This is a genomic window from Ferruginibacter sp. (assembly GCF_028288465.1).
Taxonomy (GTDB): domain Bacteria; phylum Bacteroidota; class Bacteroidia; order Chitinophagales; family Chitinophagaceae; genus Ferruginibacter.
On the sequence record NZ_JAQBNR010000005.1, the window covers coordinates 1 to 115,343 of the forward strand.

Sequence of the window (115,343 nt, forward strand, 5' to 3'; positions counted from 1 at the left end):
CAAAGCGGTTCTTGCCTTCGCCTTCCAGTATTACTTTTAAAAATTTATTCTCCGGATGTTGTTGTACGCTCTGGTTGCGGTACACAAAGGCTGGCATGTTGACATTGTTCACAACCAAATCTAAATCACCATCATTGTCAAGATCCGCATACGCTGAACCGTTACTAAAGCCCGGTTGGTCCAATCCCCATTCCTTTGCCTTGTTCGTAAATGTTAAGTCCCCATTGTTGCTATATGCATAGTTCGATAAAGGATTTGATGGCATTAAATCGATTAACTTTTTTATGCCGCCATCTTTTTCCTGTTTCAAGATTTTTCTTACTTCATCGGGGTTGGCTGTATACTGAATATAATCCTGATCCGTCAGATCTTTAAAAATGGCATTGGCTACAAAAATATCTTTAAAGCCATCATTGTTTAAATCGGTTATCAGTGCGCCCCAGCTCCAGTCGGTGGCCTGCACTCCGGCCAGGCGCCCAATCTCGCTAAAGTTTACTTCAGGAATTTTAGTAGCATCAATTGGTGAAATTCCCTGGTTTAACTGCAACACATTTCTTACAAACTGGTGATAATAGCCGTTCGCCAAATTTGATTGGTATTTGTCCCAGTTTTCAAAATTGGTTTTTGTTTTAACCCTCGCTTCGGTTTCGGGCAGCATATCTGTAACATAAATATCGGGATAGCCATCATTGTTGATATCGGCGATATCAGCACCCATAGAATTCATACTCAGTTCACGAATGCAGTTTTCCAGCGACTCTGTAAATGTGCCGTTTTTGTTGTTGATGTACAGGTAGTCCTTTTCAAAAAAATCGTTGGATACATAGATATCCTGCCAGCCATCTTTATTGACATCAGCAATGGTGACGCCAAGGCCAAAACCGATCTTGCTGCTGTAGATACCGGCCTTTGTAGTTACATCTATAAAATGATTATTATCGTTTCGGTACAATTTATTACCACCAAGTGTATCTGGAATATTGCGCTGATCTTTGACCAGATCATAATTTCCAACTGAACGCATGGAATTATTCAGCAGGTAACAATCCAGGTCGCCATCATGGTCATAATCAAAAAATTCTGCGTGTGTTGAAAGCCCGAGACTATTCAATCCATATTCCGCAGCCCGCTCTGTAAAAGTGTTGTTGCCATTATTTATGTATAAACTGTTGTTGCGGTTTTTACTTTTAAGATCGCCCGATTTACAAACATAAATGTCCAATAAACCATCGCCGTTAACGTCTGCAAAAGTAACCCCGGTCGACCATACGCCTGCTGAATTAAGCCCCGCTTTATCTGTAATGTCTTCAAATTTAAAATTGCCCTTATTCAGGTAAAGCTTGTTAGATTTCAGGTTGCCACAAAAAAACACGTCAGGTAAACCATCGTTGTTGATATCGCCAATACCAACACCGCCGCCATTATAAAAATTGCGGAAAGTATACGCGTTCAATTCTTCTGTGTATTTAACGTCGTTTGAAAAATCGATCCCCGTGATAGCAGGAGGAATAAGATCAAATAATTTAACCGTGTTCCCACTATAGGATGAATGACATCCGGAAAACATGGCTATGGTACAGATAGATATCATTTGAAAAAAAACACCTTTTGTCTTTCTCTGCATTATTTTTCTTTCCCAAAAACAGTAAATAAAATCTTGAAACAAAAGGAAATTTTTAGTGGTATCAACAATCATTTACAGCGCATCCCATAAGTTCTGACAATAAAAGAAGGGACATCAAATTTACCCAATATTTGGCTCACTTTAATTATCTGAATGTTAAAAGGGAAAGCAGGTAATTTGCATTACAAGCTTTCCCTTTCAAAATTGTTAATAATTAACCTGCTAAGTATTTATATTAATAGCCAGGGTTTTGTTTAAGTAGTTTATTAGCGTTTATCTGAGCATCTGGTATCGGGAAAATATTCAGGTGATTGATTCCGTTTGGACCAAGTGCATCTGGTGCATCAGCATTATGAAATCCGTATGCATCATTGTAAGTACCAAAACGAATCATATCCTGTCTTTTCCATGCTTCGCAAAACATCTCCCTGCTTCGCTCAGCCAAGAAAGTCGCCGCAGTTAATGTGGCAAAAGGAGTTACCCCTCCATGCAGCGTCCTAATCTGATTAACTGTAGCTAATGTAGTCGCATCATTCCAGTTACTGGTATTCCTAGCAATGGATTCCGCCTTTGTTAAGAGGATATCTGCATAACGGAAGATAACAAAATCATTATCCATATTACTGGTCATACCATTATACATCTGCCATTTACCAATTCTCGCGCCAGACTGACGCCATGCTGCAGGCTCCAGCTCATTCATATATGGAGTAAAAGTGAAAGGTGTTCCATCAGGATCTGTTGCATCTGCTCCATCATCTACTAACCTTGTGCCGTCAGCAGCAAACTGCGGGCCTACAATAAAATTTCCAAGCCTTTTATCCAGTGTACCTCTTGTCATATCTCCTTTAGGACTCAACCCGACTACCATTCCTGTTGTTCCAGGATTTGCTATTGTATCGATATAAGATTTATAAAACTCTGCTGTAGAGGCAAAGCCATTCCATGGTTGTGCATTGATATTATATGTCCTTTGATTCAGGTAACTTAAAGTCATCATATTTATATTTAGTCCCCCAAACTTAATATGATCAAAAGGTATAGCCCAGATAAATTCCTTAGACCCCTGATCATTTTGGGAAAAATTATCAGCATAGTTGGGCATTAAGTTATAAACACCTGAATTAATAATATTATCACAAGCCGCAATAGCTTTATCATATTGTTTGCCAGCTCCATACAATTCCGCGTTTAAATATAATTTTGCAAGGCATGCTTCAGCAGTATAGTAATTTACACGGCCATAAGTTGCAACGTCAGGAACAGAAGTTGGTTTTTTTAACAATGGTGCATTGGTAGTTAATTCCGATTCAATAAACTTATACACATCCAATCTCGGAGAATTTCCTACTGGTGTTGTAACGGAATAATCAATACTCAGTGGCACATTGCCATACCAATCCATTAGCCAATAATAATAAATAGCACGTAAAGCTTTTAATTCAGGAATGTACTCCAACGCGGAGGGTGTTCCAATTTTAGTTAGATTAAAAATCAGGCGATTACAGGTTGAAACACCAGAATAACAGAAATTCCATCCATTAGCTGGCAAAGGATCCGTTGCAACATAGGTATGTCTTTTTAATCTTACCCAATGCCCACCATCACCCCAATCAGGACCACGGGTTGGCACGACTATCTCATCAGTAGTTACTTCATTTAAAGGGATATAATGATTGTTACCTCCCACGCCTGCTAAATTCGCATAGGCTGCACCAACAAGAGACTGCACTTCCAAATCGGTTTTACCAAACTTATCACCTGTCACCTTATCAAAAAGGTACGGTCCTTCATCCAACTTGGTACAAGAAAATCCTGTAAAAAGCAGTCCGGCCATTAAAGTACTCTTAATTAATTTATTTTTCATATATTAAGTATGTAAATGAATAAAATTTATTTGTTAAAGAACAATGTTAACTCCTACTGTAAATGAACGTGTTAATACCCATGTACTTCTTCTGTCAATTCCAGGAGCCAGAATATTACCATTCAGGTTATCCGTATACCGTACTTCTGGATCTGCACCAGTGTAACCTGTAATGGTGAACAAATTGTGTCCAGTCAGGAATGCTCGAAAACTTTTAACCCCGTTAGCCTTCTTTACAATATTAAAATTGTATCCTAATGTAGCGTTATCCAATTTAACAAAGTCGCCTTTTTCAACGTAAAGGCTGGTGAATATTTGAGCATCCTTCAATTTTGGATCAAAATATTTTGTCTTTACTACGTTATATAATGCTGCAACAGATGGATTTTCATAAAAAGCCCTGTTGGTATTGATCAAATCATGTCCGAAAGAACCTCTTAAGAAGAAATTCAAATCAAAATTTCCATAATTAAAAGTGTTTGTCCAGCCCATTTCAAATTTTGGCAACCCATGGCCAATTACAGTTTTATAGGTTCCAGGACCTGCAGGAACTGCTTTTCCAGTTCCGTCATCAGCCAAAATTTTACCATTTGCATCAAGTCCCATATATACCTGATTATAAAAAGCTCCAATTTCTGCTCCCGCATATGTCCTTGTAATTTGTGTTGCCTCCTGACCCGGAGAACCCAGGTTGGTTTCGCCAATATATGAACCAGCCGATGGATCAAGCCTTGTTAATACAACATGATTGTGAGCAAAGTTGACGCCGGTTGTCCAATTAAATTTACTGGTTTTTCTGATCACTTCATAGTTCAATGCCACCTCAATACCGTTACCTGTCATGTCGCCAATGTTCTTCCAAGCCCTGTGGAAAAGTGCTGGCGGCGCAGGAACCTCAACATTAAAAATAAGATCCGATGTTTTACGCTTGTAATAATCCACTGTTCCGGACAACCGGTTATTGAAAGCAGCAAAATCTAATCCTATATCTGTTTCGGCTTTTTTCTCCCATCTCAGGTCAGGGTTGTCATTTTGATTTGGTCCAAAAGTTGAAATCCAATTACCATTTATAAGGTAATTTCCCCCACTTGTATAAGTTATTGCAGCCAAACCTGGTGAAGGTGGTAGGGCGCCGGTTACACCATAACTTCCTCTTAATTTGAGGGTATTGAAACCTGGCAGGTTTAAAAATTTATTTAAATCCACACCGGCACTTACCGCCGGAAAATAACCCCATTTGTTATTAGGACCAAATTCTGTAGAACCTTCTCTTCTTAAGGAAGCTGATATGAAAGCAAAGTTGTTATAATTTAAATTGACCCTGCCAAAAAAGGCTACCAATCTGTTGCCGTTTTTATAGCTGTTTATAGATGCCAGACCATTTTGTATATCTTGGGCTGTTGAAAAATCCTGGCCAGATAAATCAGTAATAAAGTTACCAGCACCAGCATTAAAACCCTGGTAAATAAAATCCTGGTAAGAATATCCTGCAACAGCGGCTACTTCCAGATTGGAAATTTTGCCATTGTACGATAATGTATTTTCATATAACTGGGTTGTCGCTTCATCATCTTTCTTATAAGAATATCCGTGACGTCCAACACCGGTTACACCATTATAAAACCCACGATCTATAAACGCTGTACTTGGGCTATATGCGGTAAGGTAAGTGCTGGTTTGTTGCTGAGCATATCTAGTAAGGAACTTGAGGCCTTTAACTATTTCATATTCTGCAGAACCTGCAAAGTTTAACCTACTTAGCTGCTGGTGATTAGAGTTTTGTCTCAAAAGGGCAACGGGGTTAGAGTATTCTGTAGCACTCACTTCAAAATAACCGCCACCTGCTAAATCCTGTTCTGGCTTTTGAGCATACACCGGAGACGTTGGATTGTAGATAGTTGCATATTCAAAAGCATTAGAGAATCCCAGGTCTGCAGTTTTACGAGTTGTACTAACTTCTACATTAAACACCAATCTATCATTTAATGCTTTGTGTGTTATATTCAACCGACCATTTAACTGTTTAAGGCCTGTTGTAATAGCGATACCTTGCGCATCTCTATAATTCACAGAAGCATTGTAAGTGGTATGTTCGTTGCCACCAGAAAAAGATAAATTATGCTGGTGCGATATAGCTGTTCTTGTAATTTCTTTATACCAATCAGTTGTGGCTCCATAATCTGTGCCGGCTCCCAGGGTTTTCAATAAACTACGATATTCTGCCGCACTTGCATGTTGGGTAAGCCTCGCTGCATTTTCTATACTAACGGATCCATTATAGGTAACCTGTGACGTTCCTTTAGTCCCTGTTTTTGTTGTTACGATAATTACACCTGCAGAACCGCGGGTTCCGTAAATTGCTGCAGAGGAACCATCTTTTAATACATCAATACTTTTAATATCGTTAGGATCTACCGAGTTTAAATCAGCACCAACCTGGCCATCAATTACCACCAGTGGGGAAGTACCAGAACCAATCGTAGAGAGGCCTCTTAACCTGATATCAAAACCTCCGTTCACATCACCGCCTGCACGGGATATTGAAAGTCCTGCCACTTTACCTTGTAACAATTGGGCAACATCATTGATATTACCTTTATTGAATTGCTCTGCATTTACACGGGTAATCGCACTGGTAATTTCCCTCTTCTTTAGTGTACCATAACCTACAACCGTAACCTCGTTCAAAGCCGTATTACTGCTTTTCATGGAAACAGCAACATCGCTTTTTCCCGCAACGTTCAGGTCTTGTTTTTCAAAGCCTACACCAGAAAATGTAATTTTAGAAATCCCGTCCGTTGAGGATAATTTAAAGGATCCGTCATTTGCTGTGGCAGTTCCTACTTTTTTACCTGAAGTAGTAACTCCCAATACAGAAATCCCGGCTACAGGTGAACCATCTTTAGAGTCGGTTACCTTACCGGTTACTTCTTTGTTTTGGGCGTAAGCCATTGTGGAAAACAGGGCAAGACAAAAGCATAGGATGCCTTTTGCTAGTTTTTTTAAATTCATAATCAGTCGTTTAATTTAGTTTTTAATGCACTAATAACAGGTTACAATACACTTTTCCGAGAAATTGATAATGAAGTTTTGCCCGGGAGATACCCTGACAGGGAGAAAATTAAAATTTCTTCATACAGCAATATGTTGGTAGAGCGAATCGCGGCAATGAAATTATAACTTTGCTTTAACATGGATAGTTATATTAATAACAGAAGGCCCTGCAAATGTTTCCGCAAACGTTTGCAGAGGATAAAATAGATTTTAAATTTTTTAAAAAGTCTTTTTAACAATTATTCAACTAAATGATTGAGAAAAAATTGTTTAAAGTCGCAGGGAAGATGCTTAAGACGCAGTTCTTATTTTCCAGGCCGGCGTTGTTTATAAAGAAAAACGATTTGAAGCCGTACATCTTTTGCATTTGCACTAAAGCTGGATGAAAATTTGTTTCCGTTTTGTACCACAATAAATTAAGGCATGAAAAAAATATTTGTTACAGTCCTGGGTATAATAACATTAGCCATCGTTGCTGAATATTTCCTTATACCAAATATTGTAATGATAAAAGCCAGTGCCTCTGTGTCAACACCGGCACCTGCCATCCACAGAATGTTACTCAATAAAGCCAGTCTCGCTAAATGGTGGCCGGGAAAAAAAACCGGCGATAGTTTGTTTTACAATGATTTATTGTACAAGATAAAGGATGGCAATATTACGGTTATTCCCGTGTCTGTTGTTAATGACAAGCTGAAATTAAACAGTTCTTTATACGTGGTTTCTCTATCGGCTGATTCCACCAGATTGGAGTGGGTCGGTTCAGCTGCTAACTCCAATAATCCAGTCAAACGTCTTCAAAATTACCTGCAGGCGAAACAAGTTAACAGGGACTTTTCGGCAATTCTTCAAAAAATGACCACTTTTTATAGCGACCCGGTAAATATTTATGGTTCCGCAGTTAAAAAGGCCCTTATTTCTGACAGCCTGCTGATTGCCACAGCAGCAAGCTACAGCCACTATCCCACTACCAAAGATGTCTACGATTTGATAGACAAATTGGGTGCATATATTGCTTTTAATAAAGGCAGGAGGACAGGATTTCCTATGCTTAATATTTCAACAAATGACAGCATACAATATGATGTAAAAGTGGCGCTCCCTACTGATAAGCTCATTAAGTCGTCCGAAAATTTTGAACAAAAAAGAATGCCGGGCAAAAGTGTTATTTTGTTTAGTGAGGTTAGAGGAGGGACTTATACCTGCGCTAGTGCACTGGATCAATTGCAGAAATACGCAGATGACAGGCAATTAAGATCGCCTGCAATTCCTTTTTATTCACTGGTAACTGATCGCAGAAAGGAAACAGATTCCAGTACCTGGATAACCAGGGTTTATTTCCCGGTTATGTTGTATCAATAGACTTGTAAAATTTGACTCCGAGACTACTTGATCTCATTGTTAATTTTTGTCAATACGGGATACAAATTGTTTTGAAGAATTAATAAACAATGCAGATTTTTGGTGTTTACTGCCTGGATGTCTCTTACTTCGCCCTTTAGACCCAAGCCTGTTTTTGCTTCTTCCTGCCAGCTGAAATTGCCTTTGCCATCATTTAGTAACACATCTCCAAAACTTGCGTCCAGCCTTTCAAACTGCGGTAAAAAACCAAACTGGTTTCCTCCTAAAATAAGATCAGGGTGGCCATCTTTGTTTACATCCATTACGCGGCAAACGTTGACGCAGGATAACTGGACCCTGGCGGGCAATTTTTTTATCATAAAGTTGCCATTCCCCTCATTTAATGCAATGCAGGAACTGGAATAATTAACCTTCTTCACACTACATTTTTCAACAATCTCTTTAGAAAATAATTGCTGAATTGATTTTTTTGAATAGGCTTCATTTTTCAGGCTTTGCTTTTTTATCCCCGGAATTTGCTCTTCCAAGTCAAACTTTAAAAACGCCGGTTTATCCTCACCGTCGATTGTATAGGTTAGTATTTTATCAATACTGCCATTCTGGTCAAAATCGTTGATCCATAGTTTTACAGGATGGCTACTATCGGGATGCAAATAAAAATTTTCGCCCATGTTGCCTAAAATGAGATCTTCTCTTCCATCGCCATTTAAATCGGCCGCAGTTACTGTTTGCCACCATCCAAAAAGCTGATTGAGGTTACTGGAAATCTCTATGAAATGATCATGCTGAAAAGAAAAAATTCTTGGGCTCATCCATTCACCGGTAATCACTAACTCTTTTTGTGTGTCGCCGGTAACATCAACCCGTACTGCACCCGTCACCATTCCAATTTTAGCAATATCCGGATTTTTCACTGGTGCAATGTCGTGAAAATGCCCGTTGCCGTCATTTACAAATAAATAGCTGGCGGGGTCCATTCCGTAAATACCGGGGAAACTTCTGCCTCCAATAAAAAGATCGGGGTAACCATCCTGGTTAAAATCATCTGCAACTGCAACAGCTATGTTCATCCCGACATTGGTAAAACTGGCTGCATCCAGCAAAAAATTGCCTTTTCCATCATTTTTAAATAATCGTAGCTGCAGCTCCCTGCTATTAGGAGGGGTTGCATTACCGCCGGGGCAAATAAGCAAATCCTGGTCGCCGTCTTTGTCACAGTCAAAAAACAATACAGCAACATCTTCAAAATCCGTGTACTGCTGAAACCCCTTTTGATCCGTCTTAATAAAATTTCCTTCATTGGTCTGAAAACAGAGCTGCCCCGGATGACCCGGCGTTCCTCCAATAAAAACATCCTCCAACCCATCCCCATTTACATCAGCCACCGCGGCTTTCGGACCTTCACGTGAAAGCATTCTTGGAATATTGCGCTCATTGTAAAAATCAATTACGTCATTCTCTTCATGTTTATCAAAATTGCTGGCTATGGTTGAAAAAAATGGTGTTTCTTTTTTTTCAGCCGGCATTATTGGCGATAGCGAGCTGGCTTCGTCCTGGCGAATAACATGTGTCTTATTCATTACCGGATTTTTTATGACGGTGCTGGTTCTGTTTGGCCAATAAACAATCAGTGAGTCTGCCTGTGTAATCGTTCCTGTTCCGATGACGATTGTGTAATCCATTGAAGACTGAAAACCACGGCTTGGATATAGCTCTCTTGTGAATTGCTGCCTGCCTGCAAAGAGTTTTATTGTGCTGCCGATGGCGAATGTATTTTTTCCGTTTCCTTTAAGTTGAATGCTGATATAATTATTATGATTTAATTCACGGGCTTTATTTTTATATACAAAGGCCTGCTGGTTTTCATTATTTACTACCAGGTCAAGGTCTCCATCACCATCCAGGTCTGCATAAGCCGCACCGTTAGAATAACTGGGTTGTGTAAAGCCCCAGCTTTCTCCGATATCAGTAAATTTAAGGTTGTGATCATTCCTAAATACTTTATTTACCAAAGGTGTTTTCGGAATCTCTTTCAGTACTTTTTCAACATCTTTTTTTTCGCCGTTCATCACCATTTTGTGGTAGGTTTCATCCGCAAAAAAATTCATAAAATCCAGGTTGGTAACATCTTTATTAATACCGTTGCAAACATATAAATCGTTCCATCCGTCATTATCCATGTCAAACAACAGGGCACCCCAGCTCCAGTCTGTTGCAGCAACACCGCTGTAATTGGCAATGTCAATAAAGTGATTGTTTTTATTGTTTAACTGTAAACAATTTTGGGTGTATTGATAATAAAAGCCTGCTTTTATCTTGGCATTGAATAAATCGATGTTATCAAATGCGCCCATTGTTTTTAGCCGGTAATCGTTCAGTGGTAACATATCCGATGTAAATATATCCTGGTATCCATCATTGTTGATATCAGCAATATCTGCGCCCATAGAGGAGAAGCTGGTATGTTGCAGACAATTTTCCAGTTCGTCTTTAAATGTGCCATTTCTTTGGTTGATGTATAAATAATCTCTTTCATAAGAGTCGTTTGACACATATACATCGGGATATCCATCATTATTGATATCACTTACAGAAACTCCTAAACCGAAACTAATAAGGGAACCATGTATGCCGGCATCCTTTGTAACTTCTGTAAAATGCCCGTTGTCATTTCTAAATAAATGATCGCCGCCGCCTTTTAAAAAATCAGCCACGGGCCATTGGGCATCCGGTAAATCTCTGCGGTTGCTAAACTGCAACTGGTTTACCGGTATTGGACTATTGTTAATCATAAAACAATCCAGGTCGCCGTCGAGATCATAGTCGAAAAAGGAAACCTGGGTCGTATAAGCAGCAATATCAAGACCATACAGTGCTGCAGATTCTTTAAAAGTAAGATCGTGATTATTGATGTATAGTTTGTTTTTTCTGTTACCCGTTGCCATGTGGCCGGATGTGCTCACGTAAATATCAAGCCAGCCATCGTTGTTCACATCTGCGAAAGCAACACCTGTATTCCATTTATCATCTTCTATTATACCTGCTTTTTTACTGATGTCTTCAAACTTAAAATCACCCTTATTCAGGTATAGCTTATTAGTTGCTGTATTGGATGTTAAAAACACGTCGGGCAGCCCATCGTTATTGATATCGCCAATGCCCACTCCGCCACCATTGTAAAAGTTTCTGAATAAAAAGCTGTTTTCTGTCTTGCCATCTTCTACCTTATTTTCAAAATTGATTCCGGTATTTTCCATCAGCTCAAACAAGAGAGCAGCCTTGTCTTTTCCTTTATTGCAGGAGACAAATAATGTGTAGGTAAAAAATAAAAAAAGACAAATTTCTTTTCTCATCCGTAACGCATTTTAAAAATAAAAGGCCATTGTAATAATGACCTTTTTAAGATGATATCTGTGTTTAAAACATTTAATAACCGGTATTTTGTTTCAGATTAGGATTAGCGGCTAAGGCCGATGTTGGAATGGGAAACAATAAATGCGCTTCGTCCGACGCAGGTTTTAGTGCCCAGGGTTTCATAAATACACCAAACCTGATCAGGTCTGTTCGCCTGGTACTTTCCCAGTATAATTCCCTGCCTCTTTCGGCCAGTAATGTACCGGGGTCTGCCACGTTGGATGGATTCACCAGTGTCATTGATGCCAGGGGTGCGGCCTTTCTTGCTGTTCTCAATTCGTTCACCAAAGCAAGTGCGCCTGCATTGTCTGCAGCTGTCGCCCGCATCTTTGCTTCAGCCACCATCAACACTACATCGGGATACCGATAAATCATAGCCCAGTTGCCAGATACGCCACCACCATAATTTTTTCCATTGCCTGAGAAATCAGGAACATATTTTACAATCCTGATACCTTTGATCTCCAGGTCGTTTCCTGTTTCTTTTAAGTCAGCGCTGATATTGGGATCAAATTTCAGCAGATTACCTTTTCGGTCTTTTTCAGCCGTACCATCTTCATAATATTGCTGACCTATTAACAACCCGGGCCGTATTCCGGAAACATCAGTGCACCCTTTATAAAACCTTCCGCCAATCCGCTGGTCGAGCAAAGTATCGGCAGGCGTTTTTGTCGGCGTACTGGTAACCCCGAAAGAATTATAAAAATCAGCCACCGTTGAAAATCCGTTCCAGCCCGATTGAGGAGCCAATGGCCTGTAAGAATTGTAATGCAGTGTAGCCCACCAATAGTTGTGTATACCAGAGTTGTTTGTTGCTACGCCAGATGTATTTGGATAGGCAAATATTGCTTCTTTAGAACCAGAATTGGAAGGACTAAAATTATCAAAGTAGTTAGCATTATAAGCATATTTACCGCTGGCTATAATAGCATTACCAAGGGTAATTACCTGCTGCATATCTGCGTCATTAAATGTGGGTGCAGCCCTGTTATTAAATGCGCCACGGTTTAAATACAGTTTCATTAATAACATATTTGCTGCATCCTTGTTGGCTTTAGCAATGCCGTTTGCGGGATCCAGATCCGGAATAATGGTATTTAATTCGTCGATGATAAAATTTACTGCAGAATCGCCCGTATAAACTTTAGGAGCATTCAGTAAATTGTCACCCGGGTCGCGGAAGGGAAACTGCCCGAATAAGTCCAATAACTGGTACAATGCAAAAGCCCTTAAAAACCTTGCCTCTGCCGCTTGTGCTTTGGAAGGATTAAATGCCAGTACATTGGTAGCATCGAAATTTAATTTGTTAAGGGCATTAAACATATTGATTATGACATCAACACCATCTGCCTTAAAAGTTTGTTGCTTTAGTGCCCGCCATTTTCCATTATCATCCCAGTCTCCCGCCCTCGTTGGTACTACACATTGATCTGCAGTTACCTCCTCCATGGACATAATATTTCCGGGGTCAGAATATGGATTGCCCACATCATTGTAAGCCGTTTGCAATAACAATTGTGTTCCATTTACACCCAGCGCATTTTTTGCCTGGTCGCTCGTTAGTGTACTGTTTAGTCCCTGGTCAAGCTTGGTACAGCTTGTTGAAAAAATAAGCGCAATTAGAGCAATTGAAAAATGTGTTTTATATTTTAACGGATACATAGCTTAGCGTTTTTATAGTGACATATTAAAACCAAAGTTGATAATGCGTGGTGTTGGATAAGGTATATATTCAATATTCCTGGAAGGATAACCATTATTGGTTTTATCAACATTTACCTCAGGATCAAATCCTGTAAATTTGGTAATCACAAACAGGTTGGTACCTCCTACAAAAACATTTAAATTTTTGATGTACTTTCCCGCGTTACCCACTGCATAGTTGATCGTAGCATTTCTTAGTTTTAAATAGTTACCGCTCTCCAGGTATCGGGACGAAGCAGCCACACTGGAGTTGATATTTTCGACAGAACCCAATACAGAAGCATCTACATTTTTACCATTTTGAAGGTTGCTGATGTTGGTAACTGAATTAAATGTATTGTTGTAAATCAGGTAGCCGGAAGCTCCGCTGGCATTTAAACTAAGCGAAAATTTATCATATCGGAGTGAGGTGCTGAAACCATATAACCAATGCGGGTTGGGATCCCCAACAAAGGTTGGATTATCTGCAATGATCTGCTGGCCATTTTGATCAAAGCCACCAAATTGTTTTAAGTAATATACGTTTACAGGATGGTTATTTCCTATTACCTGCGCTAAAGCACCGGACACTCCCTGGCCACTCACCTGGGCTGTCTGAATATCTGCCTGCGCAAAGTCTTTCAACAGGTTTTTATTATGGGCTATATTGGCGCCAGCCTCCCAGCTAAATTTCGGATTTGTAATGATGGTTGCGCCAACTGAAAATTCATAGCCTTCATTTATTAAATGAGCAGGCAGGTTGATGAAAAATATTGACGCAGGTGCCGGTTGAATCGCTGTGCTTTGAAATAACAGGTCAGACGTATTTTTCTTGTAATAATCAATAGAACCAAAAATTCTGTTTTTTAATATTGCGTAATCAAGGCCAATATTAATCTGCGTGGTCTTTTCCCATTTCAAGTCGGGGTTAGCTACATTGCTTTGGCCGATGCTATTGTAGGCCCCGGAATTAAATTGTTCCAATGACGCTCCGGCTGGAAACTCCTGGTTACCTGTAATGCCCCAGGACGCCCTCAAACCAAGGCTTGAAAAAACATTGCTGGATTTTAGAAAGTCTTCACTGCTGAGTAACCACTTTGCACCTACGGATGGGAAATATCCGTACTTGTTATTTTTACCAAATTTACTGGAGCCGTCAGCCCGGATGGTCCCCGTTAAAAAATATTTATCAGATAAATTAAAATTTACGCGACCAAAATAAGATTGAATTTCGGTCGTCGGATCTACGAAAGTTACCAGGGGTGTTTGCGTTTTTGCATTTTGAAAAAAACTGGTATATAAAACCGGGATGCGGTTCTTTTGATCCAGGTTGGTATTAAACTGTGAGGCAAATAGCGACAGGTTGGAATAGTTTGTTTTCCAATATTCATATCCAGCCAAAGCTTCAAGTTTTAAATCTTGCGAAAGCGACGTGCTGTAGTTAAGCGTATGCGTAAATGTTTGTGAAGTGAGTTCTGCCTGTGATATAGCCGCATCGCCAATGCCAGACACACCGTTTATTCCATCAATCCAGCCATCGATATTAGTATTTCTTTTTCCTGTTCCGTGATTGATGGCATACAAAAATTTATACTCCAGGCCTTTTATCAATTTTACCGTTGCAGAAACATTGCCTAAAAAAACATTCACATTCGCAACATCATTGTATCCTTCAATTACCGCAAGCGGATTGGGAACAGAATTAGTGGCCAGGCTGTACAATCCGGTACTGGTTGTGAAGGGAGCGGTCGGATTCCAGTTCAATGCATAAGAAATTAAATTACCTCCGGCCCCGGCCGTATTACTTACCAAACCCATGTTTTCGGTTGTATGCCCGGCGATCAAGCCGAAATCAATAGACAAGCGCTTATCTAAAAACTTATATTGTCCGGAAAAATTACCAAGGTATTTATCCAGGGAAGTCTTTTTTATAAACCCATAATTTTTTGATCCCAAAAAAGAGGCGCTGAACCGGCCGGACTCGCCACCGCCACTTAACGCCAGGCTATACTCCTGTGATAAACTGGTCTGGGTAATTTCTTTGAGTGCATCAACGGATGCTTTATGATCCAGCGAAAGCGATAAGGTGTCCAGACTGTATTTATGCAAAGCTGTTCTAAAATCTCCAGCTGTTAGTACCTTATACTTTTTCATGTAGCCTGCAGAAACGCCGAACTTTGTTCCGAATTCTATTTTAGTTCCCCCGGTTCCTTTTTTAGTTGTAATTACCACAATGCCATTCGCTCCACGGGAACCGTAAATTGCAGTAGAGGAAGCATCTTTCAGTACATCAACCTGAGCAATATCGTTGGGATTAATGTATAGCAAAGGATTAGATTCAGGTGTTGTTCCAAAGTCCAAACCTGAGCCAGCACCGAAGTTCAGGCTGGGCTTGGCCGTTCTGCCATCCAGTGGCACTCCGTCTACAACATACAAAGGGTTGTTACTCGCCCTTATTGAATTATTACCGCGTATTTTAATTGTAGTGGCGGCACCCGGTTGACCACTATTACTTGTAATTTCGAGCCCCGGCACTTTGCCCTGCAATAGCTGGTCGGGTGATGCGATCACACCCTGGTTGAAATCCTTGGCCTTTACAGAAGAGACGGCACCCGTTAAATCCTTTTTTCTTGCTGTGCCGTATCCGATGATCACCACTTCATTCAGACTGGTATTGGTTGCCACCAGTGCAATGGAAACATCAGTTTTACCCGTTACATCAATTGTTTGATTTTGGTAGCCGACACCAGATACGGTCAAACCCGTAATGTTCTCTGCCATTGAAATACGAAACGATCCATCCGTACCCGTTGCAGTTCCTGCTGTTTTGCCATTCGCGGATTTGGCGACTACAGAGATGCCTGAAACGGGAGTAGAGTCCTTTGAATTAATTACTGTTCCGGAAATTTTGTTTTGGGCCAAGGTGACAGTAGAAAAAAGAACCAGACAAAAACAAAAAATGCTTCTTTCGAATTTTTTTACGTTCATAACCAGTCGTTTTAATTAAGTTTTAGATACACTAATCCTAACTCTATTTTTATGCTGGAAATTGGGCAAGAATCCGGGCCGGGAAGCCCGTGAAAGAGGTCGAGAGTTTTATCAACTATTGCAGTACTCGGGTAAATTGACACTGCTACCTAAAATTAAAAAATTGGTTTTATATAAAAATTTCTGAGGTCATTTTTCAAACGATTGCAGAGGAGAAAATCACAGTTTAGAAAGGAAATTTTTACAAATCCTTTAAAATCAATATTTTGTAAAGGTGTCAAAACTGTTAAAAAAAACTTAAAATGCATTCTGATTTGAAAACTTTATAATTCTTGAAATGCCAGGTATTCTTTCAAGTGACCAGTTATCATTCAGTAGAAATAAATAAAAAACCCTCCTGAGTGGAGGGTTGATCATTTGGGGGTTTGTTACCAAAAGTTATATGATTAGCATGTTTCTGTTTCTGCCTGCCCTTTTGCCTTTTTTATAATATTTTATCGGGTAGATATCAGGTGTCTGCGTTAATTTATTCAGCATATTTTTCACCAGTTGTATAACAGGGTATCCGCTATTTTTGTTAGAAATATTTGCCATTTGCATTGAATTTTATCAACTAGTAACGGCAGATTTTAATAATTATTGTGCTGAATAATAGTTGATGTGATGTTCGCCGGAGCAAAGCCTGGGTAAGATCCTTAGTACGATTATTACAAATTTTTCAACCGCATTTTATCAGCCGGTTTACAGCTTCTTCCAACGTTGTTTGTTTTTTCGCAAAGCAGAAACGTATAACACGGTCATCTTTTTGCCCTGTATAAAAGGCTGAAACTGGTATAGTGGCTACGCCATATTGTTTAGTTATTCTTACTGACAAATCCATGTCTTTTTCTTCGCTCAATCCTTCATATCTATACAATTGAAAATAACTGCCGTGAGACGGTAATGCCGTGAATTTTGTCTGCTGCATAAGGGATTGGAAGTAATCTCTTTTTTGCTGTATTGTTTTTCCCAGTTGCAGGTATTGTTCTTTTTGTTGTACAAACTCTGACAGTGCAAACTGAACAGGACTATGGCTGCTAAAACAATTAAACTGATGCACTTTTCTAAACTCATTCATCAGCGGTTGCGGAGCAACGCAATAACCCAGTTTCCAGCCGGTGCAGTGATATGTTTTTCCAAATGAGAAACACACAAAACTTCTTTCCAGCAAATCGGGATAGCGTAACATAGTTTCGTGCCGCAGGTCGTCAAATATTAAGTGTTCGTACACTTCATCGCTTAAAATAAAAATACCCGTGTTTTTTACAACGCTTCGTAGTTGCTCAATGTCATAACTACTCAATACACTTCCTGTTGGGTTATTGGGTGAATTAAGCACAATCATTTTTGTTTTTGATGTAATGCTTTCCTTAACCAATTGCCAGTTGATACTATAAGAAGGAAAACTTAACGGAATCAAAACCGGGATTGCACCATTGATAATAATGTTTGGGATATAACTGTCGTAGGCAGGTTCAAAAACAATCACTTCATCCCCCGGACGGAGAACTGTGGTAAGCGCAGTATAAATAGCGTACGTTCCGCCTGGTGTAATTGTTATTTCTGAATCAGGATGGATATTGGCATCATATAAATCAGCCATCTTTTCTGCCAGCCGTTCCCGTAACGATAACAGACCATTCATATGAACGTACTGATTATTGCCATCCTGCATTGACTTATTTACCAACGCAATTAAATCCGGATTCATCATGAAATCAGGAAAACCCTGGCCGAGGTTGATGGCTTTGTATTCTGCTGCCAACATACTCATCTTTGTAAAAATCGTAGTGCCTACTTTTGGAAGTTTGCTGTGAATGGTGGGAGAAGCCATTGAATTGCATTTTAACTTATTGACATGTGGACGTAGGTATCGAAAATTGAAACCCCTGGAGAAAAATTTTAGTCCTCATTGAAAACTCATGATTTCCTGAAACTGCATTAAATATATCTATCTCCTTTATTTCGTTTCACTTCCGCCACATATTCTTTAATTTCCTGCTCTTTTTCCTTTTTACAAATAAGCAACACGTCGTCCGTATCAACAACAATAAAATCATCCAGGCCCTGAATTAATACCAATTTATCATTGCCGGCATGTACCATATTTTTTGTGGCGTCAATAATCATAACATTGTTGCCGGATACCGCGTTGTCCAGGTAATCTTTCTCAAAATTCTCATAGGCGCTTGCCCAGGTACCCAGGTCGCTCCATCCAAAAGAAGAGGGTATGATATATACATTATCGGCTTTTTCCATCACGCCGTAATCAATAGATATGTTTACACACTGCGGGTAAATTCTTTCAATGGCTTCTTTTTCTTTTTCTGAAGAGAAGTTATCTTTTTCAGCATCAAACACATCATGCATTTCCGGTAAAAATGTTTCAAATGCCTTTAGTATATTTTTTACCTGCCAAACAAAAATACCTGCGTTCCATAAAAAATCGCCACTGGATATAAAGGTTCTGGCCAGATCCTTATCCGGCTTTTCCGTAAATGTTTTTACTTTAAAAACGTTTTCACTCACTTTTTGCTGATCGTACTGTATGTAACCATAACCTGTATTGGGATGGGTTGGTTTAATACCCAATGTAACCAATGCCTTTATATGTGCAGTAAAATGCAGAGCCTGCAGGCAAGTTTCTTTAAATCCATGCGGATCGAGAATGATATGATCTGCGGGGGCACAAATCAAATTCGCTTCGGGGTTTAACTGATGTAATTTGTATGAAATATAGGCTATACAGGGGGCAGTATTTTTTCGTGACGGTTCGCATAAAATGTTTGCCACCGGAATGTCGGGCAATTGTTCAGCAACAATATCTTTGTATTGATGGGTGGTTACAATGTAGATATTTTCCTTTGGTACAAAAAGGGTAAACCGGTCATATGTCGCCTGAATAAGGGTTCGGCCCGTATTCAAAATATCCAGAAATTGTTTTGGATAGTCTGTTCGGCTCAGTGGCCAGAATCTGCTGCCGATACCGCCAGCCATAATGGCCACGTAGTTGTTGTTATCCATCGTCTAAATCTCAATTTTTGCACCGCAAATGTATCGAAATGTTTTAGCATCATCCATTTACTTTAAATTATCCCCTCTCTTATAAGATCATGTAAATGTATAATACCGGCATACAGACCATTTTCTACAACAAGTAACTGGCTGATGTCCCTTGTTTTCATCATTTCCAACGCATGTGCTGCCAGCCTGGCTGCATCGATTACGGCCGGATTTGCGGACATTATATCATGGGCTTGTAGCACTGAAAAGTCAGTGGTTTTTTCCAGCATGCGGCGTAAATCGCCATCTGTAATAATTCCGGCAATTGAATTGTCGCTGTTTACTACGGCAGTTGCGCCTAAACGCCTGCGTGTTATTTCAACAATCACCTCGTTAATGGTGGCATTGCCGGTTACTGCGGGCTGCTCATTTTGTGCCGATAAATCTGCCACTCTCAAATAGAGTTTCTTCCCCAGCATGCCGCCGGGATGAAACCTGGCAAAATCGGCCGTGCCAAAACCTTTTACTTCCATCAAACAAACTGCGAGCGCATCGCCCATTACCATTTGAGCTGTGGTGCTGGTGGTGGGCGCCAGGTTATTGGGGCAAGCTTCCTGGCTAACGGTAGTATTTAAAACAATGTCGCATTGTTTTGCCAAAAAGGAAGCCGTATTCCCCACAATAGCAATCAGTGTATTTCCAAAACTTTTTATCAATGGAGCCAGCACTTTTATCTCCGGGCTATCACCACTTTTGCTGATAATAATGATAACATCGTCTTTCTGTATCATGCCCAGGTCGCCGTGTACAGCATCAGCTGCATGCATAAACAGAGCCGGAGTGCCTGTACTGTTAAGCGTGGCAACAATTTTTTGAGCAATGATGGCGCTTTTGCCAATGCCGCTCACAACAAGCCTTCCTGTTGAAGTGGCTATTTTATTCACCGCGTTGGCAAAATCATCATTAATAAAGGCTGCCAATTCTCTAATTGCAGCAGCTTCTACCTCAATGGTGTTTTTTGCGGTTGCTATAATACTGTTATGCTTCATTTTTTATTGCGGCAAACCTACTTTAAATAGCCCACAGTGCAAAAGGGAGTACCCTTTTTATACATACTTTAAAAAAAATTGAGTATCTTAATCGATGGTTAACACCTCTGGCAATTTGAAAATAGAAGGTATTGAAGTAACTTTGCACTCTTTTATAATATTTAAGCAGTAAAAGTGATTTCTTTTAAGCCATTTATTTTGTTCGATTTCCTATAAATTATTAACCAAGCGTGAAAGAGACGATATCTATATGACCACAGTAAAAAAGCCTAGAAAAGCTATTTCTGATAAAGAAAAACCGGTTCAAAAAAAATCCGCAGTCAAAGCAATTAATGTAGAAAAAAACCTTGATTTAAAAGCACAACTGCAAAGCTCATTTGGCTTTGACGGTTTTAAAGAACCCCAGGAAGCAATCATAAAGAATTTATTGGCTGGTAACGACGCCCTGATAATTATGCCCACTGGTGGTGGCAAAAGTTTGTGTTACCAGCTACCCGCCATTATCAGTGAAGGTTGTGCAATTATTGTTTCCCCGTTGATAGCATTAATGAAAAACCAGGTTGACCTTGTAAGAAGTTATAGCAGTAAGGATGACGTAGCCCATTTTTTAAACAGTACCCTTAATAAAGGCCAGCAAAAAATTGTAAAAGATGATTTGACAACTGGCAAAACAAAAATGCTGTATGTAGCTCCGGAAACACTCACCAAGGAAGAAAATATTGAGTTTTTTAAAGATCTTAACATCTCTTTTTTTGCGGTGGATGAGGCCCATTGTATTTCAGAATGGGGGCATGACTTCCGGCCTGAGTACCGTCGCCTGAGAGAGATGATGGAACTTATAAATGCTGACGCTCCGATGATTGCGCTAACGGCTACAGCAACTCCGAAAGTACAAAGCGATATTTTGCGAAATCTTGGATTACGCAATCCCAAAATATTCATTTCCTCTTTTAACAGACCGAATTTATATTACGAGATTTTACCCAAGATTAATAAAGATCAAACAGTAAAAAGCATTGTGCGTTTTGTTTCTCAAAACAAGGGCAAAAGCGGGATTATCTACACGCTGAACAGAAAAACAACGGAGGAGCTTGCTGATATGTTGATGGCAAATGGTATAAAAGCGGTAGCTTATCATGCCGGGCTGGATAGTAAGTTAAGGGCAGAACGCCAGGATCTTTTTTTGAATGAAGATGTGCAGGTAATCGTGGCCACCATTGCCTTTGGAATGGGCATTGATAAACCAGATGTTCGTTTTGTAATTCATTACAATATACCGAAATCGATAGAAAATTATTACCAGGAAACAGGCCGTGCCGGACGAGATGGCCTGGAAGGAAAATGTATTCTGTATTACAGTCATAAAGACGTTGCGAAGCTTGAACACCTGATGAGGGATAAGCCTTTAAGTGAAAGGGAAGTTGGTGCACAATTGATTAATGAAACGGTGGCTTATTGCGAAAGTTCTGTTTGCCGCAGAAAAATTTTACTGAATTATTTCGGAGAAGAGTATGATACGTTGCAGTGCACTGATAAAATGTGCGACAACTGCAACAACCCGAAAGAATTGATGGAGGCCAAAAAAGAAGCCTGCCAGGTATTGACTGTAATTAAAGGTTTAGACGAACAGTTTACTATGGATTACCTGATGCATATTTTGCGGGGTAAACCTAACCCCAAAGTAAAAATGTTCCGGCACGATGAACGTGAATTTTTTGGTATTGGTAAAAGTAAGGAAGAGCTTTTCTGGAACTCCTTAATGCGCCAGATGATTCTTGAAAGATTGATTCAGAAAGATATTGAAGAATATGGTGTATTGAAAATTACCAAAAAGGGGCATGCTTTTATAAAAAAACCATCATCTTTTAAAATTGTATTGAATAATTTATTTGAAGATGCGGATGCGGATGATGATGAGGCAGCACCTGTTGCAACATCAACAATAACGACAGATCAAAAATTATTAGAACTGTTAAAAGAGTTGCGTAAAAAAGTAGCCAGGGAAAAAAACCTGCCACCTTTTGTAATATTCCTGGAGACCAGCCTTGAAGATATGGCAACCATGTACCCAACCACCATTGAAGAACTTGAAAAATGCCAGGGAGTAAGCAGGGGGAAAGCCATGCGGTATGGCAAACATTTTGTTGATCTTATAGTTGACTACATTGGTGAGAATGAAGTGGAGCGCCCGGATGATTTCGTTATGAAGGGCGTAGTAAACAGAAACAACAACAAAATTTTTATTATCCAGAATGTAGATAAAAAAATACCCCTGGAAACCATCGCTAAAACAAAAGACCTTTCAATTCAGGAGTTACTCGAAGAAATGGAAACCATTGTAGCCAGTGGCACAAAATTAAACCTTGATTATGCCATTGATGAAATGGTAGATGAATATGAGCAGGAAGAAATTATTGATTATTTTAAAGCCTGTGAAACAAGCAGTCTGCAAATTGCACAGGAAGAATTGGCCGATAGCAGCTTTAACTGGGAGCAGTTGAAAATAATGCGTATCAAATTTTTGTGTGTGTACGGAAATTAGTTTTTAATAAAAATTTGCTGCCGGAACCAAACGTTCCGGCTTTTTTATTGATCTCATTATTATTGCTTAATTTTCCCTGCCTCTTTTTTTACCGTGATTAATAATATTTAAATGAACCGTAGTAAAAAATATATTCAGAAGATTGTATCTCCCTTTAACCTGAGCCGTACGCAGGAAATTGTGAAGGTTAATCCAACAAAGGTGCCGCAGCGGGAAGAAGCAAAAGCAATCAATATCTATGTGTATGATTTTAATAGTGCAACTGTAGAAGAAAGGCAGCTGAACAGTATTGCAGAATGCTATCCTTACTTAAATAACGATAAAATAACCTGGATAAACGTAGATGGAATTCGCAAAGCTGATGTTGAGGCACTATGTAACTTTTACAACGTACATCCATTGATACAGGAAGATATCCAAAGTATTGGTCAGCGCCCGAAAATGGATGAGATTGAAAATATTTTATTCTGTATTTGCAACATGCTTTTTTATAACGATGAACTTTTTAAGGTGGAGCAGGAACAGGTAAGTATTGTATTGGGCAAAAATTTTGTACTCACTTTCCAGGAGGAAGCCAATAAAGATGTATTTAACCCGATAAGAGATAAATTAAAAATTGCGGCCAGTAAATTGCGGCAAAGCGGCCCCGATTATTTATGCTATGCCATGCTGGATATGATTGTAGATAATTATTTTGTTGTGATGGAAAAATTAGGAGAGCGCATTGAAAATATCGAAGAAGAAATACAAAACAGCGCGGGCAGTAGTGCGCTTGCCAAAATAAATTTACTGCGTAAAGAGATGATTATTCTTAAAAGAAGTATTTCGCCGGTGAGGGAAGTGATCAATGGTTTTATAAGAACTGAGAGTGATTTGATTGAGGAAAGAACACTGAAATATTTTAAGGATGTGTATGACCATATTATCCAGGCAAATGATCTTTCTGAAAACTACCGGGATATCACTATGAACTTGCAGGATCTTTACCTGAATAACGTAAACCTCCGGATGAACGAGGTGATGAAAGTTATGGCGGTAGTAACTTGTTTACTGGCTCCGGCAACCGTAATTGGAGGCATCTTTGGTATGAACTTCGATAAAATTCCCTGGCTGCACAACGATCGTGGATTTTATGCTGCTGTGGGCGCTATGCTGATTATTCCGGTATGGATGATTGTTATGTTCAGGAAAAAAGGCTGGTTTTAATTATGCAACTCATTGACGGCAGCAATTGCTTTTTCTAAACGTTTTTCATAATTACCACTAATGTCAACCCAGGGAACCTGCTGGTTTATCATAATGTCTTTATAGTAATGATACAATTTTTCTCTTGTTACAAGATCCGGGTATTCCCTTAACTCATCTTTGATCCACGGCTGGTCGATATTGCAAAGCAGGTAAAGATCGTATTTACGTTCAACAATTTTGTTTAAAATCCAATGGTGGCATTGATTAAAAACAAATTCACACCACACTTTCATAACATACATATCAGTATCAATAAACAAGATCCCGGATGATTTTTTTTCTTCAAAGTGTGGCATTTTCTGAATGGCAGATTCTTCCCTATCGATTTGCCCCTGGGCAACTTCCAGTAAATTCTCGAATGTATAGTATGTGCCGTTGGCGATTAAATATTCCCGGGCATATTCCTTTACCCATTCTGTTTTAAAATGCGCAGACAGCTTTGCACACAAGGTGCTTTTTCCTGTACTTTCCGGACCAATAATGACAACCTTTTTGAGCATAGCTAATTTTTATTCCTCAGGATTTTTACCCTCCTCTTTCATATTCAAAAATTACGCCTTTTGTCCTGCAATTTTTTATGGTTTTATCTGCAGGATTAATTTGCCTGATTTGCCAAACAACTTATGTCAGGTGAAATTATGCTGCAAATTTAACGTGTACTCTTTCTTTTTAGCCATTCAAACAGACCGGCAATTGCCAATATTAGTAACACCAGGTAATACACGCTTGTAAAAACATAATGTTTTACAAAGTACAAAGGTATAGAGGCAAGGTCAGTGGCTATCCACCAATACCAGCTTTCCACCTTCTTTTTCGTCATCAGCCACATGCCGGTAAATGCAGTAGCCGATGCAAAAGCATCCGCCCAGGGAATAGCACCAGGGGCAAAATCTTTTTTTAAGTATGTAAGCGCAAAATATATAGCAGCATAAAAACAGGTAAAAAAAGCAAGGTGCTGTAACCATTCTTTGGCAGATGCTGAAGTAATTTTTACAACAAGGTGTTGTTGCTGGTCTTTTTTTGTCCACAACATCCAGCCATAAAAACTCATTACTGTATAATAAATATTTACGCTTGCTTCACCAAGCAGGCCTCCTTTAAAACTTAAATAAACGTAAATGATGGTATTGATAAGTCCTGTTGGATAAACCAAAATATTCTCTTTACGGCTATACCAAACACTGGCAATACCCGTAAATACAGCAACGTATTCGTACCAGGTTGTATGGCTGATATCGGTTATAAATTGCTGGTATATTTCTGTTGGGTTCATCTTAACTGTTAAAGGCAATCAATTTATAACTTTATCTTTAAACAAAAAGACATTCCTAAAAAAGGCGAGATGATAAAAAAGATAAGCTTGGTAATTTTAACTGTTTTCTTCCTGCTGGCTGGTTTTAACCATTTTTGGCATCCGGAAGATTACTATGGGCTCATTCCACCCTATATACCAGCTCATCAGTTTATAAATATGGCAAGCGGAGTACTAGAAATTCTTCTTGGTATTTTATTAGTATTTCCGGGTACCCGAAAACCTGGGGCTTTCGGAATCATTTTTTTGCTGATCCTTTTTATTCCTGCCCATATTTATATGATACAACTGAAGGGTTGCGTTGGTCCCGAAATCTGCGTGCCTGAGTGGGTTGCCTGGTTAAGATTGTTTCCCGGCCAATTTTTATTAATTTCCTGGGCCAGGTGGCACGCCAAATAAAAAAGCACCCAAATGAGGTGCTATTGTGACTTACAATATTATTTTTTATTGATCAAATTACTCTGCCTCAGCTACTACTTCTTTTACTTCCGGAATCATCCTTTTCATCATTCCTTCAATACCCGCTTTTAGTGTAATCATGGAGGATGGGCAACCGCTGCAGCTTCCCTGCAACATCAGGTTTACGCGACCGTCTTCATAGCTTTTAAACTGTATGGCACCGCCATCCATTTCAACGGCTGGCTTTACATAATTTTCCAGTAGTTCCTTAATACGCTTTACAACATCATCATCGTCTGCACTTACTTCGTTGCTGCTTTCACTTTTCATGCTGGCAACCGCTTCTTCATTTACCACCACTTTTCCTTCTTCCAGGTATTCCTTTAAAAATAATTTGATGGTGGGAATTACATCCTGCCAATCATCTGTATCGGTTGTTTTTGTAAGGGTAACGAAGTTACTGGCTATAAAAACCGATTTAATAAAGGGAAAAGTAAATAGCTCCTGTGCCAGGGGAGAAGGTGCGGCTGTCAACTCGTCCTGAAAGTCAATACTTTTTCCCGGATACAATAACTTGTTGGCAACAAATTTCATCGTTTCAGGGTTAGGGGTCATTTCTGTATATATGCTGATAACCGGATTGCCTGTTTTAATCATAAAAATGTATTTAAAAATTTCAATGTAAAGTTAACATTATCCTGCCACAATGGTTTACCGGCGGGGCCTTATACCACGCTCATAAGCTAATAATTTCCAATTTCGAAAACTAAATCTTAGTAGGCATTATTCCACAATCCTTAATTTGGCATAGTTGAGCATGATCTTTTTTTCACCATTCAGCTCAAATTGTACTGTAGCAATGGGATTATGCGCTGCCCCTTCCATTTTTATCACATCTCCAAAACCAAATTTTTGATGTTCCACTTTTTGGCCCGGCTGTAAATTACTGGTATCGCTGGCCGCAAAATCTGCTGTGGGTGTATGCTCTTTGGCTTGGGGCCTTGAAGGAATTAAATAGGCTGGCCGGCTCTTTTCTTCTTTCTTAAATGGATTATCTGCGGCTTTATAACTGGTTCCGCCTGCACCCGTTTTATCAAAAGCGCCGCCGCCCCAGTTATTGCTATGTCCGTTACCGCCCTGGTTTCTGATACCGCCTCCGGCAAAACTTCTGTCAATAAAATCGCCTGGCATTTCATCTATAAAACGACTGGGCTCGTTTTGCTGCAACTGGCCAAACCGGTATCGTGCGTTGGCATAAGTAAGCCACAGTTTTTTCTTGGCCCTTGTAATCGCAACATAGAATAAGCGACGCTCTTCCTCCAGCTCTTCGCGGGTATTAATGCTCATCGCATTAGGAAACAATGTCTCTTCCAAACCACCTACAAATACGCAACTGAATTCTAACCCTTTTGCAGCATGTATCGTCATTAATTTCACACTGTCCGCATCTTCTTTGTCATTATCTGTATCAGTTAGCAAAGTAATTTGCTGTAAATAACTGCCTAAACTCTTATCGCCCACTTCCCCATCTTCTTCATTCATGGGCGTTTCGGTAAATTCTTTGATAGAGTTCAGCAACTCCTGTGTATTCTCGTAACGGGCTAATCCTTCTGTAGTTTTATCATTGAAAAGTTCTTTTACAATACCGGTGCTTTTACCGACTATGATGGCCAGGTCGTACGCATTTTTTTTCTGCAATTCGCTCTGGAACATTTTTATCATCAATACAAAATTGTTAATGGCTTCAAGCGTTCCGGCTTTATAACCAAACGTTGCTGCACTCGTCAACACTTCCCAAAGCGTAATATTGTTTTCATTGGCAGATAGTACGGCTCTGTCCATGCTGGTTTTACCAATGCCTCTTGTGGGATAGTTTATTATTCTTTTCAAAGCTTCCTCATCCTGCGGATTAACGACAAGCCTTAAATACGCAATAAAATCTTTTACTTCTTTTCGCTGATAGAATGAAAGGCCGCCATAAATGCGGTAAGCAATATTCATCCGGCGCAGGCTTTCTTCATAAGCCCGGCTTTGTGCATTGGTACGATATAAGATAGCAAACTCCTTATTAAAATAATGATTGCGCAGTTTCTCTTCCTGTATGGTATCGGCAACATATTTTCCTTCTTCGTTATCTGTTGCGGTACGTACCAGTTTTATTTTATCGCCGGGGGTATTATCTGTCCACAGTTTTTTGGGAATCTGGTTTTTATTATTGCCAATAATTTCATTGGCTACACTTAAAATGCTTTTGGTACTGCGATAGTTCTGTTCCAGCTTGACCACTTTTACATCATCGTAATCTTTTTCAAACTGCAGAATATTTTCAATGGTGGCTCCCCTGAAACTATAAATGCTTTGCGCATCATCTCCCACTACACAAATATTTTCGTGCATAGCACCCAACAATTTCATAATCTCGTACTGGGATGTGTTGGTATCCTGGTATTCATCTACCATGATGTATTTAAACTTGCGTTGGTATTTGCTCAAGGCATCCGGGTGATTTTTTAGCAGGATATACATCTTGAACAGTAGGTCATCAAAGTCCATGGCGCCGTTTTTAAAACAACGGTTGGCGTAAGCGGCGTATATCTGGCCAATCATCGGCCGGTTAGCCCTCGCATCTTCCTGCTGAATGGTAGGGTCGTTGATATATTCCGCCGGGCCGATCAAACTGTTTTTTGCACTGGAAATACGGTTGTACACGGTATTAGGCTTGTAATAGGCGGGATCAAGTTCCAATTCTGCCAATACCGTTTTAATTACGCTTTTGGCATCATCTGTATCGTAAATAGTAAAATTATTGGGGTATCCAATTTTATTGGCTTCTGCCCTCAAAATTCTGGCAAACACGCTGTGAAAAGTACCGATGTATAAGTTACGGGCTTCAGAATTACCCAATACTTTTTCCACCCGCTCTTTCATTTCCTTTGCCGCCTTATTTGTAAAAGTGAGCGCCAGAATATTAAAAGCGTCAATTCCATGCGCACCCATCAGGTGCGCAATACGTGTGGTGAGCACTTTGGTTTTACCACTTCCTGCACCGGCAATAATAATAATTGGCCCGTCTTTATGCAATACCGCCTCTCTTTGGGGTTCATTTAATTCATCTAAATAATTGCGCATATCACAAAGTTACGAATAGCGTTTTGGGCGCAAGTCCCTGTTAGGAAATATTTATCGCCTCTCCCGGTTACTTTTCATTAAACCCTTCTTGATACAGATGTGTTGACCAAGCTTTATAAAATAAACAGCTATCATCAGAATCAATTTTTAAACTGGTTTTCCAGAAACCAAACAAAAATTAACAGTTATTAACAAGTATTTGCAAAAAACTACCACTTTGTGGTATATGACATGTCAAATAACTATTGTCTCTTTGTAGTATTCTGGTTCCAATACTGCCATTTGTTCCAGAGAAGATTTTTAAAGCCCGTTTTCAATCCGTATTTATTTCGTCGTGTAAATTGAAAACGCGAATTCTGTCATACTTAACATAACCCGTTTCGGCCCCAGGCCTGAACGGGTTTTTAGATCCATCCTCATACACCAAAAACGATTTTATACTGTTTCGCTAAATTAAAAAACTAATTTTTTTACTAAATATACTAAATATATTAGTGTTAATAAAAGAAACCTATTATCTTTGAAGTCTGGTATATTTTTATAAACGCAAAACAAGATACATCACTTAAAAAAACATCACAATGAGCAACAACACGAACGTAGAAAAATTGAAAGCCCTTAAATTAACAATGGACAAAATCGATAAAGATTTTGGTAAAGGGTCGGTTATGATAATGGGAGATAAACCCCATGTTGAGCAGGAAGTGATATCCACAGGATCGTTGGGACTGGATGTGGCATTGGGAATTGGTGGATTACCTAAGGGAAGAGTAATAGAAATTTATGGACCGGAAAGTAGTGGTAAAACAACCATTGCAACGCATGTAATTGCAGAATCGCAGAAAAAAGGTGGCATGTGTGCATTTATAGATGCGGAACATGCATTTGATAGTGCTTATGCACAAAAGCTGGGCGTGGATATTGATAACCTGCTGATTTCTCAGCCGGATTACGGCGAACAGGCTTTGGAAATTGCAGACCGTTTGATTTTATCCGGAGCGGTAGATGTGGTGGTGATTGATTCAGTAGCGGCACTGGTACCTAAAAGTGAGCTGGAAGGAGAAATGGGTGACAGCAAAATGGGTTTACATGCAAGGTTAATGAGCCAGGCTTTACGTAAATTAACAGCAACTATTTCCAAAACAAACTGCTGTTGCATTTTTATCAACCAGCTGAGAGAAAAAATTGGTGTTATGTTTGGCAACCCTGAAGTTACAACGGGTGGTAACGCTTTAAAGTTTTATGCTTCTGTACGATTAGATATCCGTCGCATGGCGCAGATAAAAGATGGTGATGAAGCCATTGGAAACCGTGTAAAAGTAAAAGTTGTAAAAAATAAAGTAGCACCTCCTTTCAGAACTGCTGAGTTTGATATTGTTTTCGGAGAAGGTATTTCTAAAACCGGTGAAATTATTGACATGGGTGTTGAGCTGGGCATTGTACAAAAAAGTGGTAGCTGGTTTAGTTACGATACCAATAAATTAGGACAGGGAAGAGATTCAGTAAAACAATTGTTGAATGACAATCCTGAAATGGCGAAAGAAATAGAAACAAAAATCAGGGCTAAGATTGCAGAAATGCAGGCCACTTAAAAAGTTTTTTCCGGGTTAGTAAATATGTGCCATTCTTTTTAGAATGGCTTTTTTTATTTTTCATGCCCGGGCACCTTCGCGCAATTTAAAATAGTCCAATCGCCTCTTTGATTTTTGTTACTACTGCTCACAATACTGCCAGAGCCGGTATAATGAAAAAAATAATCGACCGCAGGTATTATACTTTGAATCACACCAATCACCTCTTTTGCAGAAATGTCATCCATATAAAAAACAATGGATTTTGCCCCATGTTTGATTATTAAGTCTTGTACTTGTTCGTGGTTGGCCAATAAAATATTTGAAGTATCAACCATTCCTACAACCTGCAAATTTGCTTTCGTTTTTTCCAGCGCCGTCTTTAGTTCTTCACAATGCGCCGGCAAGCCAAACAATAACGCGGGTTTTAGATAATTTATATTTTTTATGCCGGTATTTTTGCCTGTTACAAAAATGCCGGTAAGCCTGGTACTGATTATCTTTAGTTCTTTTGCCAGGTTTATAAAAAACTTGTATGCAGTTTTCCTGATGCCTGTGTAATGCTTTCCAACAAAAACATTCATTGCATTGTAAAATAGCCGGACATACAGCGTTCCCTTTTTTGTACTTTCTCCTTTAAAATGTATAATCGTACTCTCGGAAAAATAATAATTGTTATAACCTGCTTTTATTATGCGATAACTTAAATCTATATCTTCCCCGTACATAAAAAAAGTTTCATCAAAGCCTTGCATTGAATTGATTATTTTTCTTTCTGTCATCATAAAAGCGCCTGATAATATTGGCGCAAGTTGATTAACATCGTTTGGTGCGTGACCAAGATAATAATGGGCAAAAGTGCGGGAACGGGGAAAGAGAGCGGCCAAACCACTTAATTTAAAAAAGGATGTTGAAATGGAAGGAACGCCCCGCTTACTTTCTCTTAAAAACTCGCCTTTGCCATCAATCATCCTTATACCCAGGGCTCCAATATTTTTTTGCGACCGATAAAATGCCAGGCATTTTTCAAGACAATCTTCCGGCATAATGGTATCAGGATTTAAAAACAAAACGTAATCGCCAGAGGCTTTCTGCAGTGCGGCATTGTTTGCTTTGGCAAAGCCTGTATTTTTTCGGTTCCAGATAAAGTGAATGTTGGCAAATTGTTTGATCAAATATTCATAGCTGCCATCTGATGAATGATTGTCAACTACAATGATTTCGGCTTTAATGTTTTTACAGGCTTTTATAACACTATACAAACATTGTTCTGTAAAATACTTGACGTTGTAATTAACTATGATAACAGATAGTTGCAAAAAATTTCTTTTAAGTGTACGAAATACGATTTTTTATGGCAGTATTCAAAATTGTTCCTTTTATTTATCATATAGCATGATCGCCTTTCAAAAATAGCATTGCTCTAATCAAAACATTGAATTGCCGAATTACAACTCTGTTATTCGCATAATATTCCATTTATGATAAGATCTAATCCATCTTTATCTTTGCTGCATGATAAAAAATACTTTACTAAAAGCAACGGAAGCGGGTGCAAAAGAGCTGGTCCGTTTTTTCAACGGCGATTTTAAAATAACCAACAAAGAAGGTATTAATAACCCGGTAACAGAAGCAGATCATGCATCTGAAAAAGCCATTTTTGAAGTCATTAAAAATGATTTCCCTGATCATTTTATTTTAAGCGAGGAAGCCGGCGAAATTATTATGGACAGCAGCTATAAATGGATTATTGATCCCATTGATGGTACCATCAATTTTGCAAATGGTATTCCTATTTGTTGTGTGAGTATAGGATTGGAGCACAATGGAAAGATAATAATGGGTGCAGTTTATAATCCTTTGATGAACGAATTTTTTATTGCCGAAAAAGGTGCCGGCGCAACATTAAATGATAAAAAAATTACTGTCAGCAATAAAACAGCGGTGGTAAACAGTTGCCTTGTTACCGGCTTTCCATATACATATCTTGATGCCCCCAACGGACCGTTACAGGTATTCGAAAAATTAATACGTAAAGGTGTTCCTGTGAGGCGTCTTGGAAGCGCTGCCATCGACTTGTGCTGGGTTGCCTGTGGACGTTTTGATGGATTTTATGAACATAAGTTACAAGCCTGGGACAGCTCTGCCGGCTTTTTAATGGTAGAGGAAGCGGGAGGAAAAATAACTGATTTTGCAGGTGAGTATTTTTCTGTTTATCAGCCGCACATATTGGCAACCAACGGCAAAATACATAACGAATTACTGGGGATTATCAACGGCCAGGGTTTGTAACATGCCCGGTTTTTTTGGTAGCGTGTTTCAATATTCTAAAAAAATTATTATTAACAGGCATGAGTTGGAGAGTTTTAATTACTTGTTACAACTTTACTGACTAAATAAAACTTCAATATACTATTTCAATAACTCAGCAGCTCTCAACAAATCTTCCGGTGTATCAATCTCAATACCCATGTATTGTGTAACGATCATCTTTAATGGAACGCCATATTCAAGATAGCGAAGACATTCAATTTTTTCCGCAGCTTCCAGTGGTGTAACCGGCCAGCTGGTAAAATTCATAAGCGCTTGTTTGCGGAAGGCATATACGCCAATGTGCTCGTAATAAACTGGATTAACCTGCTGATCGCGGTGATAAGGGATTGCGCTGCGGCTAAACATCAAGGCATTCATGTTTCTATCCACCGCCACTTTTACGTAATTGGGGTCGGCAATAAACTGCGGTTCTTTTAATACTTGCATTAATGAAGCAACCTGAACTTTTTCACCGCCCATTCCATTAAATACATCGAGCAATTTTTGCAACGGCTCCCTTTGTACAAAAGGTTCGTCACCCTGCACATTCACTATAATCTCAACATCCATATGTGCCACAGCTTCCGCTATTCTGTCGCTACCACTTTCGTGTTCCCGGACGCTCATTTTGGCTTTTCCTCCATTACTCGCAATCTCTTTATAAATAATATCACTATCTGTAACCACTACTACTTCGTCAAATAAACCGGTGGCTACTGTATTGTCGTAGGTGTGCCTGATAACTGTTTTTCCTCCCAGTAACTGCATCAGTTTGGCAGGAAAACGGGAGGCCGCATACCGGGCCGGTATCATTGCTATTTTCATCATCAGTAAAATTTAACAGCGATAAAGTTAAAGGTAAAAATTTGGCACATTGTCAAAAACAACATTCATTTGCTATATTTGAGTATAATCGGTTTTGTGATTTGCATGCCAGCTAATCTCTAAAACGATTTATTATGCACACAAGCGAGTTACTGCAGTCTTATTTAGTAGATGCCAACACCTGGGACGAGATGTACGCCAATGCATCTGTAAGGGAACAATACAAAAAGGCGGTTGAGTTTATGCAGCAACTTTCGGTTGATGAACTCAATAAAAAAGAAGAATTGGCGAAACGCCTGTTCATGAGCCAGGGCATCACCTTTACCGTTTACAGCAGCGGTGAGGGCATCGAAAAGATATTTCCCTTCGATATTATTCCACGGATTATCACAGCGTCAGAATGGGACTTCATTGAAAAGGGCATTAAGCAACGGCTTCGGGCGCTCAATCTTTTCTTAAAAGATATTTACAGCAGCCAGTTCATTATTAAAGACGGTGTAATGCCGGCGGAAATGATTTACAGCTGCCCGCATTACCTGCGGGAAATGCATAATTTTCCTGTGCCGTACGATATCTATATTCATATTTCCGGAATTGATTTAATACGTAATAATGATGGCTCATTTTACATTCTGGAAGATAACCTGCGTACACCAAGTGGTGTAAGTTATATGCTGGAAAACAGGGAAATTACCAAGCGTATTTTTCCAGATTTGCTGCCTAATAATAATGTACGCAGTGTAACAGAATACCCTACTATACTGCATAGAAACCTGGTATCTCTTTCGCCAAGGCAGACAAAAAATCCTACAGTAGTTTTACTTACGCCGGGCATTTATAACTCTGCGTATTTTGAACATACCACCCTCGCAAGACTAATGGGCGTTGAGTTGGTAGAAGGAAGTGACCTGGTGGTTGACAATCACAAAGTGTACATGAAAACAACTTCAGGGCTGCAGAAAGTAGATGTAATTTACCGGAGGGTAGATGATGACTTTTTGGACCCATTGGTTTTTGATGCCAACAGCAGACTGGGTGTTGCTGGTATAATGAGCGCCTACCGAAAAGGCAATGTGGCTATTGTAAATGCGGTGGGTAATGGCGTAGCAGATGATAAAGCCATTTACACCTTCGTTCCGGCAATGATACGATACTACCTAAACGAAGAACCTATTTTAAAGAATGTGCCAACCTATCATTTGGGTAAAGATGAAGAACGGGAACATGTGTTTAAAAATATTACCGAAATGGTGATTAAAAAAACCAACGAAAGTGGTGGATACGGCATGCTGATGGGCAGTGCAGCAACGGAAGAAGAGATTACTAAATACAAGGCCGAAGTGTTACTGGATCCAAGGCAATTTATTGCACAGCCTATCATTAGTTTATCTTCTGCGCCGTGTTACATGGACGGCAAATTAACACCTCGCAGGATTGACCTGAGACCATATGCATTATGCGGACCGGGCGGAATTGAAATTGTGCCGGGCGGTTTAACAAGGGTGGCCTTAAAAGAAGGCTCGCTTGTTGTTAACTCGTCGCAGGGTGGTGGCAGTAAGGATACCTGGGTATTAGCTGAGTAAGGTGTTAAACCTATACTGTTGATAAAGTAAAGCATTCTCAACTATTTGTCTGATAATATCATTGAAAAATAATTATTCACCTTATTAAAAAAAGATTCCTGTCATAACCTTTTTGGGAAAGATCGGAGGCTTTGTTTTTTATTTATGCTTAGTAGAGTTGCAGATAGTTTATACTGGATGAGCCGTTATATGGAAAGAACGGATGGCATTCTGCGGATGCTGAAAATCAACTATGCATCTTCGCAGGATGATGTACAAGCCTTCAGCTGGAAACCGGTGCTGAAAATTTTTACATTTTTAAACGATGAAGAAGCTTCAGCTTTAGCGCACAATACAAGAGGCGTGTTACAATACATGGTAATTGATAAGGATAACCCCAACTCTGTGTTGAACATGGTTACACTGGCGAGAGAAAATGGACGTAGTGTTCAGGATCATATCACCAAGGAAATGTGGCAATGCCTGAACGATTTTTATCATACCGTGCGGCAGGAAAAACTTGCGGAATGGTTACTAAAAGATGACCCGATCACTATCCTGGATATGCTGATAAAACACGGGGTTTTATATTTTGGCACAACAGATATTACAATGGCCAGGGGAGAAGGTAATTCGTTTATCAATATCGGTAAGTATATTGAAAGAGCCATTCAGTCTGCAGATATCCTGGATGTAAAGTTCAGCGACAGCAACTATGATATGGACGAGGCGAAGGATACAACTTACTGGAAATATTTATTATTATCCATCTCCGGTTATGAGTTGTATTTAAAAACTTACCGCGGTGGCTTTGAGGCCCGCAACGTGGTTGGGCAGGTAATTTTAAATGATCACTTTCCCAGGTCAGTCATTTATTCCGTCAACAGGTTGCACAGGTACTTCGAGCGTTTAAAAAATGAACGCAACGTAAACGATTTTAACCAGGTGGATTTTATGATTGGAAAGCTGAAAAGTAAAGTGAAGTTTTCTACCCCTGAAACCATTTTCCAGGAAGGCTTGCACCAATTTTTAACTGAAACAAAAAATGATCTCTATGTGATTGGTAAAACACTGAGTCAAAACTATTTTTCTTATACATAGCAACTTACCAGCAAACACCGTTTTACCAGCACTAAATTTAAAGCACATAACAATTATGCCAAGATTTATTATACATCATGTAACCAGATATACTTATGAAGAACCTGTGAGAGACAGCGCCAATCAGATTATGTTGTTTCCGGTTAAAGACGAGAATCAGGAAGTACAGAGCCAGCGACTGGTTATTACAGGAGAACCTTTTGTAGAAGTATTCAAAGATTATTATGGAAACGAAGCCGGCACGTTTATGACGCTTGAACCACACACGGAATTGAAAATTGATTCTACTATTGCTGTTGTAACAAAATTCAGGATATTTCCTGCAGATGATATTGCAATTGAAGAACAATGGAATCATTTATACCAGATAAGATATGTTGTGCCTTTTATTGATTTCTTAAAACAGGAAAATTTTGTTGCACTGGGTGAAGTAAAAAAAATTGCCGATGCTGGTTTTTATAAATCGGTCTCTGTGTACGTAGCCGTACAGCAGTTGAATACTTATGTGTATCAGAATTTCAAATACATCAAAGGAATTACAGGAGTTGAAACTACGCTGGATGAAATATGGAAATTAAGGGCCGGCGTTTGCCAGGACTTTGCACATATGCTATTGGTAATGTTGCGCCTGCTGGGCATCCCCGCCAGGTATGTAAGCGGCTATGTTTGTCCGCATGATAATGATCTTCGCGGCGAAGGGGCAACACATGCCTGGGTAGAAGCTTATATCCCTTTTTACGGATGGCTTGGCCTTGATCCTACCAACAATTGTATTGTAAATGATCGGCACGTACGCCTTGCGATCGGACGAAACTTTAGCGATTGCTCCCCAGTTAAAGGCACTTATAAAGGTACCGCCCAGCAAAGCCTGGAAGTTGGTGTTTCCGTTGCAGAAGATGGCCTGGTAACCAAAGAGATCTCGGCTGTTTTAACACCACAGGTTGTAACGGTAAAACTAAATGAAGATGGTACTATCAATAATTCGTACCGGAAATATATGGAAATGCAGCAGCAGCAGTAGGAAAGGTCTATTTTTCCATCAAATCTGTATCAAAGCCCGGCAAGCGCTCGCTCTCATAACCACAATTACCACATTGATACACATAGTCCGGAGCAACTGCGTAACTGCCAAAAATCGTTGTAACAACCGCAGTTAAAAAATTGGTTACGCCAGGTTTGGCAACATAACTAAACTGGTGGGCGCCGCACCGGGGGCAGGTTGCCGCGTTAAGATATTCCTCATCGTAACCTTTTAAAATTGCTTTTACGGCATCTACCTGATCGCTTTTGACAACCAGCTTTATACCACCAATGGCATTGGTTAAAATGGGGTCCATGGTAACCGTTGTTTCATCTTTTAAATAACATTCAATGCCCTCAGCCTGTAAACGACCCAGGATAATATTCGCCAAAAAATAGCTGTCGAATGTTTTTACGGTTACTAAATCCATCTTGTAAAATTGTGCTTTATTGACGCCTGCTTATAACTTTTCGTACAATTTTCTTAAGGTTGTCCGGGTAATTTGTTGTTCCCAGTTTTTACCCAGGGCATTTTCCCAAAGTGGTTTCATGCCCAGCGACACGTCAATCATTTTGTCAAATTCTTCATTGGTTAAATTAGCACAGATGTTTTGGGGAATATCTATCTGGTTTTTTTCAACCATGTACTTAAATTCTTTGACACCTTCGGGATAATAGTCTTCGAGGTGATTGAATACAATACAATTGCCAATACCATGCTTCGTTCCCAACAGGTAACTTAATCCGTAACTTACGGCGTGGGCAACACCTACCTGGCTATAAGCAATACTCATTCCTCCGGCATAAGATGCCATCATTAATTTGTCGTCACTTGTTTCGTCCCAGCCATTTTTTGTTACATATACCTCGCGGCAAAGCTGCAATGCCTTTTCGCCATAACTTTTGCTGAACTCGTTTAAATAAGTACCCGTAAGACTTTCGATGCAATGTATATAGCAATCCATACCGGTATAAAAACGCTGGTTGGCAGGTGCATCGGCGGTTAATTCAGGATCAAGTACTATCTGATCAAACGGTGTAAAGTCCGAATTCATGCCCAGTTTTTTTGTTGGACCCGTTAAAACAGTCGTACGACTTACTTCAGCACCCGTGCCACTTAAGGTAGGAATACCGACTTTATACACGCCGGCATTTTTTACCAAATCCCATCCCTGGTAATCGGCGCTGCTGCCCGGGTTATTCATCATCAGTGAAACAGCTTTCGCCAGGTCCATTGCAGATCCTCCACCTAAACCAATGATGCCACTCACTGTACCAAACTCATCTTTTAAATCACCAGCCAGTTTATCTACGTATGTGGTTTTCGGTTCATTCGTAACGTCTACAAAAATGATTTTGTCTTTTCCCCGCAAAGGAACACGATTGGCAAGCGTTTTATTTTGAAAAAAATGATCTACTAAAAATATCATGGGTGCATCACCCTTTCTGTTGGGTTGCAAAATTTCATCTAATTGATTTAAAGCGCCACGTCCGTAAATAACATAGCCAATCATTTTGAAGTTTCTAAAATTCATTGTGCAAATTTCTACTAAAACAGCTATATTAAAGCAAACTATTTTTGTTAAGGTTATTGCCCGGGTAAGATTAGCCAGGCTGCCAGGCACCAAAATAAAACACGTTTTTTTGCAGAAAAAAGTCCTGATTTATTTTGTAAGGTCTTCAATTCCTTCGTCACCATCCAGGTTATCCATTTGACGCATTATTTCAGGATAACGCCTGGCCACATAATTACTCAGCGGTTTCACCGTAAACACTTTGGGGTTAGGCAATGCTGCTGCTATCATGGCAGCTTCGGACCTGGTGAGGTTTTTAGCGTCTTTGTTAAAAAACGCTTTTGCTGCGGCCTGTACGCCAAAAATTCCTTTTCCCATTTCTGCTACATTCAAATACATTTCCAATATGCGTTTTTTACTCCACACTTTTTCAATCATAAAAGTAAAATACACTTCCAGGCCCTTTCTGATAAAAGTTCTGCCCTGCCATAAAAAAACATTTTTAGCAACCTGCTGGCTGATGGTGCTGGCACCACGAACTTTGGTTGCATGTTTTTTGTTGTAGGTCATGGCTTTCTTTATCGCCTTAATGTCAAAACCATTGTGTTCTGGAAACAGCTGGTCTTCACTCGCCATAACAGCCAGTTTTATATTAGGGCTCATTTCATTAAAGGAAACATAATCTCTGTGTAAACCATTGCCGGTTAAAAGACTTGCGGTTTGTGTAAGCGTGATGGGGGGATTGATCCATTTACAAAAAAGGATGTATACAAACTGTAAAATAAAAAGCCACAAAAAAACTTTTTTACAAATACGCCAGGCTTTCTGCATAGGAATGGGCCGTTAATTTTGTGCAATATAGCTTATGGCTTTTTATTATTGCTTACTTCCACATATACCAGTGAATATTTTTTTCCTATGATCATTCCTTTTCCGGTTAACCTTGCCATCAGGTATCCAATACCTCCCAGAGCCATGGCGCTCACCATTAACTGCGGACTAAATTTATTTCTATCGGCTAAATAAACAACACCGCTGGCAACTGTTAGTAAAGCGCCGCCGCCCATAAGCGCAGCCGCACTGCCGGACACATTGAATTTACCACCATCCCGGCCTATGGCTTTTATGTCTTTATAATTATACTGATAGCGGTAGCTCGCAACAGTATCCAGCATATATACTCCCAGTGTTGTGGGTACCTGCCTTATGATAAATTGTCTTAAAAATAGGGTGTCGTTTTTTATATCGGTAATCAGGGCTTCAATATAACTGCCTTGTGGATTTGTAAAAGCAATATTATTTCCCTTGTAATATGTGCCGATCGTGCGGTCGTGCTTTTTTAGCAGGATGAAATCTGCACTCTGGCAAAAAGCCTGCAGCGAAATAAAAGCAGCAACAATGAAAAGCAGTGGCTTCATACTGTAAAATAAGTGCAAGTGAGCCAGATTACACGTAATTGATTGGTTAATGTTTGGCTGTTGAATAAAATACACCCGCTATAATCACAATCCCGAATATTACGAGTATTAAGCCGGAGATTTTATTGATGAGAGATATGTTCTTTTCGTTGAGTTTGCTTCTGAGCTTGCCTGCTAATATTACTTTTAAAATATCGGCGGCACTGTTTATTATAAGGCAGGTAGCAAAAATTATTATACGCTGATTAATGGTGTGCGTTACTGCAAGAGCTGTAGCTGTTGTAAGCCAAAAAAGCAACAGCGCCGGATTTAACGTGTTTATAAAAAATCCGGAGACAACCAGTTTCGCATGTGTTCGGGCGGTTATAACAATTTTGTTTTCGTCTTCCTTAATATGTATTTTCTTAAAGAACAAATAATAGATCCCCATTGCTATCAGTAAACAGCTTCCGGTAAAGCCGATTACTTTTTTAAAATCCATAAGTTCGGCAACCCACTCTGTAAACACGTTGCTTAACAACACCAGCAAAAGATCGCTTAGCCAAACGCCAGCAACAAAACTAAAACCTCCACTACGGCCATTATTGATACTTTGTTTAAGAATTGTAAAAGCGACCGGACCAACTGAAAAAATCAGCAACAGGCTAATGGCAAAACCTTTTAACAATGCTTCAGTCATTATGCATGATGAGGTGTAGAGAAAGGAAGTGAAGATAAAAAATAAAGCCGACGCAGGAAATTTATTGCTTTTTTTTGAAGATAGGTACGGTACTGCAGGGCTCCCCGTACATAATGCTTTTAGCGACTGGCCTTAAAATTTGCGTGGCCAGCAAATAAGCTGCTTCTCCAACAGGTATTTCACCGCAGCCTTTTATTACAACTCGTTTATCACGATATTCGTCAACAGGCAACTGGTTAATATTTTTTAACAACGTCATTTTTTTTATTTCGTCAACGGTGCCAAATGTTACTTCCCTGGCAACAGGTTGAAGGTTACTCGCCACGAGCATGTATGCCCACATGGGTATAACTGCATCGGCACTGCAGGTAACAGCTACAATTTTATCCGTATAAGCTGTCAGATCAAGTGTTTTAAGATTCTCCCTAAATTCCTTTTCTTTTAATATCAGGCCCATAAATAAATAGTCCTTCATATCAAACAATGCAATTTCTGTCTCCTTTGGATAGTACTCTTCCAGATTTAATGACAGAATTCCACTCTCACTTACTTTATTTACAAATGTTTCTTCCATCAGTACAAAATTAACGCTAATAGGATTTGTTTTGTTTACTATCACTTTCGATTGACGAAAAAGTTTACTGTCAAGGCTATAATCAGGACATAAAAAAACCGGGCTTATGCCCGGTTAAAATACGTTTGTTAACCTAAAATATTTTGCTTCTGTTATCTTTTATATCAGCGATTTTCTTTAGCGATTCAAAAAAGCTATAGGTTGTTTGCACCATCGTCCTGGTTTTTTCTGCAACCTGGGTGGTAGCAAGTTCTGGTGCAACCGCAGCTTTATTTCCTATACTGTTCACCTTTATCACATAAACGCCATTTGTTCCGGCAATCGGTTCGGATGCTTTTGTTTGATTAGCCTTGTTAAAAGCTGCACCGATTACTTTTGGTTCCTGGCCCACACCATTAATTATCTGAGATGAAAAGGTTATAGTTGAATCTGCACCTGCAGTATTTACCTGCACCTTGTATGCCGCTGCTGCTGCCTCCAGGGTTGGTGATGAGCCTAGTTTTTTTATTATCTCATCTGCTTTCTTCAGGTTACGCACTGTTTGTTCAACCATTGGCCTGGCTGTTTTAGCATCTGGCAAACCTTCTGGCTGAATTTTATCGAGTACTGCAACAACAAACTGGTCTTCTATATTAAAGGGTTCGCTCACATCACCCTGCTTCGCTTCAAATGCCCATTTAATTAATTGTCTTGCATCCTGCAATGAACCAAACTGGTAATCATTCTCTTTAACCAATATCGGAATGTCTATTTTTCTCAATCCGTTCTTTGCAACATAAGCTTCCACTGCTTTTGCATCGCGGGCTTCATTGTACATTTTTGTTGCCTGCGCACTTGCACCGTTAATTGTTTCGTCGCTTGGTAAAATCTCTTTGGCAACGTAGGCTATTTTATAAGCAGGTTCAAAATTCTTCTGGTTCAACACTTCAATATAGTGATAGCCAAATTCAGTCTTAACTACTTTTTTATCTCCGGTTGCACCATAGAAAATAGTTTCTCCAAATTCTTTTGCAAGTGAATTGGGGCCTGCTAATTGTGCTGCACTGAAATCGTATTCTCCTTTTTTATCTTTACTACCCTGGTCATCGCTATACTTCAATACCATTGTATTAAAATCTGCTCCGCCTTTTATGGCAGAAGCAATACTATCTATTCTTGCTTTAGCCAAACTGTCACTTAATGTTGGTTCTCCAGTTTGCTGATTTTTTGTTGCTATTAATATGTGACGGCATTTAACGCTATCAGGTAACTGGCGGCTGCCGAGCATTTTTGCCAGCACAATATTTTTGCCATCCAGGTAAGGTCCGAATACTGCTCCGTTTGATAAAGCTGCAACGGAATCTTTTTGAGACATGGTTAATTTTGACTTCAAGGTATAACTGTCATCAAAAGCGATGGCACTCATATTTCTTGCAACAAATGCCTTTGAATTGGTGTCCGCAGCAAAAGCGCTTTTTAAATTACTTACCAGTTCAAAAGTTTTAACGGTGTCCGAATTGCTGGGAAGCGCACTAAAACTAACATAAGAGATTATTCTTCCACCATCCTGCTTATAAATATTTTTATGCTTACCCATATAATCTGTTAATTCATCGTCACTCACTTTTACGGTGCTATCGCTGATGGTGTTATATGGAACTGAAACGTAAGAAATGTTGGCAAAACTATTTGTCTCAGCATTTTCTTTTTCCTGCATCCAAGTTGGGTAATAGGCACTTGCTGCTATCAAACTGCTGTATTTATTGGCAAGCGTTTGTAAAATCAAAGGTTCCACAATTTGTGCATCTATGGCATCTCTTTGTTCACCTTTTGCTTTTTTTGCCTGCAGCCACCATTCTTTCGCTTTATTTATATCGTATTGTCCCGTTGTCTTATCAGTAAATGCCTGCTTTAATGTTTGCGGTGCATCTTCACTAAAAAGTATACTGCTTAATTCTTTTGGAGAAAAAACAAGACCCAATTTATCAAATTCGCTGCTTAAGACTTTTTCGGCTACCAACTGGTCCCATGCACTTTGGCGCAACTGGTATAATTCAGATCCGGAAACATGGCCACCACGCTGATCTTCCAGCTGTTTTACTTTATCAACTAAAGTTTTGCTGTCTATTGTCTCTCCGTTAATTTTACCAATGGAAGAACTGGAACTGCTTCGGCTGCTTGCAGTTCTGGAATCCATCATTATAAAACCAATTAAACTCAGGGCAATCACACCGATTACTATGGCTGATCCTTTTTCACGAATATTCTGAATAATCTGCATTGTTATACTTATATTAAAATGGACGGCAAAAATAGGGTAATTATACATATTAACAAACTGTGGATAACAAGCCGCAATTGCAGCACCACCAGCATTATTAAAAAATGAATTTTATTGTAAATTTTTTATGCTTATTAATATTAACAGGGGGCTGTGTATAAACATGCATTACTGTGCATAAACGTGCTATTCTTCTTCAGAAAAAGGGGAGAGTTGGAGCAAAAGTTTGGTGTTAGCAACGAAGAATTATAAAGGGTGTGCATCAATAACAGTTTATCAGGTAGTTCATTAACATAGATGAAATTCAATAAATCAATTTATTTTTCAGCATTGAATTTTATGCACCGGTGTGAGAAAAAATTATTGCAGAAGCTGGGAATGATGAGTGGATTAGAAAATGTACTATAACATGTAGTTAATATAAAATGTTAATTAGGTGTGGATGATGGTGGATAAGATGATTAATTTAATTTTACAAAAAATCAGAAATATTTATTTCCACAAGTTAACATCCCTAGTAGTAGTAGGTTAATTTAAAAATAAGAAATACTAAAACATATTATGCGAGATATTAACACTGCAAAAGCCAATATTGAAACAGCAGGTTTTTTAGATATTGATATTGACCCGGGTATAGATTTATTTGCTGAGATTGAAAAATTGAAGAAAGAAAAGAATGCAATTGTGCTGGCACATTATTACCAGGAGCCGGATATACAGGATGTTGCGGATTTTATTGGTGATAGTCTTGGGTTGGCGCAACAGGCTGAGAAGACAAGCGCAGACATCATCGTTTTTGCAGGCGTTCATTTTATGGCAGAAACAGCCAAGATTTTAAATCCCCATAAAAAAGTATTGCTTCCGGATTTAAAAGCAGGTTGTTCATTGAGTGACAGTGCTCCGCCGGAATTATTCAAGTTATTCAGGGATAAATATCCTGATCATATTGTAATCAGCTACATTAATTGTTCTGCAGGTATGAAGGCACTAAGTGATATTATCTGTACCAGCAGCAATGCGGAAAAAATAATAGAGAGTCTTCCACATGAGCAAAAAATAATTTTTGCCCCTGATAAAAACCTGGGTGCTTATTTAAATAAGAAGACAGGAAGGGATATGGTACTTTGGAATGGTGCATGTATGGTTCACGAGATTTTTAGCCTGGAAAAGATTATTAAGTTGAAAGTGCGCCATCCCAATGCTAAAGTAATAGCACATCCCGAGTGTGAAGATGCTGTATTACGGGTTGCAGACTATGTAGGTAGTACTACAGGTTTATTAAAATATTCTATTGACAGCAATGCAAATGAATTTATTGTAGTTACTGAAACTGGTATTTTACACCAGATGCAAAAAAGCAGCCCTGATAAGACGTTTATTCCGGCACCGCCGAATAACAGCTGTGCCTGCAATGACTGTCCGCATATGAAATTGAATACGTTAGAGAAATTATACTTGTGCATGGAATATGAAACGCCCGAAATTACAATGGATGAAAAATTGATTGTTGCCGCTAAAAGACCTATACAAAGGATGCTTGAAATAAGCAAGCAATATGGTTTGTAGCACACTTAATTTCGTTTGTTATCAATTTAGCGCTTAATTCACCTGCACATTCACAATAAAGTTGTTTATGAATATACCATCAGTTGATCTGGATGATTTTGTAAAAGGCAGTAAGGAGTCGAAAAAACGCTTTGTAAGGACGTTAGGGGAAGCGTATGAAGAGGTAGGTTTTGTAGCGGTGAAGAACCATGGTGTTTCAGCTGAGCTTATTAATGAACTCTATTTGAGGGTGCAGCATTTTTTTTCATTACCCGCATTGCAGAAAGTAACCTATGAGGATCCTGTACTTGCAGGGCAGCGGGGATATACATCATTCGGTAAAGAGCATGCAAAGGGAAGTGAAGCTGCAGATTTAAAGGAATTCTACCAATATGGGCAGGTTCCCCATGACGGTTTCTCCGTTGAAGAATACCCGCCAAATATTTCCGTAAAAGAAGTAGATGGTTTTAATGAAATATTTGAGAAAGCATACCGGGCTTTTGAGAAATCGGGTGGTGCTTTGTTGCAGGCAATATCACTTTATCTCGGCTTGGAGGAGTTTTATTTTGAGCCCTTTATAAAAAACGGCAATTCTATTTTACGTGCAATACATTATCCACCTATAACAGAAGAACCGAAATCTGCGATTCGTGCTGAGCAGCATGAGGATATTAACCTGATTACTTTATTGGTAGGTGCTTCTGCGGATGGATTAGAGATTCTTAACCGTCAAAATAAATGGATTCCCGTAACATCATTACCAGATCAAATAGTTGTAAATGTTGGTGATATGTTGCAGAGATTTACAAATAACAAGCTAAGAAGTACTACCCACAGGGTAGTTAACCCATCAAGAGAATTGTGGCATACATCCCGGTTTTCGATACCATTTTTTTTGCATCCGGTATCAGCTATGAGTTTGCGTTGCCTTGATAAGTGCGTGGATAAAGAGAATCCGAAAGCTTACGATGATATAACCGCCGGGGAATATCTGGATGAACGCTTACGGGAGATTGGTCTAAAAAAGTAAACCAACGGGTACGTTGATCTTATAACCCAACTATTTTTGTTTTATAACATCTTAGAAAGTGATTTTTAATTAGAATATATTAAGTTGAAGTTTCTGCGGCATATTCCATTTCTGAAATCGGTTCTTTTGCATAGCGTTACTGCTTTCGGTGGTCCGCAGGGTCATCTGGGTATGATGATGAAAACTTTCGTTGAAAAGCGAAGGGATGTTACAAAAGAAGAATTACTGGAATACGTGTCTTTTTGCCAGATGTTGCCTGGAGCATCTTCTACCCAAACGCTAACCTTAATTGGCTATAAAAGAGGAGGAATTTCACTGGCGGTTGCTACTTTGATAATTTGGATTTTACCAGCATGCATTTTAATGGGGCTGCTGTCATTTGTCGTAAGCAAGATTGGAACAGCGAATCTTCAGACGGGACTATTTCAATTTATCCAGCCTATGGCAATTGGTTTTCTGGCTTATGCTGCAGTTAAAACGTTTGGCATTTCAGTAAATAATTTGATTACCAGGATTATAATGGTAAGCGCTACCATTTTTACATTTTTTCTTTTTAAAACTCCGTGGGTATTTCCTGCACTAATTATTTTAGGAGGAATTGCTACAAATTTTAGTAGTAACCGTATCCCGGAAAAAGAGAAGATTAGGCCAAAGCAAATCCGGTGGACAAATATTTGGCTATTTGTGCTGATTTTCCTGGTAGCTGGTTATTTAAGCGAAACTGCGAGAAAGCAAGAGTGGCAGAACAGGAAGGCTTATAACTTGTTCGAAAACTTTTACAGGTTCGGCAGTTTTATTTTTGGAGGCGGCGATGTGCTGATACCCATGATGCTTGATCAATATGTTGTCAGGCCCACGGCACCTAAGTTTGCCAATGGTTCACAAAATATTATAAAGATTGATAAGAGCGAATTACTGACAGGAGCGGGAATAGTGCGGGCTATACCGGGACCCGTATTTTCTATTGCTTCTTATACAGGCGGAATTGCATTAAAAAAGGAGGGTACAATAAGTCAGCTTTTAGGCTGTGTAATCGGATCAGTTGGCATTTTTTTACCCAGTGCTTTGTTGGTTTTATTTTTTTTTCCGGTCTGGCAAAATCTAAAAAAATTCATTGTAGTTTACCGGGCACTCGAAGGTATTAATGCGGTGGTTGTTGGTTTGATTTCGGGATCAACTTTGTTTTTGTTGAAGGATATTTCGCTTCTGGGATTTGATGGAGTTGCATTGTTAAATATCGCAGTCATTGCAGGTACATTTCTTATTCTAAAATTTTCAAAAATTCCTGCACCTGTTATTGTATTGTTCTGTCTCTTATTAGGCTTTATATGTTAGACTACCGGTAATAGTTATTTTTTTCAATTTCATCCTTTACAGCATCTGGCAGAAGATACCGGATTGATTTTCCTTCTTTAATGAGATTACGAATATAGGTAGATGAGATTTCAAGTAACGGAGCATCTAAAATATTAATTTTTGTGCCGACTCCTTTAAGCACATCAAAATGAGGTCTTTTGTAGACAAACAGTTCATATTCCTCCAAAAGCATTTTGTAGTTTTTCCATTTCGTTATATTTGATAGGCTGTCGCTACCCATAATAACTGAAAATTGGTGTTGCGGATACCGCTCTTTAAGATAGGTTAAAGTGTCAATAGTATAAGACGGTTTTGGCAGCGAGAATTCAATTTTAGACGCTTTGATATTATACTCGCCCTCCAGTGCAGTTTGAATAAGGTGGAGCCTTGAATACTCATTTAATAGTGTAGCTGAAAGTTTTAACGGATTTTGTGGAGATACCACCATCCATACTTGTTGAAGAGCTGTGCTGTTTATGGCGCAATTTGCAATGATTAAGTGGCCAATATGAACAGGATTAAACGATCCAAAGTAAAGGCCTATCCTCATAGAGCTGGGTCATTTTTTTTGTTTGCAACCTGGATTTCTTCTACCCATATATTTTCAGCTTCATTAAGCCTTAGGCTTAAGTGATAGCCGGAGACCAATATAGAAATGGGGTCACCCAATGGCGCAATTTGATCTACTATGATAACTTCTCCAGGAACACACCCCATTTCCATTAGCTTTAGAAAAATATCATCTTTTTCAAAAGACTTTATGGTAACTGATTTACCAACTTTTATTTCCGATAATTTACGATCCATCTTGGTGGTTTATTAATGCAAAAGTATTCATTCGTAATTGTTCTATAATTTCGTTATCCGATATATTATCATGGGAGTACAATTTTTTTTTATTGATGCAAGGATTGCGCTTAGAGAAAGGCGTAGGTTGAAAAAATTTATTCAGCATTTGTTTGCTTCGAATAAGAGGTCACTCAATAGTCTCAGTATAATTTTCTGTACAGACGAGTATCTTTTTAAGATAAACAGGGATTTCCTGCAGCATGAATATTACACAGATATAGTAACCTTCAATTTATCAGAGGATCCACAAGTTATAGAAGGCGAGATTTATATCAGTCTGGATAGGATTAAAGAGAACGCGATGACTAATAAGGTAACTATCAACAATGAATTACACAGGATTATCTTTCATGGAATACTTCACCTGTGTGGTTTTAAAGATAAGGCGACAAAAGATAAAGCTTTGATGACTAGAATGGAGAATAGAACGCTCAGTGAATATTTTGGCTAAATGCTCCACGTGGAACATTAAAGCTCAGTTTATTTATAGGTGTTCCACGTGGAACACCTCGATAAGAGGGATTCATCCTTTAAACGACCTTTAAAAACCATTTTACCGATTGTATCTTTGTAAAATGTTTCCAGAATATGATGTTATAGTAGTAGGAGCCGGACATGCCGGTTGTGAGGCAGCTGCAGCTGCAGCTAACTTGGGCAGTAAAGTGCTGTTAATTACCATGAATATGCAAACCATTGCTCAAATGAGTTGTAATCCGGCTATGGGTGGTATAGCTAAAGGACAGATAGTGAGGGAAATAGATGCTATGGGAGGATATAGCGGTATTGTAACCGATCAAAGCATGATACAGTTCAGGATGCTGAACAGATCAAAAGGCCCGGCAATGTGGAGCCCAAGAGCTCAAAGCGACCGGATGCTGTTTGCGGGTAAGTGGCGGGAAATGCTGGAACAAACTCCAAATGTTGATTTTTACCAGGATATGGTGAATGGCTTGCTTATCAAGGGTGGCAGGGTAAGTGGTGTTATAAGCGGGCTTGGTCATGAAATTAAAAGTAAAGCTGTGGTATTAACCAATGGAACCTTCCTAAATGGGGTAATTCATATTGGGGAAAAGCAATTGGGCGGGGGCAGAATGGCTGAAAAGGCAGCTACTGGTATTACTGAACAACTTGTTAGTCTCGGATTTGAAAGTCAGCGTTTAAAAACAGGAACACCTCCAAGAATCGATGGGCGCAGTTTGGATTATAGTAAGATGGAAGAACAAAAGGGGGATGAGCAGATAACAGGATTTAGTTTTCTTAATGTGCCCAGAATAAAGCCTGAACAACAGAGAAGTTGCTGGATGACCTATACCAACGAGCAGGTTCATGATATATTGAAAACAGGGTTTGAAAAGAGTCCGATGTTCCAGGGACGAATAAAAGGTACAGGTCCACGATATTGTCCAAGTATTGAGGATAAAATTAACCGTTTTGCAGAAAGAGACAGGCACCAATTGTTTGTAGAGCCAGAAGGTTTCAATACGGTTGAGATTTATGTAAACGGATTTTCCTCTTCTTTGCCTGAGCATGTTCAATACCAGGCACTTAAATTAGTTCCCGGATTTGAAAACTGTAAAATGTTTCGCCCGGGATATGCGATTGAATACGACTTTTTTCCACCCACCCAGTTGCAGTTCAGCCTGGAAACCAAACTGATTCAAAATCTATTCTTTGCAGGTCAAATAAACGGTACTACCGGGTATGAAGAAGCTGCCTGCCAGGGGTTAATGGCGGGAATCAACGCACATCAAAAAGTAAAAGATCTGGAGCCGTTGGTATTAAAGAGGAGTGAAGCTTACATAGGCGTTTTGATTGATGACTTGATTAATAAGGGTACTGATGAACCTTACCGGATGTTTACCAGCAGGGCAGAATTCAGAACACTCTTAAGACAGGATAATGCGGATGTGCGCCTGACACCATTAAGCTATAAATTAGGCCTTGCCTCCCAAGAAAGAATGGATAGAGTAGAAGGCAAAATAGCGGGAGTAAAGAAGGCAACAGACTTATTAGGCATGCTATCTGTGGAACCGGGAGAAATAAACGAATTTTTAGGAAGTGTTCAATCCGCTCCATTGGTAAATAAGCAGAAAATCTTGCAATTGCTACTTAGACCAAACATAAGCCTGACAGATATGCAAGTTTCCGTGGCAAGAATTAAATTGGCATTAGAAGAGTTTGATACTGAAACACTTGAACAGGTTGAGATCGTAACAAAATACGATACCTACATTGAGAAGGAGCGGGAACTGGTAGCTAAAATGAGTACGTTGGAAGATCTTATTATTCCCGATAATTTCAATTATACAAAACTGGTTTCGCTTAGTAACGAAGCCCGTCAAAAATTTACCAAGATAAGACCACGCACGCTTGGTCAGGCCTCCCGCATATCTGGTGTTAACCCCAGCGACGTGCAGATATTGATGGTATTTATGGGCAGGTAAATAAAGAGGAAAAGTTTAAAAATCGGATTATAACTACATTTGCACTCGATTTTATAATAATTAAATGAACAATTATGGCATTGAATTTTTCTGCTGATACCTCTAAAGAATTAATTTTTGAAAAAATAGCAGCCTACCTGCATGAAAGAGAGTTAAAAGTAGCAAGCCAGGATAGTTCCCGTCCATGGGGAGGTTTTTTTGTGTTAGAAGAAGGTGAAGCTGGAAAGTTTATAGCTCTATACTTTCCCCATTTGACAAAAGAAGAGTTGAGCATCTCAGGAAAATTAAGTCCCAAAATATTGATTGTCGCACCACATAAAAGATTAAGCTGGCAATACCATCACCGGCGGTCAGAAATCTGGAAATTAATTGGAGGTGTTGCGGGAGTAATTACCAGTGATACGGATGAGGAAAAAGAAATAACAGAATTAAAAATCGGCGATATTATACAATTGAAGCAGGGCGAACGTCATCGCCTTATAGGTATGGACGGTTGGGGAGTTGTTGCAGAAATCTGGCGGCATACAGACCGGGAAAATCCGAGCGATGAAGAAGATATTGTAAGAGTACAGGATGACTTCGGAAGATAAAACAACTTTTTAACAATGAGGTATAACTATATTATTAGTTATACCTCATTGTTTTTATGAAGTCCGTCAATAAAAAATAATAACGGATTTGAATCATTAAATGTAATAGACAGTATTTAATCGGACAATAAAGGATTTTTAGTTTTATAGGGTCAGGATATATTTTGTTTTATGCTGCCGGTGTGACCTGCCCTAAAAACTTCTTCCTTGCTAAGGTAATAGAATCCTTGAAAGTTTCCATCGGCGTTTTGCCAAAACAATACCTGCCGCTATGTGGCCTCTGATGATTGTAGAACTTTATCCAGTGATCAAGATCCTGTTGTAAATCTTCCAGGTTATCGTACAGTTTTTTTCTGAAAGCAACGGCATAAAATTCTTCCTGCATAGTTCGGTGAAGACGTTCGCAAATGCCGTTGCTCTGTGGATGCCGGACCTTTGTTTTGCTGTGATCAATGCCTTCAATCTGCAGGTACAACAGGTATTCATGGTGCTCCGGTTTACCGTTGTATTCTGTACCACGGTCAGTAAGGATTCTGAGCAGTGGAATTTGTTGTTCTTCAAAGAAAGGCAATACCCGGTCATTGAGCACGTCTGCTGAGGTGATGGCATGCTTGCTTTGGTAGAGTTTGGCAAAAGCAACCCGACTGTAAGTATCAATAAATGTCTGTTGATAGATACGGCCAACTCCTTTGATATTCCCCACGTAGTAAGTGTCTTGTGAACCGAGATAACCAGGATGTTCGGTTTCTATTTCACCAAAGGCTTCTGTCTTTTCTTTCTTTCGTTCCATGGCAATAACCTGGGCTTCGGTCAGGATAATACCATCCTGTGCAACACGGGCTTCTAAAGCCTTTAGGCGTTTATCAAACACCTCCAGATCGTTGCGCAGCCAAACACTTCGAACTCCGCCGGGTGAAATAAAAATACCTAGTTTACGAAGTTCATTACTGGCTCTTGACTGACCATATGCAGGAAACTCAAAAGCCATTTTTACAACTGCTGTTTCCACTTCCGGATCAACACGGTTTTTTAAGATTGGTTTACTGCGGCTAACCTCCTTTAAGGCTGCTTCACCACCAGTATCGTACATCTCTTTGATGCGGTAAAAACTATCCCGGCTGTAGCCCATTACTTTGCATGCCTGGGAGACATTGCCTAAATGTTCTGCAAGATTTAGCAGACCTAACTTGGTTTTGATTAATTTCGATTCTTGTTTCATAATCTGACATTTTGGGGTTATTTAAATAAGTGTGGTAACTTAAAATTAATCCCAATTGTCAGATTAAATATTGACTACTTCACATTAAATCTTTTATGTTGATGGTCTTAACACAATTAGACAAAGGAAAGCTACTCAAATTATCATACAACGTGAAGGATTGGCGAAGATACTGGAAGTTATTAATCGCCTTGTACAAATCAATTTAACCTTAGTTCAGTTTACTATCAAACCGGTTGAGCTTTTTTAATGAAGCCAACATAATTTTAACTTCGCCATCGCTAATGCCAGCAGGTAAATTTTCCATGATTTTTTTATGCCCTTCTGTACCATGTTTTGTGATGGCTTCATTTATTAAATCTTGTTTAGTTGTACTTAGCAACCCGTTTACATCAACTTCTCCCAATTCAACAAAATAGGCAAGATGTCCTTCAATGGTTCCGGCAACTAAATTTCTTTCTGCTGCAATTTCAGCAACGGTTTTGCCTTCTTTAAACAAATGAAAGCTGGCTGTTTTTGTATCTGTTTTTACTTCCACAGTTTTCACCTTTCGCTTTGCTTTTACTGGCATCGCTTCTATGTTTGTGTGCAGGTTATTTTCTTCACAATAGGAATTAATAATTGCTAAAAAAACTTCTCCAAATTGCAGTGTTTTCACTTTTCCAAAACCGCTGATCATGGTTAATTCGTCGAAAGTTTGCGGAAGATAGCGGGCCATTTCATCCAGTGTAGTGCTGTTGGCAACCATAAAAACGGCCAGGTTTTTTTTGTCACAGAGTTCGTCCCGTTTTGCACGAAGTTGCTTATACAAATCCGGATGAGGGCTGTCATTTTTTTGGTAAGAAGATTTCCCGGCATAGAAATTCACCTGCACATAGGGCTTTACAAAAGTCTTTTTTTGATTCAGATAACCGGAAACAATAAAGCCGTCTTTACATACACCTAATAGATGTTTACGCAAGAAGAGGCTTTGGTACAGGTCGGCCAATAACTTATTACCATCAAGGGCCACGACTTTACTGTCTGTTACAGCATTGCATTTATTTATTTTGTGCAGGCAATTTTCAAGTTCTGTATAAAAATGATTGCTTGCAGCTGCAATTCTTTTGTGTAAGGCTTCATTATTTTCAGGCAGTATCGTGTGACCTAATAATTCTTTCAGCTGGGGGAGAAATTTTGTTGCCGTATGCTCCATGTTTGCTGTTGCCGACTTTATCATATCAGCCCAGTCAATGGCCTCTTTATTAAAAACCGAAGTTTGAGAATTTATAAAATGGAACAATGCCTTTGCATGCAAAAGCTGTTCTTCAAAATTAAATAGTTGCACTAAAATCTGTTCCTGGAATAAGTGTTTTGCTTGTTGCAACAATTGTAGTTGTGCAGCAGATGTTCGTTGCGCCGAAGCAAATTCAGCAATGCGCCTATCGTTGCGCAAACTATGATTATTAATGCGACTGTGCAATATCATGCCTGCCAATGTTGTGCAACGGCTTAAAGCAACATACACCTGGCCAGGTGCAAAAGCTTCACCCGCATCAATAATGGCTTTTTCAAATGTAAGGCCCTGGCTTTTATGAATGGTGATAGCCCACGCAAGACGCAAGGGAAATTGAGTAAAAGAACCGATTTCATTTTCCTCAATCTGGTTAGTTGTTTTGTCAAGGTTGTAACGGATATTTCTCCACTTTTCTTTTTTTACTTCAATTGGTGTTGGTTCTCCCTGGCATTGAACAAAAATTTTGTCATCCTCGATCTTGTCAACTATACCAATTTTGCCGTTAAAATACCGGCGTACTTTTTCAATGTCATTTTTAAGAAACATCACTTGTGTACCAATCTTTAATTTTAAATTCAGATCCGCAGGAAAAGACTTTTCATAGAACTCTCCCTCAATGGTAGCATCGAAACTTTGTACTTTGCCCTCCAGTTCATTCAGTGCTCTAAAATTTATTGCATCCGCTTTGCTATTGTGTGTTGTGAGAGTGATATAATTTTCTTCTCTTACTGGATTAAACCCTGGAAGATAACGGGTATGCAACAATTGATCACTATCCAGGTCCATTTCATTATTTCGTACCTGGTTTAGAACCTGCACAAATGCGTCATCATTCTGGCGGTAAATTTTGTCAAGTTCTATGTAAACAGGTTGTTGCGATTCTATAGCATGACTGTTAAAGAAATATTCGCTCTTGTAATATGGAGAGAGCAACTCCCATTCCTCCGATTTTACTACGGGCGGCAACTGGTACATATCACCAATCAATAATATCTGCACGCCACCAAACGCCACCGAATACTGGCTACGCACATGGCGTAATACTGTGTCAATGGCATCCAGCACATCGCAGCGCACCATACTTATCTCATCAATAATTAGTAGCTCTAATTTTTGCATTACTTCTTTGCGGTCGTTTGTTAAGCGAAGTCTTCCGATGAGACTGTGCTTATCGCTTATAGTATCATTGGCGCCATAACCCTTGCTAACCGGAATAAATGGAGTAAAGGGCAATTGAAAAAATGAATGAATTGTTGTGCCTCCTGCATTGATTGCAGCAACACCTGTAGGTGCTACCACTACCGTATTTTTTATTCCATCTTCTTTTACGTGTTTTAAAAAAGTGGTTTTGCCCGTACCGGCTTTACCGGTTAAAAAGACAGATGCATTTGTATAATTGACAAAATCTGAGGCCAGTTGAAATGACGTGTTGGTGATATCTGTTGTGTTGTTGCCCACTCAATTGATTGTTTACTGATGACCAAACCGGTTAAAGAATTATTGGACTTCTTTATAAAGAAACCGCTGTTTAACAATATAAAGATAAAGCGATAACAAAGAAAAAAGGATTGCACAGTTTGACGCAATACCAATTGCAGAAAACCATGCAATCCTTAAAGGTAAAGGGTTATACCTGGGCCTTATTATTTAGCAACAACAACTCATTTACCTGTACTTCGCTGATGTACTTTTTAACACCATCTTTATCAGTGTAACTTCTGTTGATCAGTTTTCCTTCAATTACTACTTCCGTTCCTTTCTGTAAAAATTTTTCTGCCAGGTCAGCCACTTTGCCCCAGGCCACCAAATTGTGCCAGGTTGTTTCTGTTACCTTTTCTCCTTTTGCGTTACGGTAATTTTCGTTGGTGGCGATGCTGAAGCGGGCAAGCTTTTTTCCGCTTTCGGTATTTTTAATTTCAGGAGCGTTACCCAAATTACCAATCAGTTGAACTTTGTTTTTTAGTGCGTACATGGTTGTAAATTTTAGAATTTTTAAATTTTGTTATTTCAATCAACCGGAAGGCGCCGTACCGATTGACAACACAAAGATGCGGCTGACTAAACGCGTTAATCGTAGTTTAGTCGTTTATAGTTGTATATAACCGTTTGTAAACGCTTGTACTTGTAAAAAACAAATTGTATCTTTTCTTTATAAATCAACACCATGGCTTATGACAACTGATACTGCTGCAAAAAACTGTTTAACCTGTGGGAAGCCCCTTAAAGGAAGAACGGACAAAAAATTTTGTGATGACTATTGCCGGAATGGATATAATAATCAGCTGAAAGCTACTGATAATAACTATGTACGCAATATCAATAATGCGTTACGCAAAAACCGGCGCATACTGGATGCCTTGTTGCCGGAGAATGAAGAAATGGTGAAGACGACAAAAGATAAATTGTTGCACAAAGAATTTCAGTTTAAATACATCACACACACTTACGTAAACAAAAAGGGCAACACCTATTTTTTCTGTTATGAGTATGGATACCTGCCACTTGAAAATGATTGGTTTTTGATAGTAAGAAGAAGGGAAAATTAAGAAAAAGAATTACCGAAGCAACAAAATCTCTTCCAGCATTATGCGCTCATTGCTTAACCGCGGCACTTTGTTTTGCCCGCCAAGTTTGCCTTTGCTACGCAACCATTCTGTAAAAATTCCTTTTCGTAAAGCATGCACTATTGGTAGACGCAATGCAATGTCTTTTTGCCGCTTGGCTTCGTAGTCGCTGTTGTGATTTTTTAACGCAGTGTCAAGCTCAACGGTAAACTGGTGCAGGTTGGCTGGTTCTTTATCAAATTCAATCAGCCACTCATGGGCACCGTTTTTGTGTTCACTAAAGTAAACAGGAGCGGCCGTATAATCGTTTACAATCGAATTGGTCTTTTCCGCCGCAATCGCAATGGCTTTGTCGCTATTGTCTACAATTACTTCTTCACCGAAAGCGTTCATATAATGTTTTAGACGGCCACTAACTTTTATTTTATATGGGTTGATAGAAGTAAACTGTATTGTATCGCCAATCAGGTATCGCCATAAGCCGCCGGTAGTGCTAATTACCAGCGCATAATTCTTTCCGGGAACTACATTTTTTAATCCGATGGTTTGAGGATTCGGTTTGCCGTATTCTTCCACAGGTAAAAACTCGTAAAAAATGCCATGCTCGGTAAATAGCAGCATACCATCATCATCCGGCTTTTGCTGACCTGCAAAAAAACCTTCGCTGGCATTGTAAATTTCAAGGTAATTAACCTTGCCACCGATAACCTTTTCAAACTGTTCCCGGTAAGGCACAAACGAAACCCCGCCATTGATATATAACTCCAGGTTGGGCCAAACCTCTTTAATTGTCTGCTTTCCTTTAATTTCCAGTATTCGCTTTAATAGCAACAAGGTCCAGGTGGGTACGCCGGCAATAGAAGTAACATTTTCATCTGCCGTAACCCTGGCCAGTTTTTCAATTTTGTTTTCCCATTCATCCAGCAAGGCAATACTTAATTCCGGGGTACGCAGCCATTGGCCCCAAAAGGGAGAATTTTGCATCAGGATGGCACTTAAATCACCAAACTGGATATCGTCTTTAACTTTGCTGAGTTGATGTGAGCCGCCGATAACAAGCGCTTTTCCTGTTAACAGATCGCTTGAAGGAAAATTTTCATAGTAAGTGGTGATTACATCTTTTGAGCCCTTAAAATGGTTATCTGTTAAGCTTTCTTCACTGATGGGAATGAATTTACTTTTTGCAGACGTGGTGCCACTGCTTTTTGCAAACCAGTTTACAGGCGTATTCCACAAAACATTTTCTTCCCCGTTCATCATCCGCTCAATGTATGGTTTTACATCGTCGTACTCCTGTATCGGTACATTGCGTTTGAAATCTTTTAATGTAAATAGCTGGGAGAAATTGTATTTTTTTCCGAACTCCGTGTATTGGGCTGCAGTTACCAGTTCCTGTAAAACCTCCCGCTGGCTGGCCACCGGATGATTACTCCAGTTTTTGATGCGCCAAAAACGCATTCGTGCAAGCCTTGATATCGTAGGAGAGAGGAATTTCATTCGCAGCAAGATAAAAAACTTACACGACTTATAAAAAGTATTCGTCAACAGTTTAATAAAAAACAGTAAACAATGAAAAGGCTCTATGGTTATGCATTCAACGGAAAGTATCAGGCAGTTTTGTTAATTTTGACGAATACGCAAGGTATGATCCGTTTGTAAACCAGGGCTTTTAAGAAAGCCTGATCAATAAAAAAAGCGGGATAATAAACAGTAAAGAAATATGAGCAACGACAGAACAGAAATAAATGCATTGGGCGAGTTTGGATTAATAGATCATCTTACTCAAAATAATGAAACAAGAAATGCTTCCACGGTTTTAAGTGTTGGCGATGATGCGGCTGTACTGGATCACTTCGGTAAGCAAATTGTGGTAACTACAGATATGCTGATAGAAGGAATTCATTTCGACCTGATGTATACACCCTTAAAACATTTGGGTTATAAATCTGTAATAGCCAATTTAAGTGATGTATATGCAATGAACGCTACGCCTACGCAAATAACGCTCAGCATTGCATTCAGCAACCGTTTCAGCCTGGAAGCAATGGATGAATTTTACGAAGGCGTTTACGCGGCCTGCGAAAGATATGGAGTAGACTTAGTCGGCGGAGATACAACCTCTTCTCAAAAAGGATTTGTTATTTCTGTTACCGCCATAGGCGAAGTAACCCCAGATACTTTTGTAAAAAGAAGCACGGCTAAAAAAGGAGATTTGCTTTGTGTGAGTGGTTTTTTAGGAGGCGCATTTTTGGGGCTGACGATATTAGAAAGAGAAAAAAGAATTTTTGCTGAAACCGGCGCCCAGCCCGACCTGGAAAACCAGGCTTATATTGTTGGCCGCTTACTGAAGCCGGAAGCAAGAAAAGATATCGTTGAGTTTTTTGCTGAAAAAGGAATTATGCCAACGGCCATGATTGACGTAAGCGATGGACTGAGCAGCGAAGCACTTCATATCTGTAAGCAAAGCAATTTAGGTTGTATCATTTATGAAGATAAAATACCCATTCATGAAGATGCCCGCCAGTTTGCCTATACTTTAGAGCTGGATCCAACAGCCTGTGCTTTAAGTGGCGGGGAGGATTATGAATTGTTGTTCACGCTTTCTCAAACCGATTATGATAAAATTGTGCTGAATGAGCAAATTAGCGTAATTGGTTACATGACGGATGCAGAAGAGGGAACCCATATAATAACAAGGGGCGGTAATAAGCACCAGCTGGTTGCACAAGGCTGGAACCATATGAATCAGTCACCGCAATAAATTGATGCGTTTATTGTTATTGAACCAGCGAATGCATTCAATACTTCACATGATTAAAAAGTTTTTCTTTCCTCTTTTAACCGCTTTCATTTTCTTTACAGGATGTGCTGTAAGCAATAAAAATTATAATCCCAATAAAAAATACACCCGCCAGGAATTACAGGAAGATTATTCATTGCTTAGAAATATTTTAGAAAAAAAGCATCCCGCACTTTATTGGTACACACCAAAAGACAGCATGAATTTTTATTTCGACAGTTGTTACAATGCCATTGCCGATTCGATGACCGAGTTGCAGTTTGGCTGGCAGGTGCTGGCCCCGCTTACGCACAATATCCATTGTGGCCATACCAGTTTTAGTATGAGCAACCACTGGAATAAATACATCAGTGATAAAATCACGCCTTCGTTTCCCTTGTTTTTAAAAGTGATGGGAGATACGATGGTGGTGACCGGAAATTTGAACCACAAAGATTCTGTCATAAAAAAAGGGATGCTGATCAATTCCATCAATGGCATCCGCAATCATGAGATGATCCGGCAGATGTTTCAATATCTTCCATTGGATGGTTATTCAGACAATGTAAATTATGTACGCATCAGCGGTAATTTTCCATATTACCACCGGAATATTTTTGGTATTTATAAAAATTATCGTGTTGGATATACAGACAGTTCTGGTGTTGAGAAAACAATTTTGCTGCCGATGTTTAACCCGGTGATTGATACATTTGTCCGGCGCCGGAAACCGCCCATGGAACCCAAGCCACCCCGCAGCCAGTTGAATAAAGAGCGTAGGGAGAGTTACCGGTCAATGGAAATAGACAGTACTATCAATACGGCGGTTATTACATTAAATACGTTCAGCAACGGCGGAGGAAGACACCTGCGTTCATTTATGAGGCGATCGTTTAAAAAAATAAAAAAACAGCAGGTAAAAAATTGTATCCTCGACCTTAGAAGTAATGGTGGCGGGGATATTAACATGTCTGCCCTGCTTACAAAATACTTGCGGAACGCTCCGTTTAAAGTGGTCGATACGGCTTATGCTGTTGCAAAATCTTTTGGCCCGTATTCAAAGTATATTCACCAGGGTTTGCTTAGTAATATTGGGTTACTGTTTATCTCCAAAAAGAAAAAAGATGGTAATATACATTTTGGTTACTGGGAGCGGCATTGGTTTCAGCCAAAAACAAAAAACCATTTTGATGGCCAAACATACGTACTTATTAACGGCCCCAGTTTTTCGGCCACCACAATATTTTGCAATGCGGTAAAAGGTCAAAGCAATATTACCCTTGCGGGAGAAGAAACAGGCGGAGGGTGGTATGGCAACAGCGGCTTGCTGATTCCGGACATAACCCTGCCGAATACAAAATTAAAAGTGCGGCTTCCTTTTTTTAAAATCGTACAGTTTAACCATACTATAAAAAATGGCCGCGGCGTACCGCCGGATCTTTTTATTGCACCAACGGTAGACGGTGTTCGAAGATCTGCTGACAGAAAAATGGAAATAGTAAAAAGCCTTATCAAGTCCAGTCAACAAATAAAACAGGAATGAATTTCTTTTAAAAAAGAAATTAGTACAACCTAACGGTTACGGGTAAACGCAGTTTAGTGGATGGTAAAAACATCTGCGTCTTTCCAAAAGGGATATTGAGCCCGTACTTTATCAACATCTTCTTTTTGTAGGGTAATGGTAAATACATCTTCTTCGTCGGCCATATGATAAAGGACCTGGCCCAACGGATCAATTACCAGGCTATTGCCACTGTAATACACGTTTTTATTATCATTGCCAACGCGGTTTACGCCAGCAACAAAACATTGATTTTCTATTGCCCTTGCACACAACAATGTTTTCCAGGCGTGACTTCTTCTTTCCGGCCAGTTCGCTACATAAATCAACAGATCGTATTCACTTTCTGCGCTTGCTGACTGCTGCTGGCGGCTCCACACCGGGAAACGCAAGTCATAGCAAATCTGCAGGTTAATTCTCCAGCCTTTTACCGAAGCAATCAACCTTTTGTTGCCAGCAGTATAGTGTTTATCTTCTTCGCCATAACCAAACAAATGTCTTTTATCGTAATGGCCCGACTGACCATTGGGCAGCATCCAGATTAAGCGGTTAAAATACAATCCATCCTCTTCTATAATCAGGCTACCGGTAACAATTATCTTATTGGTTTCTGCGATATCTTTCATCCAGGCTACAGTCTCCCCGTCCATAGTTTCGGCAAATAATTCAGGCACCATTGTAAAACCGGTGCTGAACATTTCCGGCAGTACAACAATTTCTGTTCTTTGCTCCATCCTTTCAATTTTTTCTTTCAACCGCTGAAGGTTGGCAGCTTTGTTTTCCCAACTAAGATCTGTCTGAATGATAGTGAGTGTAAGAGAAGACATGAAGTAAATTTTTATATAATCAAAATTACAATAAATTAAAACTGAATATATAATGTTTGCTTGCTTTTTAATGAATAGGCCCCGGGCTGTTCGTACAACAAAAAACGCCGTTTATTTCTAAACAGCGTTGTAATTATTTAATAAGAAAAGATTTATTTATTACCCGTGCGCTGGGTGCCATATCCTTTTCTGCCACCCCTGTCGCTGGAATGCATACTGCGTCCGCTGCGGTTAAAAGGTTTTAATTTTGGACCCGCTACTTGTGGTATAAACGTTGCCGCACTTAAGGGATAAGGATGACTATCCACCACCGGTAAGTTTTTAGCGATGAGTTTCTGGATATCCTTTAATTCTGTTTTCTCTTCATGATCGCAAAAAGAAATCGCAATACCAGTATTGCCAGCCCTGCCTGTACGTCCTATACGATGCACATAGGTTTCAGGAACATTTGGTAATTCAAAGTTGATCACATGGGTGAGTTCATCAATATCAATTCCCCTGGCAGCAATATCTGTTGCCACCAATACGCGAAGGTTGCCGTTTTTAAAATTGGTAAGTGCATGCTGGCGTGCGTTCTGTGACTTATTGCCATGTATGGCCGCAGCCGTAATATTTTCTTTTTGCAGCAATTTTACCACTTTATCTGCACCATGTTTGGTACGGGTAAAAACCAATGCGGTAACAATTGCTTTATCTTTTAAAAGATACAACAACAGTCCCGGCTTGTTGGCCTTGTCAACCAAATACAAACTTTGTTCAATGGCGTCAACCGTAGACGAGACCGGAGTTACTTCTACTTTAGACGGATTGGTGAGCAGTACATTCGCGAGCGTTTGAATTTCGGGCGGCATTGTTGCTGAAAAGAAAAGAGTTTGCCTTTTCGCAGGCAATTTTATTATCACTCTTTTTACATCATGGATAAAACCCATGTCAAGCATCCTGTCTGCTTCATCCAGTACAAATATTTTTAAATGCTGCAAGCCAATATAACCCTGGCTCATCAGGTCGAGCAAGCGGCCGGGTGTAGCGATTAAAATATCCACGCCTCTTTGCAGCTGGTTGGTTTGATGCGTTTGAGATACGCCACCAAAAATCACAGTATGTGTTAAGCCGGTATATTTTCCGTATGCAGCAAAGCTTTCACCAATTTGTATAGCCAGTTCTCTTGTAGGCGTTAATATCAGCGTTTTAATATGTTTTGGTCCACGAACGGCAGATTTTTCTTCATGTAAAATCTGCAGTATCGGGATGGCGAACGCCGCTGTTTTACCGGTGCCGGTTTGTGCGCAACCGAGCAAATCTCTTCTTTCCAGTATCAACGGGATGGATTGCTGCTGGATGGGTGTTGGTGTAGTGTATCCTTCTTCAGCCAATGCTTTAAGGATAGGTTCAATTAATTCTAATTTTCTAAATGCCATTAAATGGTTTTGATTTTTTTGAGGCTGGAAAGACGTTGCATTTTCTGAATCAGCGGAAATTTATGTACCACCCGGCTTACAACTTGCCGCATCATTAAAGTGGAGTAGGCGGCAAAGATAGGGGTTTTCCCGGTCTTTGCTGCTAAGGATGGTTATCAGGCTTGCGCATACTGCAGCATGCGTCTTCAAAACAAACTGTTAAACCGCGTAATGATTCGGCTTTCTACCGCCAGTTATTAGGAAAATGGGAGACTAAAATTTAATATACTTGCATAGTGTATTGCATTAATAACAAAATGGGTGTTTTAATTTCATCTAAAGGGTGCTATTGCTTACCATCAATGATCAAGGGTGTATTACCTTTACCCATTACGATTACTTTTGCGTTAGCGCTCAGGGCCAGTTCCTTCATTGCCTTGATTTGTTCATATTGCAATTGCTGGTCAGTAAGGCCGGTGTTGATGATCTTTTGGTAATCGGCAATGCCCTGTGCTTCTACTCTTTTTCTTTCTGCTTCCTGCTTTTCTTTTAATAAAACAAACTCCATTTTTTTTGCATCCTGCTCTGCATTTATTTTCGATTCAATAGATGCTTTTACTGAGTTGGGTAATGTTATATTTCTTACCAGTAATTGTTCCAGCATGAGCCCTCTTTTTTTAAAATCATCTTCAATGCTTTTATAAATGCGCTGCTGAAATTCATCTCTTTTTGAACCGAATAAATCGACGGCCTGGTAATACACGGCATTGTCGCGGATCTTGGTTCTTGTAATGGGCCGAACAATTTTGTCCCTGTAGTCATCACCAGTCTCTCTCAACAGCCTTGGTCCATCTGCGCCGACAACCCGATACAATACCGTCAAATCAATGGTTACTTCCAACCCGTCACTTGTCAGCACCTTTATAGCATCGTCGCCGGCTTTATTGCCTTCATCGTTCACGCCGCTCATGGTATAGTTCTGTGTTTTTACATCCAGTTTTTTTACATCCAGTAAAGGGTTGATAAAATGCAAACCACTACCCATGACATCATTCTGAATACTACCGAACAAAATCTTTACACCGATTTCTCCGGCATCTATCTGTTTAACACAGGCAGAGGAGATGCCCAGCAAAACAAACACCAGTCCCAAAATCCGGCCGGCGCCCGTAAATTTTGCAGCCACCGGGTTGGTTTTTGCCACCACATTGACGGCAATAAAGATGATGAATCCCAAAATGATTAATAGCATGGTTAGTTATTTTACGCAAGGTAAGGTAAAGAACTGCACCCAGCCTGAAATTCACCACGGCATCCATTTTGAGGCAATCATTTTTTATCGTTTCTCAAAACGAAAACAGGATCTGCGCCTTTGCAGATCCTGTTATATCAAAAGACTTGATTGAGCGCTTAATTATTCAACATAAGGGGCATCACCAGCATCAGCAGTTCCTCGTTTTCATCTACTTCAGTAGGTTTAATGATACCTGCTTTTGTTGGGGTGCTTAATTCAATAACGATCTCCGGTGTTTCAGCAGCGTTCAGCATTTCAATTAAAAATTTAGCATTGAATGCAATCTGCAAATCTTCGCCATCGTACTGGCAGGCCATACGCTCATTGCCTTCAAAACTAAAGTCAACATCCTGTGCCGCAAGCTGCAATTCACTGCCGCTGATACTTAACGCCACCTGGTTGGTACTTTTGTTACTGAATACGCTTACCCTGCGCAGGGCGCTTTGAAAATCACTTTTATTAACAGTTAATTTATAAGGATTGTCAACAGGAATAACCACTTTATAATCGGGGAAACGGGCATCAATCAACCGGCAAACCAGTTCTGTTCCGCCATGCTTTACAAAAAGATGGTTGCTGTTATAAGATAAAGTCAGTTCATCTGCATTATCCGGCAAAGCGCTCTTTAAAAGATTCAAGGGTTTTTTGGGAACAATAAATGTATCCGTTTTAGGACAACTAACATCGCTTCTTTTGTATTTCACCAACCGGTGGGCATCAGTTGCTACACAGGTCAATCCTTTCTTATCCAGTTCGAAAAAAACTCCGGTCATGGCGGGTCTCAAATCGTCATTACTTACAGCAAACAAACTTTTGTTGATGGCTGTAACGAGTGCTGTTGAGGTCATGGTAAAAGAGTTGGCATCATCGGCCAAAGGTTCTTTTGGAAAGTTATCGGGGTTTTCGCCCATTACCTTGTACTTACCATTATCACTTGTAATTTCTACGCCAAAGTTTTTATCAATGGTAAAAGTAAGCGGTTGTTCAGCGATATTTTTTAGCGTATCCAGCAATATTTTTGCAGGTATACAAACTCTTCCACTGTCTTTAGCCTCAATATCCAAGTGTACTTTCATTACTGTTTCCAGGTCGGTGGCTACAACTGTTAGCTGGCTTTTATCGATTTCAAACAAAAAATCTTCCAGAATGGGTAATACGGTATTGGCATTGATAACACCGCTGATCTGCTGCAGTTGTTTAAGCAAGGCGGAAGAAGAAACAATAAACTTCATAATATATTTTATTAAAAATCAAAGATAAAATAATGACGGTAATGAAACCAAGATATTATTTGTAACCGGTTATTCACAAGCGAACGGCTAAAAGTAGCTAAAAAAGAACAGCCGGTTAAATTACAGGAATAAACGAATGCATTTAACTTGGAACCACTTTAATTACTGCCAATATGATGACGGGCATTTGGCAAATGGAAAAGATCGTATTGAAATATCGGACTGAGTTAATAATTTAATTGCGATTTAATATATCCAGCCTTTCCCAACAACATCGGTTTTAAATTTATTATTTTCGGGCTACGAATGACAGATAAAGTACAGCAACGCCTTACGCCGCAACAGGCATTGCCAAAGGCAAAAAATTATTGCGCCTACCAGGAGCGTTGCCACAGCGAAGTGCAGGATAAATTATATGGCTATGGACTGAATAAAAATGAAGTGGAAGAAATTACCAGTATGCTTATTACTGATAATTATTTAAATGAGGAACGTTTTGCAGTGCACTATTCAGGGGGCCATTTTCGCACCAAAAACTGGGGCAGGGTAAAAATAAAATATGAATTAAAAAAGAAGCAGGTAAGCGCATATTGCATCAAAAAGGCATTGAGCTCTATTGATGCCGATGAATACTTAAAAACCCTGGACAGGCTGGCAGAACTGAAGCTAAAAAGCCTGAAAGGGGAAAAAAACATCTTTATAAAAAAGAAGAAACTACAGGATCATTTGCTTCAGAAAGGGTACGAAAATGACCTGGTGAGATCTATCGTAAACAAGATCTGAACCAATTGGTTTTCCCATTAAACTATATCAGCAGATAAAATCTTTTAGCCGTTTAAAATTTTTTTCTGATCGGGAAAGAAACAGGTTACCGAAAAAAGTTGACAGCAATTGAATAAGCCTGAGCGCAACAGGCCGGGAGCTTGTTTTACTTTGCATAGGATAGGATTGAATTATAAAGATAGCAAATAGGCAAAGCCAAGCCTAGAGTGATTTTGCTTAAATTATAAACCGTAATTTCCGATGTTGTTGAGATGTTTCAAGCTGTAAATTACTAGCGTTGTTTATACAAAAAAACTCCCTGCTGACTGTAGCAGGAAGCTTTTTGTATGGTATAATTACGCAATTAGATCCAACAGCTAATCATCTGTTTTTTTCTGAATGTAGCCGAAAATACCCTGGCTTTCTTCGTCAGGACCAGCTGTAAAATAAAGCCTGTTAGGGTCAATCGTGGTGGCTGTAACCGGTGGAAAAGAAAGCGCCCAAAGACCATCAATTACCAACGGTGCTTTATGAAGCGCCAGTTCACCTATAAACTTGCCGTCATTTCTGTATGCGTTGATATGCCCGTTGCCAAAGTTACCCACAAGCAAAACAGTATGTTCCGATGCTTCCAGCTCATCGTCGTCATCTTCAAAAAAGCCTGCCGGTGCCTGCGCTATACCCCAGGGTGCATTTAGCTGGCCGCCGGAAACAAACCTTTTTACGAATGAGCCGTCGTTGGTGAAAATACTCACGTAACCATTGCCCATTCCGGCTTCATCCCGTCCGTTGGATCCTACTTTTGCGTACATCACGTATAATTTGTCGCCTACGTTCTGAATATTAAAAGGAGAATAACCGGCCGGAAGACCCGGGTCGGTAAAGCTCATGGATACAGTATTGAAAGCATTATCAAAAACAGCAATTTTGCCCGCCCTGAAATCAGCAGCGTATAAATAAGTGGCGCCATTACTTGCCGCTATTGCAAGACCAGTATAGGCGGAAGTAGCCACATTGTTTTTGATCAGCACCGCATTATTACCTGCGGCTCCATTCCACCCGGAAAGCACACCATCAACACCAACAAAAAGAAAACGTGCCGGTTGATTATTGGGTGCCGGAAGTACAAAACCAGTACCTCCGTTAAAAACAGTACCAGTCGGGTTGCCACCAGTTGGTCCGCCGGGAGAAGGGATATTTACGGCCGGCCGTACCTGCAAACCTTCGCTGCTATATACCGTGCTCACGTGGCCAGCCTGTGCGGCCACCCACGCAACACCCGTAGTGCTCCACGAAAGCCCCCAGGCATTTAGCAACAAAGGGTCTATCCTCCCGGGGCTATATTCAGCGGAGGAAGCAACCAGGTTGACCTGTGTAAAATTCTTTTTGGATTTTACATGTTTTGAAGATGCCTCCGAAAGGCCATCCTGCTTTTTTAAATTGTTGGGATTTTTTTGACAGCCGGATGCAGCTGCTGCTGCAATAAAAATGACTGCAACATTCTTTACAAATAATGATTGATTGATTAAAAAACGTTTCATACGCAAGTTATTTAATTGTTTAAAAATTGAAATGCCCTTACAAAACATTCAATCGCAAAACAAGCCAATAACGTTGCTTTCTATGCTGCCTTTTATATTGATCAATTTTCCAGTAATGGAGAAGCTATCCCCTGATATGGTATGCCTTTGGCTGAACAAATGCCCTGATACCCTGGTAAGATAAAGTAGCACCTAAACCGGAATGTTTTCTGCCCGACCATGGTAGAGAGGCGCTAACCCTGTCGCAGCAGTTCCAGTACACGCTGCCGGTGTTCATTTGCTGCATGATGTTTTCCGCCCGTTCAAAGCTTTTTGAAAATACTGCTGCGGTAAGCCCGTAGCTGGTATCCTGCATCAACGCAATAGCCTCAGCGTCATCTTTTACTTTTTGTATACCAACCACCGGTCCGAAAGACTCTTCCATCATCACCTTCATGTTGTGATTTACATTCACCAGCACTGTCGGTTCAAAATAGTAGCCTTTACGATCCGGTATTTTTCCACCACATACTATTTGGGCACCCAAAATAACGGCATCATCTACCTGTGTTTCCAAAAAGGCTTGCTGTTCTTTTCTGCTCAACGGACCAATATCTGTATCCTTATCCAGCGGATCACCGATTTTTAATTTTTTACACTCTTCAGCATAGGCGTTTACAAAATCATCGTAAATATTTTCCTGAACATAAATTCTTTCCACGGCGCAACAGCTTTGACCGCTGTTATAGACAACGCCTTCCAACGCATCTGCCGCAGCTTTTTGAATATTGTCTACATCGTCAGCTACATACAAAGGATCTTTTCCTCCCAGCTCCAGCTGGCAGGGAACCATCTTGCCTGCTACTTTTTCAGCAATGTATTTTCCTGTGCGGTAGCTGCCGGTAAAAAAATAACCATTCAGCGGCAACAACAGTAACTGCTCACCAACAGAGCCTTTGCCGATGGCCATTTGAAAACAATTTTCAGGAACTCCGGCTTTATATAAGAGCGACTGTATGTGCAACCCGGTTAACGTGGCATACTCCGACGGTTTATAAAAAACAGCATTGCCGCTGATGAGCGCCGGAATAAAAACATTTACGCCTACAAGAAATGGATAATTCCATGCAGATATATTTGCAATCACACCCAGCGGTTCAAATACAATTTTTTCTTTGGTAGCGCCCTCTGTTGTAACCCATTCTTCTGCCAAATATTTGGCGGCATTGTCAATAAAATATTTAATGCGGCCACGGGCACCATTCAATTCGTTGTAAGATTGTTGCAAGGGCTTGCCCATTTCGCTGGTAAGCGTTGCTGCCAGTTCATCCTTATTTTCATCCAGCAAGTCGTAAAATTTTTGAATAGCAGCAATGCGGTCAGCAATATTTACTTTGGACCAGGCCTGCTGTCCTTTTGTTAGTAAATCAAATTTTTCAAGGATAGATTGATTGGTATCCTCGGCGATTTCTGTTATAACGGTTTCTGTTGCCGGGTTAATTACTTTCATGATAGTGTTTTAGTGCTCTTTAATAATTGATAAGCCCTCCATTCCGGGAGGGCTCACCAAGTTATTTATTTTAGCTGAAAAGTTGGCTATAAATTATTATTCTGTCAGCTGTTTTAAATGCTGCATTTTATTTACAACTCTTGTGTAAAAATCATTTCGACAAAGCTTTTATTTTATCAAACAGCATCTTCCTCTTTACGACTGCCGGTGATAAACCTCTTCACTGCGCCAAATGCAGCAACAGCGCCGATTGCTATAAATTTCCAGCCTGCAAGTAAAAACTTTCCAATCACTGCAAAGGCGCCCGTTTTGGCCAGTATTCCACCGGCTACCAATGCACCAATGCCATATTCTGCCACCTTATCTGTGCTTGAATTAAAGTCGCTGTACTTATTGCCTTCGGTAAAGCCGGGCATTTTTAACACGTCGTCGATGCTGGCTTTCACCAACGGCAGTTCTGCCATAGTTGCTACAGCGTTTAATGATAAAACACCTTTTCTTCCCAGTACCCTTACTTCGTAATTAAGGGTATTGTAATCAGCAGTTCCAAACTTAAACTCCTTTGCCCAGTGCAATACTTTATTGTTTTTATCATAGTAAGGTTTTGCAGCCCAACCGATCACGTAAATAGGTTCGTATCCTGATTTTGCCCTTTCTTTATTTACATCAGCTTCACCCTTTTTCATCTCGGCGAGCATGTCATCGTAATTTATTTTATCAGCGTCATCGTCTTTTACAAAGCCCTCCTCTTCGTACGTTACAATAAATGCAAAACTGCTATCTGCATACGGGCCACCACTGGCAGGAAAGATCATTCCCAGTACATCGGGCTTTGGTGGATTGCCCCACAAATCATGTAAGATATATTTGCTTTGTTCTGCGTTTAAAAACTTAAAGCCTTTGGAGAGGTTTATTTTTGCGATACCGTTGGCAATGGTTACCGAATTTGTTTCCCACTTTAAGGCGTTTTCTACAGAGTCGATGAGTTTTTCCTGGCGAATCATTTCTTTCACCGCAGAATCTTCGCCGCCTTTGGCAAATGTGCCGAAGGCACATAAAAATGTACAACAAATAATCAGGGTGATTTTTTTCATTTAAGCTGGTTTAAATATAAAGGGACAAAAATTTATCAGGGGTATTTAACCGGCCATCTCAGGATAGCCCTCAGCTTACAATCACAGCCTTCTTATCACTCTTATCAGGCAACTTTTTTAATCTCTTTCAAAAAACGATCGCGGATGTTTTTGGCAGATGGCAATTCACTCAAATGAAATTTATACATCCGTTCAGGATGCCACTGTATTGCCAGGAAAAACGATTTGTTTTCTTTCTCAGTCCATTCAACTCCTTCGATAATGCCATCATCAGAACCGCAATTAATAGTAAGTCCTTCGCCGAGTAAATCAATGCACTGGTGGTGGGCACTATTGGTGATGGTTCTGGTAACACCGGTAATTTCGCTTAGCAAAGTGCCTTTAACGATATTAATACCGTGCGCCTTATCGTGTTCTTCAAAACGATGAATCGCATTAGAAATTGTGCCAATGTCTTGCCGCAAAGTGCCACCCTGTATGCAATTGATTAACTGCATACCGCGGCAGATGCCCAATAAGGGCAACTGGCATTGCTGGCTTTCGTGAAAAACAGCAATTTCAAACTCATCCCTTTTTTCATGAAAATGCAACGGTGCGTTTGGATATATAATATTGGGATTATTATAAAACCTGGGATGCATATCTACGCCGCCGGATAAAACGATGGCATCAAAATCTTTGATGCAACTTAAGTCGGTATGCTGCGGCTGCAGCGTAATTATTTCTATCGGGTCGCTGCCTTTTAACCATTGTACATAGTTGCTATGCTTTTCATCTGACCCGGTATAGGTGACGCCAATTTTTATTGCTGGATGCATCATTACAAAGCTTCGGTATACAATTGTTTAAAATCCGCTCTTGAGACGGGCTTAGGGTTATTGGGATGACAAAAATCTGCCAGCGCTAAATCGCTCAATGTTTCGATATGTTCTTCTTTAACTCCAATATCACGCAGTCTTACCGGCAAGCCGACCCGTTGGTTTAGTTCAAACAGATGATTGACCACAGCTTCGCCTGTTGTTTTTTCCAGGTCCATTGCCAAAGCCATTCTTTTAAATTCAGTTTCCAAACCCGGGGCGTTAAAACGCATACCGAACGGCAAGTTGACAGCATTGGCCAAACCATGATGTGTATCTAGCAAAGAAGACAATGGATGCGCCAGGGAGTGCACCACACCCAATCCTTTTTGAAAAGCAACGGCCCCCATTAACGAGGCAATCATCATTTTACTTCTTGATTCCAGGCTGGGTTTATTAACGGCTTCGGCGATAGATTGGTTGATGAGTAATATTCCTTCCAGCCCGATGCCTGCTGCCATTGGATGAAAATTTTTGGCGATGAATGCCTCCATATTATGTGTCAGTGCATCCATGCCGGTAGCTGCGGTAACAAACGGCGGTAATTCCATTGTAAGCAACGGATCTGCAAAAACTATTTTGGCCATTAGTTTAGGCGCAAATAAAATTCTTTTGCGGTGTGTATCATCTTCTGAAATGATGGCGCTTCTGCCTACTTCGCTTCCGGTACCACTAGTTGTGGGCACTGTTATAAAATAGGGAACGTCTTCAGTAACATATTGATCGCCGCCAATCAGGTCATCGTAATCAAATAAATCGCGGTGATGGTTGATGCGTAATACAATGGCCCTGGCCACATCCATTGCTGCACCACCCCCGATGCCAATGATACAATCTCTCCCCGTTTCGTTGTATGCTTCTCCCCCTTTTAATACATCACTCTTAACCGGGTTTTTATGAATATCGGCAAACACTTCTACAGAAATTCCTTTTGCAGCAAGACTATCTTTTATCTCTTTGAAAAAGTCCAGTCCGCTTACCATTGGGTCGGTAACAAGCAACGGCCTGCTTAAGCCGTTGGCCAATAAATGATCCGGTAATTCTTTGATGGCACCGGCGCCAAATCGGACAATCGTGGGAAAATTAAATTGTCTTACTACATTAAAATCTGTCATACAAATTATTTTTTTGATAGTAACGCTGATGATACTGATTTGGACGGATCACCGCGAATTTTTAGTTTTTGAATTTTTCGAAAGCCAGGTAAAACCTCAAAGTTAGGAAGTGTACCATAAAGCTGAAAAAGTAAAAGTGTGCGACGCAACCAAAGATTCACACAGTTGTATTTGCCCGGACAAAAAACTTGACACTTAATAGCGAAATTTTTTTAAATAATTTCCAGGTATCGTTTCAGTTCCCAATCGGTGACTACTTTAGAAAATTGTCTCCACTCCCATTCTCTTGTTGCGGTAAAATGCTCAACGAAAGTGGCACCGAATAATTCAGTTGCAATGGGTGAAGTTTTCATTGCCTGTGTTGCTTCCCATAAATTCCTGGGCAATGTACCATTCTTCGTGTCTGCGTAACCGTTACCAACTGTTGGTTGTGTTTTTAATTTCAGTTTATTGTTAATGCCATACAAACCAGCCGCAAGACAAGCTGCCATTGCGAGATAAGGATTGCTGTCGGAACCTACCACCCTTGTTTCCAGCCGCGTGCTGCTGCTGCTTCCGGGTAAAGCCCTCAAAGCCGTGGTACGATTGTCGATGGCCCAGGTTAAGGTTGTGGGCGCCCAGGCTCCTTCTACCAAACGCTTATAACTGTTAACAGTAGGTGCAAACATGGGGAGTATAAACGGCAGGCAGGCCAGCTGACCCGCCATATAACTTTCCATTAAATTGCTTATGCCTGTTGCTTTTTTATTATCGTAAAAGAGGTTTTGTTTTTTTGCAGTGCTCCACAAACTCTGGTGCACATGCCCGCTGCAACCGGGTAAATTTTCGTTGAACTTGGCCATGAATGTGGCGATTACGCCATGCAGATGTGCTATCTGTTTTACCCCACTTTTAAAAAGTACGGCCCTGTCTGCAGCCTCCAGGACTTCTGAATAAGTGATGGCTGCTTCATATACACCCGGGCCGGTTTCTGTATGCAGGCCTTCGATGGGAACACCAAACTTTTTGAGCAAATCGAAGAGGTCGTTAAAATAATCATTTTTTTGTGCCACCCTTTGTAACGAATAACCAAACATACCAGGCGTCATCGGCCTTATGTCGCGGAATTTTCCGTTATATAATTCTTCTGTATTATCCTGCAGGTTGAACCATTCAAACTCCTGTGAAAAATACGGCGTGTAGCCGTTGCTGTTAGCCTGCCCGATAATTTTCTTTAATAAACTGCGGGGACAAACTTCCAACCCTTTGCCTTTACTGTCGCAAAAATCTGCCAGGAAAAAAGGCGTTTCATTATCCCAGGGAACCTGGCGAAAAGTATTAAGGTCAACCACTGCGGTAGCATCAGGATAACCCGAGTGCCAGCCGGTATACTGACTGTTATCGTATGCCACATCTGCCGAATCCCAGCCAAACACCACATTGCAAAAGCCAAATCCTTTTTCAACAATGCCGCTGAATTTTTCAAAGCTCATCAGCTTGCCGCGGAGTATGCCATCCATATCGGTGATGGCGAGCTTTACTTTTTCGGTATTTTGTTCAGCTAACAGCCGCAACACTTTATCTATTAACTGTGGTTGATTGGACATCTGTTTTTCTTTTTACGATAAAATGAAACCAAATATAAGCAAGTGCAAGTATAGCAAAAAAGATCACGGCCAGTTTTATGTTGAGACTTGTCATTGCTATAAGAGAAATAACAGCAATGATCAGTGCTAGTACAGGAAACCAGGGATACAAGGGAACTTTAAAAGGCCTTGGCATTTGGGGCTCTTTTTTACGCAACACCAACACCGCTATCATGGCAAATATGTATAACACAATGGCGCCAAAGCAGGCGATGGTAATAATGTCGCCGGTTTTGCCCGTGAACAGGGCAATGATACCGATGGCCATATTCAGCAACAGCGCATTGACAGGTGTTTTAAATTTGGGATGAATTTTACCAAACACAACAGGAATACAACCGGTTTTACCAAACTCATAAGTGGCACGGCTTGCAGCCAGTATCAGTCCATGAAAGGAAGCAACCAGCCCCATTAAACCAATCGTAATCAGTAAATGATATAACCATCCGCTGTTACCGGTAATTTGTCCCAAAGCCAGTGGTAGCGGTGAATCAGAAGCATCTGCTCCGGGAGTTGTATAGACTATTTTTTCCCATCCCCCAACACCAACAGAGGAGATAAATACCAGCGCACATAAAATGATCAGCGTCAATAATGCAGAGCCAAAACCTTTTAGTACATTCTTCTGCGGATTCACTGTTTCTTCTGCTACATTCGCCACGCCTTCCAGCCCCAAAAAAAACCAAACGGCAAAAGGGGTTGCAGCCCAAACACCTTCCCATCCATTGGGAAAAGCATTTTGGGTAAGATTGGTCCAATGAAAATGCGGAAGGGTAACGCCGCTAAATAGTACCAGTTCAAAAACAGCAAAGGCGGTAATGATCAGCTCAAAAGTAGCCGCTGCTTTTACACCATACATGTTAAGGCCGGTAAAAATAAAGTAGGCAACTACGGCTATGCTGGTAACAGAAAACTGTGGTAAAAAAATATGAAAATAAGCACCGATGGCCGCGGCAATAGCGGGTGGTGCAAAAACAAATTCTATGATCTGCGCCATGCCGGCTACAAAGCCAATGTCTTTTCCCATCGCCCTGGTAGCATAATCAAATACACCCCCGGCCTTGGGTATAGCACAAGCCAGCTCTGTGTAGGAAAAGGTAAACGTAACATACATTATGATGATAAAAAAAGTGGCGATGGCCAATCCCAAAGTGCCACCAACCGGCAGCCCGAGATTCCAGCCAAAATACATTCCGGAGATAACGTAACCAACGCCCAGCCCCCATAACATTACCGGGCCAAGTGTTCTTTTTAGTTCTGTTGCCGAGCCTTCATTTGGTGTAATTGGTTGTTGCGCCATTGAATTTTTATTATGCTTAAAGATAAGCATCAAAGGAATACAATGATGATGAGCGAAGCAACGGATGCGTTACAAATTGGGAGATTGATTAAATAGAAGCGGCTTGCAGGAATTGTAGTTGCATCCGGTATTTGTATAAAAAGGATACGGTACCAACCTTCGCCATGCAAATTTAATTACATCAGCCAAGTTCGGCATAAGCCGCAGCAGACATATTGTTTTGCAAAAACTTTTGCCAGTCTTCCAGCATCTTGCCTTTCAATACGCGGGGAAATTTATGTTGGCCGCCCACTTTGCCTTTGGAGTGCATAAACTCAAGAAAAGTATTTTCTGAAAGTACTGTTATCAGTACATCTTTCAAAGCATGCTTTCTCTCTACTTCATAATCGTCATTCAGTTCTTTTAGTTTTTCGTCTATGCGTAACCGTAATACATCTTTATCAATCACATCGTCTGTGGCAACATACCAGTGGTGAGCAAAAAATAATTCATGCGGTACGCCGGCCACCGTAAATTCGGGAATAGAAATATTCAACTCATCACTCACCATTTCAATGGCTTTGTTCATATTATCCACACTTAAATGTTCGCCCACCAAACTTAAAAAGTGTTTGGTTCTGCCAGTGATGATGATTTCGCTTTTTTCTTTATTGATTAATTTTACCGTATCACCAATGGCATAGCGCCAGGCTCCGGCGTTGGTACTGATTAAGATAGAATAATCTTTGTTTTCTTCAATCTCATGTATCATCAATACTTCCGGATTGTCGAGCATGTTTCCTTCACTGTCAAAGTTATTTTCATCAAAAGGAACGAATTCAAAAAAGATATTGTTATTCAGCGCCAGGTGCATTCCGGTTGAATCCTGACGGTTTTGATATGCTAAAAAGCCCTCGCTGGCAAGATAGGTTTCAATGTAGGTGATTGGTTTGCCCAGTAGTTTTACGAATCCTTTTTTATATGGCTCCATCGCCACGCCGCCATGCACATAAAAGGCAAGGTTGGGCCACACTTCGTGAATATTTTTTAGCTGGTACCTTTCAATAATTTTTTCCATGCAGAGCTGCAGCCATGCAGGTACGCCTACTATAAAACCTATATCCCAGTTAGGGGCATTCTCTACTATTTCTTCCAGTTTCTTTTCCCAGTCCTTTTCCCTCGCAATTTTTTTCCCGGGTTTATATAAGCCCAACCCCTGGAACCAGAAAGGAATATTTTTTTGCTGAATACCGCTCAGGTCGCCTGCGTAATAGGTGGCGCCTTTTTGTAATTGTGTACTGCCACCGAGTAACAACCAACCTTTGCCGATGGCACTTTTGGGAACATCCTGGTATTTGGCTAAACTCAATAATTGTTTGAAACTTGTTATGGTGTTGCTGCGGATTAACTCTTTTGTAATGGGGATATATTTACTGGCGGCTTCGCTGGTACCGCTGCTGAGCGCAAAATATTTTACCACGCCGGGCCAGCAAACATCGGAAGTTCCTTCCACGGCCTTATGCCACCACTCCTTGTATATTTTGCTGTAATTGTAAGTAGGTACCAGTTGCTGAAACTTCTTACCGCTGTGCCTGCTCATTAAAATTTCATCAAACCTGTATGCCTGCCCAAACTGTGTGAACCTGGCCTTGCGCAACAACTTTTTAAGAACCCGTAATTGCTGACTCCGCGGCGTACTGATGGGCAGGTTGAGCGCCCTTGCAATACTTGCCGGAAGTTTTAAATCAATAATTGCCATGCATATCGTGCTTGATGATACAACAAATTTACTGTTTACAATTGGCTTACGGGTAATAATTTACAAACGGAAAATAGTGCCGGACAATGGTAACCCTTGCCGGAGAAATATGCAAAAGTACTATCAATAGATATCATAAAAACCGGGGTTAAATAATACAAATAACTGATGTTTCATCCATCAATATGGCGTAGGTTTGTTCATTAAATTTAAACGATATGAAGAAAATTTTGGTGTTAATGCTGTTATCCTTCTCCCTGTTAAAAGCAAGTGCTGATGAAGGAATGTGGTTACCCATGTTGTTAGGCCAGCAGGTATACAATGACATGGTAAAGAAAGGATTGAAATTAACAAAAGAGCAATTGTACTCAGTTAATAAATCATCTTTAAAAGATGCGATTTTAATTTTTGGCGGCGGTTGTACGGGTGAAATAGTCAGCAGCGAAGGGTTGATTTTTACCAATCACCATTGTGGTTATTCTGCCATCGCCAATGCCAGTACAGTAGAGCACAATTACCTGCAGGATGGCTTTTACGCATTTAATAAAGACCAGGAAATAAAAAGTGAATTGACAGTGCAGTTTTTAGACAGGATTGTGGATGTAACCGCCGATGTGGAAGCTGCAGTAAAAGGACTGGCCTGGGCAGACAGGGTTGCAAAAATGCCGGAAGTATATAAATCCATTACCGATAAAGTATTGGATAAAGAGAATGCGCTGGCGGGAAGAATATACCCGATGTTTAAAGGCAACCAGTACATTATGTACGTGTACAAAACATACCGGGATATCCGGCTGGTAGGCGCACCTCCGGAAACAGTTGGTAAATTTGGAGGTGATACAGATAACTGGGAATGGCCCCGCCACACAGGCGATTTTTCTATCTTCAGGGTATATGCAACAAAAGACGGCAAGCCCGCAGATTACAGCAAAGACAATACTCCGTTAAAACCCAAATACTTTTTGCCGGTAAGTATCAAAGGCATTAAAGATGGTGACTATGCAATGATTTACGGATACCCCGGCGGTACCAACCGGTACGAAACAAGCTATGGCATTAAATTAAAAAATGAAATTGAAAATCCTTCGCTGGTTAATTTGAGGGATGTGCGTTTAAAAATTATGCACGAACAGATGCTGAAAGATCCGGCCGTAAAATTGAAGCTGGCAAGCAGTTATGCCAGCATTGCCAATTACTGGAAATTTTTTGATGGCGAAACAAAACAGCTGATTAAGTTTCATACCCAGGAGCAAAAACAGGAGTATGAAAATAAGTTTGCCGCATGGGCAAAAGCCAAACCCGAATATGAAAATATTTTTGCAGACTATGCAAAAAACTATGCGGCATGGACACCTTATAGCAAACAACGGCAGTACATTAACGAAGGTATCATGGGCTCACCACTTGCAGCTTTTGCAGCTTCATTAATCGGGGTCGAAACCAACCTTGTAAAGCAGGGTATTTCTTCTGCCGATATCAAAAAATCGGTTGATGCTGCGACTGCTGCACGGAAAATTTTTTTGGCTGCTGAAGACAGGCCAAGCGATGAAAAAATTATGGCTCAAACAGCCCGGCTCTTTTATACAGACATAGATAAAAGCCAGCACCCGATTGGTTTTTATGATGGCATTAAAAATGGATTTGGCGATTTAAAAGAGGAGCTTACATTTAAAAAATGGGCCGGCAATGTGTTTGATAGAACAATGATTTTAGATGATGCCAAATGGGCCGCTTTTGTTGCTAACCCCGATGCTACTGTTTTACAGGCGGACCCCGCTTTTGCATATGCATCTGCCTTTATAAAAAACTACAATCTGAAATATGCGCCCTTGTATGCTGCGTTTAACAGTAACAATGCGGCACTGGGTAAAAGTTATATGAAGGGTATTATGGAAATGAATCCGGCAGCAGCCAGCAAAATGTATCCTGACGCCAACTTTAGCATGCGGGTAAGTTTTGGCAATGTAAAAAGCTACAATCCGCGGGATGCCGTGCATTATGATTATGTTACTACGGGTAGAGGCGTGATAGAAAAATACAAAGCAGGCGATTATGAATTTGATTTACCTGCCAAACAAATTGAGCTGATGAAGAAAAAAGATTTTGGCCAGTATATTGATAAGGGCAGGAACGACCTGGTGGTAGATTTTATAACTACCAATGATATTACCGGCGGTAACAGCGGTAGCCCGGTGATTGATGGCAGCGGAAATTTGATAGGCCTTGCATTTGACGGCAACTACGAGGCACTTAGCCATAAAATTGCGTTTGACAAGGATTTAAATCGTACTATCTGTGTGGATGTACGTTATGTACTGTGGTGTATTGACAAGCTTGGTGGTGCAAAAAATATCATCAGTGAGCTAAAGTTGATTAAGTAAAAGCAAAATCGTTGCGTCGAAAACTAAGATTTTTATTCTAGCCCAAAACAATCCGGCACAATTAATGTTTTAACATCCAATAATAAAACTAACACAACAATGAAAAAAATTCAGATAATTGTAACAGCCATTTTTATGAGCACTGTATTGTCACTTTCAGCACAAAATAAACCGGGAATAAAAACAGAAGAAGTATCCTATACTTCGGGCGGTGTTAATTGCAAAAGCTTTGTAGCATATGATGGCAGTCAAAAAGGAAAAAGACCGGCCATTGTTGTTATACCGGAATGGTGGGGTAACAATGATTATTCAAAATGGAGAGCCCGGCAACTGGCAGAGCTGGGATATATTGCCATTGCGGTTGACATGTATGGGGAGGATAAAATAGCGGCTGATCCAAAACAGGCGCAGGATTACGCCACACCTTTTTATAAAGATCCAAAATTGGGTGAGGAAAGAATTACTGCAGCAGTGAATAAATTAAAAGAATACCCGGAGACAGACGCTACAAAAATGGCGGCGATTGGTTATTGTTTTGGAGGATCGATGGTATTGAATGCGGCCAAGCTGGGAATGGATTTTAAAGGCGTGGTAAGTTTTCATGGCGGGTTGGCAACAGTACCTGCAACGGCCGGTTCTACAAAGGCAAAAATTTTGGTTTGCCATGGTGCAGCTGACAAATTTATCAGCGATGCGGATATAAAAAACTTTAAAAGCAATCTTGATTCTTTAAAAGTGCCCTACACTTTTATTTCTTATCCCGATGCTACGCATGCATTCAGTAACCCGGATGCTACGGCCAACGGCAAAAAGTTCAATATGCCAATTGCCTACAATGAGGCGGCAGATAAAAAATCATGGAACGATATGAAGGATTTTTTTAAAACAATATTTTAGTGAGTGGTCTGTGGTGAATAATGAATAACGAGCATTTATTTTTTTGACAGACTGGTAAAATGGCAATGGTTTAACCGTTGCCATTTTGCTTTATTAACTTTGCGATATGGCAGAAGATTTACAATTATCAACCGGTTCCAAACAGGAAATGTATGAAACCTTGTTACCACAAATAAAAGCCCTGATTGAAGGAGAAGAAGATCTTGTAGCAAACATGGCCAATATTACAGCTGCATTAAAGGAACAATTCAACTGGCTGTGGGTTGGCTTTTATTTGGTTAAAAAAGAAGAGCTGGTGCTTGGGCCCTTCCAGGGACCGGTTGCCTGTACCAGGATAAAAAAAGGCCGTGGTGTTTGCGGTGCCAGCTGGCAGCAAGCGCAAACTATTATTGTTCCTGATGTTGAAAAATTTCCCGGCCACATTGCCTGCAGCAGCTTATCTGTGTCAGAAATTGTAGTACCGGTTGTACGTAACAATGAAGTAATTGGCGTACTGGATGCAGATAGCGAAAAGAAAAACTGGTTTGATAAAACAGATCAGCAGTACCTGGAAGAAATTGTTGCTTCCATCGTTTTTTAAACTTTTGGCTCATTATCTTTCCAGCCCCACAAGTAGCGGCAGGCGTAAGTTCTGTAAGGACTCCATTTTGCTGAAATCTCCCGCATTTTTTCTTTTAGTGCTTTTTTATCAGTCATATCCAGCTGGTATAACCGGGCAACTCCTTGTTGAATACCCAGGTCATCTAATGCAAAAACATCTTCTCTTCCCAAGGTAAACATCAGTATCATTTCAACGGTCCATTGGCCGACACCTTTTATTGAGGAAAGATATTGTATCAGATCTTCATTACTCATTTTGTACAGCTTTGTATCCGTTATTTTTTCCTCAATAAAAAACCTGCATACATTCTGGACATACTGCGCCTTGGCATTGGACAGGCCAATGCTGCGCAGTGTTTCAACCGGCGTGTCAATAATTTGTCGCGGTGTGGGCTTTTTGTTTTTGTATAAATTTAAAAAGCGGTCGTAAATAACAGCAGCTACTTTGGTGCTTAGCTGTTGGCTCATGATGGAACTACACAAGTGCAGGTACACATTTTTTCTTTTTACCAGTACATATGGTTCCTGCAAGGCGATTATTTTTTTAAGCTTTTTGTCTTTATTAAGGTGAAGTATATGTTCCATCTTTAAATGTAAAACAAAGCTTTGAAAGGTGTGGACTTTAGCGGGTATTTTGTGTTTTTTGGAGTGCGTTTATCCATGGCTTTGAGCAGGAGTTGCAATACCTCATATAATACCCGAGCAGTGCTAAAGACTTTTCATTTTATGCCGGATTATTTAAGAAAGAGTCCCATTAAAAAAATGAATACCCTTTACCAAAACCAATGACAGATAGCATTTTCAATTGATTTTTCTCCACACAGAGCCGTCTGATATTATTTCATACGTATTGCTCCCTGCTGTATTTGCAAGTGTTGTAGATGTTGTTCCATTGGCTGTGGTAACCGCCTGCGATAAGGTAACGCTGGTAGTACCGTGGTTTATTAACCGGTACACTCTGCCGGCATAACTGCTGGCTGCAGGTAAGGTCCAGGTAGGCGTGCTTCCACCGGTATTAATAATTACATAATCCGTATTTAAAATAGTATAGGCACCGGTACCACTCCTGTAGCTTACACTCTGTGAGCCTGTAACAGATAAAGTAGAATTTGGACTGGTATTGCCTATGCCAACATTACCACTACCATCAATGCGCATCCTTTCGTTGGTTGACTGCGATGTACCTCCTGTCATAAATATCAATGATTTTGAAACATTACCCGTGCCAATTAAAAAATTATTGCCCATGGTATACAGGTATCCGTCATCCGCGCCACCCATTATATTACTTGTATTGCCGCTGCCGTTGATACCCATGTCCACGTAGTTGGTGGTTTCATCGCCATTGTTGGCTGTAGCTACCACGTCGGATGATGCGGCGGTGCCTGAGGAATTATTTTGGATATTTAATTGCAGATAACTGTTAATAGAACCTTTGCCTACGATGGCATTTACAGAAGTAGTAGTTCCGGCATCCACCAGCAATTGCTCAGGGTTGGTGGTATTTAAAGTAGTTCCACCTAAACTGGCATTGCCATTTTTATCTATAAAATCAAGTACAGCGCCACTGGAGTTTCTCCATTCCATCAGGTTGGCAGACTGGGTAGCGCTGTTACCCTGCACGGCTAAAGGAACACTTGCATCCCGGTACGATTGAGCTATTACACTGGTTCCGGAAATTCCGTTAACGAAAGCCGGCAGTGTTCCTAATTGCCTGTCGCCACCGATGATGGTTGCCCAGTAAGATCCCATCTGCAAAGATCTTCCGCCACCACCCTGCCAGTAGATATCATTTCCATCGCCGCCAATTCTAAAGTCACCGGAGCCAGCAGTATTGGTAAAAAGCAACTGAGCTACGGAACCAACCCGTCTGATTTCCATACTGTCTTTAAGTACAAACCTGGCCCCCGGATTGGTTACGCCAAGGCCTACATTACCTACGCTGTCTATCACCATTCTTTCAGCATTGGCACTTCTCATTCTTAACGAAACATTATTGGTTGTACCTAAAAAATTTGATCCTGCGGTTGCAGCATTGCCCGTTAAACTCCAGGCCGAACCTGCAAGTGTATAGGAAGGGATATTCAGTGTGTTACCTACCAGGGTAGCAGCACCACTGCTTCCCGTTGTGGTAAGCGTAAGGGCCCCTTGTTTTGCATTAAAAGCAGTCCAGTCTGCGGCTGACAAAGCACCGCGGTTTGCCGCCGATGCGGTTGGTATATTCAGGGTAATAACAGGTGTGGTTGTTCCTGTGGCAACAGAAGAAGATATGTCTGTTCCGGTTGTGCCGAGCGATAATGCAGCAACGCTGGTCACAGTACCACCGCCTTGCTGATCCAGCTGGTATCTGGTAGATCCTATTGTTCCGTAAAAGTGGGTGCCATTGTATTCTACTGCTCCATCTTCAGGAGTGGTAAGGTTTGTGCCTGTTGTAAATTTCAAGGGAGCTGTGTTTGCAGTTGCAGTACCTGCCCCGAGGTGCAATAGTGATGTCGGTGTTGTTTGATTAATGCCGAGCTTACCATTTGCTGAAATTTCAGCTAAAACAGTAGAGGATGAATTGCGCCATTCCTGTAAATTGGCGGATTGGCTTGTAAATCCCTGAACAACTATGCCAGGTATTGTTGCGGCATAAGGGTAAGCAGTCAATTGACCCAGGTAAGTATAACTATTTAATCCTGCTATAGATTGCCCATTTGTATTTAATCTAAAAACATATCCAGGGCCAGCTCCACCATAGATGCCCAACTGACCAGCACCACCGCCAGCGGATGATCCTGTTGAGATTATAGAGTATTTATAGCCGCCAGAAGCAGCTGTGTTATCAATAGTCAATGACGTTCCGACAGCGCCTTGCCCGGCCAGAGATTTTATTAATAAAGGGCCAACCCCCGCGTTATCGCTTTCTCCCGCAACATGAAGAATTTGTGCCGGACTAGCTGTTCCCACGCCTACTTTACCTGTGCTGTCGACCACCATCCTTTCAACATTATTGGTTCTCATTCTAAGCGAAACATTATTTGTTGAGCCCAGAAACTGTGATCCTGCAGTAACTGCATTGCCCGTTAAACTCCATGCTGTAGCAGTACCGCTGTTAACTGCGGCAGTTACAAACGCTGTAGTTGCAATTTGAGTAGTGTTAGTACCCGCCGTAGCGGTTGGTGCCGCCGGTATTCCTGTTAGCGTTGGTGAGGCTACGGGAGCTTTAGCTGCTAAGTCGGTAGTTAAATTGGTTACCTGGCTTTCAGCAATATTCGCTGATAATCCCGCTGCGGTTCCTGTGGTGTTTTGATTCAATGTAGGAAAATCTGCAGCTACAGCAATGGAGGGCACGCCGGTTGTTGTTGTATTTTTTAAAATACCGGTCGCTAATCCGGATAAAGCTGTACCATTTATTTTTCCAACTACAGTTGCACTTTGCGTGCCAGTAACATCTCCTGCAAGGTTGCCTGTAAAATTGGTAGTTGTACCACCGCTGACGGCGGCTGTAACAAAAGCCGTTGTTGCAATTTGCGTGGTATTGGTGCCCGCTGTTGCTGTTGGTGCAAGCGGAGTTCCGGTTAATGATGGCGAGACAAGCGGTGCCTTTAAAGCATCATTTCCACTTAGTTTCTGGATGGCCTGTAAAATATTATCCGTTGCGGCAACTGTACCTGCACCGGAAGTATAGCCTGTCAATACTTTTGCGATTACTGCAGCATTGGTTACTGTTGCAGCATTACCAATACTTGTGACTTCCCCGGTTAAATTGGCATTAGTAGTAACCGTTGCGGCATTTCCTGTTGTATTTTGATTGAGGGTAGGAAAATCAGCGGCTACAGCAATAGAGGGTATGCCTGTTGTTGTAGTATTTTTTAATATTCCGGTGGCCAATCCGGCTAAAGCTGTACCATTTATTTTTCCTACAACGGTAGCACTTTGTGTGCCTGTAACATCTCCTGCAAGACTGCCGGTAAAATTTGCTGCTGTACCACTGCTTACTGCAGTAGTTACAAAAGCTGTCGTCGCAATTTGTGTGGTGTTTGTACCTGCCGTTGCTGTTGGTGCTAGCGGAGTTCCTGTTAATGACGGCGAGGCAAGTGGTGCCTTTAAGGCATTATTGCCATTTAATTTCTGGATGGCTTGTAAAATATTATCCGTTGCTGCAACTGTTCCTGATCCAGAGGTATACCCTGTCAGTACCTTTCCAATTACTGCTGCATTTCCTACAACGGTAGCACTTTGCGTACCTGTAACTTCACCTGCCAGGCTTCCTGTAAAAGAGCCTGCACTACCTGTGATATTTCCTGAAGGAGTTACATAATCGGTACCCGCAACAGCGGCACTGATTGTAGTTCCGTTGCTCTTAACAATACCACTAATGGCCCTTACAATCGGATCTGTTTCCGTATAAGAACTCAGGAAACCAGGTGTTGTATTTACCCATTTGCCGGTAACGATATTGTATTGCAATATCTGGCCATTTGCGGGGGAGCTGATAGCCGCATCTGTTGCAGCGGATAAACTGGATGAGGAAATATATCCTGATGGGTTAGTTGCATTGTATGGGGTAAAGCCTAACGCAGCCTGCTTGCCGTTAAAAATGCTCCAGTCCGCGGCAGATAAAGCGCCCCTGTTGGTTGCAGAGGCGGTGGGTATATTGAACGTATGTATATTACCTGAGCTGCTGATTCCAAAATCACTTCCACTTGTACCGGTTGCAAATGTTTGATTAGTACCTGTTAAACCGTTAATAGAGGTAATGGCATTTCCGCTGTATGATAAAGGCGTCCACACCGGTGCTTCAGGAGTGCCCGTATTCACTTTAAAAACATTGTCAGTTGTATTGAATATAAGCAGGCCGGTTGCCGGTGAGGGAATGGCATTTTGCTGCGTAGTCGTCATCCTCGGTAACAAAAAACCTTTGGTAGTACTTGCGATATCTACCATGGCACTGGCATCCGGTGTTGAACCATCTGTGTTAATTGCCATATTCTGGGCGCCAGCAGTGTGTGAAAGGGTTGCAAATGCAAACACAAAAATAACGGAGGTAAGGAATTGTTTCATGGTAATATCGAATGTTTGGATGTAAGGATTTGTGTTTTATGTTTTGTACATTTTCTTTCTTTTTGATTTAATCAGCCGGAATCTTCTTTTTATTTGTTTTATCAATGCCGTTTTAAATTTCAATTCATCTGCGGAAAACCCGTCACTTTTTTTCCGCTGATTTTTCAATCATTTTCTTCAACGCTTCTATTTCCTTTTGTTGTTCTTTAACTGCATTGATCAATACAGGTACCAGTTCTGCATAGTTTAATCCCAATGTTTCCTTTGTTTCATCTCCGCTTACCACTTCAGGTACGATGGCCTTTACTTCCTGCGCTATCAGGCCAACTTTGTTATTACTGCCAGGCGTTGTTTTCCAATTAAAGCTTACGGGCCGCATAGCCAGCACTTCTTTTAATCCATACTTTAAATCCAGGATATTTGTTTTCATTCTTCTGTCGGATGTTTGTATTGTTCCATTGGTGGCGTATACCGCATTCCATTTGTAAGTAGATGTACCTATGGTGCCACTGCCGGAAGTTCTTGGAATGATATTACCTGATACTACTAATTTTTCCGGATTGGTTGTAGCTGTACCACTAACATTTCGGAAGGTACCGCCAATACCCACATTACCATTTGCGTCAATCCTCATTGCTTCATTTCCGTTAGCAGTAACAGTACCTGCAGAACCATTGTTGGTAAAAAATATCATGTCCTGATTGGTGGCACCATTACCAATAAAAAAATCTGCTGTGGCGTTGGAATATAAATAACCGACGTTAACCCTGTTTAAAAGATTGGAATTGTTATTGGCATAAGATGAACTATTGATACCCATATCAATATAGTTGGTTGTATTAGTTCCATTATCTGCGGTAGCAACAATATCAGAACTGGCTGAATTACCACTGTTTCTGTTTTGAACACCAATCTGAACATAATTATTGATATCAGCATAAGCACCAATAAGATTGCTGGTGGAAGTAGTGCCTCCATCTACCAGTAATTTTTCCGGTTGACTAGCATCAAAACTGGTGCTGCCAATACCAATATTTCCATCCGCAGTAACTGTCATTTGGGTGGTATTATTTGTTATAAGAGGAAGGTCATAATTTCCAGTGGTACCGAGTTTTGTAGTGGCACTCCCTGTATTACCAACCAAAGCCCACGCATTAGAGGACGAAGTAGTCAATGAAGCCGGACTTAATCTTTTAACTACACCATTAGAAACTGTTAAAACACTATCGGTATTGGCACCCGTTTGAAGTCCTGTAAGCTGCAATGGATTAGAAGCAGCACTTACTTGTAATTTGTATGAAGGGCTGGTGACACCAATACCTACGTTTCCGTTACCATCTATGCGCATCCTTTCATAGGTTGACTGTATCTGGCCTCCCGTCATAAACACTAAAGACTTCGAAGCATTAGCTGTACCCAATAAGAAATTATTACCCTTTGTGTATAGATAACCATCGTTAGCGCCTCCCATTACGCTGCTGGTATTACCACTGCCATTGATTCCCATATCAATATAGTTGGTAGTTTCATCTCCATTGTCGGCTGTAGCCACCACGTCAGAGGAAGCATTGGTACCTGAAGAATTATTTTGAATATTTAGTTGAAGATAATTATTGACAGAACCCTTACCTACTATGGCATTTACAGAAGAAGTGGTACCTGCATCTACTAATAATTTTTCAGGATTGGTGCTGTTAAAAATTGAACTGCCAATACCAACATTTCCTACGCTATCAATCATCATTCTTTCAAGATTATTCGTTCTCATTCTCAGTGATACATTATTTGTGGAGCCAACAAATTGTGAACCAGCGGTAACGGAGTTTCCTGTTAAACCCCAGGCAAAAGCTGCGCCACCGTTAACCGCGGTATTAACAAAAGCCGTTGTGGCAATTTGCGTAGTATTGGTACCTGCGATCGCCGTCGGCGCTGCCGGAGTACCAGTTAGCGTTGGTGAAGCAAGTGGTGCTTTTAAAGCGTCATTTCCATTTATTTTTTGGATAGCTTGTAATATATTATCTGTCGCAACAACCGTTCCTGATCCGGATGTATAGCCCGTCAATACCTTTCCAATAACGGCTGCGTTACCTACAACGGTTGCTCCTTGTGTACCGGTAACTTCTCCTGCCAGGCTGCCTGAAAAAGATGCTGAACTGCCTGCACTAATTGCTGCTTTTACAAAAGCAGTAGTAGCAATTTGAGTTGTATTGTTACCAGTGGCTGCTGTCGGCGCTACAGGCACACCTGTTAGCGCGGGTGAAGCAAGCGGAGCCTTGGCTGCCAAATCCGTTATCAAATTATTGACCTGACTTTCATCAATGTTCACTGATAATCCTGCAGCAGTTCCAGTTGTATTTTGATTTAAGGTTGGAAAATCAGCGGCTACTGCAATAGATGGAACACCTGTACCGGTGGTATTTTTAAGAATACCGGTCCCAAGTCCTGCCAATGAAGTGCCGTTTATTTTTTTCACAATGGTTGCACTTTGTATACCGGTCACATCACCTGCAAGGCTTCCAGTAAAAGAACCGGCGCTTCCTGTTATATTTCCCGACGGAATTACATAATCTGTTCCAGCGACAGCGGCACTAATGGTTGTTCCATTGCTTTTTACTATGCCATTAATCGCTCTTACTATCGGATCAGTTTCTGTGTAAGAACTCAAAAAGCCGGGGGTTGTATTTACCCATTTGCCAGTAACGATATTATATTGCAATATCTGGCCATTGGCCGGGGAACTGATAGTCGCATCTGTTGCACCCGCTAAACTGGATGAGGAAATGTAACCGGATGGATTAGTGGCGCTGTAAGGTGTAAACCCCAACGCAGTCTGCTTGCCGTTAAAAATGCTCCAGTCCGCGGCAGACAACGCTCCCCTGTTGGTTGCAGACGCGGTAGGTATATTGAACGTATGAGTACTGCCCGAGCTGGTGATGGTAAAATCTGTTCCCGTAGCGCCCGTTGCAAATGTTTGAATAGTACCCGTTAAACCATTGATAGATGTAATAGCATTGCCACTGTATATTAAAGGCGTCCATACCGGTGCTGCCGGAGTACCTGTATTTACTTTAAATCCATTATCAGTTGTATTGAATACCAGCAAGCCCGTTGCCGGTAACGGGATGGCATTCTGCTGCGTTGTAGTCATCCTGGGTAACAAAAAACCCTTGGTAGTACTTGCAATATCCACCATAGCGCTGGCATCTGGTGTTGAACCATCTGCGTTAACTGCCATGTTCTGTGCCTGCACTGAATGAATCATGCAGGAAGTTCCACACAGCAAACCAAGGATAAAATGTTTCATGTATTTAAATTTAGATACTGGCATATTTTGAAAACATGTAAGGGAAATTTAAACTGCTTATTGTTCTAGAATTAAGGATCGTGTTTCAATTGGCTTTGAAGAATCGACGGCAATTTGTAAGGTATACTGTCCCGCCGGCAATTGCTTTCCTGTCGTTAATTCCAGCGCTGTACTGCCGCTGCCTACGAATAATTCTGTGCTCCGGATTAACTGACCATTGCTGCTAATTAAACTAAATTTATAATTACCGGCCGGCTGGTTGGCGAACTCAAGGTGGATGTTATTTCCCTTTACAGGATTCGGATATATAGTAAACGGAATCATTTTGCGCTCCATTACTAAATGTACCAACTGGCTGTATTTCACGGTATCGTTCAAATCGTACCATTTAATTCTATAAAAATTATTTCCCTCGGTTACTTTGGTATCGATCCACTTGTAGACGTTTGCAGCATTTCTATCAGCTGTTGCCATTGTGGTATTCACAGACCTAAAAACCCTTCCATCAGTTGATTTTTCAACATCATATTTCACAATATTGATCTCGTTTTCTACAGTCCACTCAACCGCTATATCGCCATTTTGATGATATGCCTTTACTGTTGTAACTGTTACCGGTAATACTACGGCCGGCTTAAATACGATTTTAAAACGAGTTGGTGCGGCAGAGGCAGCAGCTGTGCCGACTGAAAAATTTACAGTAGTTGAGCCGTCAAGGCTGATCGTTTTAACGGTGCCGAGATAGTTGTCCACCAAATAACCAATCATATCCGGGTGTTGCAGGTTGGCTGCGTCAAAAACAAACTGGTAGGCTCTTTGGGTTGTTGTTGTGAGCTTAAGATATATGGTATCGTTTGAATGAAGTGCCGGTCTTCTTTCTGCAGCGAGAGAAATCGTATTTCTTACGATGCTTAAATTTTCGTTTGTATTGCCAAATTTTACTGCATCGTCCCGGTCTATTCCACTACTGAATATATTATTGAATTCTGCAAAAGTACCGTCGGCAAGCGTTGTAGTATTATCTGCATTTAACAAATTCAACTTCACTTTTAGTATCCCTGACGGAACGCCATATGGCCTGAATCCAACGTTACTTCTATTTGAAGATTTGCTTGATTCGTTAAAAGTGACAGATGCCTGGTTGTTATTTTTTGTTTCTACAAAAAACGCCTGACCAGATTGGATATCTGTTGTTTGGGCACTTGGTACGGACTGACTCCAGGTTCCTGTAAAAAGCGGGTCATCCATCATTACATAACCGCCTGTAAGGTTTAGCGCCGGATCCCATACATAAAAGCGGTTTACGAGATTGTTTAACGAAAGGTTCGCAAAATTTACCGGAGAAGCATACGGATTGCCGATCAGTGTATATTTACCAGATACAGAAGAAGCAGGGAAAGTCTGCGTGCCTGTTTGTAGTGCACCAATGCTGCTAACTGTTGTGTTTGTAAAAGTGCAGGTACACGTATTGGCAGGGTTACGGTCACCCCTTATGAATATAAAATACCCGGTATTGTCGGCACTGCCGGTGTTACCGGCAGAAATAGGCACTTTGGTATTTAAGACATTTACTAAAGCCTGCGTACTGTAATTCCAGGTTTTCATTGAAACTGAATTTTGAGCACTTACATCCAACCCATTTCCAGAAGCCCCGGTAGGATTTGGTCCTGTTACTAACAGCCCTATACCAGGATTATCGGCGCCACGATCCTGCCAAGTATTGTATATCGTATTTGAACTGGTAACAGGTGCGGTCATCAACCTCCAGGCTCTTTTTCCGGGAATATATCTTTCTACAGTTGCTTTACCTATAATCTGACTTGTTGCTGCAACAGGCGCTACTCTTGCAGTAAGGTTGACATCCGATCTTAATGTTAGGTTACTGTCTGCATATAAATTGCCCCCATTTACCGTAAGGACGTTCGCAACAATTGCCTTTGATTTTAAAGCAACCCCGTAAGCGGATTTTATAACAGATAAATTATTAAATGTTGAAGTTGTATTTCCACCAACGTATGCAGTGGTAGTATCAGTACTACCAGCGAAAACAACTGTACTGGCACCGGCAGCAAAAGTGCCATTATTTTGAAATGCTGCATTATTGATCACCAGTGACACCGTGCCATTTAAAACAAGACTGCCGCCCGTGTTGATGGTTAGTTTTTGAGCATTGACAGTATCACATAACCCTACAACAATAACAAACGTGACAAAGAATGAATAATTTTTTAATGAAGGTCTGCTTATGGTTAAAAATGGTTTCATAATTTGGGTACAGTTTTCCGGAGGTAATGGGTTGTAGTCTGTTTTTTAATTTGCTGGCATTTTTTCTAACAGCTTGTAGTTAAATTTCCACAAAAACTAAAATTTGTATTGTAAAACGCAATTCTACTTTTGAAATTGTGCCTGTGTTGTTGGTGCAGTTATTTGAAGAATTTGTTTTCATGGTAGGTTTACGTTTGTCACACATAGCGCATAACCATGCCGTGTTTATAAGGTATTTATAATCATTGAGTTACAACTATATTTGTCATACTCCTTTCCTGATTATGGAACTGAATTTCTAAAAAACGGAACGAAACAAAAATATTTTTTTAGTACTGCTGTAATAGAACTTCTACAAAAACAAGTACCTCAACATAAAAAAGGGCATCCCATTATTTCTGTAAAATTGAAAAAAAGGCACATGGTTTATCAGGTTATAAAAACTGTGGTTAAAGTCTTTTTTTGAAAAGTGAATCAATTTTGTAACTGCCTCAGTTTTTTTATTACCGTAAATCTGGCAAGGCTAAAGGCTTTCGCTTAAATTGTGCTAAATATGTAGCATGAAATTGAATTACCGGACAATATTTTTACTTCCAGCTGTTTTACTCACCAATTTTTGTACAGGTCAGAAAAAGGCTTCAGGTGCGGAATCATTTAAGAGCCAGGCGATAGCCGACATACAGGCGAAATACCAGGACTACCGTCAGACTGCCATGCAGATATGGAACTTTGCTGAGGTTGGTTACAAGGAAGAAAAAAGCACGGCATTACTGCAACAGGTATTAAGTGATAATGGCTTTACCATTCAAAAAGGCGTCGCGTCAATACCAACCGCCTTTGTTGCAAGCTATGGCACCGGGCAACCGGTAATCGCTATCCTGGCAGAGTTTGACGCTTTGCCCGGCTTGTCCCAGGAAGCCATTCCGGAAAAAAAGAGTATACCCGGCAAAGCTGCCGGCCAGGCATGCGGCCATCATTTATTTGGAACTGCTTCAGTAGCTGCCGGCATTGAAATAAAAAAACTGATTGAACAAAAAAAGCTCACCGGTACAATCAGGGTTTATGGTTGCCCCGCGGAGGAGGGCGGTTCCGGAAAAGTATTTATGGTGCGGGCAGGTTTGTTTAATGATGTGGATGTGGCCATACATTGGCACCCGGGCGATAACAATAGTGTTACCATGATGAGCGCATTGGCAAACAAGTCAGCTAAATTCCGTTTTCATGGTATATCAGCACATGCTGCGGCTTCGCCTGAAAAAGGCAGGTCTGCCCTGGATGCAGTAGAAGCAATGGATAATATGGTTAATATGATGCGGGAACATATTCCGCAGGAAACCCGGATTCATTATGTAATTACCAATGGAGGTAAAGCCCCTAACGTGGTACCGGATTTTGCAGAGGTGTATTATTATGTACGCCATCCTAAGAGAGAGGATGTAGTGAAAATATTTGATCGTGTAGTGAAAGCTGCCAACGGAGCGGCAATGGGAACTGAAACTACTGTTGACTACGAAATTATCGGCGGAACACACGACCTGCTTTTAAATAAAACACTGGCCGAAGACATGCAACTAAACCTGGAAAAAGTAGGAGGCGTGCATTTAAGTGCTGATGAAATTGAATTCGGGAAAAAATTGCAGATCAGCTTTGGTCCAGCGCCACCTGAAATTGCTACCGCTGCCATTGTAAAACCGTTAAAGGCGGGAGATACCTCAGGTGGTGGTTCTACAGATGTTGGCGACGTGAGTTATGCTGTGCCTACGGTTGGTATGCAGGCCGCCACATGGATACCGGGCACTCCGGCACACAGCTGGCAGGCCGTTGCCTGCGGGGGAACTGAAATAGGAACAAAAGGTATGATGGTGGCGGCCAAAACAATGACGCTGACTGCCATTGATCTCTTTTTGAATCCTGCACTGATTGCAAAAGCAAAACAGGAATTTATACAGGATAAAGGCGATTACCAGTACAAAGCTTTGCTTGGGGATATCAAACCAGCTTTGAATTACAGGGATTAATTCATTTTAATAACTTAACAAAAAAGCTTCCTTTACGGAAGCTTTTTTGTTAAGTATATATTTTTAGGTTGCAGGCAAAGCTGTTAAATTCCTTATGATTTATTCGTGTATGAAATCAGTTCTTGAATAGGTGCCGGGCGAAGCATGCTCACCTTTTTGAAAACTAAAGTGCACAAAGTTGATGCCTTTTAGTTCGGTGAGATTATAAGTGACTTCTGCCATATAGGCCTCTGCGCCACTGGATCCTGTTTGGCTGGTTAAATAATTAGCGTTACCGACTTTTATAAAAATGCTGTCGTTGGAAACCTTGTTTAGACTGAGTTTCATCTCAGGATAAATTTCGTTGAAGGATTGAATAATATGCTCTGCTGTTAAAGAGTCTGCAGGAATCGGCCTGTTTCTAACCATCGTAAAACCTTTTTTACCGGAAAAGTCAGCAAACCAAAAATAGTGCGTGTCTTTATAAATATTGGCGGTGTCAGTAGTTACAACAGTGGAGGTAGTGTCGACCACTGGTTGATTCTTCTCAGATTCTTTACTATGGCAGGAAAAAATTACCGGCAACAAATAAAGAATAAATACAGCATACTTTTTCATGATTGTTTTTTATGGGTTACAAGTCAGCAATCTTTGTATCCAAAACCGTGCAAATTTGCCTTATTAAAAGTACTAAGCAATTTATAATATATAATGATAGTTGTCATTATCCCAGATGATTCTAGAAAGCAAAAAGCACTTGATCAAAATAAAAAAATTACCAGTTCAAAAAAATACGGGATGTTATAGTTTGTTGACTGTTTCCATTCCGCATTTTTTGATAAGAAGTTATTTGCTATTTGTCCTTTGTAAAAATATAACTGCCACCGCCCTGCGACAGGGAAAGTTCGTTTTTAACTAAATCGAAAACAATAACCAACCCCGCGGCTTCAAAACTAAAGCTGTCTTTGCCTGTATTATTAAGAGCTATTTTCTCCTGACCTGTAGCTTCCAGTTGAAGGCTGTTATCTTCATTTGTAAAAGTCAGTTTAATCGGGATATTTTTGTTTGAATATACCCCGGTGTATTTATCAAAATTTATTGTTGCAACAGTATTTATCTTCTTTACACCCCATTTATTATTGCTCTCATCTGCATCCATGTAAATACCGCCATCCAGTTTTAAAAAAGCAATTTTCTTTTTAGTTTTAATGTTAATGATAGCGGCTTGCAGGTTCTTTTCCCAAATGCCGGCCGTTGCATGAATGGTTTCTTTTGTACTATCAGTATACTCTACCAATACGTCTGTTGGTATTGCAAAGCCGCCAATGTTTTTTATGGTAAGAGAATAACCTCCGGCCACAGGAGCCAATTTATCTACCGCAATATCCATGTAATAAGTACTCAAAAACCAGTTACTGAAAAACCAGTTCAGATTTTTTCCGGAGAAAGTTGAAAAGCTATTAAACATATCCCATGGAATTGGGTGCTTGCCATGCCAGCTATCCATAAATCCATGCAAAGACTTTTTGAATAATTCATCGCCGAGCATATCTTTTAACGCCAGGTAAGCAAGTGCAGGTTTACCATATTCATTATGTCCCATGGCTTGTCCGCTTAAAATATTTACCGGTGTAATGATGGGCACCTGTGTTTCATCTGATGGATTTAGAGCCCAGCCTGCAACCCTGAATTGTTTGAAAAAATTATTCGCTTTTTCTTTCCCAAGATCCACTTGGCCTATCAGGTTTTCGAATGCTGTTGTCCAGCCTTCATCCATAAAACCATAGCGGTGTTCGTTGATGCCCATGTAAAAAGGAAAATAAGAATGTCCTACTTCATGCTCAGCAATAAAGCGTTGCATAATGTCGTCATCCTGGCGGCTGTCGTTGGCCATCATCGGATACTCCATATCCGCAAATCCTTCTATGATTGTGCTTTTGGGAAAAGGATATGCTACCCCTGGCCAGTTATTACTGTACCAGTCAAGTGAATGCTGAATGTGCTTTACCTGGTTATGAAAATTAGTGGCGCTATTTAAATAGGCGGACTGACAACTCGCCCTGCGACCGGTTTTTTTATCCACCAAAACACTTGCAGCATCCCATACATAATGGTCGCTTATGCAATATGCCATGTCACTGATATCAGTTGCTTTCCATTTCCATGTGTTGGTTGCATTTTGTGTGGTTATATTCTTTGCTTCAATATCTTTTTGGGTAGCAACATTTATCACATCATCACTCGTAAAACTTTTATTGAATTTTTCGAGATAAACAGGTTGTAATACTTCCGCAGCATTTAATAAATCACCGGAGCCCCAAACCAAAAAGTTTTTAGGAACGGTAACGGCAACGGTGTAGTCATTAAAATCATTATAAAACTCCTGAGCATCTGTAAAGTCCATTCTGTCCCAGCCAAACACATCGTCCATTACCGCAACTCTTGGGTAAAAATAAGCCAGGAAAAAACTGGTGCTGTCGAGTTTGCCTTCCCGGCCACTACGGTCACTTAAATCATAATGCCATTTAAAACTTAATTGTACGCTGTCGCCTGTGGCAACAGGTTTGGTAAGGCTTACCCGTTTCCATGTTTCGCCACGGGCATCGCCAAAATTGGTAACCGTGCCGTTTTGAGTAAACTGATCAATATGAATACCGGTAGTTAAATAGTCTGCTCCGGTTGCGCTTTGCCTTTCTGCTCCCGGATTATGAATGTTCATGATCAGTTTAATTACAATGCTGCTGATTGGCTTTGGGCTGTTGTTGATATAGGTAATGGTTTCATCACCGGTAACGGTTTTTGCAGGCGGTGCAACTGCAACATTAATGGTATACCGGCCATAGTTTTGCCAGTATTTTTTTCCGGGTCTGCCGTCCATGCTGCGTGTTTCATTGGTGTATGCCTTTTTTATATTTTGTGGCATATATACAGGCTGCTGTGCATATACAATATTGGTTGCTGCGATCAGGCAGGCCGCCAAAAAGACTTTGTTCATACTATATTTTTTAATGAAAATAAGAAGCGGCAATGTACCAACTATTTATTTTACATAAGTGGTAATAATATTTATAAAGGTATAACTCCGTAATCTTGTTTACAATTTACGTCGCGTCAGCCGAATTTTATTTATTCAGAAAAAAACAAATGCGATGAATAAAATTTATAACCCCGATGATGGCTATGATGTATTTTATCAGCCTTATATAAACAGTATGCTGCAAGATGGAAACCGGTTGCAGCCTTTAAAGAATATAGTGGAAGAGACCCCCAGCATGGTAGTAAACCTTTCCGAAGAAAATTTAATCACTGGTACAGTCAAGGTACGTGGATCCTTAAAGATATTGTTCTGCACCACTCCGATTGTGAAAGAATCATTATCTATCGTGCATTAAGAATTGCCAGAAGCTATGACACCAATCTGCCTGGATTTGATGAAAATCTTTTTGTTTCAACTACCAGTAGCGGTAGCAGAACTACCCAAAAAATGTTATGGAACAATTACACTTGTACCGAACAGCTGGCGTTTTTTTATTGTAAGATTAAGTGCTGGATACTATAGGAACTGCAAATGGTTTTGCTTTAACCTAAAGATTATTAATTAATCATTTGTATGGCCATCATCTAGACCATCTCAATGTTACCAGGGAAAGATGTTTATAGTGAGTTTTTTAGAAAAGGTTTAAGACAAATTTTAAAAAGAGAAGCCAGGATAAAAATCCAGCTTCGTTTTTTGTCCAATATCCTATGAAAAACCTATTCATCTAGTTGTAATAACTGTGCCAATGTGTTTTACGTTATTACTTAACCATGGTCGGGAATAATTTTCCTCACATACAAAAATGAAGTTTTGCGTCTTTGGTAATTCTGTAGAGATCGTTCCCTGTATCTATTAAGTTACGATCATATATTATTAACATGCATCGTATAAACATTACCACACTTAAATTGCAAATGTGATATCAGAAAGAAAATGACAGACCTGTTTTTTACGACTTATTTTTGCAGGCTTAATTTGTATAAACGATCCTTTTAAGGACAGCATTCACCATACTAAATTTGTAAAAAATACATGAACATTTATTTGAAAATAGCTAACTGTGTTGTTACACTTTCTTTTTTATCATTTAATTATTTTGCAGCTAAAGCCCAGTCGCAGCCTGACCTTGCACAATATGCCAAACCCATTATCGGCACTCAAAAAATGGGGCACACTTTTCCGGGCGCCACTGTACCTTTTGGTGCCGTGCAGTTAAGTCCTGATACAGACACATTACCCTATGAATATAACAACCGTTACAATAAAGACGTATATAAGTATTGCGCCGGCTACCAGTATGATGATAAAACGATTGTTGGCTTCAGTCATACACACTTCAGCGGTACCGGCCACAGTGACCTGGGCGACTTTTTAATTATGCCAACTGTTGGTGCATTGCAATTAAATCCCGGTACAGCTGATCATCCTGAAAGTGGCTACCGGTCGGTTTTTCATCATGAAACAGAAGTAGCAGAACCTGGCTATTATAAAGTAAAATTAGAAGATGATAATATCCTTGCTGAAATGACAGCCACCACGCGGGTAGGCTTTCATCAATATACTTTTCCTAAATCAGACCAGTCGCATATTATACTGGACCTGATGGCTGGTATCTATAATTATGATGATAAAAATGTCTGGACATTTGTTCGCGTAGAGAACGATACGTTAGTTACCGGTTATCGCCAAACCAACGGGTGGGGGCGCACCAGAACGGTTTATTTTGCCATGTCTTTTTCAAAGCCAATGGCTGCTTATGGTTGTAAAGATTATTCTAAAAGACAGGTTTACCGTGGCTTCTGGGGTAAATTCAACCAGTCAAAAAATTTCCCTGATTTAGCCGGCAAGCAATTGCGTATGTATTTTGATTTTGCAACCGCAGCCAATGAAACGATGAAAGTAAAGTTTGCCTTGTCTCCGGTAAGTACCATCAATGCACTGGAAAACATGCGTACCGAATTACCGCATTGGGATTTTGAAAAAACAAAGCAACAGGCAAAACAAGCCTGGAATTCAGAGCTTGGCAAAATTGTGATTACTTCAACCAGCAATGAAGAAAAAATTAATTTTTATACCGCCATGTATCATGCAGCTTTAATGCCAACCGTGTACATGGATGTAAATGGTGAATACAAAGGTCTTGATCAGAATGTACATAAAGCAACAGGCTTTACCAACTACACTTCTTTTTCTTTATGGGATACTTATCGTGCCTTTCATCCTTATCAAAACATAGTTAATCCAACCCGCAATGCGGATATGGTAAAATCTATGCTGGCGCATTATGATCAGAGTGCTTTGCACATGCTGCCCATCTGGTCGCATTATGCAAATGATAACTGGTGTATGAGTGGCTACCACAGTGTTTCAGTGATTGCTGAAGCAATTATAAAAGGCACTGTTACGACAGATTTAGATAAGGCACTGGATGCATGTATTGCAACAGCCAATCATAAAGAGTATGATGGTATCGGTTATTTTATAGACAAGGGTTACATACCACAGGATAAAAATGGTGTCTCTGTTTCTTCAACGCTGGAATACGCGTTTGATGACTGGAGCATTGCACAACTGGCAAAAAAATTAAACCGGCAGGATGTGTTTGAAACTTTCAGCAGGCGTGCGCAAAACTGGCGCAATGTATATGATTCTTCCATTGGTTTTATGCGACCACGCTTAAGTGACGGCAGTTTCAAAAAAGAATTTGATGTATTGAAAACAGATGGCCAGGGGTTCATTGAAGGCAACACCTGGAACTACAGTTTATATGTGCCGCAGGACCCTGTAGCCATGATACAATTAATGGGAGGTAAAAAAAGATTTACAGCACATTTGGATTCATTATTCACCATGCATTTACCCGATGAATTTTTTGCAGAAACAGAAGATATAACCCGTGACGGAATCATAGGAAATTATGTACATGGCAATGAGCCGGCGCATCACGTAGCTTATTTATACAACTGGACTGATGCACCATGGAAAACACAGGAGCGGGTGCGTATGATTCTTAAAAACCAATACCACAGTGGATCTTCTGGCCTCGGTGGCAATGATGACTGCGGTCAAATGAGTGCCTGGTATATTTTTAGTGCGCTTGGGTTTTACCCTGTAGCACCTGCATCAGGGCAATATTGGTTAGGTAGTCCCGCTATACAAACAGCCAGTGTTCATTTGGAAAATGGAAATACTTTTTCAGTAACCGCCATTGATCAAAGCGATAAAAATGTGTATGTAAAAAAAGTGCTGCTGAACGGTCAGTTACTCAACCGTCGCTATATTACGCATGATGAAATTATGAAGGGAGGTAAGCTTGAATTTTTTATGAGTGCGAAGCCGGTTAAAAAATAAACCTTTAAAGTTAATCAGGTTTTTTCTACCGTTATTCCCTCATGGGTTAGCACCAGTGTTTCCATGGCAACGCCACTATCGGCTGCATTCAGCACAGGTCCCTGGTATTTAACAGGAAAGGCGTTTTTTAATCGCCAGACAACTATCTGGGCGTGGCTTTCATCCAATAAAGAAATGGTTACATCCCTTCTCTCAACTGTGCCAATCTTTTCTGTATTCAGCCATTCAAACAATTCATTGTCGCCTTTTACAATAGCCCGTTTCAGCGTGATATCTGTAAACTTTCTCAAGCCGGGGATTTTGCGGAAACTATTGTCAGGATCAGCGCCATCTCTGAATGAAACAGCTTCAATCTCAATATCCAGTCCGCTTACTTCTGTAAAGCCAATTCTTGTACCGCCCCATTGTACACTAAAATGGTAACGACTGATCGCATTGTGTGACATAAATAAAGGTTTTATAATAAAGAAGAAAATTAGCAGTAATGAAATCAGCAGTAACAATACTTGTATAAAAAGCATCTGGTAAGTTTTAGTCTGTTAAAATAAAAAAAAATTACCAGGAAGTGAAACAAAAAAAACCATCACAACAACTTACCTCTGCTTCGCATCATTGTTCCTATTTTATAGTACGCTCTTAAAAAACTCCCAGGCATACAGATATACATCTATATCGCCGGGATAATCGTGATGGCCGCCGACAACTTTCAGCAAGGCGACAGGTGGTTTATTCGGAGCATTGTAAGAATAACGCTCAATCGTTTTATGATCTGCGGTATCTGTGTCGGGCAATAGTGTTTTAGTTGGTTCACCTTTATAACCCGCCAGCGAAGCCCAGTATGCGAATGAATTTCCCGAACTGCGTACCACTCCAAAACTAGCATTGTTTACAAACATCTCACCACCGTTGTAAGGATTTGTTTTATCATCGGTGCCGTTGATGATCATTACCGGCAAAGCCTTGTTTGCTAGGGTACAATCGCAGCTTGCTGAGTCGGGCATATTGGCAACGATGGCCGTGATGGCTTTTATTTGATCCGGCATGGTCATGGCTAATTTGTATGACATTTGACCGCCTCCGGAAAACCCGGCAGCAAAAACATTTTCCTTACTGATGCCATATTTTTTCACGAAGTATCCGATCATTGCTTTGAAAAAAGCTTCTTCATTAATGTTCTCCTTATTGGCGGCGGCGGTAGAATACTTACGGCATTCATTCCAGAAATGCTGGTAACCTTCAGGATAAACTACCAGTAATTTGTCTTTACCTGCAATGGCTTCGAGTTGGCCTGTTTTGGAGATGATGTCACTGCTGTTGCCGCCAGATCCGTGCATCAGAAACAGCAGGCTGCCACCTTTTATGTCCGTTTCAGGCTGATGAAAAGTAAAGGTTCTGTAATGACCTTCTATTAAAACAGAATCCTTTATCCACTGGCTTTTGGTGTTGCATGAAATCAGGAGTAAAAGTGCAGGCAGTAATAGTTTCATTTGAAAAAAATGTTGAATGAATGTTGCATAAAGATATCAAAATACAACGGCTGTTGAAACAAACAATTTTACTGAAACCGGGAGGGATCAAAAGTAAATTGATGCAATATTCCCCTAACTTTAACGCAAACCTTTCAACATGGCAAAGCAGGTAATTTTTTTATTTTTTATTGCGATCGCTTCCACAACACAGGCACAGCAACTGGACGTAAAAAAACTGGACAGCGCATTTACAGGGTTAAATAAAACGCATCGTTTCAATGGTACGGTGTTATATGCAGAAAAAGGGAAAGTGTTATACAGCAAGGCTTTTGGCGTAACCGACTGCCGCACGAATGAGCCGCTTAAAACTACATCTTCGTTTAACCTGGCCTCTGTTACCAAGCAGTTTATTGGCATGGGTATTATGATATTGAAAGAAAGGGGGCAACTGCAGTTTGATGACGATTGCAAAAAATACATTCCTGAATTACCATATGATGGCATTACGATCCGCAACCTGATGACACATACTTCGGGTATCCCGGAATATTTTGATCTGTTTAAAATGTATAAAACGCCGCTGGATACACTTACCAATGAAAAACTGATTAGTCTTTATGGTACTTATAAGCCGGTACTCGACTTTGCTACCGGCAGCAAATGGAATTACTGTAACACTAACTATGTTTTGCTGGTAAGTATTATTGAGCGCATCAGTAAACAAACCATTGACGTGTTTGTAAAAAAGAATATCACTGCTCCACTGGGCCTGAAAGACACCTACGTGTATCATGTATTGATGCCTGCAGTACCAGCCAATCATGTGTATGGGTTTGAGGAAACAGGGGAGAAGAAAAAATTAAATGACCTGACTCCGTTTGACGGCGTGGTAGGAGATGGCAACATCTATTCATCTGTGGAAGATTTGTATAAATGGGAACAAAGCTTAGGTACCGGTAAATTGGTAAAGAAAGAAACTTTTACAGAAGCACTTTTGCCAGTCAAATTGAAAGATGGTACTACCTATCCATATGGCTTTGGATGGTTCATCGAAAAAGATAAAGAAGGTGCTTATTCACATACCGGCGGCTGGGTTGGCTTTGCCAATTTAATTTACAGGGATACAAAAAGTAAGCGCACCATCATTCAGCTAAGCAGTGGCAGCAATGGCTGGGGCATTCGCACAGCAAGAAATTTTATACAGGGAAAGCCACTGGATATCGCACCAACAATGCTGATAAAAAATGTAGCCGTAATGGATGGTACGGGTGCACCTGCAAAGAATGAATCGGTGAGGATACAAGGGAAAAAAATTATTGCCGTTGGAAATTTGCAGCCTTTTGAAGGCGAAGAAATCATCGATGGCGAAGGAAAGATTTTATCGCCGGGTTTTATAGACAGTCACAGCCATGTAGAAAGTTCATTGAAAAACTACCCTGAAGGGATTGCAGCTTTGAACCAGGGTATTACTACCATCGTTGGCGGACAAGACGGCGAAAGTGATCCGGTAGACAGCCTGAAAGCTGAAATAAAAGCTACGCCCATTGCCATTAACCTGGCTACTTATACAGGGCACGCAACCATCCGGCAACAGGTGATGGGCGCCGCCAATTTATCAAGACCAGCGAAGCCGGAAGAGTTGGAAAAAATAAAACAAATCTTAAAAGCAGAATTACAAAAAGGCTCACTTGGTTTATCTACAGGCCTGGAATATGAAGAAGGATTTTACAGCAACCGCTTTGAAGTGATTGAACTCGCTAAAACTGCAGCGGCAGAAAAAGGAAGATACATCAGTCATATCCGGAGCGAAGATATTAATATGACTGATGCCATTGATGAGATCATCCAGATTGGCAAAGAGGCGAAATTACCAGTGCAGATTTCACACATGAAAATCGCATTAAAAGATGACTGGGGTACCGCCAATAAATTATTGGCAACTTTGCAACATGCAAGGGCGGAAGGCATAGACATTACTGCTGACTGCTATCCTTACGATGCCTGGCATAGCACTATGCGGGTGCTGTTTCCCAAAAAAGATTTTACGAGCCTGGCAAGTGCTACCTATGCAACGGATCATTTGTTTGATGCAGATGGATCGGTGCTGGTACATTTTGCAGCTGATACATCCTACAATGGAAAAACGTTTGGCGCCATTGCCAGGATCAGGAAGGAGACGGCAGCTCAAACGCTGCTGTACCTGGTGGGCACTGCAGAAGCTTACCAGCGGCAGCATCCCGGCGAATCGGGAGAAGATATCATGGGGAAGTCGATGGCTGACGAAGACATCCGGACTTTGCTTGCATGGCCGCATACCAATTTGTGCTCAGACGGCGCCAACGGCGGCCATCCGCGGGGATATGGCAGTTTTACAAAGTTGTTAAACCAATATGTAAAGCAACAAAAAATCATGAGTTGGGAAGCCGCCATTAATAAAATGACCGGGCTTGCTGCAGAACATACAGGCATCACTAACCGCGGTATAATTGCGCCCGGTTACTATGCAGACCTGGTGTTAATCGATCCCGATACTGTAAAGGATAATTCGACAATTCAAAATTCAAAAGCATTGAGTGATGGCATAAAAAAAGTATGGGTAAATGGTGTGCTGGTATACATTGATAAAACATTTTTAAATAAATACCCGGGTGAGTTTGTGGGCAGGTGAGATGATCAACCTATGGGATTTTTTGAAAGCCGACTGAGCGAAGAAAATCCCATAGGTTTACCGAAGGGTTTGCAAAAAGAATTATTGTTTAATAAAAAACAGATTTAATAAATGATGACTGAAACAAAACCTAAAGCCATTGTATTAACAGATGGCCTGTTACAAACCGCAGATGCTAAAACAGCTCATGGCCTTATCCGTGGCACAGAACGGTACGAAATCGTGGGTGTAATCGATAGCCAGTTTGAAGGACGGGATGCAGGCGAAGTGCTGGATGGCATTCACCGCAACATTCCGGTGCTGGCCAGTGTGGAAGCAGCAATACAATCAATACAGGATATACAATTTTGTATTATTGGCATTGCAACAGTAGGCGGAAAACTGCCGGCGCATTTTATGCCCATCATACAATCCTGCATACAAAATAAAATCTCAATGGTCAATGGCCTGCACGATTTTTTAACCGGCATGCCGGAATTGGTAAAAATGGCAAATGAATTTGGCGTTACACTTACCGATGTAAGAAAGCCCAAAGAAAGAAAAGACCTGCACTTTTGGAAAGGCGACATATTTAATTTGAAGGCTCCGGTGATTGCTGTGATAGGAACCGATTGTGCGCTGGGAAAACGCACCACTTGCCGAATGGTGAAGCATGCATGTTTAGAAGCAGGCATCAATGCACAAATGATTTATACCGGGCAAACGGGCTGGCTGCAGGGCGGTCAATATGGATTTATTTTCGACAGCACTTTAAATGATTTTATTTCGGGTGAACTGGAACATGCCATTCTTTCCTGCGCTGAAAATACACATCCAGAAGTGTTGTTGGTAGAAGGGCAATCCGCCTTACGCAACCCTAGTGGGCCTTGCGGCTCTGAGCTGTTGGTTTCGGGCAATGCAAAAAATGTGATACTGGTACATGCACCCAAGAGAAAATATTATGATGGGATACCAGAATGGGGTACAATACATTCACTCGCTTCTGAAATTGAACTTATCAAATTGTACGGTTCTGCTGTAATTGCCGTGGCTATTAATACAGAGCATTGCACAACCGAAGAAGCATTGGAATTTCAAAAAAAGTATGAAGCAGAATTACAATTGCCTGTGCTGCTGCCTTTACAGCAAGGCGTTGGAAAAATAATTCCCATCATCAAAACCCTTATAAAAAACTAATCATGAAAATTAAATCAGTAAAAGCGTGGCTGCAACACTTGTCGCTCACAAAGCCTTATACCATTGCCTACAAAACAATAGCGGATACTGAAATTATTTTTCTGGAAATTGTTTTGGAAAATGGCATTGTTGGTCTTGGTGCATCCAACCCTTTTGCAGAAGTAGTAGGAGAGACGCCTGCCATGGCACTGGCCAACCTGCAAAGCGATTTTGTACAGCAACTAACAGGCAGGGATATACGCCATTTCAATCAGCTGATTGACGAAGCACTGGTGAAGTTCCCGCATTTGCCCGGTACCATTGCAGCTATTGACATTGCATTGCATGATGCCTTCTGCCAGCTGATCGGTATTCCTGTGGTTGATTTATATGGACGCAAGATGAATGCATTGCCAACATCCATCACCATTGGTATAAAAGATACTGCCGCTATGCTGGAAGAAGCCAAAGCAAACTATGCTGCTGGCTTTAAAGTAATCAAAATAAAAACCGGGCTGGATGTGGAGGAAGATATTGAAAGGGTAACAAAACTTACGGAGCAATTTGGCAACAACATGCTGATAAGAGTAGATGCCAACCAGGGCTATGATTTGAAGCAACTGCAACAGTTTATACATAAAACAAAAGACCTTTCCATAGAGCTGATTGAACAGCCAATGAAGGCGGGCAAGGAAAGTGATTTGGCCGGACTCGATTCAGCTGATAGGAAAAAGCTGGCTGCGGATGAATCCCTGCTGGATGCAACATCAGCTTTGCAACTGTCGCACCCGCCAGCACCGTTTGTTATTTTCAATATCAAACTGATGAAATGCGGCGGTATAAGAGGCGCCAGGGAAATCGCTACCATCGCAGCCGCAGCCGGTATTGATTTGTTTTGGGGATGCAATGATGAAAGCATTGTAAGCATAACCGCAGCGTTGCATGCGGCCTTCAGTTGCAGCAACACCAAATACCTTGATTTGGATGGAAGCTTTGACCTGAGCAGTGATTTGGTTAAGGGCGGTTTTATTTTAAAAGATGGTGTGATGTATTGTAGTGATGAGGCTGGGCTGGGCTTGCATAGGTTATAACATGGAAATAGTCTTGCAGCATCAAAAGTTGTATAAAAAGAAAAGATGCATTGGTTTAAATGCATCTTTTCTTTTTATTAATTGTTTAATTTATTCTATTCAATTACCTTCTCCTCAATTTTACCGGTCGCCTTATTTTTTAAAATCACTTTTTTGGCACCGTAGTGCGTTGTTTCTTCTTTTATTAAATAATGATCCGCATCGTATTCTACCAAATGGCTTTCTTTGCTAAGACCGCTTTGCCCACGCCAGATATCCAGTTGTACCGGTTCCCATAATTTTGTTTTGGCAGATTTATAGGCGGCATCAATTACCGCATTTACCACATAGCCATCATAGAAAGTTTCTCTTGGTTCAGTGCCGTTTTCCATGCAATTAAACATCTCGGCAAACATGTGGTTGTAACCCAGGTCATTTATTTCATCACCTACCGGGAACAGCCAGCCGGCATTGCTTTCAGATTTTTCGGCAACATAGTCCGTTGCTTTTCCGGTAGTAAACATTTCCAGGCCGGTGCGTAAAAAATTATTGATCCAGATGGTGCCTTCGGTGCCCATTACTTCATCCCTTAAATCAAGGCCGCCACGAAAAGTCCAGCTTACTTCAAACTGGGCTATGGCGCCATTTTCATACTTCACGAGGCCAATCGAATGGTCTTCTGCATCAATGGGTTTTACCTGTGTATCGGCCCAGCACATCACTTCAATGGGCTTAATATCTTTACCAATAAATGTCCGGGTAATTTCAATACAATGGCAACCTAAATCTAAAATACAACCGCCGCCGGCCTGTTCAATATCCCAAAACCAATCACTGTGCGGACCAGGATGTGTCTCCCTTGATTTGGCCCATAAAATTCGGCCCAATGCACCATTCTTTACACTTTCATAAGCCTTTAAAAACTTAGGTGTATAAACAAGATCTTCCAGGTAGCCGTTAAAAATACCTGCCTCTTCCACAGCCAAAAGCATGCGTTTTGCTTCGGCTGCGTTGCGGCCCAAAGGTTTGGTAGTAATGACCGCTTTTTTATGTTTGCAGCAAAGCATAACAGCTGCTTCATGTAAATTATTAGGCAGCGAAATACAGACTACATCTACATCTGCACCGGCGATGGCTTCTTCCATATCTGTTGTAAAACGCTCGCAGCCGTAATCTTCTTTAAATTTTTTGGCCGCTTCCTCCCTGCGGGAATACACGGTAATAATTTTGTCTTTACTTCTTTGTCCGTGTAATGAATCTGCATAAAATCTCCCGATAAAACCGGAGCCAAGCATAGCAATCTTTTTCATGGTTGTTGTTTACTGTGTTTTTGTTGTTGAAATATATTTTGCAGTACAAGTGTGCGACGCAACGATGTTTAATAGTTATTCAACTGCCCGGACAAAAAAATAGTTTGTTGTTTACCCGGCTGCGGCTATTTGCTTTTTCTCCCTGAAAAATAAAATAAAATATACTACTACAGCTGCCGCAATATAGGCTGGTACAAACCATATTTTTAACCAGTTGTGGTTTTCTCCCACCTGGTACAGGTCAACTATACGGCCAGAGAACCAGGTGCCGATGAACATGCCCACACCATAGGTTGCAAAAGTGAAGAGGCCCTGCGCAGAGTTTTTTATTTTTTCGCCAGCTTTTTTTTCTGTGTACATATAACCAGTTACAAAAAAGAAATCGTAACACACGCCATGTAAAATAATGCCGGCATACAACATCCATGCATTGGCGCCGGTATCACCATAGGCAAAACAAACGTAGCGCAATATCCAGGCGGCCATACCCATCAGCAACATATTTTTTACCCCGATACTGTTGAATAAAAATGGAATGGCTAAAATAAATACGGCTTCCGAAACCTGTCCCAGCGTCATTTTGCCGGCAGCATTATCAAAATTTAATTCATTTAAAAACTTATTGGCAAATCCATAATAAAACGACAACGGTATACACACCAGGATGGCGGCGATAAAAAATATGAGATAGGGTTTTTCCTTAAACAATACAAAGGCATCGGTGCCAAGTGCCTTTGATGCGGTAACATCAGCATTTTTTTGCGGCGGCGTATCAGGTAAAATAAAGCTCATTAAACCCAATACTACCGAAACCGCTGCGGCCATATAAAATGTAGACGAAGTTTTTTCTATTCCAAGTGTACCAATAAGCACTCCGGCCACTATCCAGCCCAATGTGCCAAATACACGTACCCATGGAAATTGTTTACCAGGGTCTGTCATTTGATGAAAGGCAATACTGTTGCTTAACGCAATGGTGGGCATGTATAACAATGAGTAAAATAAAATAACCCAATAAAAAGTCGCACTGTTTTCGATTGTTGTTGCCAGTAACAAAAGGGCACCACCAACAATATGCAGCATACCCATAATGCGCTGTGCGGCGAAGTATTTATCAGCTATCATGCCCACAAAAAAAGGTGATATCATGGTGGCGATTGCCAGGGCACTGTAGGCCGCACCTATCTGGACGCCTGTTGCGTGGAGATGTTCGCCCATGTATGTTGCCATCGTTACATACCATGCGCCCCATACAAAATATTCAAGGAACATCATTACCGAAAGCTGCACTCTTATTGTTGATTTCATTAAGCTGATTTTAGATAAATACCATTCGTAAGTCCTGCACCGTAAATTAAGGATTGTTATTTATTTTCAGCAAGCTTTTTTAATTGATTTAGAGTGCCCGGGATGTATTGCCGGCAATGTGAATAATTTTTGAGTGGTGATATCATTGTCGTTCACGAACACTTAAACAAGATGAATAGGAAAAATATATTATCAAGGCAATACTATTTATGCTGATATTGCATCAACGAATATCTAAAACTGCCTCGTGTATGAACAAACTACTGATTGCTTTGCTGCTGCTTATTTCAGCTAGTCAAATTTTCGCACAACCTGCCGCCATTTCATATCCTGTTGATTCGGCTTCCATAGAACAACCTGGTGTACCTAAAGGCGAGGTATTGAAATTTACTTTTGAAAACTCAGCAATTTTTCCCGGTACCTGGCGGGAGTATTGGGTATATGTACCGGCACAATACCGTGCAGACAAACCTGCCTGTGTGTATGTGGGCCAGGATGGTATTCAATGGAAGGCGCCCACCGTTTTTGACAACCTGATTTATCGTAACGAAATGCCTGTTACCATTGGTGTTTTTGTAATGCACGGCAGGGTTCGGGCAGCCAATGGCACAGTTGCCAACGACCGCTTCAACAGAAGTTTTGAGTATGATGGTTTGGGCGATGCCTACGCCCGTTTTATTTTAGAAGAAATTTTACCTGCCGTTGAAAAGCAGAAAACAACTGATGGGCGTGCGATACATTTATCCAAAAATGGTAATGACCGTGCGATCGGCGGATTGAGCAGCGGGGCGGTTTGTGCCTTTACAGCGGCATGGGAAAAACCTGCTGAATTTTCGCGGGTATTCAGCGCCATCGGTACTTATATTGGTCTTCGCGGTACTGATGACTATCCAACTTTAATTAGAAAATACGAGCCTAAACCACTCCGGTTTTTTTTACAGGATGGCAGCAACGATTTAAATATTTATGCCGGTGACTGGTGGATGGCCAACCAAACAATGGAACGGGCGCTCACTTTTAGCGGGTATGAAGTAACGCATGTTTGGGGAGAAGACGGGCACAATGGCAATCACGGCACATCCATTTTTCCGGCAGCCATGCGTTGGTTATGGAAAGACTGGCCGAAACCAATTACCACAGGGGCATCTAAAAATAAATACCTCAGCGAATTGCTGATACCGGGACAGGATTGGGAACTCGTTGGTGAGGGATATGGATTTACGGAGGGCACTGCTGCTAACGCAAAAGGAGAAGTTTTTTTTCAGGATATTCCCGGATCAAAAACGTATAAAATTGGCTTAGACGGAAAAGTAACAATGCTGCCGCTGGATGCGAAGAAAGCCAGCGTCAACTGCTTTGATGCGGATGGTAAACGATACACTACTGCCGCTGCAACCAAACAAATCATTCGCTATGATGCCAATGGTAAAGCAACCGTTGTTGCCAATGATATTGATGGCAACGACCTGGTAGTGGCGAAGAATGGCAACATATATGTCACAGCTCCTGACGGATCGGAAAAACCTGGTAAACTTATTTTGATTCGTCCCAATGGCGAAAAAGTGATTGTGGATGAAGGGATCAAATATCCGAACGGGGTTGCGCTCACACCGGATCAAACGCAATTGTATGTTACAGAATCAGCTTCGAAATGGGTATGGATTTATAGTATCAATGCAGATGGAACACTAACGAATAAGCAACGCTATGGCTGGCTGCATGTACCGGATGATGCTGGGAATGCATGGAGCGACGGATTAAAATCAGATACAGCCGGAAGAGTGTATGTTACCTCCCGTTTGGGGATACAGGTAATGGATCAGCTCGGCCGGGTAAATGCCATTATCCCCATACCCGGCGGACAGGCCAGTAATGTATGTTTTGGTGGCCCGGGCTTTGACGTTTTGTACGTCAGCAGCCGAGATAAAATTTACCGCCGTAAGCTGAAAACCCGTGGCATCAACCCTTTTGAAATGCCCTATAGGCCAATGCAGCCGGGGCTTTAGCTTATTTGTGTATTACAGTTTAATGTCAACTTTCTGTCCTGTTTTGGCAGCAAGAAAAATAGCATCAATAATTTTTAAATCTTTTACGCCTTCCTCGCCATCCACAGGCACGGGAGGTTGTTTTCCTTCCAAAATAATACCCGCCATTTCATCCATTTGTACTGTTTGATGCGTAACATGTGGCTGGGTTAATTCGCCTTTGCTGGTGCGCCCCTGTATGGGGCCGTAGCCGGTTGAAGGATACAATTCTGCATATCCTTTTTCAGCATCCAGGAAAAAACGATCTAAATTATTCATGCTGTAGGTAGATAAACAAGAGGCAACTGCGCCGCCTGGAAAACCAAATTGAAACTGGATCGTTTCATCTACACCTTCTTTGAATTTTTCAGGATTTGTTTTTGTTTCCTGGGCGGTTACCCAAATGGGTTCTTCGCCTACCATATAACGTGCACCATTGATCGCATAAATACCAATATCCATCATCGCACCACCGCCAGCCAGCTGTTTATTTAAACGCCATTGTTTTGGGTCGCCGATGGTAAAGCCACACAGCCCCTGAAAAAACAATACTTTACCCAACTCGCCGGCTTTGCGCATGCGGATAATCTCCAGTGTTTTTGGTTCAAAATGCATGCGATAACCTACCAGTAATTTTACATTGGCTTTTTTACAGGCATCTACCATTTCCTGTCCGTCCTTCGCATTGATTGACATTGGCTTTTCACAAATCACATGTTTGCCTGCCTTTGCAACACGTATCACCTGGTCGTGGTGCAGGGCATTGGGGGTGATAACATACACCGCATCAATGTCCGGATTGCTTTTTACCTGGTCGAATGTTTCATAATTATAACAGTTTTTTTCTGGTATGTTATACTTCGCCTGCCAGTCTTTTATCTTAGAGGGTGTGCCGCTGATAACGCCCACCAGCTTTGCTTTCTTGCAATCTTTCATAGCTTCTGCTACCCGTGTGCCGTAGCTGCCAAGCCCCATAATAGCAACACGCAAAACAGGACCATCGTAATAAGAGGTAGCATTACTGCAACTGGCAGCAATAATGGCGGGAGATATTTGTAAAGCGATAACTGAGCCGGTAAGCTTTTGTAAAAAGTCGCGACGTGATTGCATAAATAATTTATTAAAAAATGATTGAAACGATGAAGGCTTTGGCGATGTGGTGGAATTTAAAATAGTCCGCCCTTGACCGCAGGCCGATAAAAATACAAAAGATGAATGGAACGAACAAAAGCTCAACAGAATAACGTTTGCCTAAACTACGGCTGATAGTGATCAGCCTGGGTGCAGTATATAGCACTTAAACGAAGCATATTTCTTATCCGGCATTAGGTTAGCCTTCATTTTTTACTACCAGAAGGCATCAGTTTAAAATAGGTAGCCTTAAACCTATTGCCTGTAATTTGTCCCTGCACCTCTGCAGTGCGTACTGCTTCGCAAAAGCCATCCTTTGCATGTGCATCGCCAAAAGAATCTATGTGGGCGCCATCAACAAAATAAGCCTTTCCATTAATGCGTATTGCGAGGTCACAACTTTTACCGTGTAGTCCAAGCTGGCATTCGCCGCAGGCGGTTTCAACAAGCATTGTTTTTTTTGACGGATCGGGTTTACCAATAATGCTGTTAGTATGTTGGGCCAGCAACGGTAAAAGAAATAACGAAGAAATAAGAAGGCAGATACAACTTTTCATACAATACAATTATTATGGTAAGTTAATCATTTTTCCGGTGTCCGTGTCAACAGGTAACTTTTATAAATGTAGCCAACAAAACCCTTTTCAAAAAATCGGCAGATTGTACAAATGAAATGGTAATATAAACGAAAGGTGATCAAAGCTGAATTTTATATTACCTTACAATGATTATTGTTTGTTTGATATGGAGGCGGTTATTATCGCAGCATTACTGCCATTGCTTTAATTGAAAATATGAAATTATTCCTGTTTATTTTTGTTAGCTGTTTTAATGTTGCTATTGCCCAGCAGTCAGATTTTTACCCGGTAAAAATGGGCGAAATTCCTACCCGGGTGCTCCCCAATGAGGCGATGTATGCCATGCCTGCCTTCACCCGTGGCACAGCCTTTTTCAGGGACGGTACAGCATCTGAACAAAAGTTTAATTATAATTTCCTGCTGGATGAAATGCATTTTATTGGCGCTGCCGGTGATACCCTTGCCATAGCTGACCCCGTCTTGTTGAAATCGATCGTAATTGATTCAAACGTCTTTTATTATGAAAAAGGATATGTACAGGAGATATTGAAAGCAGGAAATTATATCCTTGCAGTAAAGCGTCAAACGTTGCAGGTAGTCAATCAAAAAAGGGGAGGATACGATGCCACCTCAGAGACCGGCGCTATTAAAACCTTCAACTCTGTGATTCTTAGTAACCAGAATTATAAGCTGCAGGTTAGAACGGATGTATTGTTTCAGCAACAGTTTGCCTACTATCTCGGCACATCCGGCAACTCTTTTGTTAAGGCCAGCCGTAAAAATTTTCACCTGCTTTTTCCTGACAAAGATCTTAAAACCTACCTGAAAGAGAATAGCATCAATTTTAACCGCCCGGCTGACCTGAAAGCGTTACTGCAGTTTTGTACCAGGTAGATTCTTACAAAACCTAAACGCCGGCTGAAGCTGACTGCTTATTTGCACATCTGGAGGCAGCGCAATATACAAATGACTAATGTTCAGCCAACTTGATTTTTTTAACTGTTATGGTATCGCCGCAAGTTATTCTTAAAAGATATTGCCCCGACGGGTAATGACTTACATCGATGTTTTCTACCCTGGTAAAATTGTTGATTTTCTTTTGCGTTAATAGTTTTCCATCCATGCTCAAAAAGCTGATGGTGCCCTGCCTGGTAAAAAAGCTGCCCGTTAAAACATTCACCAGGCTGTTTGCCGGGTTCGGGTAGATTGTTACCGGTATATTTTTACTAAAGTTGATGATTTGCAGGGCGCTGTAGCGGATTGTTTTGTCCTTACCGGTAATTTTTAAACGGTAATAATTAACACCCGTAAAAGGGTTTACATCAAGCCAGCTATACCGTAACTTATCATTTGCTGAAAGGGTGCCAATTTTTTTAAAATCAGTTATGCCGGTTCCCCTTTGTATTTCGTATTGCGCAACATCGTTTCCGGAGCTCACCAGCCAGTTCAGTAGTACGTTTTCATCCTGCGGAGTTGCAGTAAACTTTTGCAAAAAAACCGGCAACAGCAGGGTTTGTAAAGCAACATAATCTTCCACTTCCCCTTTACCAAAAGAGCCTGTAGCTGCCGACGATGCCAGGGGTACATTGGCAATACGTACACGTAAATAGGTAAGGCCGGTTGTTGTTGTAAAGGCTGGTAAACCTGTAAAATTTAACACCAATGTTTGTTGCACAGTACTACTGGCAACAGTTACGGATGCATATTCGTTGGTATCGAAAATTCCGTTACCGTCCGTATCTATCCAGCCAGCCAGGTACACCGGAGACCCCGTATTATTAAATACAGACACGGTTACCGAATAAGTTGTTGCGCCGGTGGCGATAGGAGGAACAAAACTGATTCCGTCTTCATCGTCATCGGAGCCGTAATTTTGCAGGTCATCTCCATTGGCCAAAACGGAATTGTTGGCTTCATGCTCCGCATCTGTTTCTGCACCGATACGGATATTAAAAAACGACACTGCCGAGCTTGCGGCAGAAGCTCCGTCATAACTGAGCGGGGCATCTCCAAAATCATCCGTATTTGGATTCATTGAAAAAATAAAATGGCTGTCCTTACTCTTAGTTGCTGCTGGTATTGATTTGTCAAAGCCGGGTATGTCACTCATCCATTGAGTGGGAAGCGTGGTTTCATCTGAGTGTATGGTGGTACCTATATAGGTTAGACCGTTTGTGGGGTTATACTGAAAATGACCGGCTCCCTTTAATTTTCCAGTGCTCCCCAGGTAGTCATTTTGAGCGCCACCTATAAAGCTGGAAAATTTCCGGGTGGTTAAACCATTGGCAAAAACGGTATAGCTGATATCCAGTAACCCATCCGTTGTTGCTCCATGAATATCCTGGTAGAACGGACTGTACAGTGACGTATTGAATACGGGAAAATCTGTGGATTCGGTGGAACCAAACAGCAATACATCTTTGGTGCGCAGATCAAGCACAAGCCCACCGACAATATCATTGGCATCACCCCCGTTGTAAGTAGAAATAAAACCTGTGCTGGCACTGCCAGGCAGCGGAATTTGCGAAAGAAACTGATCATACAATGTTGCATTTGTACCGTGTACACTTTGAACTCCGGAAGCTTTGCCGGGAAAATCTGTGGAAGTGGTATTACCAGCAACGTAAAAGAAGTTATTGTCTGCTGTGACCAGTGCGGCATTGGTGCCTGTGGCCAATTTACCCTCGTTGGAACTACCCCCGAGGAATGATAACATGT

84 protein-coding genes (1 of these 84 running past the window's edge) are annotated in these 115,343 nt (G+C 40.6%); 30 read left to right on the top strand and 54 right to left on the bottom strand.

Annotation, left to right across the window (positions count from 1 at the left end; genetic code table 11):
- The 3 genes from JWR61_RS02415 to JWR61_RS02425 form a co-directional block, all read right to left on the bottom strand.
- On the bottom strand, positions 1 to 1,591 hold a 1,591-nt coding region (locus tag JWR61_RS02415; RefSeq protein ID WP_301926263.1), incomplete at its 3' end, for a VCBS repeat-containing protein.
- A 268-nt stretch (positions 1,592 to 1,859) separates the two neighbouring features.
- Positions 1,860 to 3,491, bottom strand: coding sequence for a RagB/SusD family nutrient uptake outer membrane protein (locus JWR61_RS02420; protein WP_301926264.1), 1,632 nt, complete (start codon positions 3,489 to 3,491; stop codon positions 1,860 to 1,862).
- Positions 3,492 to 3,524: 33 nt separating this feature from the next.
- Positions 3,525 to 6,503: a SusC/RagA family TonB-linked outer membrane protein gene (locus JWR61_RS02425; RefSeq protein WP_301926265.1), complete on the bottom strand. Its 2,979-nt coding sequence runs from the start codon at positions 6,501 to 6,503 to the stop codon at positions 3,525 to 3,527.
- Positions 6,504 to 6,968: 465 nt separating this feature from the next.
- On the opposite strand from JWR61_RS02425, the gene JWR61_RS02430 reads away from it, so the two are divergent.
- The gene (locus tag JWR61_RS02430; protein ID WP_301926266.1) at positions 6,969 to 7,907 is read left to right on the top strand and encodes a GyrI-like domain-containing protein; all 939 of its coding nucleotides are present in this window, start codon (positions 6,969 to 6,971) and stop codon (positions 7,905 to 7,907) included.
- A 23-nt stretch (positions 7,908 to 7,930) separates the two neighbouring features.
- On the opposite strand, the gene JWR61_RS02435 is transcribed toward JWR61_RS02430, so the two are convergent.
- The 7 genes from JWR61_RS02435 to JWR61_RS02465 form a co-directional block, all read right to left on the bottom strand.
- Positions 7,931 to 11,260 carry an FG-GAP-like repeat-containing protein gene (locus JWR61_RS02435; protein WP_301926267.1) on the bottom strand — a complete coding sequence of 1,110 codons (3,330 nt, stop codon included), beginning with the start codon at positions 11,258 to 11,260 and terminating at the stop codon, positions 7,931 to 7,933.
- Between the two features lie 73 nt (positions 11,261 to 11,333).
- Entirely contained in the window at positions 11,334 to 12,983 is a 1,650-nt protein-coding gene (locus JWR61_RS02440; RefSeq protein ID WP_301926268.1) for a RagB/SusD family nutrient uptake outer membrane protein, read from the bottom strand.
- A gap of 12 nt (positions 12,984 to 12,995) precedes the next feature.
- On the bottom strand, positions 12,996 to 15,992 hold the full coding sequence (locus JWR61_RS02445) for a SusC/RagA family TonB-linked outer membrane protein (RefSeq protein WP_301926269.1): 2,997 nt from the start codon (positions 15,990 to 15,992) through the stop codon (positions 12,996 to 12,998).
- A 438-nt stretch (positions 15,993 to 16,430) separates the two neighbouring features.
- On the bottom strand, positions 16,431 to 16,586 hold the full coding sequence (locus JWR61_RS02450; protein ID WP_290340112.1) for a hypothetical protein: 156 nt from the start codon (positions 16,584 to 16,586) through the stop codon (positions 16,431 to 16,433).
- A gap of 124 nt (positions 16,587 to 16,710) precedes the next feature.
- Complete coding sequence (locus JWR61_RS02455; RefSeq protein ID WP_301926270.1) at positions 16,711 to 17,865, bottom strand: methionine aminotransferase; 1,155 nt, start codon at positions 17,863 to 17,865, stop codon at positions 16,711 to 16,713.
- A gap of 107 nt (positions 17,866 to 17,972) precedes the next feature.
- A complete protein-coding gene (locus JWR61_RS02460) occupies positions 17,973 to 19,055 on the bottom strand; it encodes a mannose-1-phosphate guanylyltransferase (RefSeq protein ID WP_301926271.1) in 1,083 nt (360 codons plus the stop codon).
- A 62-nt stretch (positions 19,056 to 19,117) separates the two neighbouring features.
- Entirely contained in the window at positions 19,118 to 20,083 is a 966-nt protein-coding gene (locus tag JWR61_RS02465) for an SIS domain-containing protein (protein WP_301926272.1), read from the bottom strand.
- A 250-nt stretch (positions 20,084 to 20,333) separates the two neighbouring features.
- Between JWR61_RS02465 and recQ the strand changes: the two genes are divergently transcribed.
- Together recQ and corA are read left to right on the top strand one after the other, a co-directional pair.
- Entirely contained in the window at positions 20,334 to 22,625 is a 2,292-nt protein-coding gene (recQ, locus tag JWR61_RS02470; RefSeq protein WP_301926273.1) for a DNA helicase RecQ, read from the top strand.
- Between the two features lie 111 nt (positions 22,626 to 22,736).
- Positions 22,737 to 23,831: a magnesium/cobalt transporter CorA gene (gene corA / locus JWR61_RS02475; protein ID WP_290340116.1), complete on the top strand. Its 1,095-nt coding sequence runs from the start codon at positions 22,737 to 22,739 to the stop codon at positions 23,829 to 23,831.
- Here the strand turns inward: corA and JWR61_RS02480 are convergent.
- Both JWR61_RS02480 and pnuC read right to left on the bottom strand, forming a co-directional pair.
- Positions 23,828 to 24,373: an AAA family ATPase gene (locus JWR61_RS02480; RefSeq protein WP_301926274.1), complete on the bottom strand. Its 546-nt coding sequence runs from the start codon at positions 24,371 to 24,373 to the stop codon at positions 23,828 to 23,830. The genes corA and JWR61_RS02480 overlap by 4 nt on opposite strands.
- Before the next feature lie 149 nt (positions 24,374 to 24,522).
- Positions 24,523 to 25,146: a nicotinamide riboside transporter PnuC gene (gene pnuC / locus JWR61_RS02485; protein WP_301926275.1), complete on the bottom strand. Its 624-nt coding sequence runs from the start codon at positions 25,144 to 25,146 to the stop codon at positions 24,523 to 24,525.
- Positions 25,147 to 25,215: 69 nt separating this feature from the next.
- On the opposite strand from pnuC, the gene JWR61_RS02490 reads away from it, so the two are divergent.
- On the top strand, positions 25,216 to 25,584 hold the full coding sequence (locus JWR61_RS02490; protein ID WP_301926276.1) for a MauE/DoxX family redox-associated membrane protein: 369 nt from the start codon (positions 25,216 to 25,218) through the stop codon (positions 25,582 to 25,584).
- A gap of 57 nt (positions 25,585 to 25,641) precedes the next feature.
- Here JWR61_RS02490 and JWR61_RS02495 read toward each other — a convergent pair whose 3' ends face one another.
- Together JWR61_RS02495 and JWR61_RS02500 are read right to left on the bottom strand one after the other, a co-directional pair.
- Positions 25,642 to 26,241 carry a NifU family protein gene (locus JWR61_RS02495; RefSeq protein ID WP_290340120.1) on the bottom strand — a complete coding sequence of 200 codons (600 nt, stop codon included), beginning with the start codon at positions 26,239 to 26,241 and terminating at the stop codon, positions 25,642 to 25,644.
- A 126-nt stretch (positions 26,242 to 26,367) separates the two neighbouring features.
- Positions 26,368 to 28,713 (bottom strand): ATP-dependent helicase, encoded by a 2,346-nt coding sequence (locus tag JWR61_RS02500; protein ID WP_301926277.1) that lies wholly within the window; start codon positions 28,711 to 28,713, stop codon positions 26,368 to 26,370.
- Positions 28,714 to 29,294: 581 nt separating this feature from the next.
- Between JWR61_RS02500 and recA the strand changes: the two genes are divergently transcribed.
- Entirely contained in the window at positions 29,295 to 30,305 is a 1,011-nt protein-coding gene (gene recA, locus JWR61_RS02505; protein WP_290340122.1) for a recombinase RecA, read from the top strand.
- 53 nt (positions 30,306 to 30,358) lie between these two features.
- On the opposite strand, the gene JWR61_RS02510 is transcribed toward recA, so the two are convergent.
- Positions 30,359 to 31,603, bottom strand: coding sequence for a glycosyltransferase family 2 protein (locus tag JWR61_RS02510; RefSeq protein WP_301926278.1), 1,245 nt, complete (start codon positions 31,601 to 31,603; stop codon positions 30,359 to 30,361).
- Positions 31,604 to 31,799: 196 nt separating this feature from the next.
- On the opposite strand from JWR61_RS02510, the gene JWR61_RS02515 reads away from it, so the two are divergent.
- Positions 31,800 to 32,576, top strand: a complete 777-nt coding sequence (locus JWR61_RS02515) for an inositol monophosphatase family protein (protein ID WP_301926279.1) — start codon at positions 31,800 to 31,802, stop codon at positions 32,574 to 32,576.
- Positions 32,577 to 32,696: 120 nt separating this feature from the next.
- Here the strand turns inward: JWR61_RS02515 and kdsB are convergent, their stop codons facing one another.
- The gene (gene kdsB / locus JWR61_RS02520) at positions 32,697 to 33,425 is read right to left on the bottom strand and encodes a 3-deoxy-manno-octulosonate cytidylyltransferase (RefSeq protein ID WP_301926280.1); all 729 of its coding nucleotides are present in this window, start codon (positions 33,423 to 33,425) and stop codon (positions 32,697 to 32,699) included.
- Positions 33,426 to 33,556: 131 nt separating this feature from the next.
- Between kdsB and JWR61_RS02525 the strand changes: the two genes are divergently transcribed.
- From JWR61_RS02525 to JWR61_RS02535, 3 genes are all read left to right on the top strand, one after another.
- Positions 33,557 to 35,005, top strand: coding sequence for a circularly permuted type 2 ATP-grasp protein (locus tag JWR61_RS02525; RefSeq protein WP_290341277.1), 1,449 nt, complete (start codon positions 33,557 to 33,559; stop codon positions 35,003 to 35,005).
- Between the two features lie 144 nt (positions 35,006 to 35,149).
- Positions 35,150 to 36,085, top strand: a complete 936-nt coding sequence (locus JWR61_RS02530; RefSeq protein ID WP_301926281.1) for an alpha-E domain-containing protein — start codon at positions 35,150 to 35,152, stop codon at positions 36,083 to 36,085.
- A gap of 55 nt (positions 36,086 to 36,140) precedes the next feature.
- On the top strand, positions 36,141 to 37,106 hold the full coding sequence (locus JWR61_RS02535) for a transglutaminase family protein (RefSeq protein WP_301926282.1): 966 nt from the start codon (positions 36,141 to 36,143) through the stop codon (positions 37,104 to 37,106).
- Positions 37,107 to 37,113: 7 nt separating this feature from the next.
- Here JWR61_RS02535 and JWR61_RS02540 read toward each other — a convergent pair whose 3' ends face one another.
- From JWR61_RS02540 to JWR61_RS02570, 7 genes are all read right to left on the bottom strand, one after another.
- Positions 37,114 to 37,536, bottom strand: a complete 423-nt coding sequence (locus JWR61_RS02540; protein ID WP_301926283.1) for a DUF2007 domain-containing protein — start codon at positions 37,534 to 37,536, stop codon at positions 37,114 to 37,116.
- A 30-nt stretch (positions 37,537 to 37,566) separates the two neighbouring features.
- Positions 37,567 to 38,640: an iron-containing alcohol dehydrogenase family protein gene (locus JWR61_RS02545; RefSeq protein ID WP_301926284.1), complete on the bottom strand. Its 1,074-nt coding sequence runs from the start codon at positions 38,638 to 38,640 to the stop codon at positions 37,567 to 37,569.
- A 129-nt stretch (positions 38,641 to 38,769) separates the two neighbouring features.
- On the bottom strand, positions 38,770 to 39,450 hold the full coding sequence (gene mtgA, locus JWR61_RS02550) for a monofunctional biosynthetic peptidoglycan transglycosylase (protein ID WP_301926285.1): 681 nt from the start codon (positions 39,448 to 39,450) through the stop codon (positions 38,770 to 38,772).
- Between the two features lie 32 nt (positions 39,451 to 39,482).
- Positions 39,483 to 40,037 carry a hypothetical protein gene (locus tag JWR61_RS02555; protein ID WP_301926286.1) on the bottom strand — a complete coding sequence of 185 codons (555 nt, stop codon included), beginning with the start codon at positions 40,035 to 40,037 and terminating at the stop codon, positions 39,483 to 39,485.
- A 46-nt stretch (positions 40,038 to 40,083) separates the two neighbouring features.
- Positions 40,084 to 40,716, bottom strand: a complete 633-nt coding sequence (locus JWR61_RS02560; RefSeq protein ID WP_301926287.1) for a LysE family translocator — start codon at positions 40,714 to 40,716, stop codon at positions 40,084 to 40,086.
- A gap of 61 nt (positions 40,717 to 40,777) precedes the next feature.
- Complete coding sequence (locus JWR61_RS02565) at positions 40,778 to 41,290, bottom strand: DUF2480 family protein (protein WP_301926288.1); 513 nt, start codon at positions 41,288 to 41,290, stop codon at positions 40,778 to 40,780.
- Positions 41,291 to 41,423: 133 nt separating this feature from the next.
- Entirely contained in the window at positions 41,424 to 43,550 is a 2,127-nt protein-coding gene (locus JWR61_RS02570) for a peptidylprolyl isomerase (RefSeq protein WP_301926289.1), read from the bottom strand.
- Positions 43,551 to 44,111: 561 nt separating this feature from the next.
- Between JWR61_RS02570 and nadA the strand changes: the two genes are divergently transcribed.
- From nadA to JWR61_RS02585, 3 genes are all read left to right on the top strand, one after another.
- Positions 44,112 to 45,116: a quinolinate synthase NadA gene (gene nadA / locus JWR61_RS02575; RefSeq protein WP_301926290.1), complete on the top strand. Its 1,005-nt coding sequence runs from the start codon at positions 44,112 to 44,114 to the stop codon at positions 45,114 to 45,116.
- 67 nt (positions 45,117 to 45,183) lie between these two features.
- A complete protein-coding gene (locus tag JWR61_RS02580) occupies positions 45,184 to 46,125 on the top strand; it encodes an isopenicillin N synthase family oxygenase (RefSeq protein WP_301926291.1) in 942 nt (313 codons plus the stop codon).
- Positions 46,126 to 46,251: 126 nt separating this feature from the next.
- The gene (locus JWR61_RS02585; protein ID WP_301926292.1) at positions 46,252 to 47,460 is read left to right on the top strand and encodes a chromate transporter; all 1,209 of its coding nucleotides are present in this window, start codon (positions 46,252 to 46,254) and stop codon (positions 47,458 to 47,460) included.
- 1 nt (position 47,461) lies between these two features.
- Here the strand turns inward: JWR61_RS02585 and nadD are convergent, their stop codons facing one another.
- Both nadD and JWR61_RS02595 read right to left on the bottom strand, forming a co-directional pair.
- Positions 47,462 to 48,031, bottom strand: a complete 570-nt coding sequence (gene nadD, locus JWR61_RS02590; protein WP_301926293.1) for a nicotinate (nicotinamide) nucleotide adenylyltransferase — start codon at positions 48,029 to 48,031, stop codon at positions 47,462 to 47,464.
- Positions 48,028 to 48,288, bottom strand: coding sequence for a FeoA family protein (locus tag JWR61_RS02595; RefSeq protein WP_301926294.1), 261 nt, complete (start codon positions 48,286 to 48,288; stop codon positions 48,028 to 48,030). The genes nadD and JWR61_RS02595 overlap by 4 nt, the downstream gene beginning before the upstream one ends.
- A 70-nt stretch (positions 48,289 to 48,358) precedes the next feature.
- Here JWR61_RS02595 and ybeY point away from each other — a divergent pair, with 70 nt between their 5' ends.
- From ybeY to JWR61_RS02610, 3 genes are all read left to right on the top strand, one after another.
- Positions 48,359 to 48,781, top strand: a complete 423-nt coding sequence (ybeY, locus tag JWR61_RS02600) for an rRNA maturation RNase YbeY (RefSeq protein ID WP_301926295.1) — start codon at positions 48,359 to 48,361, stop codon at positions 48,779 to 48,781.
- Between the two features lie 124 nt (positions 48,782 to 48,905).
- Positions 48,906 to 50,774: a tRNA uridine-5-carboxymethylaminomethyl(34) synthesis enzyme MnmG gene (gene mnmG / locus JWR61_RS02605; protein WP_301926296.1), complete on the top strand. Its 1,869-nt coding sequence runs from the start codon at positions 48,906 to 48,908 to the stop codon at positions 50,772 to 50,774.
- 74 nt (positions 50,775 to 50,848) lie between these two features.
- A complete protein-coding gene (locus JWR61_RS02610; RefSeq protein WP_301926297.1) occupies positions 50,849 to 51,364 on the top strand; it encodes a hypothetical protein in 516 nt (171 codons plus the stop codon).
- Positions 51,365 to 51,533: 169 nt separating this feature from the next.
- Here JWR61_RS02610 and JWR61_RS02615 read toward each other — a convergent pair whose 3' ends face one another.
- The 3 genes from JWR61_RS02615 to JWR61_RS02625 all read right to left on the bottom strand — a co-directional run bounded on the left by JWR61_RS02615 (position 51,534) and on the right by JWR61_RS02625 (position 55,831).
- Positions 51,534 to 52,583, bottom strand: coding sequence for an IS481 family transposase (locus tag JWR61_RS02615; protein WP_301926298.1), 1,050 nt, complete (start codon positions 52,581 to 52,583; stop codon positions 51,534 to 51,536).
- A 211-nt stretch (positions 52,584 to 52,794) separates the two neighbouring features.
- The gene (locus tag JWR61_RS02620; protein WP_301926299.1) at positions 52,795 to 55,317 is read right to left on the bottom strand and encodes a helix-turn-helix domain-containing protein; all 2,523 of its coding nucleotides are present in this window, start codon (positions 55,315 to 55,317) and stop codon (positions 52,795 to 52,797) included.
- Between the two features lie 169 nt (positions 55,318 to 55,486).
- Entirely contained in the window at positions 55,487 to 55,831 is a 345-nt protein-coding gene (locus JWR61_RS02625; protein WP_301926300.1) for a single-stranded DNA-binding protein, read from the bottom strand.
- A gap of 199 nt (positions 55,832 to 56,030) precedes the next feature.
- Between JWR61_RS02625 and JWR61_RS02630 the strand changes: the two genes are divergently transcribed.
- Positions 56,031 to 56,405: a hypothetical protein gene (locus JWR61_RS02630; RefSeq protein WP_301926301.1), complete on the top strand. Its 375-nt coding sequence runs from the start codon at positions 56,031 to 56,033 to the stop codon at positions 56,403 to 56,405.
- Between the two features lie 9 nt (positions 56,406 to 56,414).
- On the opposite strand, the gene JWR61_RS02635 is transcribed toward JWR61_RS02630, so the two are convergent.
- A complete protein-coding gene (locus JWR61_RS02635; RefSeq protein WP_301926302.1) occupies positions 56,415 to 57,920 on the bottom strand; it encodes a GH3 auxin-responsive promoter family protein in 1,506 nt (501 codons plus the stop codon).
- A gap of 223 nt (positions 57,921 to 58,143) precedes the next feature.
- On the opposite strand from JWR61_RS02635, the gene thiL reads away from it, so the two are divergent.
- Together thiL and JWR61_RS02645 are read left to right on the top strand one after the other, a co-directional pair.
- The gene (gene thiL, locus JWR61_RS02640; protein WP_301926303.1) at positions 58,144 to 59,184 is read left to right on the top strand and encodes a thiamine-phosphate kinase; all 1,041 of its coding nucleotides are present in this window, start codon (positions 58,144 to 58,146) and stop codon (positions 59,182 to 59,184) included.
- Between the two features lie 49 nt (positions 59,185 to 59,233).
- A complete protein-coding gene (locus JWR61_RS02645) occupies positions 59,234 to 60,745 on the top strand; it encodes a S41 family peptidase (protein WP_301926304.1) in 1,512 nt (503 codons plus the stop codon).
- 53 nt (positions 60,746 to 60,798) lie between these two features.
- On the opposite strand, the gene JWR61_RS02650 is transcribed toward JWR61_RS02645, so the two are convergent.
- The 4 genes from JWR61_RS02650 to dnaN all read right to left on the bottom strand — a co-directional run bounded on the left by JWR61_RS02650 (position 60,799) and on the right by dnaN (position 65,513).
- Positions 60,799 to 61,590 carry an amidohydrolase gene (locus JWR61_RS02650; protein WP_301926305.1) on the bottom strand — a complete coding sequence of 264 codons (792 nt, stop codon included), beginning with the start codon at positions 61,588 to 61,590 and terminating at the stop codon, positions 60,799 to 60,801.
- 152 nt (positions 61,591 to 61,742) lie between these two features.
- Positions 61,743 to 63,008 carry a DEAD/DEAH box helicase gene (locus JWR61_RS02655; protein ID WP_301926306.1) on the bottom strand — a complete coding sequence of 422 codons (1,266 nt, stop codon included), beginning with the start codon at positions 63,006 to 63,008 and terminating at the stop codon, positions 61,743 to 61,745.
- 325 nt (positions 63,009 to 63,333) lie between these two features.
- Positions 63,334 to 64,239 (bottom strand): prohibitin family protein, encoded by a 906-nt coding sequence (locus JWR61_RS02660; RefSeq protein ID WP_301926307.1) that lies wholly within the window; start codon positions 64,237 to 64,239, stop codon positions 63,334 to 63,336.
- Positions 64,240 to 64,397: 158 nt separating this feature from the next.
- Positions 64,398 to 65,513: a DNA polymerase III subunit beta gene (gene dnaN / locus JWR61_RS02665; RefSeq protein ID WP_290341334.1), complete on the bottom strand. Its 1,116-nt coding sequence runs from the start codon at positions 65,511 to 65,513 to the stop codon at positions 64,398 to 64,400.
- Between the two features lie 306 nt (positions 65,514 to 65,819).
- Here dnaN and JWR61_RS02670 point away from each other — a divergent pair, with 306 nt between their 5' ends.
- A complete protein-coding gene (locus tag JWR61_RS02670) occupies positions 65,820 to 66,296 on the top strand; it encodes a regulatory protein RecX (RefSeq protein WP_301926308.1) in 477 nt (158 codons plus the stop codon).
- A gap of 356 nt (positions 66,297 to 66,652) precedes the next feature.
- On the opposite strand, the gene JWR61_RS02675 is transcribed toward JWR61_RS02670, so the two are convergent.
- From JWR61_RS02675 to JWR61_RS02710, 8 genes are all read right to left on the bottom strand, one after another.
- Entirely contained in the window at positions 66,653 to 67,816 is a 1,164-nt protein-coding gene (locus tag JWR61_RS02675; RefSeq protein WP_301926309.1) for a TIGR03118 family protein, read from the bottom strand.
- Between the two features lie 124 nt (positions 67,817 to 67,940).
- On the bottom strand, positions 67,941 to 69,305 hold the full coding sequence (locus JWR61_RS02680; protein WP_301926310.1) for an aldehyde dehydrogenase family protein: 1,365 nt from the start codon (positions 69,303 to 69,305) through the stop codon (positions 67,941 to 67,943).
- A 176-nt stretch (positions 69,306 to 69,481) separates the two neighbouring features.
- Positions 69,482 to 70,399, bottom strand: coding sequence for a DUF2167 domain-containing protein (locus JWR61_RS02685; RefSeq protein WP_301926311.1), 918 nt, complete (start codon positions 70,397 to 70,399; stop codon positions 69,482 to 69,484).
- 104 nt (positions 70,400 to 70,503) lie between these two features.
- Positions 70,504 to 71,220: a gamma-glutamyl-gamma-aminobutyrate hydrolase family protein gene (locus tag JWR61_RS02690; RefSeq protein WP_301926312.1), complete on the bottom strand. Its 717-nt coding sequence runs from the start codon at positions 71,218 to 71,220 to the stop codon at positions 70,504 to 70,506.
- Positions 71,220 to 72,371, bottom strand: a complete 1,152-nt coding sequence (locus JWR61_RS02695; RefSeq protein WP_301926313.1) for an iron-containing alcohol dehydrogenase — start codon at positions 72,369 to 72,371, stop codon at positions 71,220 to 71,222. Before JWR61_RS02695 ends, JWR61_RS02690 begins: the two co-directional genes overlap by 1 nt.
- 212 nt (positions 72,372 to 72,583) lie before the next feature.
- Positions 72,584 to 73,957, bottom strand: a complete 1,374-nt coding sequence (locus tag JWR61_RS02700) for a glutamine synthetase family protein (protein ID WP_301926314.1) — start codon at positions 73,955 to 73,957, stop codon at positions 72,584 to 72,586.
- Complete coding sequence (gene eat / locus JWR61_RS02705; protein ID WP_301926316.1) at positions 73,929 to 75,296, bottom strand: ethanolamine permease; 1,368 nt, start codon at positions 75,294 to 75,296, stop codon at positions 73,929 to 73,931. The genes JWR61_RS02700 and eat overlap by 29 nt, the downstream gene beginning before the upstream one ends.
- Before the next feature lie 181 nt (positions 75,297 to 75,477).
- Positions 75,478 to 77,034 carry a GH3 auxin-responsive promoter family protein gene (locus JWR61_RS02710; protein WP_301926317.1) on the bottom strand — a complete coding sequence of 519 codons (1,557 nt, stop codon included), beginning with the start codon at positions 77,032 to 77,034 and terminating at the stop codon, positions 75,478 to 75,480.
- A 218-nt stretch (positions 77,035 to 77,252) separates the two neighbouring features.
- On the opposite strand from JWR61_RS02710, the gene JWR61_RS02715 reads away from it, so the two are divergent.
- The 3 genes from JWR61_RS02715 to JWR61_RS02725 all read left to right on the top strand — a co-directional run bounded on the left by JWR61_RS02715 (position 77,253) and on the right by JWR61_RS02725 (position 80,892).
- Positions 77,253 to 79,415 (top strand): S46 family peptidase, encoded by a 2,163-nt coding sequence (locus JWR61_RS02715; protein ID WP_301926319.1) that lies wholly within the window; start codon positions 77,253 to 77,255, stop codon positions 79,413 to 79,415.
- 99 nt (positions 79,416 to 79,514) lie between these two features.
- A complete protein-coding gene (locus JWR61_RS02720; RefSeq protein ID WP_301926320.1) occupies positions 79,515 to 80,312 on the top strand; it encodes a dienelactone hydrolase family protein in 798 nt (265 codons plus the stop codon).
- A 106-nt stretch (positions 80,313 to 80,418) separates the two neighbouring features.
- Positions 80,419 to 80,892: a GAF domain-containing protein gene (locus tag JWR61_RS02725; RefSeq protein WP_301926321.1), complete on the top strand. Its 474-nt coding sequence runs from the start codon at positions 80,419 to 80,421 to the stop codon at positions 80,890 to 80,892.
- Here JWR61_RS02725 and JWR61_RS02730 read toward each other — a convergent pair.
- From JWR61_RS02730 to JWR61_RS02745, 4 genes are all read right to left on the bottom strand, one after another.
- Entirely contained in the window at positions 80,889 to 81,497 is a 609-nt protein-coding gene (locus JWR61_RS02730; RefSeq protein WP_301926322.1) for a DNA-3-methyladenine glycosylase, read from the bottom strand. The two genes, JWR61_RS02725 and JWR61_RS02730, sit on opposite strands and share 4 nt — an antisense overlap.
- 216 nt (positions 81,498 to 81,713) lie before the next feature.
- Complete coding sequence (locus JWR61_RS02735) at positions 81,714 to 85,958, bottom strand: hypothetical protein (protein ID WP_301926323.1); 4,245 nt, start codon at positions 85,956 to 85,958, stop codon at positions 81,714 to 81,716.
- Between the two features lie 142 nt (positions 85,959 to 86,100).
- Positions 86,101 to 89,262, bottom strand: a complete 3,162-nt coding sequence (locus JWR61_RS02740) for a tail fiber domain-containing protein (protein ID WP_301926324.1) — start codon at positions 89,260 to 89,262, stop codon at positions 86,101 to 86,103.
- A 57-nt stretch (positions 89,263 to 89,319) separates the two neighbouring features.
- The gene (locus JWR61_RS02745) at positions 89,320 to 91,527 is read right to left on the bottom strand and encodes a T9SS type A sorting domain-containing protein (protein WP_301926325.1); all 2,208 of its coding nucleotides are present in this window, start codon (positions 91,525 to 91,527) and stop codon (positions 89,320 to 89,322) included.
- A gap of 560 nt (positions 91,528 to 92,087) precedes the next feature.
- On the opposite strand from JWR61_RS02745, the gene JWR61_RS02750 reads away from it, so the two are divergent.
- Positions 92,088 to 93,545 carry a M20 family metallopeptidase gene (locus tag JWR61_RS02750; RefSeq protein ID WP_301926326.1) on the top strand — a complete coding sequence of 486 codons (1,458 nt, stop codon included), beginning with the start codon at positions 92,088 to 92,090 and terminating at the stop codon, positions 93,543 to 93,545.
- A 99-nt stretch (positions 93,546 to 93,644) separates the two neighbouring features.
- On the opposite strand, the gene JWR61_RS02755 is transcribed toward JWR61_RS02750, so the two are convergent.
- Together JWR61_RS02755 and JWR61_RS02760 are read right to left on the bottom strand one after the other, a co-directional pair.
- Positions 93,645 to 94,142 (bottom strand): hypothetical protein, encoded by a 498-nt coding sequence (locus JWR61_RS02755; protein WP_301926327.1) that lies wholly within the window; start codon positions 94,140 to 94,142, stop codon positions 93,645 to 93,647.
- Between the two features lie 235 nt (positions 94,143 to 94,377).
- Positions 94,378 to 96,519 (bottom strand): M1 family metallopeptidase, encoded by a 2,142-nt coding sequence (locus tag JWR61_RS02760; protein WP_301926328.1) that lies wholly within the window; start codon positions 96,517 to 96,519, stop codon positions 94,378 to 94,380.
- A 154-nt stretch (positions 96,520 to 96,673) separates the two neighbouring features.
- Here JWR61_RS02760 and JWR61_RS02765 point away from each other — a divergent pair, with 154 nt between their 5' ends.
- Both JWR61_RS02765 and JWR61_RS02770 read left to right on the top strand, forming a co-directional pair.
- Positions 96,674 to 96,916 (top strand): hypothetical protein, encoded by a 243-nt coding sequence (locus tag JWR61_RS02765; protein ID WP_301926329.1) that lies wholly within the window; start codon positions 96,674 to 96,676, stop codon positions 96,914 to 96,916.
- A gap of 677 nt (positions 96,917 to 97,593) precedes the next feature.
- Positions 97,594 to 99,912: a GH92 family glycosyl hydrolase gene (locus tag JWR61_RS02770; protein ID WP_301926330.1), complete on the top strand. Its 2,319-nt coding sequence runs from the start codon at positions 97,594 to 97,596 to the stop codon at positions 99,910 to 99,912.
- Between the two features lie 14 nt (positions 99,913 to 99,926).
- On the opposite strand, the gene JWR61_RS02775 is transcribed toward JWR61_RS02770, so the two are convergent.
- Both JWR61_RS02775 and JWR61_RS02780 read right to left on the bottom strand, forming a co-directional pair.
- A complete protein-coding gene (locus tag JWR61_RS02775; RefSeq protein ID WP_301926331.1) occupies positions 99,927 to 100,358 on the bottom strand; it encodes a phage tail protein in 432 nt (143 codons plus the stop codon).
- Positions 100,359 to 100,535: 177 nt separating this feature from the next.
- Complete coding sequence (locus JWR61_RS02780; RefSeq protein ID WP_301926332.1) at positions 100,536 to 101,399, bottom strand: PHB depolymerase family esterase; 864 nt, start codon at positions 101,397 to 101,399, stop codon at positions 100,536 to 100,538.
- A gap of 139 nt (positions 101,400 to 101,538) precedes the next feature.
- On the opposite strand from JWR61_RS02780, the gene JWR61_RS02785 reads away from it, so the two are divergent.
- From JWR61_RS02785 to JWR61_RS02795, 3 genes are all read left to right on the top strand, one after another.
- Complete coding sequence (locus JWR61_RS02785) at positions 101,539 to 104,049, top strand: serine hydrolase (protein ID WP_301926333.1); 2,511 nt, start codon at positions 101,539 to 101,541, stop codon at positions 104,047 to 104,049.
- Positions 104,050 to 104,160: 111 nt separating this feature from the next.
- On the top strand, positions 104,161 to 105,225 hold the full coding sequence (locus JWR61_RS02790; protein WP_301926334.1) for a DUF1611 domain-containing protein: 1,065 nt from the start codon (positions 104,161 to 104,163) through the stop codon (positions 105,223 to 105,225).
- Positions 105,226 to 105,227: 2 nt separating this feature from the next.
- The gene (locus tag JWR61_RS02795; protein ID WP_301926335.1) at positions 105,228 to 106,295 is read left to right on the top strand and encodes a mandelate racemase/muconate lactonizing enzyme family protein; all 1,068 of its coding nucleotides are present in this window, start codon (positions 105,228 to 105,230) and stop codon (positions 106,293 to 106,295) included.
- Between the two features lie 95 nt (positions 106,296 to 106,390).
- Here the strand turns inward: JWR61_RS02795 and JWR61_RS02800 are convergent, their stop codons facing one another.
- Both JWR61_RS02800 and JWR61_RS02805 read right to left on the bottom strand, forming a co-directional pair.
- Complete coding sequence (locus JWR61_RS02800) at positions 106,391 to 107,584, bottom strand: Gfo/Idh/MocA family protein (RefSeq protein ID WP_301926336.1); 1,194 nt, start codon at positions 107,582 to 107,584, stop codon at positions 106,391 to 106,393.
- A 111-nt stretch (positions 107,585 to 107,695) separates the two neighbouring features.
- On the bottom strand, positions 107,696 to 108,892 hold the full coding sequence (locus tag JWR61_RS02805) for a nucleoside permease (RefSeq protein WP_301926337.1): 1,197 nt from the start codon (positions 108,890 to 108,892) through the stop codon (positions 107,696 to 107,698).
- Between the two features lie 251 nt (positions 108,893 to 109,143).
- On the opposite strand from JWR61_RS02805, the gene JWR61_RS02810 reads away from it, so the two are divergent.
- Positions 109,144 to 110,898 (top strand): SMP-30/gluconolactonase/LRE family protein, encoded by a 1,755-nt coding sequence (locus JWR61_RS02810; protein WP_301926338.1) that lies wholly within the window; start codon positions 109,144 to 109,146, stop codon positions 110,896 to 110,898.
- A gap of 12 nt (positions 110,899 to 110,910) precedes the next feature.
- Here the strand turns inward: JWR61_RS02810 and JWR61_RS02815 are convergent, their stop codons facing one another.
- Both JWR61_RS02815 and JWR61_RS02820 read right to left on the bottom strand, forming a co-directional pair.
- A complete protein-coding gene (locus JWR61_RS02815; protein WP_301926339.1) occupies positions 110,911 to 112,026 on the bottom strand; it encodes a Gfo/Idh/MocA family protein in 1,116 nt (371 codons plus the stop codon).
- 227 nt (positions 112,027 to 112,253) lie between these two features.
- Positions 112,254 to 112,604, bottom strand: a complete 351-nt coding sequence (locus tag JWR61_RS02820; RefSeq protein ID WP_301926340.1) for a DUF6370 family protein — start codon at positions 112,602 to 112,604, stop codon at positions 112,254 to 112,256.
- Between the two features lie 237 nt (positions 112,605 to 112,841).
- On the opposite strand from JWR61_RS02820, the gene JWR61_RS02825 reads away from it, so the two are divergent.
- Positions 112,842 to 113,519, top strand: a complete 678-nt coding sequence (locus tag JWR61_RS02825; protein ID WP_301926341.1) for a hypothetical protein — start codon at positions 112,842 to 112,844, stop codon at positions 113,517 to 113,519.
- A gap of 76 nt (positions 113,520 to 113,595) precedes the next feature.
- Here JWR61_RS02825 and JWR61_RS02830 read toward each other — a convergent pair whose 3' ends face one another.
- Positions 113,596 to 115,343, bottom strand: the 3' portion of a protein-coding gene (locus JWR61_RS02830; protein ID WP_301926342.1) for a GEVED domain-containing protein. Its footprint extends 1,609 nt past the window's final position; the window shows 1,748 of its 3,357 coding nt (coding positions 1,610-3,357); its start codon lies beyond the right edge, outside the window; it ends in the stop codon at positions 113,596 to 113,598.

Bases quoted from the DNA above. Each gene is read 5' to 3' on its own strand.
- JWR61_RS02420 (WP_301926264.1), bottom strand. From the start codon at position 3,491: ATGAAAAATAAATTAATTAAGAGTACTTTAATGGCCGGACTGCTTTTT.
- JWR61_RS02425 (WP_301926265.1), bottom strand. From the start codon at position 6,503: ATGAATTTAAAAAAACTAGCAAAAGGCATCCTATGCTTTTGTCTTGCC.
- JWR61_RS02430 (WP_301926266.1), top strand. From the start codon at position 6,969: ATGAAAAAAATATTTGTTACAGTCCTGGGTATAATAACATTAGCCATC.
- JWR61_RS02435 (WP_301926267.1), bottom strand. From the start codon at position 11,260: ATGAGAAAAGAAATTTGTCTTTTTTTATTTTTTACCTACACATTATTT.
- JWR61_RS02440 (WP_301926268.1), bottom strand. From the start codon at position 12,983: ATGTATCCGTTAAAATATAAAACACATTTTTCAATTGCTCTAATTGCG.
- JWR61_RS02445 (WP_301926269.1), bottom strand. From the start codon at position 15,992: ATGAACGTAAAAAAATTCGAAAGAAGCATTTTTTGTTTTTGTCTGGTT.
- JWR61_RS02450 (WP_290340112.1), bottom strand. From the start codon at position 16,586: ATGGCAAATATTTCTAACAAAAATAGCGGATACCCTGTTATACAACTG.
- JWR61_RS02455 (WP_301926270.1), bottom strand. From the start codon at position 17,865: ATGGCTTCTCCCACCATTCACAGCAAACTTCCAAAAGTAGGCACTACG.
- JWR61_RS02460 (WP_301926271.1), bottom strand. From the start codon at position 19,055: ATGGATAACAACAACTACGTGGCCATTATGGCTGGCGGTATCGGCAGC.
- JWR61_RS02465 (WP_301926272.1), bottom strand. From the start codon at position 20,083: ATGAAGCATAACAGTATTATAGCAACCGCAAAAAACACCATTGAGGTA.
- recQ (WP_301926273.1), top strand. From the start codon at position 20,334: ATGACCACAGTAAAAAAGCCTAGAAAAGCTATTTCTGATAAAGAAAAA.
- corA (WP_290340116.1), top strand. From the start codon at position 22,737: ATGAACCGTAGTAAAAAATATATTCAGAAGATTGTATCTCCCTTTAAC.
- JWR61_RS02480 (WP_301926274.1), bottom strand. From the start codon at position 24,373: ATGCTCAAAAAGGTTGTCATTATTGGTCCGGAAAGTACAGGAAAAAGC.
- pnuC (WP_301926275.1), bottom strand. From the start codon at position 25,146: ATGAACCCAACAGAAATATACCAGCAATTTATAACCGATATCAGCCAT.
- JWR61_RS02490 (WP_301926276.1), top strand. From the start codon at position 25,216: ATGATAAAAAAGATAAGCTTGGTAATTTTAACTGTTTTCTTCCTGCTG.
- JWR61_RS02495 (WP_290340120.1), bottom strand. From the start codon at position 26,241: ATGATTAAAACAGGCAATCCGGTTATCAGCATATATACAGAAATGACC.
- JWR61_RS02500 (WP_301926277.1), bottom strand. From the start codon at position 28,713: ATGCGCAATTATTTAGATGAATTAAATGAACCCCAAAGAGAGGCGGTA.
- recA (WP_290340122.1), top strand. From the start codon at position 29,295: ATGAGCAACAACACGAACGTAGAAAAATTGAAAGCCCTTAAATTAACA.
- JWR61_RS02515 (WP_301926279.1), top strand. From the start codon at position 31,800: ATGATAAAAAATACTTTACTAAAAGCAACGGAAGCGGGTGCAAAAGAG.
- kdsB (WP_301926280.1), bottom strand. From the start codon at position 33,425: ATGATGAAAATAGCAATGATACCGGCCCGGTATGCGGCCTCCCGTTTT.
- JWR61_RS02525 (WP_290341277.1), top strand. From the start codon at position 33,557: ATGCACACAAGCGAGTTACTGCAGTCTTATTTAGTAGATGCCAACACC.
- JWR61_RS02530 (WP_301926281.1), top strand. From the start codon at position 35,150: ATGCTTAGTAGAGTTGCAGATAGTTTATACTGGATGAGCCGTTATATG.
- JWR61_RS02535 (WP_301926282.1), top strand. From the start codon at position 36,141: ATGCCAAGATTTATTATACATCATGTAACCAGATATACTTATGAAGAA.
- JWR61_RS02540 (WP_301926283.1), bottom strand. From the start codon at position 37,536: ATGGATTTAGTAACCGTAAAAACATTCGACAGCTATTTTTTGGCGAAT.
- JWR61_RS02545 (WP_301926284.1), bottom strand. From the start codon at position 38,640: ATGAATTTTAGAAACTTCAAAATGATTGGCTATGTTATTTACGGACGT.
- mtgA (WP_301926285.1), bottom strand. From the start codon at position 39,450: ATGCAGAAAGCCTGGCGTATTTGTAAAAAAGTTTTTTTGTGGCTTTTT.
- JWR61_RS02555 (WP_301926286.1), bottom strand. From the start codon at position 40,037: ATGAAGCCACTGCTTTTCATTGTTGCTGCTTTTATTTCGCTGCAGGCT.
- JWR61_RS02560 (WP_301926287.1), bottom strand. From the start codon at position 40,716: ATGACTGAAGCATTGTTAAAAGGTTTTGCCATTAGCCTGTTGCTGATT.
- JWR61_RS02565 (WP_301926288.1), bottom strand. From the start codon at position 41,290: ATGGAAGAAACATTTGTAAATAAAGTAAGTGAGAGTGGAATTCTGTCA.
- JWR61_RS02570 (WP_301926289.1), bottom strand. From the start codon at position 43,550: ATGCAGATTATTCAGAATATTCGTGAAAAAGGATCAGCCATAGTAATC.
- nadA (WP_301926290.1), top strand. From the start codon at position 44,112: ATGCGAGATATTAACACTGCAAAAGCCAATATTGAAACAGCAGGTTTT.
- JWR61_RS02580 (WP_301926291.1), top strand. From the start codon at position 45,184: ATGAATATACCATCAGTTGATCTGGATGATTTTGTAAAAGGCAGTAAG.
- nadD (WP_301926293.1), bottom strand. From the start codon at position 48,031: ATGAGGATAGGCCTTTACTTTGGATCGTTTAATCCTGTTCATATTGGC.
- JWR61_RS02595 (WP_301926294.1), bottom strand. From the start codon at position 48,288: ATGGATCGTAAATTATCGGAAATAAAAGTTGGTAAATCAGTTACCATA.
- ybeY (WP_301926295.1), top strand. From the start codon at position 48,359: ATGGGAGTACAATTTTTTTTTATTGATGCAAGGATTGCGCTTAGAGAA.
- mnmG (WP_301926296.1), top strand. From the start codon at position 48,906: ATGTTTCCAGAATATGATGTTATAGTAGTAGGAGCCGGACATGCCGGT.
- JWR61_RS02610 (WP_301926297.1), top strand. From the start codon at position 50,849: ATGGCATTGAATTTTTCTGCTGATACCTCTAAAGAATTAATTTTTGAA.
- JWR61_RS02615 (WP_301926298.1), bottom strand. From the start codon at position 52,583: ATGAAACAAGAATCGAAATTAATCAAAACCAAGTTAGGTCTGCTAAAT.
- JWR61_RS02625 (WP_301926300.1), bottom strand. From the start codon at position 55,831: ATGTACGCACTAAAAAACAAAGTTCAACTGATTGGTAATTTGGGTAAC.
- JWR61_RS02630 (WP_301926301.1), top strand. From the start codon at position 56,031: ATGACAACTGATACTGCTGCAAAAAACTGTTTAACCTGTGGGAAGCCC.
- JWR61_RS02635 (WP_301926302.1), bottom strand. From the start codon at position 57,920: ATGAAATTCCTCTCTCCTACGATATCAAGGCTTGCACGAATGCGTTTT.
- thiL (WP_301926303.1), top strand. From the start codon at position 58,144: ATGAGCAACGACAGAACAGAAATAAATGCATTGGGCGAGTTTGGATTA.
- JWR61_RS02645 (WP_301926304.1), top strand. From the start codon at position 59,234: ATGATTAAAAAGTTTTTCTTTCCTCTTTTAACCGCTTTCATTTTCTTT.
- JWR61_RS02650 (WP_301926305.1), bottom strand. From the start codon at position 61,590: ATGTCTTCTCTTACACTCACTATCATTCAGACAGATCTTAGTTGGGAA.
- JWR61_RS02655 (WP_301926306.1), bottom strand. From the start codon at position 63,008: ATGGCATTTAGAAAATTAGAATTAATTGAACCTATCCTTAAAGCATTG.
- JWR61_RS02660 (WP_301926307.1), bottom strand. From the start codon at position 64,239: ATGCTATTAATCATTTTGGGATTCATCATCTTTATTGCCGTCAATGTG.
- dnaN (WP_290341334.1), bottom strand. From the start codon at position 65,513: ATGAAGTTTATTGTTTCTTCTTCCGCCTTGCTTAAACAACTGCAGCAG.
- JWR61_RS02670 (WP_301926308.1), top strand. From the start codon at position 65,820: ATGACAGATAAAGTACAGCAACGCCTTACGCCGCAACAGGCATTGCCA.
- JWR61_RS02675 (WP_301926309.1), bottom strand. From the start codon at position 67,816: ATGAAACGTTTTTTAATCAATCAATCATTATTTGTAAAGAATGTTGCA.
- JWR61_RS02680 (WP_301926310.1), bottom strand. From the start codon at position 69,305: ATGAAAGTAATTAACCCGGCAACAGAAACCGTTATAACAGAAATCGCC.
- JWR61_RS02685 (WP_301926311.1), bottom strand. From the start codon at position 70,399: ATGAAAAAAATCACCCTGATTATTTGTTGTACATTTTTATGTGCCTTC.
- JWR61_RS02690 (WP_301926312.1), bottom strand. From the start codon at position 71,220: ATGATGCATCCAGCAATAAAAATTGGCGTCACCTATACCGGGTCAGAT.
- JWR61_RS02695 (WP_301926313.1), bottom strand. From the start codon at position 72,371: ATGACAGATTTTAATGTAGTAAGACAATTTAATTTTCCCACGATTGTC.
- JWR61_RS02700 (WP_301926314.1), bottom strand. From the start codon at position 73,957: ATGTCCAATCAACCACAGTTAATAGATAAAGTGTTGCGGCTGTTAGCT.
- eat (WP_301926316.1), bottom strand. From the start codon at position 75,296: ATGGCGCAACAACCAATTACACCAAATGAAGGCTCGGCAACAGAACTA.
- JWR61_RS02710 (WP_301926317.1), bottom strand. From the start codon at position 77,034: ATGGCAATTATTGATTTAAAACTTCCGGCAAGTATTGCAAGGGCGCTC.
- JWR61_RS02715 (WP_301926319.1), top strand. From the start codon at position 77,253: ATGAAGAAAATTTTGGTGTTAATGCTGTTATCCTTCTCCCTGTTAAAA.
- JWR61_RS02720 (WP_301926320.1), top strand. From the start codon at position 79,515: ATGAAAAAAATTCAGATAATTGTAACAGCCATTTTTATGAGCACTGTA.
- JWR61_RS02725 (WP_301926321.1), top strand. From the start codon at position 80,419: ATGGCAGAAGATTTACAATTATCAACCGGTTCCAAACAGGAAATGTAT.
- JWR61_RS02730 (WP_301926322.1), bottom strand. From the start codon at position 81,497: ATGGAACATATACTTCACCTTAATAAAGACAAAAAGCTTAAAAAAATA.
- JWR61_RS02735 (WP_301926323.1), bottom strand. From the start codon at position 85,958: ATGAAACAATTCCTTACCTCCGTTATTTTTGTGTTTGCATTTGCAACC.
- JWR61_RS02740 (WP_301926324.1), bottom strand. From the start codon at position 89,262: ATGAAACATTTTATCCTTGGTTTGCTGTGTGGAACTTCCTGCATGATT.
- JWR61_RS02745 (WP_301926325.1), bottom strand. From the start codon at position 91,527: ATGAAACCATTTTTAACCATAAGCAGACCTTCATTAAAAAATTATTCA.
- JWR61_RS02750 (WP_301926326.1), top strand. From the start codon at position 92,088: ATGAAATTGAATTACCGGACAATATTTTTACTTCCAGCTGTTTTACTC.
- JWR61_RS02755 (WP_301926327.1), bottom strand. From the start codon at position 94,142: ATGAAAAAGTATGCTGTATTTATTCTTTATTTGTTGCCGGTAATTTTT.
- JWR61_RS02760 (WP_301926328.1), bottom strand. From the start codon at position 96,519: ATGAACAAAGTCTTTTTGGCGGCCTGCCTGATCGCAGCAACCAATATT.
- JWR61_RS02765 (WP_301926329.1), top strand. From the start codon at position 96,674: ATGAATAAAATTTATAACCCCGATGATGGCTATGATGTATTTTATCAG.
- JWR61_RS02770 (WP_301926330.1), top strand. From the start codon at position 97,594: ATGAACATTTATTTGAAAATAGCTAACTGTGTTGTTACACTTTCTTTT.
- JWR61_RS02775 (WP_301926331.1), bottom strand. From the start codon at position 100,358: ATGTCACACAATGCGATCAGTCGTTACCATTTTAGTGTACAATGGGGC.
- JWR61_RS02780 (WP_301926332.1), bottom strand. From the start codon at position 101,399: ATGAAACTATTACTGCCTGCACTTTTACTCCTGATTTCATGCAACACC.
- JWR61_RS02785 (WP_301926333.1), top strand. From the start codon at position 101,539: ATGGCAAAGCAGGTAATTTTTTTATTTTTTATTGCGATCGCTTCCACA.
- JWR61_RS02790 (WP_301926334.1), top strand. From the start codon at position 104,161: ATGATGACTGAAACAAAACCTAAAGCCATTGTATTAACAGATGGCCTG.
- JWR61_RS02795 (WP_301926335.1), top strand. From the start codon at position 105,228: ATGAAAATTAAATCAGTAAAAGCGTGGCTGCAACACTTGTCGCTCACA.
- JWR61_RS02800 (WP_301926336.1), bottom strand. From the start codon at position 107,584: ATGAAAAAGATTGCTATGCTTGGCTCCGGTTTTATCGGGAGATTTTAT.
- JWR61_RS02805 (WP_301926337.1), bottom strand. From the start codon at position 108,892: ATGAAATCAACAATAAGAGTGCAGCTTTCGGTAATGATGTTCCTTGAA.
- JWR61_RS02810 (WP_301926338.1), top strand. From the start codon at position 109,144: ATGAACAAACTACTGATTGCTTTGCTGCTGCTTATTTCAGCTAGTCAA.
- JWR61_RS02815 (WP_301926339.1), bottom strand. From the start codon at position 112,026: ATGCAATCACGTCGCGACTTTTTACAAAAGCTTACCGGCTCAGTTATC.
- JWR61_RS02820 (WP_301926340.1), bottom strand. From the start codon at position 112,604: ATGAAAAGTTGTATCTGCCTTCTTATTTCTTCGTTATTTCTTTTACCG.
- JWR61_RS02825 (WP_301926341.1), top strand. From the start codon at position 112,842: ATGAAATTATTCCTGTTTATTTTTGTTAGCTGTTTTAATGTTGCTATT.